Annotated in this window: 94 protein-coding genes and 1 tRNA gene (1 of these 95 running past the window's edge); 42 read left to right on the top strand and 53 right to left on the bottom strand. The window is 59.4% G+C overall.

The features are described from left to right. Positions 1–92: 92 nt before the first annotated feature. The 3 genes from typA to thiI form a co-directional block, all read right to left on the bottom strand. On the bottom strand, positions 93–1916 hold the full coding sequence (typA, locus tag AAE484_RS13795) for a translational GTPase TypA (RefSeq protein WP_341938992.1): 1824 nt from the start codon (positions 1914–1916) through the stop codon (positions 93–95). A 131-nt stretch (positions 1917–2047) separates the two neighbouring features. Further along, complete coding sequence (locus AAE484_RS13800) at positions 2048–2506, bottom strand: hypothetical protein (protein ID WP_341938993.1); 459 nt, start codon at positions 2504–2506, stop codon at positions 2048–2050. 38 nt (positions 2507–2544) lie between these two features. After that, positions 2545–4002, bottom strand: coding sequence for a tRNA uracil 4-sulfurtransferase ThiI (thiI, locus tag AAE484_RS13805; RefSeq protein ID WP_341938994.1), 1458 nt, complete (start codon positions 4000–4002; stop codon positions 2545–2547). 399 nt (positions 4003–4401) lie between these two features. On the opposite strand from thiI, the gene glnA reads away from it, so the two are divergent. The 6 genes from glnA (at position 4402) to AAE484_RS13835 (ending at position 12208) form a co-directional block, all read left to right on the top strand. Beyond that, entirely contained in the window at positions 4402–5808 is a 1407-nt protein-coding gene (glnA, locus tag AAE484_RS13810) for a glutamate--ammonia ligase (protein ID WP_341938995.1), read from the top strand. Between the two features lie 152 nt (positions 5809–5960). After that, complete coding sequence (locus AAE484_RS13815) at positions 5961–6506, top strand: DUF4124 domain-containing protein (protein WP_341938996.1); 546 nt, start codon at positions 5961–5963, stop codon at positions 6504–6506. Positions 6507–6776: 270 nt separating this feature from the next. Beyond that, a complete protein-coding gene (gene glnL, locus AAE484_RS13820) occupies positions 6777–7850 on the top strand; it encodes a nitrogen regulation protein NR(II) (protein WP_341938997.1) in 1074 nt (357 codons plus the stop codon). Next, positions 7837–9258: a nitrogen regulation protein NR(I) gene (gene glnG, locus AAE484_RS13825; RefSeq protein WP_341938998.1), complete on the top strand. Its 1422-nt coding sequence runs from the start codon at positions 7837–7839 to the stop codon at positions 9256–9258. The genes glnL and glnG overlap by 14 nt, the downstream gene beginning before the upstream one ends. Before the next feature lie 472 nt (positions 9259–9730). Next, on the top strand, positions 9731–10990 hold the full coding sequence (locus AAE484_RS13830) for a 6-phosphofructokinase (RefSeq protein ID WP_341938999.1): 1260 nt from the start codon (positions 9731–9733) through the stop codon (positions 10988–10990). Positions 10991–11155: 165 nt separating this feature from the next. Further along, positions 11156–12208 carry a class I fructose-bisphosphate aldolase gene (locus AAE484_RS13835; protein WP_341939000.1) on the top strand — a complete coding sequence of 351 codons (1053 nt, stop codon included), beginning with the start codon at positions 11156–11158 and terminating at the stop codon, positions 12206–12208. Positions 12209–12342: 134 nt separating this feature from the next. Here AAE484_RS13835 and AAE484_RS13840 read toward each other — a convergent pair whose 3' ends face one another. After that, positions 12343–13446 carry a pectinesterase family protein gene (locus AAE484_RS13840; RefSeq protein ID WP_341939001.1) on the bottom strand — a complete coding sequence of 368 codons (1104 nt, stop codon included), beginning with the start codon at positions 13444–13446 and terminating at the stop codon, positions 12343–12345. A 65-nt stretch (positions 13447–13511) separates the two neighbouring features. Beyond that, the gene (locus tag AAE484_RS13845; protein WP_341939002.1) at positions 13512–14987 is read right to left on the bottom strand and encodes a mannitol dehydrogenase family protein; all 1476 of its coding nucleotides are present in this window, start codon (positions 14985–14987) and stop codon (positions 13512–13514) included. A gap of 268 nt (positions 14988–15255) precedes the next feature. Between AAE484_RS13845 and AAE484_RS13850 the strand changes: the two genes are divergently transcribed. Continuing rightward, entirely contained in the window at positions 15256–16191 is a 936-nt protein-coding gene (locus tag AAE484_RS13850) for a sugar kinase (protein WP_341939003.1), read from the top strand. Positions 16192–16236: 45 nt separating this feature from the next. Here the strand turns inward: AAE484_RS13850 and AAE484_RS13855 are convergent, their stop codons facing one another. The 7 genes from AAE484_RS13855 to AAE484_RS13885 all read right to left on the bottom strand — a co-directional run bounded on the left by AAE484_RS13855 (position 16237) and on the right by AAE484_RS13885 (position 23882). After that, complete coding sequence (locus AAE484_RS13855; protein ID WP_341939004.1) at positions 16237–17538, bottom strand: TRAP transporter large permease; 1302 nt, start codon at positions 17536–17538, stop codon at positions 16237–16239. Positions 17539–17577: 39 nt separating this feature from the next. Further along, complete coding sequence (locus AAE484_RS13860; protein WP_341939005.1) at positions 17578–18063, bottom strand: TRAP transporter small permease; 486 nt, start codon at positions 18061–18063, stop codon at positions 17578–17580. A gap of 27 nt (positions 18064–18090) precedes the next feature. Beyond that, positions 18091–18981, bottom strand: a complete 891-nt coding sequence (locus AAE484_RS13865) for a TRAP transporter substrate-binding protein (RefSeq protein WP_341939112.1) — start codon at positions 18979–18981, stop codon at positions 18091–18093. A gap of 264 nt (positions 18982–19245) precedes the next feature. Beyond that, positions 19246–20652: an NAD(P)(+) transhydrogenase (Re/Si-specific) subunit beta gene (locus tag AAE484_RS13870; RefSeq protein ID WP_341939006.1), complete on the bottom strand. Its 1407-nt coding sequence runs from the start codon at positions 20650–20652 to the stop codon at positions 19246–19248. A 12-nt stretch (positions 20653–20664) separates the two neighbouring features. Beyond that, positions 20665–20949: an NAD(P) transhydrogenase subunit alpha gene (locus tag AAE484_RS13875; RefSeq protein WP_341939007.1), complete on the bottom strand. Its 285-nt coding sequence runs from the start codon at positions 20947–20949 to the stop codon at positions 20665–20667. An 11-nt stretch (positions 20950–20960) separates the two neighbouring features. Then, positions 20961–22112 (bottom strand): Re/Si-specific NAD(P)(+) transhydrogenase subunit alpha, encoded by a 1152-nt coding sequence (locus AAE484_RS13880; protein WP_341939008.1) that lies wholly within the window; start codon positions 22110–22112, stop codon positions 20961–20963. Positions 22113–22361: 249 nt separating this feature from the next. After that, positions 22362–23882 carry a UxaA family hydrolase gene (locus AAE484_RS13885; protein WP_341939009.1) on the bottom strand — a complete coding sequence of 507 codons (1521 nt, stop codon included), beginning with the start codon at positions 23880–23882 and terminating at the stop codon, positions 22362–22364. A 1088-nt stretch (positions 23883–24970) separates the two neighbouring features. Between AAE484_RS13885 and AAE484_RS13890 the strand changes: the two genes are divergently transcribed. The 3 genes from AAE484_RS13890 to AAE484_RS13900 are packed head-to-tail and all read left to right on the top strand — an operon-like array spanning position 24971 to position 29158. Then, positions 24971–27508: a glycoside hydrolase family 88 protein gene (locus AAE484_RS13890; RefSeq protein WP_341939010.1), complete on the top strand. Its 2538-nt coding sequence runs from the start codon at positions 24971–24973 to the stop codon at positions 27506–27508. A gap of 8 nt (positions 27509–27516) precedes the next feature. Then, entirely contained in the window at positions 27517–28356 is an 840-nt protein-coding gene (gene kduI, locus AAE484_RS13895; protein WP_341939011.1) for a 5-dehydro-4-deoxy-D-glucuronate isomerase, read from the top strand. A 10-nt stretch (positions 28357–28366) separates the two neighbouring features. After that, on the top strand, positions 28367–29158 hold the full coding sequence (locus tag AAE484_RS13900) for a gluconate 5-dehydrogenase (RefSeq protein ID WP_341939012.1): 792 nt from the start codon (positions 28367–28369) through the stop codon (positions 29156–29158). Between the two features lie 84 nt (positions 29159–29242). Here the strand turns inward: AAE484_RS13900 and AAE484_RS13905 are convergent, their stop codons facing one another. Continuing rightward, on the bottom strand, positions 29243–31015 hold the full coding sequence (locus tag AAE484_RS13905) for an SLC13 family permease (protein WP_341939014.1): 1773 nt from the start codon (positions 31013–31015) through the stop codon (positions 29243–29245). 246 nt (positions 31016–31261) lie between these two features. Here AAE484_RS13905 and AAE484_RS13910 point away from each other — a divergent pair, with 246 nt between their 5' ends. Then, positions 31262–32380 carry a MipA/OmpV family protein gene (locus tag AAE484_RS13910; RefSeq protein ID WP_341939015.1) on the top strand — a complete coding sequence of 373 codons (1119 nt, stop codon included), beginning with the start codon at positions 31262–31264 and terminating at the stop codon, positions 32378–32380. A 36-nt stretch (positions 32381–32416) separates the two neighbouring features. Here AAE484_RS13910 and AAE484_RS13915 read toward each other — a convergent pair whose 3' ends face one another. Beyond that, positions 32417–34855, bottom strand: coding sequence for a TonB-dependent receptor (locus AAE484_RS13915; RefSeq protein ID WP_341939016.1), 2439 nt, complete (start codon positions 34853–34855; stop codon positions 32417–32419). A gap of 506 nt (positions 34856–35361) precedes the next feature. Between AAE484_RS13915 and AAE484_RS13920 the strand changes: the two genes are divergently transcribed. Continuing rightward, positions 35362–36837 carry a NarK family nitrate/nitrite MFS transporter gene (locus AAE484_RS13920; RefSeq protein ID WP_341939017.1) on the top strand — a complete coding sequence of 492 codons (1476 nt, stop codon included), beginning with the start codon at positions 35362–35364 and terminating at the stop codon, positions 36835–36837. A 16-nt stretch (positions 36838–36853) separates the two neighbouring features. Further along, entirely contained in the window at positions 36854–38596 is a 1743-nt protein-coding gene (locus tag AAE484_RS13925) for a protein kinase domain-containing protein (protein WP_341939018.1), read from the top strand. 13 nt (positions 38597–38609) lie between these two features. Here the strand turns inward: AAE484_RS13925 and AAE484_RS13930 are convergent, their stop codons facing one another. The 7 genes from AAE484_RS13930 to AAE484_RS13960 all read right to left on the bottom strand — a co-directional run bounded on the left by AAE484_RS13930 (position 38610) and on the right by AAE484_RS13960 (position 47931). Beyond that, the gene (locus tag AAE484_RS13930; RefSeq protein ID WP_341939019.1) at positions 38610–39410 is read right to left on the bottom strand and encodes a hypothetical protein; all 801 of its coding nucleotides are present in this window, start codon (positions 39408–39410) and stop codon (positions 38610–38612) included. A gap of 8 nt (positions 39411–39418) precedes the next feature. Continuing rightward, positions 39419–39979 carry a hypothetical protein gene (locus AAE484_RS13935; RefSeq protein ID WP_341939020.1) on the bottom strand — a complete coding sequence of 187 codons (561 nt, stop codon included), beginning with the start codon at positions 39977–39979 and terminating at the stop codon, positions 39419–39421. A gap of 996 nt (positions 39980–40975) precedes the next feature. Continuing rightward, on the bottom strand, positions 40976–42310 hold the full coding sequence (locus AAE484_RS13940; RefSeq protein WP_341939021.1) for a glycoside hydrolase 5 family protein: 1335 nt from the start codon (positions 42308–42310) through the stop codon (positions 40976–40978). Between the two features lie 13 nt (positions 42311–42323). Continuing rightward, positions 42324–43484: a glycoside hydrolase family 5 protein gene (locus tag AAE484_RS13945; RefSeq protein WP_341939022.1), complete on the bottom strand. Its 1161-nt coding sequence runs from the start codon at positions 43482–43484 to the stop codon at positions 42324–42326. Positions 43485–43525: 41 nt separating this feature from the next. Continuing rightward, a complete protein-coding gene (locus AAE484_RS13950; protein ID WP_341939023.1) occupies positions 43526–44746 on the bottom strand; it encodes an AGE family epimerase/isomerase in 1221 nt (406 codons plus the stop codon). Continuing rightward, positions 44746–45927, bottom strand: a complete 1182-nt coding sequence (gene mgp130 / locus AAE484_RS13955; RefSeq protein ID WP_341939024.1) for a 4-O-beta-d-mannosyl-d-glucose phosphorylase Mgp130 — start codon at positions 45925–45927, stop codon at positions 44746–44748. The genes AAE484_RS13950 and mgp130 overlap by 1 nt, the downstream gene beginning before the upstream one ends. Positions 45928–46065: 138 nt before the next feature. Beyond that, on the bottom strand, positions 46066–47931 hold the full coding sequence (locus AAE484_RS13960) for a sodium:solute symporter family protein (protein ID WP_341939025.1): 1866 nt from the start codon (positions 47929–47931) through the stop codon (positions 46066–46068). A 301-nt stretch (positions 47932–48232) separates the two neighbouring features. Between AAE484_RS13960 and AAE484_RS13965 the strand changes: the two genes are divergently transcribed. After that, on the top strand, positions 48233–49786 hold the full coding sequence (locus AAE484_RS13965; RefSeq protein ID WP_445928861.1) for an MFS transporter: 1554 nt from the start codon (positions 48233–48235) through the stop codon (positions 49784–49786). Between the two features lie 157 nt (positions 49787–49943). After that, complete coding sequence (locus tag AAE484_RS13970; RefSeq protein ID WP_341939027.1) at positions 49944–50981, top strand: LacI family DNA-binding transcriptional regulator; 1038 nt, start codon at positions 49944–49946, stop codon at positions 50979–50981. Here AAE484_RS13970 and AAE484_RS13975 read toward each other — a convergent pair. The 4 genes from AAE484_RS13975 to yrfG all read right to left on the bottom strand — a co-directional run bounded on the left by AAE484_RS13975 (position 50957) and on the right by yrfG (position 54704). Then, a complete protein-coding gene (locus tag AAE484_RS13975; RefSeq protein ID WP_341939028.1) occupies positions 50957–52105 on the bottom strand; it encodes an AGE family epimerase/isomerase in 1149 nt (382 codons plus the stop codon). The genes AAE484_RS13970 and AAE484_RS13975 overlap by 25 nt on opposite strands. A gap of 498 nt (positions 52106–52603) precedes the next feature. Then, positions 52604–53476, bottom strand: coding sequence for an Hsp33 family molecular chaperone HslO (gene hslO, locus AAE484_RS13980; RefSeq protein ID WP_341939029.1), 873 nt, complete (start codon positions 53474–53476; stop codon positions 52604–52606). A 149-nt stretch (positions 53477–53625) separates the two neighbouring features. Next, on the bottom strand, positions 53626–54027 hold the full coding sequence (locus AAE484_RS13985) for an RNA-binding S4 domain-containing protein (RefSeq protein WP_341939113.1): 402 nt from the start codon (positions 54025–54027) through the stop codon (positions 53626–53628). Positions 54028–54035: 8 nt separating this feature from the next. Then, positions 54036–54704 carry a GMP/IMP nucleotidase gene (gene yrfG / locus AAE484_RS13990; RefSeq protein WP_341939030.1) on the bottom strand — a complete coding sequence of 223 codons (669 nt, stop codon included), beginning with the start codon at positions 54702–54704 and terminating at the stop codon, positions 54036–54038. A 39-nt stretch (positions 54705–54743) separates the two neighbouring features. On the opposite strand from yrfG, the gene nudE reads away from it, so the two are divergent. Beyond that, on the top strand, positions 54744–55292 hold the full coding sequence (gene nudE / locus AAE484_RS13995) for an ADP compounds hydrolase NudE (RefSeq protein WP_341939031.1): 549 nt from the start codon (positions 54744–54746) through the stop codon (positions 55290–55292). Between the two features lie 163 nt (positions 55293–55455). Beyond that, positions 55456–55677, top strand: a complete 222-nt coding sequence (locus tag AAE484_RS14000; RefSeq protein ID WP_341939032.1) for a hypothetical protein — start codon at positions 55456–55458, stop codon at positions 55675–55677. Positions 55678–55685: 8 nt separating this feature from the next. Here the strand turns inward: AAE484_RS14000 and AAE484_RS14005 are convergent, their stop codons facing one another. Next, a complete protein-coding gene (locus AAE484_RS14005; RefSeq protein ID WP_341939033.1) occupies positions 55686–57641 on the bottom strand; it encodes an endo-1,4-beta-xylanase in 1956 nt (651 codons plus the stop codon). Between the two features lie 182 nt (positions 57642–57823). Here AAE484_RS14005 and AAE484_RS14010 point away from each other — a divergent pair, with 182 nt between their 5' ends. The 5 genes from AAE484_RS14010 to AAE484_RS14030 all read left to right on the top strand — a co-directional run bounded on the left by AAE484_RS14010 (position 57824) and on the right by AAE484_RS14030 (position 63641). Further along, entirely contained in the window at positions 57824–59398 is a 1575-nt protein-coding gene (locus AAE484_RS14010; RefSeq protein WP_341939034.1) for an alpha/beta hydrolase, read from the top strand. A 25-nt stretch (positions 59399–59423) separates the two neighbouring features. Next, entirely contained in the window at positions 59424–60176 is a 753-nt protein-coding gene (locus AAE484_RS14015; RefSeq protein ID WP_341939035.1) for an ABC transporter ATP-binding protein, read from the top strand. Next, the gene (locus AAE484_RS14020) at positions 60176–61348 is read left to right on the top strand and encodes an ABC transporter permease (RefSeq protein ID WP_341939036.1); all 1173 of its coding nucleotides are present in this window, start codon (positions 60176–60178) and stop codon (positions 61346–61348) included. Before AAE484_RS14015 ends, AAE484_RS14020 begins: the two co-directional genes overlap by 1 nt. Before the next feature lie 168 nt (positions 61349–61516). After that, positions 61517–63244, top strand: a complete 1728-nt coding sequence (locus AAE484_RS14025) for a PAS domain S-box protein (RefSeq protein ID WP_341939037.1) — start codon at positions 61517–61519, stop codon at positions 63242–63244. A gap of 223 nt (positions 63245–63467) precedes the next feature. After that, positions 63468–63641: a YqaE/Pmp3 family membrane protein gene (locus AAE484_RS14030; RefSeq protein ID WP_341939038.1), complete on the top strand. Its 174-nt coding sequence runs from the start codon at positions 63468–63470 to the stop codon at positions 63639–63641. 22 nt (positions 63642–63663) lie between these two features. On the opposite strand, the gene AAE484_RS14035 is transcribed toward AAE484_RS14030, so the two are convergent. The 3 genes from AAE484_RS14035 to AAE484_RS14045 all read right to left on the bottom strand — a co-directional run bounded on the left by AAE484_RS14035 (position 63664) and on the right by AAE484_RS14045 (position 68662). Next, the gene (locus AAE484_RS14035; protein WP_341939039.1) at positions 63664–64506 is read right to left on the bottom strand and encodes a DMT family transporter; all 843 of its coding nucleotides are present in this window, start codon (positions 64504–64506) and stop codon (positions 63664–63666) included. A 101-nt stretch (positions 64507–64607) separates the two neighbouring features. Further along, positions 64608–67082, bottom strand: a complete 2475-nt coding sequence (locus tag AAE484_RS14040) for a YbcC family protein (RefSeq protein ID WP_341939040.1) — start codon at positions 67080–67082, stop codon at positions 64608–64610. Continuing rightward, positions 67079–68662: an NADH-quinone oxidoreductase subunit L gene (locus tag AAE484_RS14045; protein ID WP_341939041.1), complete on the bottom strand. Its 1584-nt coding sequence runs from the start codon at positions 68660–68662 to the stop codon at positions 67079–67081. Before AAE484_RS14045 ends, AAE484_RS14040 begins: the two co-directional genes overlap by 4 nt. Before the next feature lie 100 nt (positions 68663–68762). Here AAE484_RS14045 and AAE484_RS14050 point away from each other — a divergent pair, with 100 nt between their 5' ends. Beyond that, on the top strand, positions 68763–69656 hold the full coding sequence (locus AAE484_RS14050; RefSeq protein WP_341939042.1) for a LysR family transcriptional regulator: 894 nt from the start codon (positions 68763–68765) through the stop codon (positions 69654–69656). A 21-nt stretch (positions 69657–69677) separates the two neighbouring features. On the opposite strand, the gene AAE484_RS14055 is transcribed toward AAE484_RS14050, so the two are convergent. From AAE484_RS14055 to gntA, 5 genes are all read right to left on the bottom strand, one after another. Continuing rightward, complete coding sequence (locus tag AAE484_RS14055; RefSeq protein WP_341939043.1) at positions 69678–70964, bottom strand: cation:proton antiporter; 1287 nt, start codon at positions 70962–70964, stop codon at positions 69678–69680. Then, positions 70961–71977 (bottom strand): chemotaxis protein CheB, encoded by a 1017-nt coding sequence (locus tag AAE484_RS14060; protein ID WP_341939044.1) that lies wholly within the window; start codon positions 71975–71977, stop codon positions 70961–70963. The genes AAE484_RS14055 and AAE484_RS14060 overlap by 4 nt, the downstream gene beginning before the upstream one ends. Before the next feature lie 116 nt (positions 71978–72093). Further along, complete coding sequence (locus AAE484_RS14065) at positions 72094–72360, bottom strand: DksA/TraR family C4-type zinc finger protein (RefSeq protein ID WP_341939045.1); 267 nt, start codon at positions 72358–72360, stop codon at positions 72094–72096. A gap of 83 nt (positions 72361–72443) precedes the next feature. After that, positions 72444–73058: an urea carboxylase-associated family protein gene (locus AAE484_RS14070; protein ID WP_341939046.1), complete on the bottom strand. Its 615-nt coding sequence runs from the start codon at positions 73056–73058 to the stop codon at positions 72444–72446. Continuing rightward, the gene (gene gntA / locus AAE484_RS14075; RefSeq protein WP_341939047.1) at positions 73058–73774 is read right to left on the bottom strand and encodes a guanitoxin biosynthesis heme-dependent pre-guanitoxin N-hydroxylase GntA; all 717 of its coding nucleotides are present in this window, start codon (positions 73772–73774) and stop codon (positions 73058–73060) included. Before gntA ends, AAE484_RS14070 begins: the two co-directional genes overlap by 1 nt. A 230-nt stretch (positions 73775–74004) precedes the next feature. Here gntA and AAE484_RS14080 point away from each other — a divergent pair, with 230 nt between their 5' ends. The 3 genes from AAE484_RS14080 (at position 74005) to AAE484_RS14090 (ending at position 78153) form a co-directional block, all read left to right on the top strand. After that, complete coding sequence (locus AAE484_RS14080; protein WP_341939049.1) at positions 74005–76383, top strand: DUF748 domain-containing protein; 2379 nt, start codon at positions 74005–74007, stop codon at positions 76381–76383. 85 nt (positions 76384–76468) lie between these two features. Further along, positions 76469–77395, top strand: a complete 927-nt coding sequence (locus tag AAE484_RS14085) for an ABC transporter ATP-binding protein (protein WP_341939050.1) — start codon at positions 76469–76471, stop codon at positions 77393–77395. Continuing rightward, the gene (locus AAE484_RS14090; protein ID WP_341939051.1) at positions 77392–78153 is read left to right on the top strand and encodes an ABC transporter permease; all 762 of its coding nucleotides are present in this window, start codon (positions 77392–77394) and stop codon (positions 78151–78153) included. The genes AAE484_RS14085 and AAE484_RS14090 overlap by 4 nt, the downstream gene beginning before the upstream one ends. A gap of 79 nt (positions 78154–78232) precedes the next feature. Here the strand turns inward: AAE484_RS14090 and AAE484_RS14095 are convergent, their stop codons facing one another. Then, positions 78233–78487: a hypothetical protein gene (locus AAE484_RS14095; protein ID WP_341939052.1), complete on the bottom strand. Its 255-nt coding sequence runs from the start codon at positions 78485–78487 to the stop codon at positions 78233–78235. A 1076-nt stretch (positions 78488–79563) separates the two neighbouring features. Further along, on the bottom strand, positions 79564–82287 hold the full coding sequence (locus tag AAE484_RS14100) for a molybdopterin-dependent oxidoreductase (protein ID WP_341939053.1): 2724 nt from the start codon (positions 82285–82287) through the stop codon (positions 79564–79566). Between the two features lie 463 nt (positions 82288–82750). Between AAE484_RS14100 and cobA the strand changes: the two genes are divergently transcribed. The 4 genes from cobA (at position 82751) to AAE484_RS14120 (ending at position 87555) form a co-directional block, all read left to right on the top strand. Next, positions 82751–83632: a uroporphyrinogen-III C-methyltransferase gene (cobA, locus tag AAE484_RS14105; protein ID WP_341939054.1), complete on the top strand. Its 882-nt coding sequence runs from the start codon at positions 82751–82753 to the stop codon at positions 83630–83632. 124 nt (positions 83633–83756) lie between these two features. Continuing rightward, positions 83757–86300 (top strand): nitrite reductase large subunit NirB, encoded by a 2544-nt coding sequence (gene nirB / locus AAE484_RS14110; RefSeq protein ID WP_341939055.1) that lies wholly within the window; start codon positions 83757–83759, stop codon positions 86298–86300. Positions 86301–86336: 36 nt separating this feature from the next. Beyond that, positions 86337–86699, top strand: a complete 363-nt coding sequence (gene nirD, locus AAE484_RS14115; RefSeq protein WP_341939056.1) for a nitrite reductase small subunit NirD — start codon at positions 86337–86339, stop codon at positions 86697–86699. A gap of 193 nt (positions 86700–86892) precedes the next feature. Next, on the top strand, positions 86893–87555 hold the full coding sequence (locus AAE484_RS14120) for a flavin reductase family protein (protein WP_341939057.1): 663 nt from the start codon (positions 86893–86895) through the stop codon (positions 87553–87555). Positions 87556–87598: 43 nt separating this feature from the next. Here AAE484_RS14120 and AAE484_RS14125 read toward each other — a convergent pair whose 3' ends face one another. Beyond that, a complete protein-coding gene (locus AAE484_RS14125) occupies positions 87599–88423 on the bottom strand; it encodes a sulfite exporter TauE/SafE family protein (protein WP_341939058.1) in 825 nt (274 codons plus the stop codon). A gap of 307 nt (positions 88424–88730) precedes the next feature. Between AAE484_RS14125 and AAE484_RS14130 the strand changes: the two genes are divergently transcribed. The 3 genes from AAE484_RS14130 to AAE484_RS14140 are packed head-to-tail and all read left to right on the top strand — an operon-like array spanning position 88731 to position 90806. Next, the gene (locus AAE484_RS14130) at positions 88731–89336 is read left to right on the top strand and encodes a TetR family transcriptional regulator C-terminal domain-containing protein (RefSeq protein ID WP_341939059.1); all 606 of its coding nucleotides are present in this window, start codon (positions 88731–88733) and stop codon (positions 89334–89336) included. Continuing rightward, complete coding sequence (locus tag AAE484_RS14135) at positions 89245–89448, top strand: TetR family transcriptional regulator C-terminal domain-containing protein (RefSeq protein ID WP_341939060.1); 204 nt, start codon at positions 89245–89247, stop codon at positions 89446–89448. Before AAE484_RS14130 ends, AAE484_RS14135 begins: the two co-directional genes overlap by 92 nt. Next, positions 89445–90806: an 8-oxoguanine deaminase gene (locus tag AAE484_RS14140; protein ID WP_341939061.1), complete on the top strand. Its 1362-nt coding sequence runs from the start codon at positions 89445–89447 to the stop codon at positions 90804–90806. The genes AAE484_RS14135 and AAE484_RS14140 overlap by 4 nt, the downstream gene beginning before the upstream one ends. Positions 90807–90971: 165 nt before the next feature. Here the strand turns inward: AAE484_RS14140 and AAE484_RS14145 are convergent, their stop codons facing one another. From AAE484_RS14145 to AAE484_RS14195, 11 genes are all read right to left on the bottom strand, one after another. Further along, positions 90972–92276, bottom strand: coding sequence for an ATP-grasp domain-containing protein (locus AAE484_RS14145; RefSeq protein WP_341939062.1), 1305 nt, complete (start codon positions 92274–92276; stop codon positions 90972–90974). An 84-nt stretch (positions 92277–92360) separates the two neighbouring features. Next, on the bottom strand, positions 92361–94349 hold the full coding sequence (locus tag AAE484_RS14150) for a hypothetical protein (protein ID WP_341939063.1): 1989 nt from the start codon (positions 94347–94349) through the stop codon (positions 92361–92363). Positions 94350–94573: 224 nt separating this feature from the next. Then, on the bottom strand, positions 94574–94780 hold the full coding sequence (locus AAE484_RS14155; RefSeq protein WP_341939064.1) for a cold-shock protein: 207 nt from the start codon (positions 94778–94780) through the stop codon (positions 94574–94576). Between the two features lie 293 nt (positions 94781–95073). Continuing rightward, positions 95074–95280, bottom strand: a complete 207-nt coding sequence (locus AAE484_RS14160) for a cold-shock protein (RefSeq protein WP_341939065.1) — start codon at positions 95278–95280, stop codon at positions 95074–95076. Between the two features lie 304 nt (positions 95281–95584). Beyond that, complete coding sequence (locus tag AAE484_RS14165; RefSeq protein ID WP_341939066.1) at positions 95585–96253, bottom strand: MOSC domain-containing protein; 669 nt, start codon at positions 96251–96253, stop codon at positions 95585–95587. A gap of 284 nt (positions 96254–96537) precedes the next feature. Further along, positions 96538–96613 (bottom strand) — tRNA-Phe (locus AAE484_RS14170). A gap of 111 nt (positions 96614–96724) precedes the next feature. Continuing rightward, complete coding sequence (locus AAE484_RS14175) at positions 96725–97165, bottom strand: hypothetical protein (RefSeq protein WP_341939067.1); 441 nt, start codon at positions 97163–97165, stop codon at positions 96725–96727. 79 nt (positions 97166–97244) lie between these two features. After that, positions 97245–97523 (bottom strand): oxidative damage protection protein, encoded by a 279-nt coding sequence (locus AAE484_RS14180; protein ID WP_341939068.1) that lies wholly within the window; start codon positions 97521–97523, stop codon positions 97245–97247. Between the two features lie 48 nt (positions 97524–97571). Then, on the bottom strand, positions 97572–99428 hold the full coding sequence (locus AAE484_RS14185) for a glycoside hydrolase family 2 protein (RefSeq protein ID WP_341939069.1): 1857 nt from the start codon (positions 99426–99428) through the stop codon (positions 97572–97574). Between the two features lie 18 nt (positions 99429–99446). After that, positions 99447–100529, bottom strand: a complete 1083-nt coding sequence (gene mutY / locus AAE484_RS14190; protein WP_341939070.1) for an A/G-specific adenine glycosylase — start codon at positions 100527–100529, stop codon at positions 99447–99449. Between the two features lie 32 nt (positions 100530–100561). Then, entirely contained in the window at positions 100562–102760 is a 2199-nt protein-coding gene (locus AAE484_RS14195) for an AsmA family protein (protein WP_341939071.1), read from the bottom strand. A gap of 174 nt (positions 102761–102934) precedes the next feature. Here AAE484_RS14195 and AAE484_RS14200 point away from each other — a divergent pair, with 174 nt between their 5' ends. From AAE484_RS14200 to AAE484_RS14235, 8 genes are all read left to right on the top strand, one after another. After that, entirely contained in the window at positions 102935–103996 is a 1062-nt protein-coding gene (locus AAE484_RS14200; RefSeq protein ID WP_341939072.1) for an extracellular solute-binding protein, read from the top strand. A 42-nt stretch (positions 103997–104038) separates the two neighbouring features. Beyond that, entirely contained in the window at positions 104039–105739 is a 1701-nt protein-coding gene (locus AAE484_RS14205; protein WP_341939073.1) for an ABC transporter permease, read from the top strand. 189 nt (positions 105740–105928) lie between these two features. Next, positions 105929–107032, top strand: coding sequence for a glycine cleavage system aminomethyltransferase GcvT (gcvT, locus tag AAE484_RS14210; protein ID WP_341939074.1), 1104 nt, complete (start codon positions 105929–105931; stop codon positions 107030–107032). A 24-nt stretch (positions 107033–107056) separates the two neighbouring features. Beyond that, positions 107057–107449 carry a glycine cleavage system protein GcvH gene (gene gcvH, locus AAE484_RS14215; protein ID WP_341939075.1) on the top strand — a complete coding sequence of 131 codons (393 nt, stop codon included), beginning with the start codon at positions 107057–107059 and terminating at the stop codon, positions 107447–107449. Positions 107450–107690: 241 nt separating this feature from the next. Beyond that, on the top strand, positions 107691–108956 hold the full coding sequence (locus AAE484_RS14220) for an MFS transporter (protein ID WP_341939076.1): 1266 nt from the start codon (positions 107691–107693) through the stop codon (positions 108954–108956). A 24-nt stretch (positions 108957–108980) separates the two neighbouring features. Beyond that, positions 108981–109586 carry a hypothetical protein gene (locus tag AAE484_RS14225; protein ID WP_341939077.1) on the top strand — a complete coding sequence of 202 codons (606 nt, stop codon included), beginning with the start codon at positions 108981–108983 and terminating at the stop codon, positions 109584–109586. 52 nt (positions 109587–109638) lie between these two features. Continuing rightward, entirely contained in the window at positions 109639–109920 is a 282-nt protein-coding gene (locus AAE484_RS14230) for a DUF503 domain-containing protein (protein ID WP_341939078.1), read from the top strand. Between the two features lie 55 nt (positions 109921–109975). Then, positions 109976–111160 (top strand): cation:proton antiporter, encoded by a 1185-nt coding sequence (locus AAE484_RS14235; RefSeq protein WP_341939079.1) that lies wholly within the window; start codon positions 109976–109978, stop codon positions 111158–111160. A gap of 97 nt (positions 111161–111257) precedes the next feature. Here AAE484_RS14235 and AAE484_RS14240 read toward each other — a convergent pair whose 3' ends face one another. Further along, the gene (locus tag AAE484_RS14240) at positions 111258–112163 is read right to left on the bottom strand and encodes a LysR family transcriptional regulator (protein ID WP_341939080.1); all 906 of its coding nucleotides are present in this window, start codon (positions 112161–112163) and stop codon (positions 111258–111260) included. A gap of 156 nt (positions 112164–112319) precedes the next feature. Here AAE484_RS14240 and AAE484_RS14245 point away from each other — a divergent pair, with 156 nt between their 5' ends. Further along, on the top strand, positions 112320–113051 hold the full coding sequence (locus AAE484_RS14245; protein WP_341939081.1) for a glutathione S-transferase family protein: 732 nt from the start codon (positions 112320–112322) through the stop codon (positions 113049–113051). Positions 113052–113087: 36 nt separating this feature from the next. Here AAE484_RS14245 and AAE484_RS14250 read toward each other — a convergent pair whose 3' ends face one another. The 4 genes from AAE484_RS14250 to AAE484_RS14260 form a co-directional block, all read right to left on the bottom strand. After that, the gene (locus tag AAE484_RS14250) at positions 113088–114179 is read right to left on the bottom strand and encodes a 50S ribosomal protein L11 methyltransferase (protein WP_341939082.1); all 1092 of its coding nucleotides are present in this window, start codon (positions 114177–114179) and stop codon (positions 113088–113090) included. Between the two features lie 11 nt (positions 114180–114190). Next, a complete protein-coding gene (locus AAE484_RS14255) occupies positions 114191–114634 on the bottom strand; it encodes a DoxX family protein (RefSeq protein ID WP_341939083.1) in 444 nt (147 codons plus the stop codon). 197 nt (positions 114635–114831) lie between these two features. Next, a complete protein-coding gene (locus AAE484_RS17485; protein ID WP_445928860.1) occupies positions 114832–115092 on the bottom strand; it encodes a Rieske (2Fe-2S) protein in 261 nt (86 codons plus the stop codon). A gap of 1 nt (position 115093) precedes the next feature. Further along, a protein-coding gene (locus AAE484_RS14260; RefSeq protein WP_341939084.1) for an iron-containing redox enzyme family protein crosses the window boundary here: on the bottom strand, positions 115094–115343 show its 3' portion. The gene runs 605 nt beyond the window's last position; only the last 250 of its 855 coding nucleotides appear in the window; its start codon lies off the right edge, out of view; the stop codon is at positions 115094–115096.

Here is a 115343-nt window from a genome sequence, read left to right on the forward strand (position 1 = left end):
CGTCAGCCAACCTGTCCCTGACATCGACACTGAGACCTTGCAAACGGGGAGGAGACCATATACGTGGTAAGCGAAGCGCACCCGCCGGCACTTTACTTCTTAGCGCGCTTGCGCTCGTTTTCGGTCAGGTGCTTCTTGCGCAGGCGGATGCTCTGCGGGGTCACTTCCACCAGCTCATCGTCCTCGATGAATTCCAGCGCCTGCTCCAGGGTGTGGCGCACGGGTGGTGACAGGTTCAGGTTCTCATCGGTGCCGGAGGCGCGCACGTTGGTCAGCTGCTTGGCCTTGGTGGGGTTGACCACCAGGTCGTTGTTGCGCGAGTGCAGACCGACGATCTGGCCTTCGTACACATCCACGCCGGAATCGACGAACAGCCGGCCGCGATCCTGCAGGGGGAAGAGACCGTAGGCCAGGGTTTTGCCCTTGACCATGGACACCAGCACGCCGTTCTGGCGCTTGTGATCTTCACCGGCTTTGACCGGACCGTAGTGGTCGAACACGCTGGTCATGATGCCCGAACCGGAGGTCAGGGTCAGGAACATGCCGCGGAAGCCGATCAGGCCGCGTGAGGGAATCATGAACTCGAGCTTGACCCGGCCCTTGCCGTCCGGCTCCATGTTGGTCATCTCGGCCTTGCGCAGACCCAGTTCTTCCATCACGGCGCCCTGGTGCTGCTCTTCCACATCGATCACCACCTGCTCGAACGGCTCCTCGATCTTGCCGTCGACTTCGCGCTGGATCACTTCCGGGCGGGACACGCCCAGCTCGAAGCCTTCCCGACGCATATTCTCGATCAGGACCGACAGGTGCAGCTCGCCCCGGCCGGAGACAATGAACTTGTCCGGGCTGTCGCCCTGGCGCACACGCAGCGCCACGTTGTGAATCAGCTCCTGATCCAGACGCTCGCGGATGTTGCGCGAGGTGACGAACTTGCCTTCCTTACCCGCGAAAGGTGAATCGTTGACCTGGAAGGTCATGCTCACGGTGGGCTCGTCCACGGACAGGGGCACCATGGCCTCCACGTGTTCCGGGCTGCAGAGGGTATCGGAGATGCCCAGGTTGGGGATGCCGGTGATGCACACGATCTCGCCGGCAATCGCCCGGCTGGTATCCACGCGCTCCAGGCCGTGATAGCCCATTACCTGCAGTACCTTGGCTTTGCGCTCTTTGCCCTCGGCGTCCACCACCACGACCTGCTGGTTGGGCTTGAGGCTGCCGCGGGTGATGCGGCCCAGGCCGATCACGCCCACGTAGCTGTTGAAGTCCAGTGCCGAGATCTGCATCTGGAAGTGCCCTTCAATGTCGACATCCGGCGGTGACACCTTGTCGACAATCAGCTGCAGCAGCGGGGTCATGTCCTCTGCCAGATCGTCCGCGTCCATACCGGCCACGCCATTCAAGGCCGAGGCGTAAATAATGGGGAAGTCCAGCTGTTCGTCGGTGGCGCCCAGGCGGTCAAACAGGTCGAACACCTGATCCACGGCCCAGTCCGGACGGGCGCCGGGGCGGTCGACCTTGTTGACCACCACGATGGGCTTGAGGCCCTTCTCAAAGGCCTTGCTGGTCACAAAACGGGTCTGGGGCATGGGGCCGTCCACGGCGTCCACCAGCAGCAGTACCGAGTCCACCATGGACAGGACGCGCTCGACTTCGCCGCCGAAATCGGCGTGGCCGGGGGTGTCGACGATGTTGATGCGGTGCTCGCCCCACTTGATGGCGGTGTTTTTCGCCAGAATGGTAATGCCGCGCTCTTTTTCCTGATCATTGGAGTCCATGATCCGCTCAGCGCCTTCGCTGCGTCGGTCCAGGGTGCCGGATTGGGACAGCAGCTTGTCTACCAGGGTGGTTTTGCCGTGGTCGACGTGGGCGATAATGGCGATGTTGCGCAAATTCTGAATAGCGGATTGATCGGTCATGAATGCTCTCGGAGGGATTTAGCTAAGAAAAGGCGGGCATTATACTCACGTAACGGCGCTACAGAAACGAAAAAGACGAGAAAAACCGATAAAAAAGCGGAAAAAACCGGGATTTCTTTCGCCGAACTCGTCTAGATGCCAAAAAGCCCCTGGTTTTCCTCCCCCGGAGCGATGAACTGCTCGCCGTCTTTGGCGTACTGAAACAGCTCGATTTCGAAGCGGTCGATGGCGGTAAAGCAATTGATGAAGGTATCGAGCGCCACCCCCTCACGTTGGCGGTTGGGGTAAATCTGCGCTTCCAGAAAGATCTTGTACTGCTCGTCCGCCGCATCAAAGCGGCTGGAGAAGGTGTCCACGCGCATCACTTTCAGGCGCCGGCCAAACACCTCGCGGGCCCGTGCCTGACACAGGGCGCGGGCGTCGGACTGGGTGACATGCTGATATCGCGCCGGCTCGGCCTCGCGCTCATCGCTCCAGAAGGCCAGAGGGGTGCCCGAAACATAGAGCGTTGAGCCCACGGACAGGCCCACCAGGGCCAGAATCAATGCGATCAGACCCAGTTTCTGCCCTGTCGAGTAACCGCGAGACATAGCCTCTCCTGGGTGACGCCTGTCACCTGGGTTAAGTATCACTTGGGTAAATAAACGCCCACATTCGCATGACCGGCATCGGCCAGGTGCGCCGCGTGCAGCTGGCTCATCACGCCCTTACCACAGTAGAGCAAATAGCGCCGGTCCGGGTCCAGCTTCGGAAACTGGGTGTTCAGCCGGAAAAAGGGGATCTTGACCAACTGTGGCTCCGGCAGCGCCAGGGGCTTGAGGCTCTCCTCATCCGGGTGGCGGATATCAATGACCACCGCGCCCTCGGCCACCTCGCTCTCCACCGGCACATTCAAGTCGTCATCGGGCGCTTTTTCCGCCAACTCCTGAATATTGGCCACTTTCTGCGCGGCCACCGCCTGCTTGAGCACCTCAAAGTCGAACTTGGTCTCCTGATGCTCCACCCGATGCAGCTTCGCCGCTGTGGTCGGCTTCACGGAAATCACGCCGCAGTACTCGGGCACATTGGCGGAGAAGGTCTCGGTACCGATCCGACGCGAGAGTTTGATGATGTCGCTCTTGTCCATGGCGATCAACGGGCGCATCACCAGGGTATCGGTCACCCGGTCGATGGCACTGAGGTTGGGAATGGTCTGGCTGGACACCTGAGCCACACTGTCGCCGGTCACCAGGGCCGGCACCTCCAGAGACTCGGCCACTTCAGTGGCGGCGCGCAGCATCATGCGCTTGAGCACGACCCCCATGTAGGCGTTGTCCACCTTTTCCAGAATCTCGGACACCACGCCCTCAAAGGGCACAGTGACGAACTTAATCCGGTGCGAGGCTCCATACTTCTGCCACAGATAATAGGACACCTCCTTCACCGCCATCTCATGGGCGCGGCCGCCGAGGTTGAAAAAGCAGAAGTGGGTCAGCATGCCGCGTTTCATGGTCAGGTAGCTGGCGACAATGGAGTCGAACCCGCCCGAGACCAGCGAGAGCACCGCATCCGGTCCACCCAGCGGATAGCCGCCCAGGCCCCGGTGCTGATGCTCAACCACATAGAGGGTCTCGCGCTTGACCTCAAGGCGCACGGTAATGTCCGGGTGGCGCAGGCTGACGCCGGCGGCCTCGGTCCGCTCCAGCAGGCCGCCGCCCACGTAGCGTTCGATATCCCCGGATTTGAAATCATGTTTGCCGCTGCGCTTGGCGCGCACACAGAACGTCTTGCCGGCCAGCGCCGGGCCCCAGTGATCCAGGGTCCGCGCCAGGATCTCGTCCAGATCACCCAGCGGGTAGGCGTGCACCAGCGCGTAGGCGTCAATGCCGGGCGTCCGCCCCAGGACATCCGCCACCTGTTCGGCGAGACCGGAATCGGCCCCGGGCGCGATCACCTCGACTTTCTCCCAGTCGCGCTTTACCGTAATCTCCTCGGAGAGCGGTTCAAGCAGACGCCGTAAATTAGTGCGCAGCTGTTTGATGAACCGCTTGCGCACCGGCGGACTTTTGATGATGATCTCGGGAAAAACCTTGACGATAAAATGCATGAACGCCTACTGTTGTGCCGGTGCCTTGAGGTAAGCTCCCCCCAGTGCACAGAAAAGCCGTGCATTATAGAGCAAGGGAGAAACGCAGACAAAAGGCGATTTTGAAAGGCGCGCACCAGATAGGTGCACACCCTTCTGATCTTGCACTCTATTGGTGCAACTGAAACGCCAATTTGGTGCACCTACTCAGCGGACGCCCCTGGAGAGCCAGCGACAAGCCCTGTAGACGCGGGTCCCGGCGGCCCCCAAAAAGTATGGCATGCATCTTGCCCTATTTTTGCCCATAGACGTTCGCCCCCCGAAAATCAGCACCCGGTGGCAGCGGACGGCAAAACAAGGTTTAATGCAAAGGTTTTAATATCCGTAGCCCACGGGCTATTCACAACTTGGAGGCATTCAATGTCTAAAAAAACTCTGGACATGATCAAAGAGAACGAAGCGCGCTGGGTCGACATGCGTTTCACGGACACTCGCGGTAAAGAGCAGCACGTGACCATTCCCGCCAAAGACATCGACGAAGATTTCTTTGAAGAGGGCAAGATGTTTGACGGCTCCTCCATCAATGGCTGGAAAGGCATCAACGACTCCGACATGATCCTGATGCCGGACGATGAAACCGCCGTCATGGACCCCTTCTCCGACAGCCCCACTGTCATCGTGCGCTGCAACATCGTTGAGCCCATGACCATGCAGGGCTACGACCGCGATCCGCGCTCCATCGGCCTGCGCGCTGAAGAGTATCTGAAGTCTACCGGCCTGGGTGACACCGCCCTGTTCGGTCCGGAGCCCGAGTTCTTCGTTTTCGATAGCGTACAGTGGAACGCTACCATGGGCGGCGCTTTCTACAAGATCAACTCCGAAGAAGCGGCCTGGTCTTCCAGCGAACACTACGAAGGTGCCAACACCGGCCACCGTCCGGGCGTCAAGGGCGGCTACTTCCCGGTACCCCCGGTCGACTCCCTGAACGACCTGCGCGGCTCCATGTGCGACGCCATGGAAGCCATGGGCCTGGAAATTGAAGTACACCACCACGAAGTGGCCACGGCCGGTCAGTGTGAAATCGGCGTTGGCGCCAACACCCTGGTCAAGAAGGCGGACGAAGTACAGATCCTCAAGTACTGCGTACACAACGTCGCTCACGCCTTTGGTCAGACCGCCACTTTCATGCCCAAGCCGCTGATCGGCGATAACGGCTCCGGCATGCACGTGCACCAGTCCTTCACCAAGAACGGCAAAAACCAGTTCGCAGGCGACGGCTATGCCGGCATGAGTGAAACCGCCCTGTTCTACATCGGCGGCATCATCAAGCACGCCCGCGCACTGAACGCCTTCTGTAACGCCTCCACCAACTCCTACAAGCGTCTGGTGCCGGGCTTTGAAGCACCGGTCATGCTGGCCTACTCTGCCCGCAACCGTTCGGCCTCCATCCGGATTCCGTACGTGAACAGCGACAAGGCCCGTCGGATCGAGACCCGCTTCCCCGACCCCACCGCCAACCCCTACCTGGCGTTTGCGGCACTGCTGATGGCCGGCCTGGACGGCGTGCAGAACAAGATTCACCCCGGCGATCCCGCCGACAAGAACCTGTACGACCTGCCGCCGGAAGAAGGCAAGGCGATCCCGACCGTGGCCTCCAGCCTGGAAATGGCTCTGGATGCTCTGGACGAGGACCGCGACTTCCTCAAAGCGGGCGGCGTATTCACTGACGACGTGATCGATGCCTTCATTGAACTTAAGCGCGAAGAAATCGAGCGTCTGCAGATGACTCCGCACCCGGTAGAGTTTGAACTCTACTATAGTGTTTAAGTACGCCGCAGGCGCTAGTGCTTAGACGCTGATTCAGCCTCCGGCCCCTTCGGGGCGCCGGTTGCCGACAAAAAGCCCGTTCAGGCAACTGAACGGGCTTTTGCTTTTGTGGGTCTAAGAGTACTGTAGGGGAAATACTTGAGGAGGTCGCCATGCGCTACCTGTTGCTGGTCATCGGTCTGTTTGCCCTCTGCTCCGGCGCGGTCAACGCCCAGAGCATCTACAAAACCGTGGATGAACAGGGGCGGGTGTCCTACTCGGACAAACCGCCGGCCAACCGCAATGCGCAGAGCGAAGAGGAGCAGGCCGAGCTCCCTCCGGTGAACGCCATTCCCGAGCAGCCCATCGAGCGGAGGGGGGAGCCGTCTCGGCGCGATCGCGATGCCCAGACGCCGGACTACCAGGTCAGGGTCCTCAATCCCATCCCCGAGAGCAGTGTGCCGCCCGGCCAACGCGACCTGAGTATCGTGGCCACCCTGAACCAGAGCCTCGAGCCGGAGCACGAGCTGGTGTACTACATGGACGGGGAACGCCTCGCGCAAACCCGGAAGCGCCAGTTCCTGGTGCAACAAATCTACCGCGGCAGCCACATCATCACGGTGCAGGTTGTGGACGGCGATGGCCGGGTGCTGGCCCGATCAGAGCCAGTGACAGTGCACGTTCACCGCCCGAGTGTGATCAATCGCCCGGGGTCCTGAGCCCTAGTGTGCTGTAACACCCTAGATCGCGCACTGAATAAAGGCACCCCGTCCGCCCGCTGACACCATGGGCACCATTTTGGTGCACTCCCATTCAGACTCGCCTACACTATTGCCGGGAAACGCCCAAAAACGGCGCTTTTTGCCCCTATGCAACTTGGATTGCTTTTTGCATAGACCATCCTACAGACCATCGCGAAGATCCGCCGTCTGCCTCGCATGACGCCGAGCGACGGGCTTTCGCCGATATCAGACCGGGAGCACCACTCAGTGACGTCAGGGGATATTCATAAGCCACTTCTGGACAGCCTCAGCACGGCCATCATTCTGGTGGACAGGGACCTGCGTCTGCGCCACATGAACCCCTCGGCCGAGGCCCTTCTGGCCATCAGCTGCGAGCGGACCCTGAACGAACCCTTCACCCAGTTTTTCTACGAATCCGTGGAAACGCCCAAGCAACTGACGCTGGCCGCCCGGGAAGCCAACCACTACACCAAGCGCCACGCCGAGTGGCAGTTGCTTACCGGCGGGCAGATCACCGTGGACTACACCGTGACCCCCTTCGGAGAGGATTCGGGCCTGGTGATCGAAGTCCAACCGATTGACCGTCTGCTGCGCATCAGCCGCGAGGAGATGCTCACCTCTTCACAGGAAACCACGCGCAATCTGGTGCGGGGCATGGCCCACGAAATCAAAAACCCGCTGGGCGGGATTCGGGGTGCGGCGCAACTGCTGGCACGGGAGCTGCCCGACAGTGACCTGCAGGAATACACCGGCGTCATCATTGATGAGGCCGACCGTCTACGCAACCTGGTGGACCGTATGCTCGGTCCCAATCAGTTGCCCCAACTGCAATCGCTGAACATTCACGAGGTGCTCGAGCGGGTATCGACCATCATCAAGGCCGAGAGCAGCGGCACCGTGGCCATCCAGCGGGATTACGACCCCAGTATTCCCGACCTGGAAGCCGACAAGGAGCAGCTGATCCAGGCACTGCTGAATATCGCCCGCAATGCCATGCAGGCCATGATGGAGCACCGGACCGAACACCCGCACCTGCGTCTGAAAACGCGGGTGCAGCGCCGTCACACCATCGGGCGTCGACATCACCCGCTGGTGTGCCGGGTCGACATCGAAGACAACGGCCCGGGCATACCGGACGACATCATCAAGAACATTTTTTATCCCATGATTTCCGGCCGCGCCGACGGGACCGGACTGGGCCTGACCATATCCCAGCACCTGATTCACCAACATCAGGGGCTGATTGAGTGCCACAGCGAGCCGGGCAAGACCCGTTTCTCGCTCTATCTACCAATGGAACCACAGCATGCAGAAGTCTAATCGAGTTTGGATCATCGACGACGACCGGTCGATCCGCTGGGTACTGGAAAAGGCCCTGGTGGGCGCCGGTATCGAAGCCCGCTCTTTTGACTCGGGCGACAGCGCCGTCACTCAGCTTGAGCGCGAAGTGCCCGATGCCATCATCAGCGACATCCGTATGCCGGGCATTGACGGGCTGGCGCTGCTGAGCGACCTCCACGCCCAGCATCCGGACGTGCCGATCATCATCATGACGGCCCATTCCGATCTGGACAGCGCGGTGGCCGCCTACCAGGGGGGCGCATTCGAATACCTGCCCAAGCCCTTTGATGTGGACGAGGCGGTCGCGGTCACCCAGCGCGCCCTGGCTCACGCCGAGGAGCAGAAAACCGAGAGCGGCGCGGCGGTCCCGGTGGAGGTGAACACCGAGATCATCGGCGAGGCACCGGCAATGCAGGAAGTATTCCGGGCCATTGGCCGGCTCGCTCAATCCAATATCACCGTGCTGATCAATGGCCAGTCGGGCACCGGTAAAGAGTTGGTGGCCCACGCGCTGCACCGGCACAGCCCAAGGCGCAATGAACCCTTCATCGCGCTGAACATGGCCGCCATCCCCAAAGATCTGATGGAGTCCGAGCTGTTCGGCCACGAAAAGGGCGCCTTTACCGGCGCCGCGGCCCAGCGCCAGGGGCGTTTCGAGCAGGCCAACGGCGGCACCCTGTTTCTGGATGAGATCGGTGATATGCCCTCTGAAACCCAGACGCGCCTGCTGCGTGTTCTGGCCGATGGCGAGTTCTACCGTGTAGGCGGGCACACACCGGTGAAAGTCGATGTACGTATCATCGCCGCTACCCACCAAAACCTCGAAGCACTGGTCACCGACGGACGCTTCCGCGAGGATCTGTTTCACCGACTGAACGTCATCCGGATTCATATTCCCAAGCTGGCCGACCGGCGTGAGGATATCCCCAAGCTGTCACAGTTTTTCCTTCAGAAAGCGGCCAACGAACTGGATGTGGATACCAAAGTTCTGCTGCCGGAAACCGAAGACTTTTTCTGCTCCCTGTCCTGGCCCGGCAATGTACGCCAGCTGGAAAACACCTGCCGCTGGATCACCGTCATGGCCTCGGGACGGGAAGTGCATGTAGAGGACCTTCCCCCCGAGCTGTTGAGCAACAAGGAAGAAACCGCGACCGGCGACGACTGGGAAAAAGCGCTGCGCCACTGGGCCGACCAGGCACTGGCACGCGGCCATCATCAGTTGTTGAGCGAAGCCGTTCCGACATTTGAGCGCGCCCTTATTGAAACGGCTCTGAAGTATACGGCCGGGCGCAAACGCGACGCCGCCAACCTGCTCGGCTGGGGCCGCAACACCCTCACCCGAAAACTGAAAGAACTGGACATGGCCGGCAGCGACGAAGCCGAATAGCATTGAAGCGACATCATTGAAAAGGAATGTTGATGGTGTCGCCTACTTATCATATTTATGTAACCGGCCAGCATTTTTTCGCCTCTTAAAGCTTCATGACTGAAAGACCGTTACATACTTTTTTATGGCATTTACGATCCAATGATTGTTGTATCCTCCCATGCCTGTGCTAAAATCCTCGCCCCCTAAAAAAACAGTTCCCACAAAACATAGTGACACCCGGCAATGAATCGGACGCTCAAACAACGAATTGAGCGCTATACTGAAAAGACAAGGTTCGGACAGCACGCCCAGAAAACGCAAAGACGTTCGGCGTTCTGTCATACAAAAGAACCCTTCTCTGGGTGAGAGCAGAGAAAAAACGAAAGACGAGAGAGAGACGAGAGCGCTACCCGCCACCAGATCCCGGCCATCCCGAAAAGGGCGGAATCTGACGGTAGCGGCAAAAAAGCATCAACCAAAGGACACGCTTGTGCCACACAACGCCTTTTATGCGCAATCCGGCGGTGTTACCGCTGTGATCAATGCGTCCGCCGCCGGCGTGATCGCCGAAGCCAAAGCACACCCCGAGACCATCGGTACCCTTTACGCCGGGCGCGATGGGATTGTCGGCGCACTGACCGAAGAGCTCATCGATATCAGCACCGAATCCGAGAGCGATCTCGCCGCGCTGCTGCACACCCCTTCCGGCGCCTTCGGCTCCTGCCGCTACAAACTGAAGTCCCTGGACGAACACAGGGCGCAGTACGAGCGACTGATCGAAGTGTTCAAAGCGCACGACATCCGTTACTTTTTTTACAACGGCGGCGGCGACTCCCAGGATACGGCCAACAAGGTCTCGCAGCTGTCGGAGAAAATGGGCTTTCCCATTACCTGCATCGGCATCCCCAAAACGATGGACAATGATCTGCCCATCACCGACTGCAGCCCGGGCTTCGGCTCGGTGGCCAAGTACGCGGCCGTGTCCATGCTCGAAGCCTCCTTCGACGTGGCCTCCATGCAACGCACCTCTACCAAGGTGTTTGTGATGGAAGTGATGGGTCGCCACGCCGGCTGGGTGGCGGCGGCAACCGGTCTGGCACGGGATGAACGGGGTCTGGGACCGGATATCATTCTGTTTCCCGAAGTACACCTGAATCAGGAGCGCTTTTTACAGAAAGTGGACGAGGCCGTGGCCGAGCGCGGCTTCTGCATGATTGCCGTTTCCGAAGGGGCCAAGGACGCCGAGGGCGAGTTCCTGTCCAGCAGTGGCAACGTGGATGCCTTTGGCCATGCCCAGCTCGGCGGCGTCGCCCCGGCGGTGGTGGAGATGATCAAACAGCACGGCGGCTACAAATGCCACTGGGCCGTGTGTGACTATCTTCAGCGGGCCGCCCGCCACATCAGCTCACAGACCGATGTGGACCAAGCCGAGGCTGTGGGCCGGGCCGCGGTGCGCTTTGCCGTGGAAGGACACAACGCTGTGATGCCCGTCATTGTGCGCCGCTCCGACAACCCCTACCAGTGGGATATCGACAAGGCCCCTCTGGCCGAGGTGGCCAACGTGGAAAAGGGCCTGCCCCGAAACTTCATCAGTGAAGACGGCTTTCATATCACCCAGGCGGCGCGGGATTACCTGACGCCGCTGATCGAGGGCGAAGCCTACCCACCCTATCAGGGCGGATTGCCCGATTACCGACCCTTAAAAAAATCTGTCGTGCCCAAAAAACTGCCGGCGTTCGATCAACTGTAGATTCCGGAATCTTCGGGAGAAGTGTTGTCAGCGGTGAGGGTGAGAGCTCACCGACCGACACACTTCCTGCAATCCCGATACTGACGGAACCGACAGTCACATCAGCGCCAACAAAGCAGACGGCACAAACAGTGACACCATCAACCAACAGAGAGACAAAAGACCATGGACAATATCACCAAACTTCTGGGTGAAGAGGCGGACAGCCTGCTTACCCATCGCTGTGAAAAAATCACCCAACAACAGTTGACCCTGCCGGGCCCGGATTACGTCAGTGACGTTTTCAGCCAGACGGATCGGCCCATTCCGGTTCTGCGCAACTATCAGGCGCTGATGAATCATGGGCGTCTAGGGGGAACCGGCTACCTGTCGATCCTGCCGGTCGATCAGGGCATCGAACATTCCGCCGGCGCCTCCTTTGCGCCCAACCCGATTTACTTCGACCCCAAGAACATTGTCGAGCTGGCGATGGAGGGCGGGTGTAATGCCGTCGCTTCGACTCTGGGCGCACTGGGCTCTGTCGCCCGGCGGTACGCCCACAAGATTCCCTTTGTGGTCAAGCTCAACCACAACGATGCCCTGATTTACCCGACCAGCTATGACCAGTCCCTGTTCGGTCAGGTCAAGCAGGCCCATGACATGGGCGCCATTGCGGTGGGTGCCACCATCTACTTTGGCTCGGAGGGCTCACGCCGCCAGGTCCAGGAAATCAGCGCCGCCTTCGAACAGGCTCACGAACTGGGCATGACCACCATTCTGTGGACTTACCTGCGCAACAACGAGTTCAAGGGGAGCGAGAATGATTTCCACACCGCCGCGGATCTGACCGGCCAGGCCAATCACCTGGGCGTGACCATCAAGGCGGATATCATCAAACAGAAAATGGCCGAGAACAACGGCGGTTTCAACGCGGTGAAAGTGGGCAAGACCCACCCCAAAGTGTACAGCGACCTGTGCAGCGATCACCCCATTGACCTGGTTCGCTACCAGATTGCCAACTGCTATATGGGACGCATCGGCCTGATCAACTCCGGGGGCGCCGCCACCGGTGACGATGATATGGCTCAGGCCGTGCGCACCGCCGTGATCAACAAGCGCGCGGGCGGCATGGGTCTTATCTCCGGACGCAAGGCCTTCCAGCGCCCCATGGGTGATGGCATCGAGTTGCTCAACACCATTCAGGATGTGTATCTGTCAAAGGATGTGACCATCGCCTAAGCGATGCGTGGTGGGTGGTGGGCGGAGCCCACCCTACGGGAATCCGACGAATAAACGGTGGGCGGAGCCCACCCTACGAATGGATGGGCGGAGCCACCCGTATTGTAGGGTGGGCTCCGCCCACCACCCACCTTTCATTCTCCCGGCTGCCAATCCCCGAGAATATTGTCCAGCGTATAGCGGGCCACCTCTTCCTCATTCAAACGCCGACGCTTATCGTGCTCATGGGCACCCGGCCCTTCGCTGCCGTATTCAAAGAAACGCGAATCTTCGGGATAAAACCACGTCTTTCCCTCTCCGTCTTTTGCCGTGCCGCCCATGCGCGCCCAGCCTTGCTCGCTAATATGGGCATCCATAAAGCAATCAATGAACACGGCTTTGCCAATCGCATCGGGATCGGCATAGCGCCCGTCAGCAAAGGTGGTTGTCGGATGCCAGGGTCGCCCCAGGGCGGTCGAATTATCGGGCACGCCCTCTTCCCGTGTCAGCTCACAGTTGATGAAGGTAAAACCAAACTCCGAGTCAATATCCGTCGAGGGCGCCGTCAGGTAGCCGTGGGTTTCGTGTTCTCGTCCACGGGCCCGGGTGACAATCTCCGAGTCGGTAAACAGCGCATTGCCCGGCCCAAAAATGAAATCGACGCTGCCGGCCACGCGGACCTTGTCAAACCAGGCCCGTTCGCTTTTCACATAGAGGGTGTCCTGGTGGCCCAGAAGCTGGATGTCGCGGGCCAGTATCCGATCACTGCCCTCGTCCAGATACAGGGCAACGGCCTGACTGCCGGAACGCATGGCGGGATCGTCTTTGTCCAGCGCATCATTGGCGACAAAATCAAAACTGTTCTCGACCGTCAAGGCGTGAAACTGAACATCGGTGGCAACCACTCTGATCGTGTAGGAGCCGGAGGTGCCGACGTTACCTCCACGGCCATCATCACGCCCGGCATAGTCGTCGTAATGAATCCGTGTGGCGTCCTGACCTTCACCGATCAGGTGCAGATGCGGCTTGTCGATGACCAGCTTTTCCTTGTAGTCGCCGGCGCGGATCAGGATCCTGTAGGGCTCGGAAGCATCGCCCGGCGCCGCATCCAGCGCCGCCTGAACGGTGGCAAACACTTTCACATCCCCGAAGGTCCGCTCCCGCGCATCAACCACGGCCTGAACATCCCGCCCCGATTGGCCACAACCGCTCACTGTCAGCAGCCCGGCGATGAACGTCAATACAAGAGCCCGGAACATGGCATTCTCTCTCATTGTTTGTGGTGTTGGCGCCGGGCCGGGCCCGGCGACACGACGATGGCTGTTCAGCCGAAGTGTTTGCGCACCGTGGCCCGAACGCCGTCCTGGTAAAAGGCTTCAAGCCAGCGCGTTGTGGTATCGACAAACGCGGTCTCTTTGATCAGGTCCGGACCAAACACATCCTTGATGCCCACCACCGCCTTGACCATGGCGGCGGGATCACCCTTGGCCGAGTCGCAGGCCTGACGCAGTGTATCCGCGAGCGGGTCGGACACCTCAATCGGCTCGCCCTTCTCATCGACCCCGGAGACATACCGGATCCAGGCCGCAACGCCCAGACAGATGATATCGATATGACCCTGACCCTTGAGCTGTTCACGCAGCGTCTGCAACAGTCGCTGGGGCAGCTTCTGCGAGCCGTCCATGGCAATCTGCCAGGTACGGTGCTTCAGAGCCTTGTTGCGGAAGCGGTCACGCAGCTGTTCTTTGTAAAACTCAACATCAAAACCCTCTGGCGCCGTGACCGTTTCTCCGGCTTCCCGGGCGTGGAACGTTTCCACCATCTTGACGAAGGCCGGTTCGGCCATCACTTCACTGACATAATCAAATCCGGCCATATAGCCCGAGTACGCCAGTGTGGAGTGGGCGCCGTTGAGCAGGCGCAGTTTGATCTTCTCGAAAATTTCCACATCGTCCACAAGCTGGGCACCCACTTTCTCCCAGGCCGGACGGCCATCCGCAAACTTGTCTTCGATCACCCACTGGGTAAAGGGCTCGGTGAGCACAACACCCTCATCTCGCAACCCCAGACGCTTTTCCAGGTGCTCGCGATCCTCATCGGTGGTTGCCGGCACGATCCGGTCAATCATGGTGCAGGGGAAGGTGGTATTGTCGGCAATCCATTGTGCCAACTCGGGGGAAACCTGTGCGGCAAACTGATGCACGGCCTTTTCCAGCACCTTGCCGTTGTCGGGCAGGTTATCGCAACTCATGGCGGTAAAGCTGTTGACGCCTGCCTGCCTGCGCGCATTCAGGGCGGCCACCAGATAGCCAACCGCCGAGCGCGGAGCATCGAGGTTGTTGAGATCGTGCTGAATATCCGGATTTTCCATATTGAGGTTACCGGTAGCCGGATCATGACAGTAGCCTTTCTCGGTAACGGTCATGGAGACGATCTTGATCGCCGGGTCGGCCATCACTTTCACCAACGCTGCCGGATCTTCCGGGCCGACCATCACAAATTTTACGGCACCGATCACCTGACACTTTTCGTCGTTGCTGGAGCGCTCGACAACGGTATAGAGACCATCCTGAGGCTCCAGCTGTGCGCGCACATTGGCCGATCGAAGACTGCAACCGACAATGCCCCAGTCCCCACCAAATTCGTTCAGAACCGCTTCGGTATAAAACGCCTGGTGCGCCCGATGAAAGGCGCCGATTCCCAGGTGAACAATGCCGGGCTTGAGCTGACCGCGATCATAGGCGGGAAGCGTCACATCGCTCGGCAGCTGCTTTAGGGTTTCACTGTTTAATCGATTCATAATGTCACTCTTTTCTCAGGTTGATTTCAGATTTTTGTTTTTATCGTTTTATCGCTACAAAGATTGATACGTTCAAGTTTACCAGCCCAAAAGGCACTTCGACAGGTCGCACCCCACGTGTATATTGGCAATAAGCGGCACGCAATGGTATATTTTCCTGACGGCCGCTACGGTTTTATTAACAACAATAATTGTGACACCGACTTCGGCACCTTGACTCTCATCCTTGTTCAGTGGCCGCTTACCATCAACCAACGGGCAACTTTTTATGGCACATATAGCAGCAATTGGCGAAGTCATGGTAGAGCTCGCGCCCTACCCCACGTCTCCTGAAGACAGGCGCGAAATCAAGGCGCTGTCTTACGCCGGCGACACTTATAACACTTCCGTCTATATGGCGCGCCTGGGGTTAAAAACCGATTACGCCACCTTGCTCGGGGATGACCCCTACAGCGAACAGATCATTGAGCGCATGAACGAAGAAGGCATCGGTACCGGCATGATCGAGCGCCTTCCCGGTCGCTCCCCGGGGCTCTACATTATCCGCAACTCACCGGACGGCGAACGGGAGTTTTTCTACTGGCGCAACGAAGCGCCCGCGCGCGAACTCTTCTCCGACCCCAATGCCAGCGTGCGCCTCTATCAGCAGCTGCAGCAGTGCGACTGTGTGTACCTGAGCGGTATCACCCTCGCGATCATGACCGAAGAGGCTCGGGCCAACCTGCTCAGCTGCCTGGCAAAACTGCGCCAGAAGGGCGTCACCGTTGCGTTTGACAGCAACTACCGGCCGCGACTCTGGAGCGATGCAAAAGCGGCACAAAAAGCCATGAGTGCACTGCTCAAAGAGGTCGACATCGCCCTGCTGACACTGGACGATGAAGAACTGCTCTGGGGTGACGACAGTGTCGATGGCTGTAAGCGTCGCTACCCCCAGATCGCCGAGCTGGTACTCAAGCGCGGTGCCGAGGAGACCATCCTGATCATCAATGGCCACGAGAGCCGGGTACCGGTTCCCAAGGTGGACAACGTGGTCGACACAACCGGTGCCGGCGATACTTTCAACGCCGGCTATCTCGCCGCCAGGCTCGAAGGGGCCACCCCGGAAGAGTCCGCCAAAAACGGGACCCGTTGCGCCCGGGTGGTCATCCAGCACCGCGGCGGCGTGATTGACAAGGCCCTGTTCGACGCCGAAGTCCAGCAGTAGTTGAAACCGAGGCGCCTGTTCGGGCGCCTCTCAACCACCTCCTTCCTATTCGTACAGCCCAAACAGCCGCGGCAGCGCCTCACTGAAGGCAGGCACGAAAGTGACCAGCATCAGCACGACAAACATGGCCGCGTACATGGGCAACAGCGGTTTGAATATTTTGGCGATGGTGGTCTTGGCAATGCCGCAGCCCACAAAGAGCACACTCCCCACCGGCGGCGTACACAAGCCGATACACAGGTTCAGAACGATCATGATGCCGAAGTGCAGGGGTGACATACCCAACTCGGTCACCACCGGTAAAAAGATCGGGGTGAAGATCAGCACCGCCGGTGTCATGTCCATGAAGATCCCCACAACCAACAGAATGAAGTTGATGGTAAGCAGGATCACATAGGGATTGTCACTGAGCGCGATCAGAGCACTACTGATGGCCTGCGGAATATTCTCGTAGGACATGACCCAGGACATGGCCGAAGAGGTGCCGATCAAGAGCATGACGATGGCGGTGGTTTCGACCGATTTGATCAGAATGCTGGGAAGCTCTTTGACTTTCACTTCCCGGTAGAACAGCACCGACAGAATGAGCGAATAGAGCACCGCGATCACACTGGCCTCGGTGGCGGTAAAGTAGCCTGCCACAATGCCGCCGATCACAATAATGATCAGCAATAAGCTCGGAATGGCGTCGATGGTCTTTCTGATACTCTCACGCAGAGGAATGCGATCGCCCACCGGGTAGCCTTTGATTTTGGCCCAGATACCGCACACCACCATCAGACCGAGCATCAACAACAGTCCGGGTATATAGCCGGCGATGAACAGCGCTGCAATGGAGACACCACCACTGGCCAGTGAGTAAACAATCAGCACGTTGCTGGGCGGAATCAACAGGCCACTGGTAGAAGCGGTGACCGTCACCGCGGCACTGAAACCGCGGTCATAACCTTCTTTGGTCATAGCGGGCACCATAAAGCCACCCACTGCCGAGGTGGCGGCCACGGCCGAACCGGAGATGGCACCGAAGAGGGTACAACTGATGACGTTCACAAATGCCAGGCCGCCGGGCAGCATGCCGAAAAACACCTTGGCAAACTCAATCAGTCGATGGGCGATACCGCCCCGCCCCATCAGGATCCCCGAGAGTATGAAAAACGGAATGGCGAGCAGCGCAAAGCTGTTGATCCCCCCGGCCATGCGCTGTGCCACGGTCATCATAGCGGGTTCGAAATCGATGGTGAACAGCATGGTCAGCAGTGTCGAAACACCAATGCTGATCGCAATGGGGACGTTGAGTGCCAGCAGAATCACAAAGCTGAGTACCAGCACCAGAATTGAAATTTCCATAAATGTGCCTCTTTATAGTTTTAACCCGGAGCCGGTTGATTACGCGACAGGCAGATCATCGTCATGCTCGGGCATCTTTCCCTGCAGAATATGATCGACAGCGAACAGGCAGATCAGAATGCCACTGAGCGGAATCACGGTATAGATATACCCCATGGGGACCTGCAGGGCCGGCGACAGCTGCTGCAGATCCAGTGTCAGAGCCACCAGCTTGGAGCCACCAAACACCATGACCACAGCGGCAAACGCAAAGCAGATCACGTTGACGGCTACTTCGGTGCGCCACTTCGCCTTGGGCGGCAGAGCTTCGGTCAGCAGGTCCAGCCCCAGGTGAGCTCTGACGCGGAAGGCATAGGCCGCCCCCAGCAGACCAATCCACACCAGCAGAAAGCGGGCAATCTCTTCGGTCAAGGAGCTGGGCGCGGACAGGACAAAGCGGGTAATCACCTGCCAGGTCACATCGAGGACCATCACGGCCATCAGGACCATCAACACCCAGCCCAACACCTGGTCGATTGTTTTCATTACGGTTTTCATCATTTCTCTCCCGGGCTACATGCTTTTAATGTCTTGCAAGAGGTCATACACCGGATCATCCCGATACGATTCATGCATGGGTTCAACCCGCTCCATAAACGGCTCTTTATCCGGATAGATGACCTCCACGCCGGCTTTCTGGACTTCCTCGAGCGCATGTTCGGTCGCCTCGGCCCAGAGTTTTTTCTGGTACTTGACCGACTCGTCCATCGCCTGCTGCAGCCAGTCCTGCTGCTGCTCATCGAGTCTGTTCCAGACATAGGCGCTGATCAGCACCACGTCGGGCACATAGGTGTGCTCGTTGATGGTGTAGTAATTACTCACCTCATAGTGCTTGGAAATAAAGAAACTGGGAGGATTGTTTTCCGCTCCGTCCACCACGCCCTGAGACAGCGCGGTGTAGAGTTCACCCCAGGACACCGGCGTGGGCGAACCGCCCATTGCACGCACCATCTGCATGGACGTCTGGCTTTCCTGCACCCGGATCTTCAGGCCGGACAGGTCCTCGGGTTTATTGATCGGCGTATCGACGGTATAAAAGCTGCGGCTGCCGGCGTCGTAATAGCCCAGCCCGCGAAGCCCCACCGACTCGCCCGCCTGCAGCATCTCAACGCCTTTGTCGCTTTCGAGGAACTCCCAGAAGTGGTCATGACTGCGGAACACGTAGGGGATACTGAAGATTTTCATACTCGGCACAAAGCTTTCCATGGGGCTGGCCGAGACTTTGGTCATGGCCAGACTGCCAATCTGCAGCAACTCGATCAGCTCCCGTTCGGACCCCAGTTGGCCGTTGGAATACACCTGCAGCTCGACCGTGCCATCGGACAGTTCATCCAGTCGCTCCGACATGTGAACCATGGCCTTGTGCACGGGCGTGCTCTGGTCCAGGTCATGGCCCATTTTCATGTGAATCACGTCTTTTTTCACCACCTCGTCCACTGCATCGCATCCGGCCAACAGCAGTACCGAGAGGAAACCGCCGGCCAGCAGCCCTGAGCGAGGCAAGGTGAACAGCCTTGAGCGGCCGTGGGTAAACAGCATGGATATTTGCATAATCAGGCTCTCACTTATTGTCGTATAGACCATAATACAGGGCGCTCCCCGCTCTCTCAACACGGAGACCGTCCTGTGTCTGCGCGCTGGACGACCGGACTCAACTCAACCGCTCGGTCAATCCAGGTTGCGCATGATGGTTTCCACCATTTTCTTGGCATCACCGAACAACATCATGGTGTTGTCGCGGTAGAACACTTCGTTCTGCACCCCGGCATAACCCGAGGCCATGCTGCGCTTGACGAACAGAACCGTCTTGGCTTTTTCCACATCCAGAATTGGCATGCCGTAGATGGGACTGGTCGGATCGGTTTTGGCCGAGGGGTTGGTCACATCGTTGGCGCCGATCACAAAGGCCACATCGGTGGTCTGGAATTCACTGTTGATGTCTTCCAGCTCAAACACCTCATCATAGGGCACGTTGGCTTCGGCCAGCAGCACGTTCATGTGCCCGGGCATCCGGCCCGCCACCGGGTGGATGGCGTACTTGACGGTGACGCCGGCCTGCTTGAGCTCATCACACATTTCGCGCAGGGCGTGCTGAGCCTGGGCCACGGCCATGCCATAGCCCGGCACGATGATCACTGAGCCGGCATTTTTCATGATGAAGGCGGCATCTTCCGCGCTGCCCCGCTTGACCGGACGGTCGTCCGGGGCGCCCGCCGGACCACCGGCATCACTGTCACCCCCGAAGCCACCGAGGATCACATTGAAGAAGGAGCGGTTCATCCCCTTGCACATAATGTAGGAGAGGATGGCACCGGAGGAACCGACCAGCGCACCGGTCACGATCAGCGCGTCGTTCTTGAGCGTAAAGCCGATGCCGGCCGCCGCCCAACCAGAGTAGGAGTTCAGCATGGACACCACCACCGGCATGTCGGCGCCACCAATCGGGATGATGATCAGCACCCCGATCACAAACGCCAGTGCCGTCATGGTCCAGAAGATCCAGGGCTGCTGATCAATGCAGAAGTACACCAGCAGCGCCAGAATCGCCAGCCCGAACAGGGCGTTCAGATAGTGCTGACCGCCGAAGGACACCGGCGCGCCGGAGACCAGCCCCTGCAATTTGGTAAACGCGATGATCGAACCGGAAAAAGTGATCGCACCGATCACCACACCCAGCCCCATTTCAATGCGGCTGGCCACGTAGATATCGCCGGCGGCAGCCACCAGACCAAAGGCTTCCGGGTTGGTAAAGGCGGCGCCGGCCACCAGCACGGCGGCCATACCCACCAGGCTGTGGAAGGCGGCGACCAGTTGCGGCATGGCGGTCATGGCGATGCGCCTGGCGATGGTGATACCGATGACGGCACCGATGACCAGGGCCGCCACAATCCACTGGTAGGACTGTACCTCCGGGCTGAAGACCGTGGTCACCACGGCGATCAGCATACCAAGCATGCCGAAGTAGTTACCGGGCCGGGAGGTTTCCGGCGAAGAAAGCCCCCGCAGCGCCATGATGAACAGGACGGCGGCGACCAGGTAGGCGAGCGATGTCAGATTAGCGTGTAGTTCAGTCATAAGTTCCCCCGGTTACTTCTTCTTTTTATACATGGCGAGCATGCGGTGAGTGACCGTGAAGCCACCGAATATATTGATGGCCGCCAGAGTCATGGCGACAAACCCGAGCGCTTTGGACAGGGTCATGCTCTCGGGCCCGGCGGCAATCAGCGCGCCCACAATAATCACGCTGGAAATGGCGTTGGTAACCGCCATCAACGGCGTGTGCAGTGCCGGGGTGACACTCCAGACAACGTAGTAACCGACAAATATGGCGAGAACAAAAATAGACAACTGCTGGATGAAATTGGCTTCCATGGTAACCCCCTTTACTGTTCGCGGAATGCGGAGTGCACAACCTGACCGTCGCGCGTGAGCACACTGGCGGCGACGATTTCATCCTCCCAGTCGACCTTGAGCGACTGGCTCTCGGCATCCACCAGAGGAGTCAGATAGTTGAGCAGGTTCTTGGCGAACAGCGAACTGGCATCCGCCGACAGACGGCTGGGGATATTGAAGTGCCCGATGATGGACACTCCGTTCACTTCCACCACTTCGCCGGGTTTGGACAGGGTGCAGTTACCGCCCTGCTCCGCCGCCAGATCGACGATCACCGAGCCGGGACGCATGCTGTGCACCATCTCGTCGTTGATCAGAGTGGGGGCCTTGCGCCCGGGAATCAGCGCGGTGCAGATGGCAATATCCTGCTTCTTCAGGGTCTCGGCCACCAGCTCCGCCTGCCGGCGCTTGTAGTCTTCGCTCATCTCCTTGGCGTAGCCGCCGCTGGTTTCAGCGCCCTCGGTCTCGTCGCTTTCCACCATGACAAATTTGCCGCCCAGGCTCTCCACCTGCTCTTTGGCCACAGGCCGGACATCCGTGGCCGAGACAATGGCGCCCAGGCGCTTGGCGGTGGCAATGGCCTGCAGGCCCGCTACCCCGGCACCCAGCACCAACACCCGGGCCGGGGCGATAGTACCGGCGGCGGTCATCATCATGGGCATGGCGCGATCGTACACATAGGCGGCTTCAAGCACCGCGCGGTAGCCGGCCAGGTTACTCTGGGAACTGAGGATATCCATGCTCTGGGCGCGGGTGATACGCGGCACCAGTTCCATGGCAATCGCCGTCACGCCGGCTTCGGCGTAACGTTTGATGGCATCGGGATCGGAGTAAGGAGAGAGGCCGGCAATAAGCAGGGCGCCCTTTTTCATGGGGGCGAGCTCATCCGGCTGACCATTATCGCCCAGCAGGGGGCGCTGGACCTTGAAGACAATATCGGCGTCGCCGAGCAGTTCGCCCAGATCGCTGACCAGCGTCGCCCCGGCCGCCTCATAGGCTTCATCGGTAATGCGACTGGACAGGCCGGCGCCGGTTTCGACGGCGACCTCAGCGCCCAGAGCGATCAACTTTTTGACCGTATCGGGGGTCGCGGCCACACGTCGCTCGTGCTCGCGACGCTCTTTGGGTATCGCAACTTTCATAAAACGTCTCCCTCAAGTGATGGACATCATTAACCATAGCCGTTTTTCCAGCATTTTGGGGCTTTTTGGCGGAACGATGTCCTAACAGACGCAGCGCCCGAAGGGTTCGGGGCCTCGTTTTTTGTTTTTCAGAGTCAGCCGGGGTGCGTCGAGCGCAATCGGGCATGGGGTCTCTCACCTCCCCACACCACGGCCACTGGCTGGTCCGTTTTTTCTATACTGGTTCGTTTTTCTGTTCTGGCGCGGCGGTTAGACGACCGCGCCGATTTTCCAGGGGTTGAATTCATTATCGCCGTACCCGAGCATTTCGCTCTTGGTCTGCTCCCCCGAGGCGGCGGCGAGCACCTGCCGGAAAATATCCTCGGCACACTCCTGCAGCGTATACTCGCCATCCAGGATGCCACCGCAGTTAATATCAATGTCTTCCTGCATCCGCTGGTACAGGTCCGTGCTGCTGGCCAACTTCAGGCTGGGCGCGGGTTTGAAGCCAAAAGCCGAACCGCGCCCCGTGGTAAAGCATACCACGTTGGCACCGGAAGCGACCTGCCCGGTGACCGACACCGGGTCAAACCCGGGGCTGTCCATAAACACCAGGCCCTTGGTTTTCACCTCCTCACCGTACAGGCAGACATCTACCATCTCGGTGGAGCCGCTCTTGGCCTGGGCGCCCAGAGACTTCTCCATGATGGTCGTCAGCCCGCCGGCCTTGTTACCCGGCGAGGGGTTATTGTCCAGCTCAAAATCATTGCGAGCGGTGTAATCCTGCCACCAGTCGATACGATCAAGCAACTTCTGGGCGATTTCCGGTGTTTTCGAACGCTGGGTCAAGAGGTGCTCGGCACCGAATATCTCGGGAGTCTCCGAATAAATGACGGTGCCACCGTGGCGAATCAGAATATCGCCCGCGGCCCCCAGTGCCGGGTTGGCGGTAATACCGGAAAAGCCGTCGGAGCCGCCGCACTGAACCGCGAGCGTCAGCTCGCTGGCCGGCACGGTTTCGCGGTGATGGCTGTTGACGTTGGGCAACATGGCGCGCAACGCCTCAATACCCTTTTCAATCGAGCGCCGAGTGCCGCCCACTTCCTGAATAGTGTAGGCCTGGAAGGTATCAGTATCGCCCAGGCCACTCTCTTCCATCACGCGCCGAACCTGCATGGTTTCACAGCCCAGGCCCACCATCAGGATGCCGCCGAAGTTGGGATGCCGGGCATAGCCGTCGAAGGTCCGGCGCAGGGTTTCGTACCCCTCGCCATCGGAGCGCATGCCACAGCCGGTCTCGTGGGTGAACGCCACCACGCCATCAATTTGCGGGTAATCATCCAACTCACCGGAAAAGGTGAAATGCTGGGCAATGGCTTTGGCCACGGTCGCCGAACAGTTCACGGTGGTGAGGATACCAATATAGTTGCGGGTGCCCACCTTGCCATTGGCACGGCGAAACCCCTCGAATGTGGCGCGCTCGGCCTCGGGGACAAACTCGGTGGGACGGGCATGGCGGCAGAAACCGTAATCCTTTTCCGACTCGCCCATGACACAGTTGTGACTGTGGACGTGCTCGCCCGCGCGAATCGCCTGAGCGGCAAAACCGATGGTCTGGCCGTACTTATAGATGGGCTGGCCTTGCGGAATGTCCACCAGCGCCACTTTATGCATGGCCGGGATGTCATCGATCAGCGTCAGCGCCGGTTCGATCAGAGCCGTGTTGGCAGGCAGACCCGCCTTGCACACGCCGACGTTGTCACGTTCGTGCAGATGAATGATGTTCGCCAAAATAAATACACCCAAGATTGGAGTCTCGCCCGCCCTGCCCGGGCAACGACGAGAAGTAAAAGACACGGGTAGAGTCACCGTGGGGCCGGAAAAAAACAGGCGCCTTGCGGCGCCTGAAAAATCGGCAATGGTATTCGGTCAATACCGGGATCAAATTTAGCACCATCGCTGTGCCGGTCGCAACTGCGGGCAAGGTCGGACGCGGGACAACACTTCGGCTTATTTGCACAAAACCGCGGTTGACAGCGTTGTCACCTCCCCGCAATCCACCCCTCTGCTGCTCTGACAACGCTGTCAAGCCTGATGGCGTAGGAGGAGGATCACCCTCAAAAAAGTTTCGCTCAGACGGCCTGCTTGGCGCGTAAAACCGGTATTTTCCGAGATTGACGCAAAATGTAAACGGTTACAGACATATAAATAATTACGTGGAACCGGTTACACACCAAATACCGAAAGGATTAAACTAATAAATTACAAAAAGGCGTAAAAAATTTGTGCGGAAAACTTGATTTTATCCGTAAGCGGGACCAGAATGAATTCACTGCACCAAGGCACTGGCAGTTGTGCGCCCAGTCAATCCGCCATTGACCCGCAACACAGGGCAGTGGAAAAACGGAATGGGCGTGATCGATCGACAGTGTCTGGCGGTACCGGGCAACACACAAACTACAAATCCGGTTGCCCGACCTCTGTGCGACAAAGTAAAGAGGCAAGAGGGAGAGAAGTGGAGAGAGGTGAGAGAGACCGCAACTCCAGTGGCAAGGCGTGAACCCTGGCCGAGCGATCTGGCAGACATAGTCAGACGACTCGGTTCAGGGGCGCACCGACACCACACCACTGCCAAAGAGCCAGTCTCTGGCTCAGGCAGTATCAACCAAGCTGACCAACACCCCGCCAGCGACCCACGTCGCTGGCGGGTGAGGTCGTGCCCGGTGCATTAGCGACCTCCCCCAAACCATCATGCTCCAGGGGTCAGGACCAGGCTTATATCTCGCCAAGACCCGATTATAGTAATTCCGCGTTTCTGCCGCGGCGACCCGGCCCCAATATAATAGAGAATATCAACAGAGACCTAAAAGGTGAGTGCTATGCTAAAAAACCGACTGCTCCCCGGTGCTGCCATCGCAGCCCTGGCCACACTGGCGGCCTGCGGGCAAGAAAGTACCCCCGAAACTGCGAACCAGAAACCAGACCCACAATCGAACCAGACCGCTCGCGCCCAGGCGCCTCTCGCCGACGTGGCCCTATCCAACCCCTCAGACCACGCGCGTCAGGATCAGCCCTATTACATCAGCTTTTATGACCTGGGCCTGGATCAGAAAACGGCGGTCAACAGCAACCTCGGAGCAACGGTGAACGGAGCTCCCGTCGCCACCCAGTTGATTGACCGGGACGGTGACGGGAAAGAAGATGGCCTCTTCACGCTGCTCGACCTGCCGGCCGGCGGCGATGTGCAGTTGATCATTGATCGCGACCTCGCCAGCGACGCGCCGACCAGCGAGAAGCGCACTCAGGCCGAGATTGCCCACAAGACCGGAGGCGAATGGCAGCCTCACTCCGACGAAAACCGCGAAGGGAAGTATGAGTACGTCGGCGGTGAATTTGAAAATGTCGAGATCCTCACGCCCCCCGATGAGCACTCCGACCACTCCTATTATATCCGCTACGAAGGCCCCGGCATCGAATCGGACAAGGTCGGCTACCGCATCTATCTGGACTGGCGCAACGGTTTCGATATTTTCGGCAAGAAAACCGAAGACATGGTCCTCCAGGACGTCGGCCTGGACGGCTACGATTCCTATCACGAAATGGCCGACTGGGGCATGGACATCCTCAAGGTCGGCGATGCGCTGGGTGTCGGTGGCTACGGCTACTGGGACGGTGAGAAAGTCATCCGGGTATCGGACCTCGACGGCTGGGAAGCCAGAGTGCTGGACGATGGCGACCTGTATTCCGCACTCGGCATTACCTATAAGGACTGGGAGGTCAACGACCAGACCCTGGACCTGACCGCGCAGCTGTCCATGACCGGCGGCAGCCGCCTGGTGCACGTTGACCTGCAACTGAGCGAACCACTGGAGAATCTGACCACCGGCCTCGTGAAACACCCGGGGACCGAATTCATTGAAGGTGAAGTGGATATTACCGGCAAGGCTTATACTTATGTCGCCAGCTGGGGCAAGCAGAGCCTGAGTGGCGAAGACGACCTGCTGGGTATGGCCCTGCTGTTTCGCAAATCCGACCGCGAAGAGCAGACCGAAGACGAGCACAACTACGTGACCGTACTCGACTCGGCCGGTGAAGACGTGGACTACTACTTCCTCGCCGCCTGGGACGGAGAGCCCAACGGCATCACCACCAAAGAAGCGTTTATTGAGTATCTGGAAACCGAGGCGGAGAACCTGACGCTGGCGCCGCGCGAGCGTCTGGAAACCGCGCACAGCCTGGCGCAGAAGGACCTCCCTGTCAGCGCCGAAGACGCGCTGGACTGGAGCAAGCGTCTGGCCGACTCGGAACTGGACCGCAAAACCCTGCTCTACCATGTCGATGGCTGGGACACCAACCGGGAGCGGCCGCCCAAGTTCGAATACGACATCATTGGCCTGCTGCCCATGGCCTACGACGAACTGAACGAAGTCGCGCCCGCCGATCGCTACGCGCAGGTGCTGCCCAAAGTCACCGGCAGCTTCATTGGCGAGGACGGCGACATCGCCCGCTACAAGATGAGCAACTTCAGCGTCGATAACGTTAAACCCGGTGTGGGCGTACTGCGCCTCTGGGAAGACACCAAAGAGGAGCGTTACAAAACGGCCGCCGAGACACTGCGCGAGCACCTGGAAAAGCATCCGCGTACCAGTGACGGTGCCTTCTGGCACAAGAAGCGCTACCCCTGGCAGCTCTGGCTGGACGGCGTCTACATGGCCATGCCTTACCTGGCCCATTACGCGCTACTGTTCGAAGAGGGCGAGCAGCAACAGCACAGCTGGGAAGAGGTGGTCAAGGAGTTCGAGGTGACCCGCGAGCAACTGCGCGACCCGGAAACCGGCCTCTACTATCACGCCTGGGATGAAAAGAAGCAGCAGGACTGGGCCGACCCCGAAACCGGCCTGTCCGAGCACTTCTGGGGCCGTGGCTTTGGCTGGCTGGCCATGGCCGTGGTGGACGTACTGGACTTCATTCCCGAGGAAGAAACCGAACTGCGCAAACCCCTGATCGACATGATCGAGGAAATCGCCGCTGACCTTAAGAACTACCAGGACCCGGAAACCGGCACCTGGTGGCAGATCATGGATCGCCCGGACGCCATCGGCAATTACCGCGAGTCCAGCGCCTCCTCCATGTTCACTTACTTTTATGCCAAGGCCCTGAATGAGGGCTACCTGGACGAGAGCTACCGCGAGGTGGCGCAGAAGGCCTACGACGGGCTGATCAACGAATTCATGCTGGTGCACACCGACGACTCGGTCAGCCTGACCAACATCTGCCTGGTGGCGGGTCTGGGCTTCGGGCGCGATGGCAGTTACCATTACTACATGAGCGAGCCGGTTTACGAAAACGACCCCAAAGGCACAGGCCCCTTTATCCTGGCCGGGATCGAAATGCACAAATTACTCAAGGGCGAATGAGGTAACCAATGAAATCGATCGAAGAACGCTTTGCGGTCCATATCGACGACTACAGGCACTACGACACCGAAAAACTGCGCAAACACTTCCTGATCGAAAAGATCTTTGAAGACGATCATATCGGGTTTGTGTACACCCATTACGACCGCATGATGGTCGGTGGCGCCAAACCGGTGAACAAAACCCTGACGCTGGAGCCCGTCGACCAGCAGAAAGCCGAGCACTTTCTCGACCGGCGCGAACTGGGCGCGATCAATATCGGCGGCGATGGAGTGATCACCGTCGACGGCACCGATTACGAACTCGAGACCAAGAGCGCCCTGTACATCGGGCGCGGCGCCAAAGAAGTGAGCTTTCGCAGCGTGGACGCCAAGAACCCGGCCAAGTTCTATATGAACTCGGCTCCGGCGCATCACTCGTATCCGAACAAAAAAGTCGGCATGAGCGAAGCCAATGTACTGGAACTCGGCTCTTCGGACACCTGTAATGAGCGTCGGGTCAATCAGCTACTGATCAATGGCATCATCGAGACCTGCCAACTGCAGATGGGCATGACCGAACTGCAGCCGGGCAGCATCTGGAACACCATGCCGGTCCACACCCACACCCGGAGAATGGAAGCCTACTTCTATTTCAACCTGCCGGACGACCAGGCCATCTGTCATTTCATGGGCCCGAAAGACGATACCCGTCACCTGTGGATCCACAATGAACAGGCGGCCCTGTCTCCACCCTGGTCCATGCACTCCGGTGTGGGCACTGCCAACTACACCTTCATCTGGGGCATGGCCGGTGAAAATCTCGACTACACCGACATGGACTTTCACCAGCCACACGAACTGAAGTAAGGAGTTCTCTATGACACATCCTCTGTTTGATCTGACCGGCAAGGTCGCACTGGTCACCGGCGCCACTCACGGCCTGGGCATGGCCATGGCCAAGGGCCTGGGCAGCGCCGGCGCCACCATCGTGGTCAACGGTCACTCCTCGCAGGAGAAAATCGACAAGGCCGTAGCCGAGTACGAAGCGGCCGGCTACAAGGCGCACGGCTACAAGTTTGACGTCACCGATGAAGATCAGGTGATCGCCGCCGTCGACAAAATTGAAAAAGAAGTGGGCCCGATCGATATTCTGGTCAACAACGCCGGCATTATCAAACGCGTCCCCATGCTGGAAATGCCGGTGGATGAGTTCAAGCAGGTCATCGACACCAACCTGGTGGGCGTTTTCACCATGACCCGCCCGGTGGCGCGCAAGATGGTCGAACGCAAGCAGGGCAAGATCATCAACATCTGCTCGATGATGAGCGAGCTGGGCCGCGACTCGGTCGGCGCCTACGCCGCTGCCAAGGGCGGACTGAAAATGCTCACCCGCAACATGGCCACCGAGTGGGCCCGCCACAACGTACAGGTCAACGGCATCGGCCCGGGCTATTTTGCCACCGCGCAGACCGAACCGATTCGCGTGGAAGGCAACCCGCTGAACGAATTCATCATCAGCCGCACACCGGCGGGCAAGTGGGGCGACCCGGACGACCTGCAGGGCGCGGCCGTATTCCTGTCATCCAAGGCGAGCGACTTTGTGACCGGACAGGTGGTCTATGTCGACGGTGGCATTCTGGCAACCATCGGCAAGCCGGCCAACGAGTAAGATTTCAATCATCATGATTGACTTGGGGCAGTCGCTTTCAGCGCTGCCCCTTTTTTGAAGGCATTAACGGTTCAGAAGAGGCGCTTAGCGCACCAGCGGCCAACCCAGCGCCAGCACCGTCACCGTGGTCACCCCCACCAGCAGGTTCATAGGCACCCCCACCTTGAGAAAATCGGTAAAGCGGTAGCCGCCGGGGCCGTAGACCATGAGGTTGGTCTGGTAGCCCAGAGGGGTGGCGAAGCTGGCCGAGGCGGCAATCATCACTGCAAAGATATAGGGTTCCGGATTGAGACTGGCCTTCTGGGTGATTTCCAGCACCACCGGCAGCATGATGATCGCGGCGGCATTGTTGGTGATGCACTCGGTGAGAATCGACACGCTGATGTAGATCAGAATCAGGATCAGCAGTGGATGCCCCGCACTCAGATCAATGGCGGTCTCGCCGAGCAGGCGGGCGACGCCGGTTTTTTCCAGGGCGGCGCCCAGAGCAAAAGACGAAGCAATGGTCAGCAACACTGTCGGGTCCAGACTCTTCTGGGCCTGGGGCGCGGAGCAGCAGCCGGTCAGCAACATGGCCGCCGCCCCTAGCAAGCCGGCATGCAGCATGGGCAGCAATCCGGTGGCCGCACTGAGCACCACCAGCATCAGAATCCCCCAGGCCAGGTAGGCGCGCTGATGGCGGGGCGCCTCGGTGTGCAGGTCGTTGACCAGGAGAAAGTCCTTGTTGTACTGCTGGCGGCTGACAAACGCCGGGCGGGCTTCGAGCAACAGCGTATCGCCCGGCTTGAGTTTGATCGTTCCCAGGTTCCCCGGGACCCGATCACCGTGGCGGGCCACCGCCAGCACTACCGCGCCGTAGCGCTCGCGGAACTGGGAGTCACGAATGGTCTGGTTGATGCAGTTACTGTGAGGGGAGATCACGGCCTCCACCAGGCGGCGCTCGCTGTGCTCTTTGGCCAGGGTGGGCTCGCTGCCGTTGGTGGAGGCGATAATGCCTTTGATGCGCAGCAGATCGGAAATCGCCTCGGTATCACCGGCGAACACCAACCGGTCGCCGGCCTGCAGGGGCTCTTCCGAGCCGACCGCCGGCACAATGGCACCGGCGCGTTCAATTTCCACCAGGTAGATCCGCTTGAGATTACGCAGGCCCGCCTGCTCGACGGTTTTGCCCACCAGCGGGCCACCGGCGGCAACCGCCACCTCGAGGGTGAACTCGCGCAGGTTGCCAAATATTTCCTTCTCCCGTCGGCCGGGCAGCCAGCGCGGGAAAAACACCAGGATAAACACCAGGCCCACCACGGCGACGGGCAGTGCCACGGCGGTAATCGAGAACAGGGAGAAGCCGGGCTCGCCGGTCATGGCCTGATACTGACCATTGACCACCAGATTGGTGCTGGTGCCCACCATGGTCAGGGTACCGCCGAGGATGGCGGCGTAACTGAGCGGAATCATCAGCTTGGAGACGGGCACGTCAATGCGCTTGGCCCAGGCGCGCACCGCCGGAATCATGGTGGCCACGACCGGAGTGTTATTCAGCACACCACTGAACAGCGCCACCGGCAGGCTGATCCGCAGTTGCGCCCCACGGGTGCCTTTGGGTTTGCCCAGAACATAGTGCACGATCAGCTCGATACCGCCCGAGGCGTGAATGCCCGAGGCGACCACAAACATGGCGGCCACGGTGATCAGGCCACTGTTGCCAAAGCCGGCAAAGGCCTCCCCGGCGGTGAGCACGCCGCTGACCAGCAGCACAATCAGCACTCCGGTCATGACCAGGTGCGGTCCGATGCGGGTAAAAATCAGTGTGCCCAGGGCGCCGAGCGTCAGCAGCAGAGACAGGAGGCCTTGCCATTCCATACGTTATAATCCAGAAAAACCGGTTGTTCAGGCTCGCGAGCATACCCAAAGCCGATGCCGGTGGAAAATAGTTATTGGCTCTACCTATATAACAGCATGGTATATGTAGCCTCGAGTATTATCATGGCGTTGTTCTATAGCGGCCAGGCAAACTGCCAAAATCAGAACCCGGGCGTGAACTCCAGGCCGCCCGATCAACGTATCTCTGACCCAATACCGCCGCCTCACTCACAGGAGCCCGACCCGATGACCCCGACCCGCTTATGGAGAACGGCCCTTGTATCCCTGCTACTGACCCTCCCCTCGCTGGCATGGAGCGCCGAACTGGTCTTCCGCCTCGACAATCCGCCTTCCGAGGGCACTCTGGTAGCACAGGTTTACGGCAATGCAGACCGCTTCGGCGGCTTCCGGGAACCCGACCGGCGCGAGGTCTTCCGCATCGACGCCGAGCAGGGAGAGTATCGGATTGGCGATCTACCGGCGGGTGACTATGCCCTGCTGGTGTACTGGGACGAGAACGACAATGGCCTGCTCGATCGCAATTTCATCGGCATTCCGCGCGAGCCCATCGCCCTGTCCAATCAGTACCGGCCCAAGGGGCCGCCCAGTTTCGAGCGCGCCCGCGTTCGCCTGGCCGAAGACGAAAGCCTTGAGCAGACCCTGAGCCTGAGCCGGCCTCTGGGCCAGCTGGGTCAATGGGGCGTCGGGCTGGGCGTGATTGGCCAGACCTCACCGTATCGCGGCAGCGATGCCCGCCCCCTTCAGGCGATACCGGCGCTGGTCTATATCGGCGAGCGCCTGCAATGGACCGGCCCTCGCATCCGCTACAACCTCTTCGGCAGTGACGACTGGCGCCTGGCCCTGCAGGGGGATCTGCGTCTGAGCGCCTATGAGGAAAAAGACAGCGAGTATCTGGTGGGCCTGGGAGACCGTGAGACCACCTTCATGGGCGGGATGGCGTTGATTCGCGAGCTGCCCGCCGGCATCGACCTGGCGGCCAGTGCCCGCACCGACCTGCTCAACCGCCACGGCGGTCACATCGCCAGCCTGACTCTCAGCCGGGGCTTTCAGTTGGGCAATTGGCGGGTGTCGCCCTCGATCGGGGTGAACTGGTTGAGTGGCGCGTTGGCGGATTACGAGTTCGGTGTGCCCGTTGCGGCGCAGACGGACTGGCGCCCGGCCTACTCGCTGTCATCGGCACTCAATCGGGAAGTGGGCGTTTCCTTTTTCTATGAACTCACCCCCGGCTGGCAACTGGTCGGCAACCTGGGGCTGGAGCAACTGGACGACGCCATTGTCGACAGTCCCATCGTCGATCAACAGCGCCTGACCAAAGGCTTCCTTTCCCTGACCTATGCCTTTTAACCCATCAATAGTGAACCGCTTGGCTCACTTTTCTGCTTAAAACTCCGAGCGCAGCCCGACCGCCAGCGCGCGCGCCGGCAACGGGGCCTTGTCTTTCAGAAAGGAGGTGTGCGGGCGCGCTTCTTCATTGGTCAGGTTACTGCCCTGAACATAAAAGGTGAGCGCCTGCCCCGCCGCCTCGAGTTCATAACTGAGCTGGGCATCGACCAGGGTGTAGCCCTCGGACTCCGACTCGGTGGCGCCGACTTTGTCCTGCTTGAAATAGTGACTGGTGCTGAACTCGGCCTGCCAGTGACCCAGCTGGTACTCCAGGCGCCCGCCCAGGCGCAGCGGCGGAATGCGCGGCAGGTTGCCGCCCTCGCGCAGCTCGGCCCGGGTGTAGTCGCTGAACAGTGTCAGCTTGAACGGCTGACTCACCTGCCAGACCCATTCACCTTCCAGACCGTAGAGCCGGGCATCCCGGGCCTGGTACTGATACACCGGCAGGCCGGCCGGCTCTTCATGGGTCGCCGGCGCTTCATCGGCATGCGTTTCTTCCCCGACAGGCTCGTCGCCATGATCGTGGGCATGGTCGTCCTCGGCTGTCAGGCCCGTATTGGCCAGGTAGTAGAAATCATCCATCTGGTTGTAGAACGCATTCAGAGTAAAGCCGATATTGCCCTCGAACTTACGCAGGGTCAGGTCAATGTTGTTGGAGCTCTCCAGCTCGACCGCGGCCGGGCTGAGCTCAAAATGAAATTGCTCGCCCGCCTCATCGTGGCGCTCATACAGCGCGCCCACTTCATAGGTACTGGTCCCGATGTGGGGGCCAAACGAGTAGAGCTCCGCCGCCGACGGGGCCCGTTGCGCGCGAGTCAGTGACAGGCCCAGGTTGTAGCCGGGGGTGAAGTCCCAGACCGCGCCGGCCGAGAGGCTGAACGGCTCGAATACCTGCTCCACCTGATACACGGCGAGCATGCCCTCCTGCCCTTCGAGCGGCAAAGTCAGCCGATCCGCGCCCACCTCGACGCGCTCGACCCGGGCGCCCAGCTGTAGCTGCCAGCCCGAGAAGTGACGCTCTTCCATCCACGCCAGTGCGAGACTGTCAGTGGTGGCGGGCGGAGTGAAGGCTTCTTCGCCCTGGGCCTCAAAGTCCTGATGCTTGTACTGTAGGCTCCAGGCCCCGCGCCACTCCAACACCGGATGGTGGAACAGTTCGGCCCGGACCTCGTGACTGGTGTTGGTAAAGGTGGTGAGCGCCGCACCGTTCTCGATTTCGGAATGGACGTAATCGGTGTAGCCCACCCGGGTATTGAGCGCACTGAACCAGGCGTGATCGAGGCTGAGCTCACTGTGCAACTGCCAGCGATCCTGCTCCAGATCGGCGTACACGGATTCTTCCTCTGCGCCGTGTTCGCCCTCCCCGTGGCTGTGTCCGGGGATACCGTAGGTCCGCTCAAGCCGGCCGTAGGAGAGGCCGACAAAGCCGTTATCCAGCAGGTAGCTACCGCCGACATTGGCACCCTTGGCGCGGTAAGCCGAGTTGTCCAGACGCCCGCTGCCCGGCTCTTCAAGACCCGCTTCCTCATGGCCGGGTTCCTCATGGTCGTACTCCGAGGGCTCTTCGTGCGCCGAGGGCTCTTCGTGCGCCGCTTCAGCCGGCACCGGAATTCGGTAGTCGTTGGATTCGCGCCAGAAACCGTCCAGGTGCGTGGCCCAGGAGCCGGCCCCGGTGGTCAGGCTGGCGGAGGCCAGTTTTTCATCGGCCACATCGTTGTGTTTGAGATGCCACTGGCCCTCGGTGAGATTATCCTGGGGAACGCGGCCATCCACGATGTTCACCACCCCGCCAATAGCGCCACTGCCGTAAAAGAGGGTGGCGGGGCCGCGCAGAATTTCAATCTGCTGCGCGGTGGAGGCTTCGGTGGTCACCATATGGTCGGGCCCGACCCGGGAGACATCCCCCGCGTCCAACCCGTTCTGCGCAATCAACACCCGCGGGCCGCCCAGGCCCCGGATGATCGGGCTGCTCGCCACCGGACCATAGTAGTCGGTGTGGACCCCCACCTGGTCTTTCAGGGTTTCGCCCAGGGTCGAGGCCTGGCGCCGGCGCAACTGCTCGGCACTCAGCACATTCACCGGCTGGGCCGACTCCAGGGAGGAGGCGTGCCAGGGCAGGGCCACCACTTCGATCACTTCCATCACCGTGGAGCGCAGACGGATGTCCACCGGGCTTTCGTCCAGGCGCACATGCACCTGCCGGTGGGAGAAACTGGGGGCCATGATGTGCAGCTCCACTTCTTCGCCGCGCAGGTCGTCCAGGGTGAAGCGGCCCTGCTCGTCCGCCACGGCCCGGCGGTTGCTGCCCACCCATTCGACAATGGCGCCAGCCACCGGCTGCCCGGTGCCATCGCGTACCACACCGCTGAGATCCTCCGCCAGCGCCCAGGGCGACAGACACAGACCGATGATTAACCCAAGACCTGGCTTTCGCATTGATACCTCCACTAATGATTCTTCAAAGCCGGACTCACTCACGCCAACGGCTCTCAATATTGTTATGGTATAACATAACGGGATCAATAGAAAAGCCCCGCCCGGTTTTTTGCCGACACCTTTAACCGACAGAACGTTTGCGCACCACAACAGAACATTCAACCGTGCAATGGTTTCCGGTCGGGCAAATCACTTCAGAAAGAACGCGCCGCCCTGGCGCCCTCCTTCCGATTTTCGGGCCGGGAGCGCACCAGAGTGACTCACGAAAGCCCCCATAAAAAGCCGCCTGCACAGCTTTCACACAGAGCCTCTGACCCAGACCACTCAAAAAACTTATATAAAACAGTTACTTAATGGTTTTTTGAGCTTGGCACAGGCATTGCAAAGCAGTGGGTAATGCGGTTGCCGGTTTTGCGTCACCTCTCTCTGGACGAGCACAACAGAAGAACACTGAGCGGCCATTATCGTGCTCCATTTCGGCACATGTTCACCCACAGGATCATTTTATGAGCTTGAACAAATTGAATCCGCTGGATTTATCCCAGCCCTCGATTCGGGCCCTGCACCTGAGTTGGTTCGCGTTTTTCCTGTCGTTCATGGTCTGGTTCAGCCACGCACCGCTGAAGCCCCTGATTGTGGAAACGCTCGCCATGAGCGCCGACCAGTGGAAGGCCCTGCTGATTCTCAACGTCGCCCTGACCATTCCCGCGCGGATCGTGATCGGCATACTGGTGGACAAGTTCGGTCCGCGCCATGTGTTCAGCGGGCTGCTGTGTGTGTCCGGTCTGCTGTGTCTCGGGTTCGCCTCGGCCCAGAGTTTTGAACAGCTGGCGCTGACCCGCTTCATGCTCGGCTTTGTGGGCGCCGGCTTTGTGATTGGCATTCGCATGGTGGGTGAGTGGTTCCCGGCCCGTCAGGTAGGCCTGGCCGAGGGCATTTACGGTGGTTGGGGCAATTTCGGTTCGGCCGCCTCGGCGTTCATCCTGCCGAGTCTCGCGGTGGGGGTTTTTGGTACCTTTGGCGGCTGGCGCGCGGCCATTGCCTGCACCGGCATCATCGCCATTGTGTACGGCCTCTTCTATTACTGGCGCGCCCGCAACACCCCCAAGGGCTCCACCTATTTCAAGTCAAAAAAATCCGGGGGCCTGGAAGTCTCCAACAAAAAAGACTTCTGGCTCTACATCGCCATGAACATCCCCATGTACGCCATTCTCGGTGTGCTCGCCTGGCGCCTGGGCCCGTCCAACATCAGCCTGCTGAGCCAGAACCTGGTGTACCTGATGTGGGTCATTCTGATCGCGCTCTTCGCCTTCCAGTTCAGTCAGATCTACCGCGTGAACAAGGAGATGCTGGAACACGGCGTGCCCGAGCACGACAAATATGAATTCAAGCAGGTAGCGGTGCTGAACTGGGCCTACTTTGTGACCTTCGGCTCCGAGCTGGCAGTGGTGTCCATGCTGCCCGCGTTTTTTCTGGAAACCTTCACCCAGTTGAGTCTGGCCGAAGCCGGTCTGCTCGGCGGCGCCTTTGCCTTCATGAACCTGGTCGCGCGCCCCGGCGGCGGCTGGATCAGTGACAACTTCGGTCGGCGGCGCAGCATGTCGATTTTTATCGGCGGACTCGCCGTGGGCTATTTCGTTCTGTCACAGATCGATGGCGGCTGGCCCGTGGCCCTGGCGGTGCTCGCGGTCATGTGTTGCTCCTTTTTCGTGCAGGCCGGTGAGGGTGCGGTCTTTGCCATGGTGCCGCTGATCAAGCGCCGGATGACCGGGCAGATTGCGGGCATGACCGGGGCCTACGGCAACGTTGGTGCCGTCACCTACCTGACCGCCTTCAGCTTTATGGACGCCAGCACTTTCTTTCTGATCATTGCCGGCTCCGCTGTGGCGACCTTCTTCCTGGTGCAGATGCTGACCGAGCCCCAGGGACACATGAGCGAGATGATGCCCGATGGTACAATCCAGCGAATCGAGCTGACCTAGCCGTATGGACCAATAAATGGAACACCTGCAGTCCACCCTGGACATCGGGTTTGCGCAACGCAGCGAAGCCGGACGCAAACCCGAGAACCAGGACACCCTGGGCGCACGCCTGCCCGACGATTCCCTGCTGACCAGCAAGGGCATTGCCATGGCGGTGGCCGATGGCGTCAGCAGCAGTGAGGCGGCGCGGGAGGCGAGCCAGACCGCGATCACCGGGTTTCTCACCGACTACTACGCCACGCCCGACACCTGGAGCACCGGGCACTCCGCCCAGCAGGTGATCCGCTCGCTCAATCGCAGCCTCTGGGGCCTGAGCCGCAACAGCCTCTACGGCGAGGGTTATCTCACCACCTTTTCCACGCTCATTCTCAAGGGCGACACCGGCTTTATTTTTCATGTGGGCGATACCCGTGTGTATCTCTGGCGGCCCCACTCGGCCGATGAAAGCAAAGGCCAGCTGGAGCAGCTGACGCGCGACCACTGCCAGCGCCTGGACAAGGACACCAGCTATCTGAGCCGGGCCCTGGGCGCCGACATGAGCGTCGAAGTGGACATGCACTCGATCGAGCTGCATCGGGGCGATGTCTTCATCCTGACCAGCGACGGAATTCACGACCACCTGGAACCGGACGCTTTTCACGCCCTGATCGAACAGCACGCCCACCAGCCCCAGGCGCTGGTCGATGCCGCCCTGGAAGCGGCGCTGGCCGCCGGCAGTGACGACAACCTCAGCATCCAGGCCGCCCGCATCGAACGCCTCGGCCACGCCAGCCAGAACGATGCCATGCAGGTATTGTCGCGTCTGCCGTTTCCGCCGCCGCTGGAAATCGGCCAGACTCTGGATGGCCTGCGGGTGGAAAAACGCCTGCACGAATCCAACCGCAGCCAGGTCTATCTGGTGCGGGATGAGGCCGACAAGGCCCTGATCATGAAAACCCCCTCGGTCAATTACACCGACGACCCGGCGTACATCGAGCGCTTTGTGCTCGAGGCCTGGATCGGGGCGCGCATTCAGAGCCCGCAGGTCGCGCGGGTCATTCACCCGCCGCGCCCGCGCTCCTGTCTCTACTACCTGACCGAGTACGTGCCCGGCCCCACTCTGGGACAGACCATCAACGAGCGGGGAACCCTGGGCATCACCGATGCGGTGGAACTGACCGGGCAACTGTTACGCGGCATTCGGGCCTTCCACCGCAAGGAAACCCTGCACCAGGACATCAAGCCGGACAATATTGTGCTCAGCGCCAAGGGGCCGGTGATTGTGGATTTCGGCTCCTGCTGGGTGGCAAGCCTGGAAGAAGTGGGCGCACCCTTCGCCCGCGACCGGATACTGGGCACGCTGGACTATTCGGCGCCCGAGTATCGCTATGGCGGTGCCACCGGCCCGCACTCGGATCAGTTCTCGGTCGCGGTGTTGCTGTACGAAATGTTGACCGGTAAAAAACCCTACGGCGCGGCCTATGGCAAGGCAATGGACTGGCGCCAGTTCCAGAAACTGAGATACACCCCCGCCAGCCGCCACAACCCTCTGGTGCCCTACTGGCTGGACAAGGCGTTGGAGAAAGCGCTGAGTCTGAACCCCAATTACCGGTACAAAGCCCTGTCGGAGTGGTGGCTGGATCTGCAACGGCCCAACCCCAGTTGGCAGCACCCGGAGCACAAACCCCTGATCGAGCGTCGGCCCGAGCAGGTATGGCAGGTGCTGGCTCTGATCGGCTGGGGGTTGGCAGGAGTGTTGGTTTGGGTGTCGTTGCGCTGACGGCAGTGTTTATCTATCGACCTGGCTCATAAGGCTGATCATTCGCGTTTAACGGCCCCAGTCCTATCTCACTTCTTTTCGCATTCAGCAAATCAATGACCTCGTGGCCCAATTGGTCTACCATCATTCTTTCGCCATCGGTCAACGCAACCCCTAAATGATCCAGCTTCACTTTCGCGTTCTTTTCTGACAAGGGGTCACCCAGCAGCGTAGCGGCATGCAGGAATGCCTGGGATTTTAAGACTCCCAACCTATCTTTTTCAGAGTCTGGATCGAACGTTCGCTTACTTGGAGAGTTGAACGTTGCCAGACTTGTCAGACCTCTGGACGATCCATGAATCGCCGAAACAATCGATGCGTCTTCCATTGAGCGATGATCGCCAGCTTCATGGTAACGATCTACAAGAATCGGCAATGCTCTTAGGTCACCACCCTCAAGAAGTTTCTCGAGCCCCTCTGTGGTATAGCTCCTATATTCTTCCAGCTCATACTCAGAGTAGTATCCATGTTGCTGCTCAAGAGCAATGGTTTCGGAGCTTCTCTCCTCTCGCTCACTACCACTCACACTCTTTTCTGATCCGGTTCTCCCAGAACCTGGCTGCGGGGCTGTCGTCTTCTGAGCCGAAACACTTAGCTCACTGAGCCTTACCCGGTAATCTTCAAGTAACTTCAGCTCAGAAGCTCTACTCTCATCACAGCTCCCTCCGCTGCACCCATCACCTTGGTTTTCTAAAAAAACGGCGGGAACTAATGCAACAAGTACAGCACCAACGATCAATGACGCACCAAGCTTAATTGCAACTGATTTTTTCATTTCAACACCTATTTCAAACCAGCGTCTTCTAAACAATCATGCTCTTTAATATCGCCGTCGACGGCGCATCGAGAATTGTCTTGTATGAGCAATGAGTTAATTCGATTTATGCACTTAGTGTACCCGTCACCGCCCGAAAAGCTAAACGGCCCGATGGTTACGCTGCCTCCATCGATAATAGTTTCGCACTTCGTTGTATTTCTACTGAACCGATTCGCAGCTTTGAACTCGCAATGGTTAACGAAACCACTCCTTCTGCCTTTGCAATCCTCTCTTTGCCTTTTCTCATCCCTTTCTTGAGCCCGCTGCTCCTCATAACGCCTCTGCCGCTCCATGGTTTGCTGTAGCTGCATCTCGATCAATCTCATTCGTTCAATGCGGTCAAGGCGATACTCACTCATTGCTGAGCCTGCTCCTTGCCCCTCTACAGGCGGCCTAGCAACCACCTCGGGAATGGAATCTGCTAACGAGCTGAAACTCAATGACATACATAAAAAAAACAGGGGTATTGACGATATCGACGCTTTTCTACTCCTGTAATATTTCGTTTTATTATTATTCGTATCCATAAGACTCTCCTTATATATGGCACGTACGGTTAGAACTATATCGGCTGATGTAACCGATTACTAAAGATGTTCTCACAACGCTGTCCTTTGATCAAACCCAGAATGTGACCTCTGTCAAATTCTGTCATTCTGACGCGCAAATGCGAATTGGCACATGGGACCGGGAGGGAGCTTCTCAAAACAGTCATGAAAATTTAAACGAAAATTCAGACATCTGATTAAGGGCACCTATATTAATACAGAATCACCTCTGGTCCGTACTCGGATCTGCCCCAGTTGGCAGCACCCGGAGCACAAACCCCTGATTGAGCGGCGGCCGGAGCAGGTGTGGCAGGTGCTGGCTCTGATCGGCTGGGGGTTGGCCGGAGTGTTGGTTTGGGTGTTGTTTCGATAGAGGCTTTTGGTGATTGATTCACGTCCGGCCCGCTTTGAGGTGGACTGTTTCAAGACACGTGGCGAGTACGTCCCTGTAACTCGTCAACACTAATCCCGCGGTTGACGGTCTTGGAACAGTCCACCTCTAATCGGTCCTCTGGGCCTTGTAAAAACCACAGTTGTAGCCGTAGGTCAGGTAAGCGGGAGCGCCACCTGACAGACGTGGCCCGTCTGGAAATATTGGTGGGGATAGGCCTCATTGTGTCAGGTGCGCTGTCGCTTACCAGACCTACGGGCTCGCTCGGTGGGATCTACGGAGCTCGGAGGACCGATCTGGGGTAGGACCTTCCCGGACCGTCACCAACAGGATGTTGGTGGAGAGGCCCCATGGATGGGTTTACGCCGTGTCCGGGAAGGTCCTACCCCTGAGCGGGCCGGACGCGAATCAATCACCAATAGTCTCTAGACGTTCTATTTAAGCCATATCCCAAACAAAATACCTATAGCCTCAGGTGACTGGTTCACGCTCAGCGCCTCTCGGACCGATCTCCCTCCGAGAGCCATTTGGCGGATGCGCTTACAGCTCCGAAACGTCGGACCGATCCGCCCTACGTCACTACCTTAGTGGTTTGATAGTTGGTGCATTTTTTCGGCGTGCTTGCGGATGATTTTCATGGTGGAGTCGTCGGCATCGAAGACCGAGTTCAGGCCCTGGTGTTCCTGGGGTGGATCGCCGGTGAAGTCGTCGCCCTGGGCCCACATGAAATCCTCCTGCCCTGCCCGTCCCAGACCGCCCCAGGTCCAGAAGTTGGTGCCGGCAATGGCATCACCTTCGGCCGCGCGCTCGTACACCAGGTCGAACACTTCGCGGTAAATGCGATCGCGATAGGTGGTGGGCGTGCCCGGTTCGAAGGCGCCCTCATCCCGCTCGGCGCCGAACTCGGACAGGACCGTGGGTTTGTTCATTTTGTTGGCGATGTCGATATGGCGATTCATATAGGCCTGCGCCTTTTCGATGGCGCTGTCGTAGGTCTCTTCCGGATTGTGAATATCGAACCAACTCCAGTTTTTCAGCCACATGTGAAAGGTCAGGTAATCCACGTAGGGGCTGGCGTGGGCAATGATGTACAGATCTTCATCGCGCAGCGTGCCCATGGCGCCTTCGTTACCGGTGCTGACCAGCTGATGCGGCGCCAGAGAGTCGATGTACCTGGCCGTTTCGTGCACCCACTGTTTGAAGTCCTGAAAGTAGGGGCGGCCGTGCTCGTCGCTGCCGGGGCGCGGCTCGTTGGCCAGCTGCCAGGACATGACTGTTGGGTCTTCATAATAATATTGTCCGGTCACAGAATTCCTGCGGGTAATGATTGTCTCGATGACGTCGCGGTAGAGCGCTTGCGCCTCTTCCATCCGATAAAAGCGGGCGGAATTTTCCATGAACGCGTTCCACTCACCGGTTTTGTCCGGGTCCAGCACTTCTTCACCGGTAAACCAGGCCACGTACTGTGACATGCCCCCTGACCACTGCCAGAAGTTGTTCAGGTAGAGCACCGCCTTCATATCGCGCTTGCCCATCGCCGCCAGCAGAAAATCCAGCCCTTCGAGCAGGTTATCGTTGTACTCACCCGGCTCCCGGATCAGTGCGGGTTGGACTGCCCGCATCAGCTCGCTGCTTTCCGAGGCAGCCAGTACTCTTAGGTTGGTGATGCCGCTGGCTTTGAGTGTATCCAGCTCCTTGAGCAGTCGCTCCCGGTCCCCTTCCGGACCGGGCGAACCGAGATAAGCGCCGTACCAGAAATTGGTGCCCACGAAGTAGTAGGGTTCGCCCTCCAGAACAAACCGGGTGCCGTCCACCCGGACAAAGTCATCGGCCTCCACGGAGGGCGCCTCAAGTTGAGCGCAAGCACTGATCCCGAACAGTAGCCCCAGAATCACTCCGGCTTTTTTATACAATGTCATGGGTAACCTCTTATTATTCGTTGCCCAGAAAACACTGACAGGTTTCACTGGTTGCACGGATGCCGTTTTCACTGTCAATCAATGTTTCACCCCAGGACGAGAGCGTATCGACGTTGAAGTTCTCGACAATATCCAGAGAGCTCAGATCGGTGCCATCCTCTCCGCCGTCGGTGTTGCCGGACCAGGACCAGCCCAGGTAGCCGAAACCATAGGCCTCGGCTCCCGCCAGTATGGCTTCCTCGGCCACCTCGTTCCCCGCGCCGTGGTCGGCGGCAAACTCGCCCACAATCAGCGGTACACTCTTGCTGCTGAAACTCTGAAAATAGTCGTCAACCTCGGCCGCGTCTCCGTAAACATCGTACATATGCACCGAGAAAACGACGTTGCGTTGGTCATCGGCATTGAAGATGGTGAGCGCACCGTCGCCATCGCGCATGACATTTTTCCAGTCCTGCCCCCAGTTGGGTGCATCGACCACCAACGTGTGGGTCAACCCACCCTCGCGCAGTGCTTCGATCGCTCCAGTGTGGAACGGGACCCACTCATCGGTTCTGTTATTGCCCAGCGGCTCGTTGGCGATATTGATCAGCACGTAGGCCTCTTCGCCGGTAATTGCCGCTGTTACATCTTCGCTCAACCAATAATCCACCGCTGTCTGGGGATTGGCGGCGCTGTCTTTTTCGCTCCAGCCGGTCGCATCGTGCACTTCCAGCATGGTCACCAGTTGGTGCTGTTTGGCCCAACCGATGATGTTCTCTACCTCGTCACCCGAGACGCGGTTCCACTGCTCGCCATTGGCCAGCACCACCCGAACCGTGTTGGCGCCGGTGCTCGCGATATCCGCAAACTGTTGCTCAGTGTTGTAGCTCGAGCGAAACCAGGCGTAGGGGTAATTGACCCCGCGCATGACAAAGGGCACGCCGGTATTGTCGTAGAGCGTGTCGCCCTGCACCTGAAAGCCCTCGGCCGGCTCAACGCGCGCGCTCGAAGAGGAGCGAGCCGCATCACTCGAAGCGCTGCCGGAGGAATTCGAAGCGCTCGAGGCACTGGTTTCACTCGAATGGGCAGCACTGCTGTTGGTGGCACCGCCGCTACTGCCGCACGCCGTCAGCAAAAACAGCGCGACCACAATGCCGGCCGGAGCTATCCTCCGGTTGATCAAACCCGTATTCATACATTCACCTTGTATCATTTTTATCGTATCAGCCCAGTTGGTTATTCCCCGGCCAGCATCCGTATCATTTCCATCATGGCGCGGCCATTGTGGTAAGGGCCCTTCCAGGGGCCCAACTTGTAACCCGGCGCTCGGCGTTGATCATCAAGGCGCGACAGCCACAACCACTCACCACTTTCACCCGCCAGTTGATACTGGTTGATGAACCTCCAGAGTCGTTCGGCGGCCCGTGCATATCCCGCCTCTCCCGAAAGAGTGTACGCCTTGTAAAAACCCACCATGGCCTCGGCCTGAACCCACCAGACCCGTTCGCCGTTCATTTCGCGGGATTCAAAATCAAACCCGTCGTGCATCTCGCCGTGTTCGCCCATCGCTTCGTGCAGACAGGCCTCGGCCATACCCAACACACTCGGGCGTAGCCGGGCAGTCATCGCCGGATCGGCCAGTGATTCGGTGGCCTTGGCCAGCAGCCAACTGCATTCGATATCGTGACCGAAAGTGTGCCCCGGGGAATGATCATTCCAGTCGCAGTCCATGAACATGCGCAGATGAAAGCTGTCTTTATTGATCAGATGGCGGTCAAAACACTCAATGGCATAGCGCAGCGCCTCCCTCACCTTAGGGGATCTGTCCACCTGGTACAGGGTGGTATAGGCCTCGAGCACGTGCAGGTGAGTGTTCATGGTCTTTGGGTAGTTGAGGTCCTTGTCGCTCAGACGGACATCGTCCATCGCTCCCCACTCCCGGGTAAAGGCTTCCAGATAACCGCCGGTATCCGGGCAGACCGTGTGCTCTTCCAGTAGCGCAAACATCGTTTGCGCTTCTTCCAACGCCGCATCGTTGCCAGTAAGCCGGTAATAGGACACCAGGGCATAGATGGCAAACGCCTGGGCATACACCTGTTTCTTGGTATCTTTCGGGTACCCCCGTGCATCGAGCATCCAGTAAACGCCGCCGTTCTCGGCATCGACAAAACGTTCGAACAGGGTGTGATACGCCCGGTCGGCGGCGGCGCGATAACGCGCATCGTCAATTTCCTGGGCCAGCTCGCTGAAGAACCAGAGGATGCGCGTATTCAGGACAACCCCCTTATCCGACTGGAGATTTGGTTTGTTGTCCAGCCCCACCTCGCCGTAGAAACCACCGTTGGTTTCATCCTGACTGTAGATCAGCCACCAATCGGCAATCCGCTCCAACTCCGAGGAAAATTCCTGCGCCCAGTCCGGTGGCCGCACACCGCTCGGTAACTCTTGCACTCCCATCAGCGCATTCCTTCCAGCACTTCAAGATTGGCCGCAATCAGCTCGTTGCGAGTGGCCACCGACCGATCGGAGCGCAGCCCATCTTCCGGCGTATGGAGCACATAATCCACCAGCCGACCCACACTGGAGGTGGCCACATGCATTCGGGTGTCGGAGGAGGCGTAGTAGATGAACACCTCGTTGTTTTCGTTCACGATCCAACCATTGGCAAAAATTACATTGGAGACATCTCCCACCCGCTCATCGCCCTGGGGCGCGATGAAGTGTCCGCCTGGACGATGGCTTACCACCCAGGGACGCTCGAGTTCGGTCATGAACAGGTAGAGCACATAGCGCAGCCCAGCGGCGGTGTTGCGCACACCGTGGGCCAGATGCAGCCAGCCGTGGTCGGTTCTGATGGGCGCCGGGCCCTGCCCGTTTTTCACCTCCTTGATGGTGTGATATTCCTTGCCATCGACGATCACCTCCTCTTTGATCTCGGCCCCGTCCATGGATTCCGACAGGCCCCAGCCAATGCCGCCGCCCTTGCCCACGCTGATGAAGCCATCCTGCGGACGGGTGTAGAGCGCGTATTTACCCTCGACGAATTCCGGGTGGAGCACCACGTTGCGCTGCTGTCCGGAATAGGTGATCAGGTCCGGCAGCCGCTCCCAGTTCACCAGATCTGTGGTGCGCGCAATGCCACACTGGGCCTCGGCGGCGGACAGATCATCCGGCTGACTCAGGTCCTTGCGCTCGGTACAGAAGAGCCCGTAAATGTAGCCATCTTCGTGCCGGGTGAGCCGCATGTCGTAGACGTTGGTATCCGGTCGATCGGTCTGTGGCAGGGTGATCGGATAATCCCAGAAACGGAAGTTGTCCACCCCGTTCGGGCTCTCGGCAATGGCAAAAAAGGATTTTCGATCATCCCCCTCCACCCGCACGGCCAGAATATACCGGCCATGCCAGTAGAGCGCACCGGCGTTGAAGGTGGCATTGACCCCCTGGCGTTCCATCAAATAGGGATTGGTCGATGGATTCAGGTCGTAGCGCCAGCTGACCGGCGCGTGAGCGGCGGTGAGAATGGGATGCTGCCAGCGCCGGTAGACACCGTTGCCGCTGGGGGCTGGAGCGTTTTTGCGGGTAAGCAAAGCCTCATGCTCTGCGAGCAGCACCTTGACCGAGTTATAAAAATCACTCATGGAAATGACAATCCTGATTCTTTTGATAGCTGATAATGTAATCGGTTACAGAAAAAAGTGCAACCGCCGAAGTCAGCGCCGGACCGCGCCGAAGCCCGGCCCACCCGCTCCCACCGTTCCCGCGGCGGAAGCCGCCCATCAGTTTTTGGAAACAATACTGGCTTCCGCTTCGGCGACCAGTTCCGCCGGCATATCATCCGGGTAGTCTTTGAGCTTGACCCACCAGTTGCGCCACAGAAACAGGCTGGTAGCCGCCACAACCAGCATCGAGATCACAAACTCCTGCCAATACTGGATCACCATGAAAATCGGTGAAGCGACCAACGCCGTCTGCCACACAATCCCCACCGCCACATTGGTTGCATCCCGACCAAACTCGGTATTGGCTTTCACCTCCGGGTACTCCTGCTGCACGGCGCGGCGCACCGGGCCCCAGAGGCCCCAGGGCCGGACTTTGACGTAAAAACGCTTGAGCACCTCAATATCGTCCGCCGGAGTAAACAGCGAGATCACGATGCAGGCGCCCGCACTGATCAACAGCATGAAGGGGAAGGCGTGCAGCGGCGACAGATCGCTAAAGATCAGCCCCAGAGCAATCACCAGGCCCGCCACCATGCCGCCGAAATAGCCATAGCCGTTGAACCTCCACCAGTACCATTTGAGCACATTGGAGGCAGCGTAGCCGCCAAACAGGGCACTGACAATCCACTGGATAATATCGTGCAGGGTGGGAATGAACAGGCCGATGCATACCCCCAGCACCACAAACAGGACCGAGACAATATAGCTGAGGTTTACATAGCGCTTGGGGTCCGCGTCCGCATTGATATAGCGCTTGTAGATATCGTTCACCACATAGGCCGGGGCAGCATTGGTGGTCGCGGCCAGGGTCGACATGAAGGCGGCGAGCAGGCCGGCGATCAGCAGCCCCAACAGGCCAGGCGGTACATAGTGGGCCATGGCCATGGGCAGGATCTGCTCAAAATCCACATCCGCCCCCATCGCGCGCAGGTCGTCCATGAAAAACGCCAGCGCCAGAATGGTCAGGCCGGTAATCAACATATAGCGCGGAAACAGCAATACCACGTTGACAAACCAGCTGACCTTGGCCGCCTCGGTGGGCGACTGGGCCGAGAGTATCCGCTGCATGTCATAGTTGGGCGCCGGGCCGGCCATGCTCACCAGAATGCCCTTGAGTAGCATCAGCATGAAGAAGATGCCGAACAGACTGTAGCCATCGGTGGCGATCTGGGTATTGGCGGCATCGAGCGTGCCCGACCAGTCCAGGTCCAGTTTCCAACTGATGCCGATGCTGCTCCAGCCATCGGGGACCACTGCCGCCAGTACCTCGGGGGAGACCTGCTGCATGGCGATGATGCCCACCCCCACACAGGCGACCGACATGATGAAAAACTGCAGCACCTCGGTGAACACCACACTGAACATCCCGCCCTTGACCACATACACGGTGGTCAGCGCGGTGATGATCAGCCCGTAAATCACTTCATTCCAGTAATCGTCCGGGTGCAACTCCCAGGGCAGAAACACCGTGGCGAACTTGCCAATACCGATAAAACCGTAGGCGAGAAAACTCATCACGCTCACCAGCGCGAAGATCACAACAATCAGATGCGACAGGCGCGACCCCAGGCCTTCGCCAAATCGGAAAGTGATCCACTCGGCCCCGGTCATCACCCCCGAGCGGCGCAGCCAGACCGACAGGAACACCATCATGAACACCTGGTTGAACACCGGCCAGAGCCAGGGGATATAGACGCTTGTCAGGCCATAGACGAACAGCAACGAGACCAGCCACATGGTCCCACTGATATCGAACATGCCCGAGGCGTTGGAGATACCCAGGGTCCAATAAGGAAGCTTGTTGCCACCGAGAAAATAGCTTCTGATGTCTCTGGAGGCCCTCTTGGACACCCAGAAGCCCAGCCCGAGCGTGGCCGCGACATAAATAAAGATGATGGCGATATCGATTGCTGCGAGCTGCATGAGCGCGATTCCGATTATTATGATGGCACTGCAGAAGTATGACAGCGCGGATGAAAACAAGGGCGGCCAAACCGACCGGAGGCCGAATTGTAATCGGTTACATATTGTCTCGCAAGGGTCCCACAAAGATAAAGTGACGAGGAGGTCTCATCGTGAGCGCCCCACGGCAAATTTCCTGTACTTTCGCAAAATCAGCAATTAGTCTATGCCGCTATAAATTCAATAAATTCGCAATGGAAGGTGTTACGTGTCGGCAACTACTGATAAAAAGCTCTCAATTCTCGAAAAAAGTGGCTACGCCATGGGCGATGCGGCCGCCAACCTGGTCTGGCGCGGCGCGCTGGCCTATCTCGCCGTTTTCTATACCGATACCCTGGGCATTTCGGCGGCGGCCGCCGCCGCGCTGCTTCTGGTGGTGCGGATCTCGGACGGCATGACCGATATCGTCATGGGCATGGTGGCCGACCGGACCCAGTCCCGGCACGGCAAGTTCCGCCCCTGGATCCTGTGGACCGCGCCGGCCCTGGCGCTGTTCATGGTGCTCGCCTTTACCGCGCCCAACATCAGCACCCCCATGAAGCTGGTCTGGGCCTACTTCACCTATATCGGCCTGACCCTCGCCTACACCATGAACAACGTGCCCTATTCGGCGCTGATGGGCGTGATGACCTCCAGCCACGAAGAGCGCAGCGTCCTGTCAGGCTACCGCTTTGCCGGCGCCTTCCTCGGTGGTGTGCTGGTCATGGGGTTCACGCCCGACCTGGTGGCCTATTTCGGTCAGGGCGATGACGCCAAGGGCTACCAGCAGACCATGTACGTCTTTGCCGCGCTGCTGGTGGTGCTGTGCCTGATCACCTTTTTCACCACCAGAGAGCGGGTACACTCGGTCGCCTCCCAGGCGCCGTTCAAACAGGAGCTGAAAGACCTGGCCTGGAACCTGCCGTTCATTGTCATACCGCTGCTGAGCATCTCGCTGTTCTTTTACTATCGTGGCCTCTACAGCGGCCTTTTCTGCGCGCTCGTCCTCGCCGTGACCTGGTACGCCATCCAGAAGCTGATCAAGCGCCCCGAGAGCGAGACCACCCCCTCCCAGCGCGACCTGATCGACCTGCTCACCAATATGCCCTGGCTGATGATCCTTGGACTGGGCTTTCTGACCATGATGTTCAATGGCATCAAATACGGGGTCATCGCCTATTACTTCAACCACTACATCGGCGAACCGGTGCTGACGGGCCGCTATTTCATCATTCTGCTCGTTGTCTCCATTGTGGCGGCGCTGGTGGCAGGCTACCTCACACGCCTCATCGGCAAGAAGGCCCTGTTCGCAATTTCGCTGATAGTGAGCGGCGCTCTGACCGGTCTGATTTTCTTCCTCCCTTCGGACGGGTTCTGGGTCTTTCAAATCGAATCACTGGCCATGTTCGAGCTCAACCTGGAGTTCCGGGTCTACTGGGTTTATCTTCTGGGGGGCGCTGCTGAATTTTTTGCCGCCTTCATGCCCGTACTGATCTTCAGCATGCTGGGCGATGCGGCGGACTATTCCGAGTGGAAACACAATCGCCGCGCCACCGGCCTGTTCTATTCGGCCGGCTCGTTCATCCAGAAAACCGGTGGCGGTTTTGCCGGCGCGCTGGTACTGATCGTGCTGGGCGCCTACGGCTATGTCGGCACCGACGAGAGCACCATTGCGCAGACCACCGATGGCATGGTGCTGTTGATGAGCTGGATTCCGGCCGCCTTTGCCTTTGTCTCTCTTCTGCTGCTGGTGGTTTACCCGCTGAACACTCAGCGCATGGGCGAAATCGAGGCCGACCTGCGGGCCCGTCGGGCCGCCGCCGGTGTCAAGAACTAGAGCGCCAGGGCCACGGATGGCCCGAATGCCGGAGCGCTTTTTGACAAAGGTATGGAGGTTTTGGTCCCGCACCGAGACGACTCTGTATTATTAGCGGTGCCCTATAGTAAACTCGGCCCCATTGTCCTTTGACACATACCTGAAAAGAGCACTTTCAATGTCGAGTATCAGAGAGGTCGCCCGCGAAGCGGGGGTTTCCGTCGCCACAGTCTCCCGGGCCCTGAGCAACCCGGAAAAGGTCTCTGAAACGAGCATCAGCAAGGTACAGAAAGCGATCGAGAAGGTGGGCTACCGGCCCAATATGCTCGCCCGCAATTTCCGCTCGGCCCGCTCCTACGCAATTGTGGTGCTCGTGCCCGACATCGCCAACCCCTTCTACTCACTGGTGATCCGGGCCATCGAGGACCGGGCCCAGCAGAAGGGTTACGCCGTGCTGCTGGGGGATACCCGGGGCACCCCGGAGCGGGAACTGGAGTACATCCGCCGCGTGGAAACCCGGCTGGCCGACGGTCTGTTGCAGCTGCGCCCCCACTCGGAGAAAGCGCACAACGTCATTCCTCCCGACCTGGCCAGCGTCAACGCCTGTGGCTGTGAGTACACCGAGGGCCCCTCCATCCGGATCGACAACCGGGGCGCGGCGAAAACCATGGCCGACTACCTGATTTCCCTGGGCCACCGGCGCATCGGCGTGATCTCGGGCCTGAAAGACAACCCACACGCCATCGACAGGATGAAGGGCTTCAAGGAAAGTCTGGCCGAGGCGGGCATTCCGTTTGAGCCGGGGCTGGTGGCCGAGGGCGATTTCACCATGTGGTCGGGCCTGAACAGCGCCTTTCAGTTCTGCCACATGAAAGAGCGCCCCACCGCCATTTTCTGCATGAACGATGAAATGGCCATCGGTGCGATCCAGACGCTGAAATCCCAGGGGATCCGGGTGCCGGAAGATGTCTCGGTCACCGGCTTTGACGATATCGCCTACTCCAAGTACTGCGACCCCAGCCTGACCACCATGTCCCAGCCGGCCGAGGAGATGGGCAAGATGGCCACGGACATGTTGCTGCGCATTATCGAGGGGGAAACCCTGAGCCAGACCGAATGCGTGCTGCCGACCGAATTCATAATCCGCAAAAGCACGGCACCGGTGAACGAATCGGCCAAAGCCAAAGGATCTCAGCCGGGCGACGCCCCGGCGTAATCCGCTACCTCGGCGGTCAGCACCACCAGATGGTAGAGGGTGCTGGCGGGCGCCTTGTCCACCACCACTTCATCCCGCTCGCCCCGCTGATCGACGTAAGCGCCGGGCGTGGGCGCGCAGAGGTAATAGCGGAACAGATCATCAATGGCCTTCACCGCCCGGGGTTCCGCCTCGGGATCACCGGCACGGGCCCGCACCAGACTCGCCTTGATCAGCTCGGTCAGCCCCCAACAGCGTTTGGTGCGTTTGAGGACGACACCCTCCAGGGTCACCTCATCCCACAACAATCCCGAGCTCACCTGCCCAAGCTCAAGCCCCCGCCGATAGAGCGCCTCGGTGTAGCGATCCACCGGGTGGCCGCTCAGGCGGTGGTACCAGTCCAGCAGCCAGACCCACTCCATCATATGACCCGGCTCCAGCGGAGCCTGTTCGGGGGCGTGCTTCAGGGTCCAGTCGTCATTGAAAAACTCGAACAATACCTCCCGCTCCCGGTCGTAAAATCGAGTCTGGAAGAGAGCAAAGAGCTCGCCCGCCCGCGCGAGCCAGCGGGCCTCGCCGCTGGCCTCATGGAGCGCCATCATGGCCTCGAACAGGTGCATATGGGGGTTCTGGCGACGCTGCGAATGCGGGTAGTCCCCCTCAACCCAGCCGCCACAGTCGGAGCCAAACCGACGATCCAGGTGAGCCACCAGATCGGCCGCCCCCTGCAGATAGGCGGCATCACCAAAGGCGCGGTAACACCAGGCATAGGCCAGCAGGGAGAAGGCGTGGTCGTACAGATCCTGTTTGGTGTCGATCACCGCAAAATCCGGGCTTAGCAGGTGGGTAAAACCGCCACCGGCGGAGGGGTGGGCCGCCCGCGTTTCGATAAATCGCATCAGCTGACGCGCCTCGGGCTCGGCCTCACACCAGCCCCGGGCGGTGGAGAAAGCGAATGCAAACGCCTGACGGGCCTGCACCCGGACACGAATGTTGGCCGCGGCGTCGATCTGGCCATCGGCCTGAAGCTGCTCGATATGACCGCCCTGGGATGGGTCCAGCCCCAGCCGCTGCCAGAGCGGCAGCGCCTCCTTGGCAATCCAGTGTTCGAGGCGCTCGGCGGCGTTTTTGATGGTCTCCGTCATGGCGTTGATTCCAGTATTGTCTTCCAGATTCGTCGGTCTTGCGGGTCCGCTCGGGGCTCCCGGGAGCGACAGTTTACCCTCAGCGGTCCCGAAGCCCAATGCCGTTCGCTGGACACAATACAGTTCGCTGCAGAACATCACCCTCCGGTGGAGGTCGAAGCGGAGCTTGCCCCACAGTTTGTAACCGGTTTTACAGAGTGTTGTTATTTCTAAAGCTAGGGTACTGGGAGGCGGGAGGCAAAGCGGATAAAAAACCGGGCTGAGCGTCGCCGCCCAGCCCGAAGACATGGAGAGAACAAAAGATACAACCAAAACAACGTCTACCAAGACACACAGCTATGCCTCGCAGAGATCCGCACCAGAGAGGGGTGCGGCCTGCCGCTCAATGTCCGTTAAGGGGCGGACATTGAGCAACAGCCCTGACATTGCTTATGGTACTTTTGATCATAAGACCGATCTGCCATATTGTCAAGGTGACAATAAAACTTTTTCAAAGTCCTAGTGAATCGTCTGGTCGCCCAGAAGATCTTCCACGTCGGCCGCATCAAAATGGTAATGCTGATTGCAGAACTGACAATCGATGTCGATGCCGCCCTGCTCGGCCAGCAACTCAACCACCTCTTCCCGCCCCAGTGAGAGCAGGGCATTGGCGCTGCGCTCGCGCGAACAGCTGCAGGCAAACTGCAGCTTCACGGGCTCGTACAGGCGCAGGGGGTATTCGTTGAACAGGCGGTACAGCAGCGTCTCGTGGTCCAGCTCAATCAGCTCATCGGAGGTCACAGTACCGGCGAGCGTCCCCAGAGTCTCCCAGTGGTCGCGGTTTTCATCTTCGTCCGCGTGCAGCTGGCGCGGCAGCGCCTGCAGCATCATGCCGGTGCAGGCGCGCTCACCGGGAGCGAACCAGAGGCGGGTTTTGAGCTGCTCGGACTGATAGAAGTAGTGCTCCAGGCACTGGGCCAGGCTGTCACTGTCCATGGGCACCACCCCCTGGTAGCGCTCGCCCTGCTCGGGCTCGATGGTGATTGCCATGATGCCCTTGCCCAGCAATTCGCCCAACCCCTGCCCCTGGGGACGATCGTTGGCGTCCTGCAGGCGCACAATGCCGCGCAGGTTCCGGTGGTGGCTGCACTCGGCCATGATCATGCTGACCGGGCCCTCGCCCTTGGCCTGCAGGCTGATCAGACCGTTGAACTTCAGGGTGCTGGACAGCAGTGACGCCGCAGCGAGAAACTCACCGAGCAGCTCGCGCACGCCCTGAGGATAGGGGTTGTTGTTCATCACCTCCAGATAGCTGTCGCTCAGGGTCACAATTTCGCCCCGGACGTCGCACTGATCAAACAGAAAGCGGTGTAATAGATCGTTGTCGAACATGGTTTCTCGCTGGAATAAGTTCAGTGGGTGATGGGTTTTTTTTGGTGGGCGGAGCCCACCCTACACAAAATGAGGGTGCGGAGCCCACCCTACGTAATGCCACGGTGGCGCAGCCCGGCCCGGGTAATGCCGAAAGGGCGGTGTCCGGCCTACGGCTCTTCGTCCATGTTCATTTTACGCTGGAAGCGGTGAATCTGCCGACGCTCTTTCTTGTTGGGCTTGTGATCGCTGATCAACTGTCCCGCCAGACCGCCGGCCTTGCGCTGGGCGGCGCGTTCCTCGCGCCTGGCCAGGCTTTCGGGCGTCTCTTCGTACAGCAGCGCGGCCTCGGGGGCGCCCCGGCGCTGATCGGACAGGGCGATCACCTCCACCGTTTTGTCGTCAAAGCCCTGGCGAATGGTCAGCACCAGCCCCGTGGTGATGTCTTTGCTGGGCTTCACCCGCTGCCCGTCGCAATGGACCTTGCCGCCTTCCACGGCCTTTTTGGCCAGACTGCGGGTTTTGAAAAAGCGCGCGGCCCAGAGCCACTTGTCGATGCGGACTTTGCTCAGGGTGTTGCTCATAACAGTTCGGACAGCTGCGGCGGCGTTATTTCGTCAAAATGATGGATGGCCGGGTAATTCTCCACCAGCCGCTCGATCTGACTGTCCGGCTGATGAATGCACAGCAGATGGCGGATGCCGTACTGGCGCGCGGACTCGAGTACCCGCGGGGTATCGTCCACAAACAGGGTGCGTTCCGGGTCGAAAGCCTCGCGCTCCTGCAGGCGGTGCCAGAAGGCCTGGGCCTCCTTGGGCTCGCGCAGCTCGTGCGAGGAGACGATCCCGTCCAGCCAGCGATCGATGGCGGTCTCTTCCAGTTTGAGACTGATGCTCTGCGGATGCGCATTGGTCACCAGCAGACGCCGCTTGCCGTGCTCCTGCAGGCGGGTCAGAAAGGTTTCCACGTGCGGGCGGATCCGGATCTTGTGCCGGATCTCCTCTTTCAGGCCCCGGATATCCACCGACAGTGAGCGCGACCAGTGATCCAGGCAGTACCATTCCAGCGTGCCCTGACGCGCTTCGATCTGCGCCATGAGCGTCTTCGTCGCGGCGGCCTGATCCAGGTTGTGGATTTCGGCGTAGCGCTTGGGGAGGTGGTCGAGCCAAAAATAGGTGTCGAAATGGAGGTCCAACAAGGTACCATCCATATCGAGCAGTACGGTATCGATTTCTTGCCAATTGATCATGCGCCGTGCACAGCCTTACATCGGGAGAACAGAGACAGTATGCCCAGAAAACCGGAGATATTAAAGCGTCACACGGTCGCGCGCAGCCGACTGTTCCGCGCCGACGAGCTGCATCTGCGCTTCAGCAATGGCGAGGAGCGGATCTACGAAAAGCTGTGCGGCGGCGGACCCGGCGCGGTATTGATCGTTCCGGTGCTGGATGACAACCGGGTGGTGATGATCCGCGAATACGCCGCCGGCATCCACGACTACCACCTGGCGCTGCCCAAGGGCGCCGTGGACAAGGGCGAAACCCCGCTGGAAGCGGCCAACCGGGAGCTGAAGGAAGAAGCCGGCTATGGCGCCCGGGACCTGCGCCTGCTCAAGCGCCTGACCCTGTCCCCCGCCTATATGGAGCAGGGTATCAACGTAGTGCTGGCGCGTGATCTCTACCCGGAACAACTGGTTGGCGACGAACCCGAACCCATTGAGGTGGTTACCGTTGATTTTGACGACCTGCTCGCCCTCTCCATGCGGGAAGAGGTGAGCGAAGGCCGCACCGTGGCCGCCCTGTTCCTGGCCAAGGCCTGGCTGGCGCAGAACGGTTAGGGGGTTCAGAGGCGCTCGACGCAGCCCCCAGGCCGCGCCCGGCGTGCTTATACACATAGCGGCCAAGGTTGGGCAAAACCGGGAACAAAACGGTCTATCAGGGCACAGTTTTATCGCCGCCACTGAGCTATGCTGTTTGAGAAACAACACAAGGAGTCCAGACATGCATACTACTGTGCACAGACAACAGCACGCTTTCAGCGCCAACCTCAGAGGCACCGAGCAACTGCGAGAGAAGCTCGTGGGCGAAATCACCCGTTTCGAACGGCAACTGGACGCCCTCAAGGGCAGCGACGAGCCGGTCGACTTCAGTATGCTGCAGACCTACAAGGAGTTGATCCACTCACGCCGCGAAATGCTGCAGCAGTTACCCCCCTCGTTCTAGAACGACTCTTATTCCGACAGTTCCACGCTGATGGTTTCGGAGCCCTCGGGCACAAGCTCAAACGCCTGAACGGTCTCCTCGCCATCCAGCGTCACCGTGACTTCATAGGAGCCGTAAAACCCGCGCCCACTGAACCGACCCTCGGCATCGGTGGTGCCGCTGAACTCACTCCACCATTCGTCGTAAATGGTGTCTCTCCAGGCCCGGGCGTTGGGCTTTTCCCGCCAGTCTTCGGTGTACATGGCCGCATCCGGATTCCAGTGGGCGCCGGCCCAGAAGCCCCACTTCTGCACCCCCACCGTGGCCGGATGGCTGAACACGATAGTGAGAAAGTCCCGGGTGTAGTCCGCCTGCAGAGCCTCGTCGGTGGTGTTGACATCAAATTCGGTGACGCGGATATCCAGCGCCTCGAACTCGCTGTGAAACCGCTCCAGAATATCGTAGACCCGGGCAATGGCCGTGGGTGAACTGCCAAAGTGCCCCTGCATGCCGATACCATTGAGCGGCGCATTGTTTTCCAGCAGGTAACGGATGGTCTGCTCGTAGTGGTCCTGATGCGCCGTGTCGCGCCCGCCACCGGAGAGAATCGAATAGTCGTTGATGTACAACCGGTGCTCGTCCAGGTTCATGCGCGCCCGCTCGAACCAGTCCACCATCACCTCATCACCAAAGGCGTCCATCAGGTAGTGGTTGTCATAGGGCTCGTTGAGCACATCCCACTCGTCGAGCACATGCATGGTGGCGGTGGCGATATCATCGATATGATCGAGCACTTCCTGCTCGGCCTGCGGATCGGCATTCCCGGGCTCACCCTCCGGCAAATACGGCTGCATGAACTCGGGCAGATTGCGTTTCGAGGGCCAGACCATGACATGACCGCGGGTGTAGAGGCCGTGGTCCTTGAGCCACTGCAGGCCCGCGATGGTATCGGTCTGGTTGAAATTCTCGCCCCATTCCCCGATCCAGGGAGCCCACTTGAGGTCGTTCTCCGGGCCGCTCTGATTGAAAAGCTCCAACACGGTCTCGCGGTAGCGCTCACTGTCGGGACTGTCACCCGTGAGCAGATTTCCCACCGTCACGGATCCGAAGTGGTAGGCATGGTCGGTCATGGCCACGCTGAGCTCGGCGCCGGCCACCGGCTCACCCTGACCATCCACCACCTGCAAGGTAAAATCCCCCTTGCGGTGCTGCTCTATACGCTCGGCGGCTGCCTCGCGCCAGTCGGCATTGGCCTCCCGCCCCACATAGCTGAGCTCGGTTCTGGGCAGATCCTCCAGGGCCACAGAGGTGCCGTAGTTCCAGACCTCCACGCCGCCGACGTCGAATACCTGCGCCCGATCGCCGGCCCCGAAGCCGACTTTCACCATCAGCTCGCCGGCCGACTCACTCCCCGACATCTGCACCGGAATATAGTATTCCTCCCAGTCCCCGGTACTGGAGAGTGCCCGCTCGGCGTACTTGGTGTAATCGGGCGCCGGCCCCTCGATGAAGAAGGTCGCAAAACCGGCGCCGGTCTCTTCGGTGTTTTCCACCGAGCGGAAATACAGACGGACCAACAGGACATCACCGGAGGCCACATCGACGTTCACCGGATACTGCACCTGGCCATTCCAGAAGGCGCCGGAGGGGTTGGTGACATTGACCCGCACCGCCTGGTCGAAGCGCTCGTGATCAGCCTCGACCGTGTCCGCCGAGCCCACCGGGCCGTCATTGTCACCGGCGTAGAGGTTGAAGTCCGTCGCCGGGCGGGGCGTAATCACCGAAACACCGCCGGGAGGCACTTCGGAATCCGGGTCGGGCTCCGGTTCAGGTTCAGGTTCCGGCTCGGGCTCGGGCTCGGGCTCGGGCGTAGTATCGGGCGGCGTACCGCCACCACTACTGCCACTGCAGGCGGCAAGCCCGGTGGCCCCCACCAACAGGATGGTGAACATCAGTACTGACCGGATCAGGCGGTGCAGGGTCATGGGGAGCTCCTCGGGAGTCGTTATTGTCTTATGGACCACACCGGATCAGCGTAGCGCCCTCTGAGTGCAATTGCCAGCGCCAAACACCGCATGCACGGCGATCGTCGCCGATAGTGGTGTATAGTACGGGCCGACTTCGTAGCGCCGACAGCAAAGACAACATTTAGGGAAGAGGAGGCCGTATGCGGCTGACCATCAAAGCGATAACAATAATGTGCGCCTTTGCCGGCGCGCCCTTCGCCTTCTCCGCCCAGAGTGGAGAGGGTGAGGCGCATAGAGAAGACACCGACCCGCTGATCGACATGGATCAGCCCGTGGTGGCCACCGTCGGAGAGGTGGAGTTTCGCGAGTGCCTCCTCGAGGCTGAAGGCCGGGACCGTACCCTGCAGTGCGCCTGGTTTGAAGTGCCCGAGGACTACTCATTACCCGAGTCATCATCCGGGTCAGCGTCCGGGGACGCCAACACCATCAAACTGTTTATCGCCCGCCGACCGGCGCGCAAGCCCAAGGCCCCGCTCGAGCCCATGCTGTTTCTAGCCGGCGGTCCCGGGCAAAGCGCCAGCGAAAGCTATCTGCATATGGATCGGGTTTTCTCCGATCTGGCCAAGGAGCGCGATTTCTACCTGATCGACCAGCGCGGTACCGGCCACTCCAACTTCCTCGGCTGCGGCGATGCCGTGGACAGCGATGCGCTCCTGCTCAGCGAACAATCACCCGAACAGACCCGCGCCATGGCCACCGCCTGTCTGGAGCAGTTGCCCGGTGACCCGCGCTTTTACACCACCAGCGTCGCCATCCGCGATTTTGAGCGCATTCGCAAAGCGCTGGGGAAAAAACACTGGAATCTTTTTGGCGCCTCCTACGGCACACGCGTCGCCCTGCACTATATGCGGCGTCACCCGGAAGCGGTGCGCACCGCCACCCTGGACTCAGTGGTGCCACCCAGTCTCGCACTGGGCCCGGACATCGCCTTTCTCAGCCAGCGGGTACTGAACGACATGTACCAGCGCTGCGAGGAGGACAGCGAATGCCGGACACGTTTCCCCCAGCTTCGCCGCGACGTCGAGGCGCTGTTCGCGCGACTGGAGGAAGGCCCCATCGAGGTGGAGGCCGAAAGCTTCCGCACCGGACAGCAAAAAACGCTCACCTTCACCCGCACCCACCTGGAAGCGCTGGTGCGCATGTACCTGTACAACACCCGCTCGCTGGCGCTGCTGCCGCCCATGCTGCATGAAGCCGCCGCCAACGGGAACTTTGCGCCCATCGCCCGGGCGGCCACCGCCTCCGCCGAAGCCATGGAAGACATGCTCGCCCCCGGCATGCACAACGCCGTACTCTGCACCGAAGATGCGCCCTTCTACGACAAGGATTCCGCCCGGGAGGAGCGCAACCGGGACACCTACATGGGCACCGAGTTTCTGGCGAACATACGCCACATCTGTGAGCTCTGGCCGCGCGGCGTGATGGATGAGGACTTCAAGGAACCGCTCAACTCCGACGTCCCCACCCTGCTGCTCTCGGGCGAACGCGACCCCATCACGCCCCCCGAGTACGCCGAGCAGGTGGCCGAATCGCTCAGCCGGGGCCGGCACCTGGAGCTTGAGGGCCAGGGCCACTTTGTCAGTGTCGAGGGCTGCGCGCCGCAGCTGATTGAAACTTTCGTCAGCACCGCCAGCCCCGAAGGGCTGCCAACCGCCTGTCTGGATCGGCTCGATGCGGCGCCCCTGTTCATCAACTTCAACGGTCCCACGCCCTGACGGCCCGAGGCAAGGAGAATCCCCCATGATCAAGGCAACGAATCTGGCCAAGTCATTCCCCCGAAAAGGGCGCCGCAAGGAACAGATCGTGGCGGTGAGCGACGTCACCCTGACCGCTGAAGACGGCAAAATCACCGGCCTGCTGGGCCCCAATGGCGCCGGCAAGTCCACCACCCTGAGAATGCTCACCGGGCTGCTGGCACCCGATGCCGGCAGCGGGGAAGTCGACGGCTGGGACATCCGCAAAGACAAACTCAAAGTGCGCGAGAGCATCGGCTATCTGCCCCACAATGCCGGCATCTACCCGCGTCTGACGGCCCGAGAAAACATCCGTTACTTTGCCCGGCTCTCGGGAATGGAAAAGTCACTGACCGAGCGGCGTGTGGACGAGCTGATTGAACAGCTGGCCATGGAAGACTTTGCCGAGCGGCGTGCCGAGGGATTCTCCCAGGGCCAGAAAACCAAAGTGGGTCTGGCCCGGGCGCTGATCCACAACCCGAAAACATTGGTCCTGGACGAACCCACCAACGGCCTGGATGTGATGGCCACCCGCAAGTTGCGCAAAATCCTGCGTGCGCTGCGCGACGAGGGGCACTGTGTGTTTGTCTCCAGCCACATCATGCCGGACGTCACCCTGCTGTGCGACCACGTGGCGATCATCAGTGAGGGTCGGGTCATCGTGGAAAACAGCGTGACCAACATACTCGAGCAGACCGGCCAGACGGATTTTGAAGACGCCTTTGTCGTGGCCATCGGCGAGTCACTGGAGGACGTGTGATGAGAAAAATTCTGATCATTGCCCAGAAGGAAATCATCGACAACCTGCGCGACAAGCGTTCGGTCTTTTTCGCGCTGGTCTACGGCGCGGTACTGATGCCGGCACTGATGTTCGGGCCGCTGATTTACGCCACCCAGGAGCAGTTCTCCCAGGGCCCCGAAACACCGGTGACCATTCATGTGGAGGGTGAAGAGCGGGCGCCCAACCTGATCAACCATCTGCACCGCAACAATATCGATGCGGAAACCGCGCCGGAGAATTATCGCGAGCAACTCATGGACGGCGAACTCGAGCTGGTCATGGAGATCGCCGAAACCTACGGCGAGAACTTCACCGGGGGTCGCCCGGCGCGGGTCACCCTGCACTACAATCGCGAAGAGGGCGAATCACAGAATCTGTACTGGCGCGTGCGCGGTCAGCTGGATGGCTACAGCCAGACACTCGCCGCCCAGCGCATGGCCATTCGCGGTTTCGACCAGGGCGTACTGCAACCACTGGACATTGTCGAAAGCGAGCTGTCCAAAGAGGACATGGGCGCGGGCATCATCGGCAACCTGCTGATGTTCCTGGTGGTGTTGTCCATGACCATGGGCGGCTTTTACCTGGCCATCGACACCACCGCCGGCGAGCGCGAGCGACTGTCGCTTGAACCGCTGCTGAGCCTGCCGATCACCCGCTTTCAGGTTACACTGGGCAAGTACCTGGCGATCCTGGCGTTCGTCGGGGTGGCCTTTGTGACGCCGGTGATCAGCGCCTCCATTCTGATTCAGTTCATCCCCGAGCAATTTTTTGGCAGCGCCAATTCTCCCAGCACGTTCACCCTCGTCAAAGTCCTGATCCTCAACGCCCCTCTGTGCCTGTTGATCAGCGGCTTTTTGATGGCGATCGCCGCCTACGCCAAGAGTATCAAGGAGGCCCAGACCCAGCTCGGAATGGCCATGCTGCTGCCCATGGTGCCTTTTTTTGTCACGCAGTTCATGGATGTGTCACTGGACGAAACCACCCGCCTGATTCCGGTCCTCAGCCAGTACCTGTTCACCAACGAACTGATCATGGATCCCGGCTTTGCCCTGTCCAACGCCCTGCCCGGGACCCTGGCCAGCCTGGTCGCGGCCGCCGGCTTTTTCATGATCGCGGTATCGCTGTACCGCAAGGACAGCATTCTGGGTTGACCCCGGATTGAAAAGGAGTTGGACGACGCGGGGGAAACACCGGGACTCAAGTATTGGGCGTGCCCGCCGACAACCTCAACAATGATCCAGACGCCACTTCCGATAGTATCAGAGTGGACGCTAAACATTGACCGGTTGATTTGAGATCCGCCGCCCAAGGCCCCCACTATGATGCAAATGCTTTCTCGCTGGCTCTTGCCATCCCGAGCCGCGCAGGCACTGGAGAACTCACCGCTGGCGGTGCTGACCGTCGACCAGAACAATCAGGTAATATATTTCAATGCGGCGGCCGAGCGCCTCTGGGGGCACACAAAAGCCAGCGTTCTGGGCCAGCCACCGTCAAAACTGCTGCCTGCCAGCGCGCTGAGCCAACGCTCGGCCGCCACCGATGAAGCCACCTCCGAATATCAACTGAGCTGTGCTGATGGTCGCCGTTTCTGGGCCCAACTGGACGTCTCCCACGTCAAAGTGGGCCGAGCGACTCACCAGACGGTATTCGTCCGTGACGTGACCAGTGTGCGGTACGCCCGGGAGATGATGAATCAGACCCTGGAGCAGGCCATGGATGCCGTTGTGTCGATTGATGAGCACAACAATGTGACCTTCTTCAACAAGGCCGCCGAAGCCGTATGGGGTTACGACCGCTCGGAAGTACTGGGCCACAACGTCAAGATGCTGGTACCCCACGGCATGCAGCACCAGCACGATGGTTTCGTCAACCGAAACCGCCAGACCGGACAGAACCGGATTGTCGGCAGCTACAAAGAGCTCCCCGTGGAACGCAAAGACGGATCCAACCTTTGGGGGCAGGCGGCGATCAGCAAAATCGAATTCGATGGCCGTATCACCTACACCGCTTTCATCAAAGATGTCACCGAAGAGGTGGAGAAGCGGGAAAAAATGGAGATGCTCTCGCTCGTGGCCGACAAGGCCAACAGCGGCATCATCATCACTGATGGTGATGGCAAAATCGAATACATCAACGCCGGCTTTGAAAAGCTGACCGGGTACAGCCTGGAGGAATCGCGGGGCAAGAAGCCCGGCCCCATGCTGCAGGGCGAAGGCACCGACCCGGCAACGGTCAAGAAGATTCGCGAGCACCTCGATCGCAAAGAACCCTTTTACACGGAGATTCTCAACTACCACAAGAACGGAACCCCCTACTGGGTATCACTTTCAATCGCACCGGTCTTCGATGAGCGAGGTCAGGTGGAGCGTTTCATTTCGGTAGAAGCGGACATTACCCAGAGCAAACAGGAAACCGTGGATTTCACCCGACGCCTGAACACCATTGAACGCTCCATGGTGACCATGGAATTCGACCCAAATGGCCACTTTTTATCCGCCAACAAACTGATCCAGGACAAGTATGGCAGTAAGGACACGGTCGCCCGGGTTGCGAAAGCCCTCTGGGAGCAACTCACGACCGAGAACCTCGGCAGCCTGCGCAGTACCGGAGAGTTCAGCGGGCGCGATTCGGTGAATGTCCCCGGGCTGTCTCCGCTGGCACTGGACTATCAGATCGTGGCGCTGAAACAATTTTCGGGCGAGGTGCGTCAATACGTTCTGTTCGGCATCGACATTACCGATCGCCACCTGGCGCTGAGTGAAACCCAGCAGGCCATGGAGTCGGTACTGCAGGTCAGCAACCAGATCAGCGGTATCGTCTCAACCATCAATGCCATTGCCGACCAGACCAACCTGCTGGCATTGAATGCTGCAATTGAAGCCGCGCGCGCCGGCGAGGCGGGCCGGGGCTTTGCCGTGGTAGCCGATGAAGTGCGAACCCTGGCGAGCAAATCCAGCGCCTCCGCCGGCGAGATCGATAACCTGGTGGATGAAACCAACCAACGGGTGGAGGCACTGGCCACGTCGCTGAACAAGATTGATGGCTAAGCGCTCGCCCCCGGACGGGAGCCACCCGTCGCACCCCCGGGGGACCAGGCTGCTTGAATCATCAGTACAATACCGACCCGGCACAATAACAGTCGCCCAAATCATCAAGTCACACTTTTGTACTTCGAACTGATCTAAACTGTGTGAAAGGCAACAGACGAACCCAACGGCAGGCCTTTAGGATGAGGGACAACCTCATACTCTCAAGAGAAAGGAGACTACCATGCCCTTCACAGCGACTGACCCGATCAAGATACTCTTCGCCATTCTACTGCCGCCGGTTGGCGTTTTTCTGGAGGTGGGCCTCAAAGGCCATTTCTGGTTGAACATACTGCTGACGTTACTCGGTTTCATTCCCGGCATCATTCACGCGCTGTATGTGATCTTCAAACATTGATCAGGCAGAGCGGGAACTGACGTTAACTGTGTGACCGCTGGCGGATGACCAGCGCGATACCGCCGAGAATGGCTACCGAGGCCAGCGCCAGGCGCAAGGTGATCGGCTCGCCCACAAACGCCACGCCTCCCAGGGCCGCAAGGACCGGAACACTGAGCTGAACGGTGGCCGCACTCGTGGTTTTGAGAGCCGGCAAGGCCGTATACCAGAGGGCGTACCCGACGCCGGAGGCCAGCGCACCGGAAGCGACGGCGTACCAGAACCCGGTCACATCCAGGGAAGTTCCCCTCAACATGAGCAGACTCAAAACGACCGAAATGGGGACAGCGCGCAGGAAATTGCCAGCGGTGACCCGGGTGGGGTCGCCCGCGCCCCTGCCCCGCAGGGAGTAGATTCCCCAGGCCACGCCGGCGCCCAGCATCAACACGGAACCATACAGCGGTGGGGCCGAGATTCCCGGCAGTAGCAGGCCCACCAGCCCCCCGAGCGCGAGGACAAGGCCGATAACCTGAAGCTTGAAGAGCCTCTCACCGGCAAAGAGGCCATAGCCGATCATTGTCGCCTGAACAGCGCCGAAGAGCAGTAGCGCCCCGGTCCCGGCGGGCAAACTCACATAGGCAAAAGAAAATCCCGCCGCATAGACGAACAGCGCCAGCGAGGATAACCAGTTGCCACTCCCGACGTCACTGCCCCGCCTCAGGCTCACGATCAGCCACAGCATCAGCGCGCCGGAGGCCAGTCGAATGGTGGTAAAGCTGGCCGCATCGATGCGGGTGTGTTCAAGCGCCATCCGGCAGAGCACCGAATTGCCCGCGAAGGCGACCATCGTCAGTGATGTGATGATCAGTAGGCGAGCGTTGGACATTGCGCTTTTCCCGGGGCCGAAAGGAACCTGTTTGATTCGATCATTGTGCATGTTCACGAATCGCCAGGATATCCTCAATATCCACGGGGCGCGATAGCGCCCTACTCCCGGGCGCGAAAGGCCCGGATGTCGCCCGTGCGGTCGTCCACCTGGAACAGGTGGAGCCAGCCATTGTTGACCAGTGCCTGTAGCATCTCGTGCTTGCCGATGATCCTCTCGATAGCCTCGGTGGGGGCGGCCAGGTAGACACTGAGCCGCAGGGGCTCGTGCATCCACTGCTCGCCATTGTGCAATGACTGCCAGGGCAGACCGATCCGCAGGTCACCCCCATTGCCCTCGAAGACGCCGATATGCCCGCCGACCACATTGTGCAGCACCTTGTTGCCACTGCCGAACTTGCGGTTGTCCAGAGTGGAACAGTTGTACTGCATGTTGATCCAGTGCGCGACCACCATGGGCGCGGTCATGATCAACTCCAGGCGCTCAAACTCGCCATCCGACGAGGCGTCGTAGTCGTGCAGAAAGCATCGCCCCTGCAGATCGATCGACCGGGTCAGGGCTCTGGGCGCGGCAATGAAAGCGGCATTGTTGGCCAGCCCCCACTCGGGGCGGGTATGAGACCAGTCGCCCTGGCGGTTTTCGAGCCTTTTTTCCAGATCGGGCGACCCGGGCTCCAGCCCGAGGGATTCGGCCCGCTCGCCCCGGGTCCGGGCCTCGGCCCGGGCGATCCATGCCTGCTCGGTTTCCCCGACCAGCTCCCGGTTCTCCAGAATTTCAATCCGGTCGGTGATCGTGTGATGCAACGCGGGGATGAAGCGGGTGTGCTCGGGAATCTCGATGCCCTCCCGGGCCAGTTCCGCGCGCACCGGCTCATCGTTCAACAGCCGCGCCAGCGCCCGGGCCGAGACTTCGCCGGACTGCCCGCCGCAGGCGCCACACTCCAGCCCGGCGGCATGGGGATTGTTGCTGCTGTGGCTACCGTGTCCGACCAACAGGATCCGGGGGGCGAACCCCCGCGTCAGCCCCATGGCGGTGAGCACACCGCGAGCGAGCGGTACCCGGTCGGCCGGTGTCAGCGGCGCTTTCGAGTCGCGCCACCGCCAGGTGGTATTGCCCAGGGAGCAGGCGTGGTTCTCGACTTTGGAGGCCAGCGAGCGGCGCAGCAGTTTGCCCGCGTACAGAAGCCCGCCGGCCTCTACCGCGGTGAAGGTTGAGGCGGCCGTCTGCGACCACTCCTGCAGACGCGCCTTCCAGTTCAGTTGCCGCGCCGCCTGCTGGCCCTCTTGCTCCGACTCGTTCACCAGCTCAATTTTGGGGGACAGCAGCCCGGGCAGGTGCGGCTGTGCCAGCGTCGAGCCGGGGGCGACAAAGCTCAGCGGCAGCCCGAAAAAGCCGGCAAAACCGATGGTCTGGATGCTCTGGCTCTGTTGCTCCAGCGCCCTTCGCATGGGTTCTGAGCGGACATCGATACAGAATACCGCCTGCAGATCCGGAGCCTCCGTCTCTTCCGGCGGCGCCTGAATCGACCGGGTCAGCGCCTCTTGCAGTGGCTGTTGATAGGCCAGCTCACTGGCCCGTTGCCAGACCCACAGTGGGCGCTGCGCCTGGATATGACGCTTGATCAGGCTCGGCAGCGCGTCCAGCTCCCGGTGCCACAACCAGCTGAGGTTCCGCGCCTGTTCGGGCTGACTCTGGTGCAGGTAGCGCCAGAGCGCGAGCTCCCAGGCCAGGCGAATCGCCAGCAGGCTGCGTGTGGCCGGAGTGGACGAGGCGTCGGGTGCCTCCAGATTCCGCTGCCAGTCCTCGTAGGCCACCCAGGAAGCCCAGCCGTTGATATCCAGCAGCAGCGCCTGGGCATAATCCTCCAGCTGACTGTCATCAATACCCAGCTCCTCAATGGCAGCCTCATAGAGCGCATCGTCGGTTTTCGGCAGGGTTTTGAAAAAGTGCTCCAGGCCGGGCTCGTCCATCAGGATGGCGATGCCGCGATCCATCAACGTAGTACGCAGCCAGTGTTGATAGAGACTCAGCGGCGTCTCAGAGGCTTGCCCCCGACTCAGACGCTCGGCGTTCAGCGGTCCGTCGGGCTGAAAGTAGGCAGCACAGAACTGGCTGATCTGGTGGATGATTTCATCCCGCCAGGCCATCTTGTGCTGCCGGTCGCGGCCCGCGTCGACCAGGTCACTGATATTGTGCCAGTGCGGCAGGCGGCTCAGCTCCCTCACCACTCTGAGCAGGTTTTTATGCCCGCCTTCGTAACCGAGCTCTCCGGCCGCCCGGCTCAGGTGATGATCCGTAATCTGCCCGGACTGCCAGCACCGCAGGAAATGGCTCGGTGGCATCAGGTTGTGGATGTACGCCAGCGCCGACAGCCTCGCTGACACCGTCTCGATGGACTGCTCGCGCATGGCCCAGAGGGGATTGACCGCAATCAGCCGATCCAACGGCCAGCTCGGCGCGATGCTGGTGCAGGCCTGCTCCAGCGCCTGCTCCTGAGCCGGGGTCAGTGCCGACAACCGCTCGTCAGTGGGCGCCTCAGCGGTGAGCGCAAGCGTGGCTTTCTCAAAGGCTGTCATAGCAGACCCTCCTCGGATATGGGGTGCAGTTGTTTGGGCCGGGCACGACGGGGGAGCTTATGCGGCCAGATTTGCAGAGTGGTCCGGGTGACCCACTCGTCCAGGTAAAAACCGGCGTAGAGGTAAACATTCAGTGTCTGCACCCAGGGCCGGTGCAGGCAGTGGCGCTGAAGGTAGTAGCCGAGAAACAGCGCGACGAACAGCGTGCTCATCCAGAGGTCGGCCCAGATCGGTGTGACATGGGCAGGCCCGGGAAAGACCACACCAAGAACAGACTTCAGGGCCAGGTAGACCGAGGTCAACACCACCGCCAGGGCGGTAAAGGCGAGCAGCGAGCCGGTGGTGACCCGGCTGCCGCGCTCGGCCAGCAAGACAGTCAGTGCCAGGGTGAGAAGCACCCAGGGGCTGAGCGCATCAAAGGCGGTGGATTCAAACCCGGACTGGGCCACCACCCCGAAGCCGGCAACGATCAGGGCGCTGATCGCCAGAGCGCCCAGCCAGCGGACCGCACTGGGCGAGCGCGCCGGGGCCTGGCGACGCAGCAGATCCTGCTGGACCGCTTCACCCGAGCTGAGGAAGGCATAGGCCTTGTAACAGGAGTGGGCCAACAGGTGCAGCAGCGCCAGCTCAACCAGGCCCAGGGCAATCTCCACCAGCATCAACCCCATCTGGGCGCTGGTGGACCAGGCCAGCCGGACCTTGACGCTGATGCGCGTCATCATCACCAGCGCGGCCAGCACACTGCTGACGCCGGCTACCAGCAGAATGAGCGCCTGGGCCGGCACTGATTGCAGCAGCAGGGGGGAAAACAACAGCAGCAGGTAGCCGCCCAGGTTGATGACACCCCCGTGCAGAGTCGCCGAGACCGGCGTGGGCGACTCGACCACCTGGATCAGCCAACCGTGCAGGGGTAGCTGGGCACACTTGATCAGGGCCGCCATGGCCAGCAGGCAGGCGGCGAACTGTTCGCTCACCGTCAGGGCGGCGGAATCGGCGGTATAGGCGGCGACAATCGTACTGATCTGGCCCGTGCCGTGGTGCAGGTACAGCAGCGCAAAAGCGGTGAGCGCGCAGAGTTCAGCGGCCCGGGCGAACAGGAATTTTTTGTGGGCCGCCAGCGCGGCGCGCGGCCGATCGGGGTAAAACATGAGCAGCTGGTGCATCGCCATACTGATACCCAGCCAGGCGGCGAGAAACACCAGCAGGTGGTCACTCAGCACCGCGATACTCACGGCCGCGAACACCGCCTGAACCAGCGCGGCAAAGCGCTGTTGGCGCGGCTCGCCCTGCAGGTAATGGGTGCTGTAGCGCACCACCACAAAGCCGATGAAGTTGGCCAGCAGGAGCATGATCAGGTGCAGTGGTCCGGACTGCCACCAGCCACCCGTCAGGCCCGGGCCGCTCAGCAGGCCGAGAACCAGCAGCGCGGCGGAAATCAGAAGCCCGCTCAGGGTCGTGGCCCTGGCCAGGCGCCAGGCGGCGACCGGCTGCGGCTGGCGGTAACTGAGCAAGGCGCCCAGCCCGAGCAGCAGTGGTGCGGCCGTCAACAGCGCCGTGGTGGGTAATTCGCTCCAACTCATCGGTCAACTCCATAGGTACATGAAGTCCCGAGTATCCCTCTGATGCTTTCTCACGTAAAATAGATATAACTTCACACATTGTTCGATAAATAAGAACGATATGAGCCGACTCAACTACCATCATCTTTATTACTTCTGGCGTGTCGCCTCCGAGGGCAACCTCACCCGGGCCGCCAAACAGCTACACCTGTCCCAGAGCGCGCTGTCGGCCCAGATCCGTCAGCTCGAAGAGCGGATGGACCGCTCGCTGTTCGAGCGCCGCAACCGCAAGCTGGTGCTCACCGAGGCCGGAAGGCAGGTGTTCAACTACGCGGAAGTGATTTTCACCAAGGGGGAAGAGCTCGAATCCCTGATCAACCGGGGCATCGAGCCCGAGCGCCAGTCGATCCGCATCGGCATGTTATCGACCATGTCGCGCAACTTTATCGAGGGGTTCGTCGAACCTCTGATCGACCCGTCGATGCACAAGGTACACTTCAGTCTGCATGCTCGCGGCATGGCGAATCTGCTGGATGGACTGGCCCGCCATGAATTTGATGTGGTGCTCACCAACACCCAGCTGCAGCCCTCGGGCTCACCGGCGGTGGCCTGGCAGAGCCAGCTGCTGGCGCGACAGCCCCTGTCGATCATCGGCCCGCCGGAATCCGATCCCGAGGCCCCCTTCCCTCAAGGATACGAGCACCTGCGCTGGGTGCTGCCCGGGGAACCTCACGAAATCCGGCGCGAATTTGAGGGACTCTGCAGCCTGCACCAGTATCGCCCGGATGTGCTGGCCGAGGCTGACGACATGGCGATGTTGCGGCTTCTGACCCGCGACAGTGGCGCGGTGGCCGTATTGCCGGAAGTGGTGGTCAAGGATGAGCTGCTTCAGGGCCGGCTGAAACGCTATGAACGGCTACCCAACCTTTACGAAAACTTCTACGCGATCACCCTGCCGCGGGAGTTCATGCCGAGCCTGGTCTCCGACCTGCTGTCCCGCCCGCTCTGGGCCTGAAGCCGGGTTTGAGCCTGGAGCTCAGGACCACCATCTGGACATCATCGGCTTGACCGTCAGCCCGTGGATCACGATCGAGAGCACGATCACAATCAACGTAATGTGAATGAATTCGGAAGCCAACTCTTGGGGTAACCCAAAGACAACGGCAAACATCAGGTAGTACATTGAACCGATGCCGCGCACCCCGAACCACCCCACCAGCATCTGCAGCCGAAAGGGAGCGCCAGAACCGAGCAGGCCCAGGAGGACGCTGACGGGGCGAACCACCACAAATAGGAACAGCGCCAGGCCCACAGCTCTGACACTCCACGAGTTGAGAAACAGCATCCCGCCCAGCAGGAGCACGAGCACCAGCTCAGACAGTCGCTCCAGAGGCTCCTTGAACAACAACGCCCCTTCCGACACCGGCGGGCTGTGTTGTCGTAAGGGCTCATCAACCGGTTCAGAGTCGCCCGGCTCCCGCTCGACATTCTCAGTGGGAGCGCGAATACCCGCCAGCTGTAACTCCGATTGGCGCAAAGCAATGGCGGCCGCGAAAACCGCCAGAAAACCCCAGGCCTCGAGCAGCAGACAGACACCATAAACCAGTCCAATCAGGCCCAACCCGAGAAAATCATCCAGCAACGGGCCCTGGTCGCTGAGCAAACGCTGTTTCCGCACAATCCGGGCCAGAACGTGGCCCATTACGACGCCGATCGTCAGGGCCACAGCCGTCGACCACAAAACATCCTTCAACACCCAGAGCCCAACCAGCTCAAAACTCGGCGGCGCGCTCAACAGGGCCAGCCCCAACATGATGAACGGAAACGCCGTCCCGTCATTCATCCCCGCTTCACTGGTCAGGGTGAATCGCAAGGGATCTTCGTCACCCATATGCCGAACCTGGACATCCGAGGCCAGCACCGGGTCGGTGGGCGCCAGAATACCGCCCAGGAGAATCGCCGCCCCCAGAGGCAGATCCAACACGTAGTATGCGAAGGCGGCGGTCAGAACGACGCTGATGGTCATGGAGACAAACGCAAGCCGTACCGGGACGCGCCAATGTCGCCAACTGACCGGCACAGGCATTTTCATTCCCGCGATAAACAGCGACAGCAACACCGCCACTTCAGCGAGCACTTCCAGCAGGTGGGCCTGTTTCAGCGGATTGAAGTGAAATGCCCCGATCACCGTCGGCCCCAGGACGATCCCGATGGCGAGATACACCGTGGCGGGCGTCAGGCGTAACCGCTGAACAAAGGGGGAGCGCAATCCCATCACGATCAACAGGGCTCCTATCAGGACAAACCAGACGGCATTGCTCAAACACTCTCTCCGAATCGAGCCCCAGGGGAATCTTTGTCAGTCGATTTCAACATGGCGCGTATGCGATCAATATGGACCTGTGAATCTTTGGCCCGTTGGGACGTCGATGGGAGGGATCTTCTGCTGTCCCCCTGGCTCATGGTGACCAGCAGGTTCTGGCGTTCCTCAAACATTCTCAACGCAACCCACAGCGTTTCTTCAATCTTTACCGTCTGTTGCGCCAGCAGTGCCGAGGAGGTAAAGGCGTGGCCGGTATGACAGCGGTACCTCAAAAACTCCCCCTCCTCCATCTGCCACAACACCCCACCACAATCAGGACAATTGAAGGGCACCTGATCACCGAGCGCCTCGACGGAGGGCAGGTCGCTCAACACACGCTGGGCGATCTTTGCCTCAATCACGATGTCTTCCGGAACCGGGCCGCGCTCGGGTAGCTCTCTTCTCACAAGCTCAGACAGCAACGCCCCCATCCGGGCCACTGGCAGGCAGTAGTCGACCCCGACGTTCGCTATGACCGATTGCGGCATGTCGGGATACGACGCATCCTGAGGATCCTGCGCAATACAGACTCCCCCGCACCGTTTGATCGCCATCATGCCACTGGTGCCATCATCCAGATACCCGGTCAGGATGATGCCAACCACCCGGTTGCCATAAGCCACGGCCGCCGAACGAAACAGGGGGTCAATCGCCGGGCGCGAACGGTTCTCCCGGGCACCTTTGGTAATCAGGATCCTGCCTTCCTCTATCAGCATATGCTGGTCCGATGGCGCCACGTAAACCGTACCGCTCTCAAAGACTTGCTGATCGGACGCATGAATACAGGTAAGAGGACCGCATTCATTCAACACTTTGACCAGGGCTTCACCTGTGGTGTCCGCAGCCATGTGATTGACAATAAAAATGGGATCCGGAAAGTCTCCGGGCAACTGCGCGAGTAACTCCTTTAATGCTGCCATGCCACCAGCGGAGGCCCCGATAACCACCGGCATTGGGCTTCTGATCTGATTCACGACTACCCCCATCAATGGAGTCTGTTGGAACGTTAAGGGTTGGCTTGGCACAAGGCTGAACACGAAGAGGCGGCTAGTTCAACACCCGTGCATCGCTGTAGATGTGGACGGGGCGACTACCTGAGCTGGCTGTCCTTGCTGCCCCGGCGATTGATACCGCCCGAGTAAACCTCCTGACTTTCCAGAGCAGATTGACAGGCAATACAAAGCCGAACCCCGGGAATCGCCTTACGGCGTTTCTCTGGAATAGGAGCCTCACATTCTTCACAATTGGCCGCGCTCTCACCGGTCACCAACTGGGTCCGGGCCCGTTGCACCGCATCTTCGACGCTCGCGTCAATTTGATCTTGAACGGCACCATCCCGTGACCAACCACCTGCCATAGCACCCTCCGTTTTCTGAATAACCACTCTAAATACTAGCAGAGCCTCGAACAAACGCTAAAATCAGGACAAGAACCCGCGTTTTAACCCTCGTGCCGCAAGACCTGAAAGTCGATGGGTTTGAAGCAGAAATTGTTTGATTGCCCGGCGGAACACGCCGTCATCGCCACCACGAGGGGCATTTCGGCTCTCAGGCGAACGAAATCCCCCGCTCGGCTCAATGGCGGAAGAACGCGGAAATCGCCTGTTTTGGCGTCAATCACAACATGCATGAAGACGTTGAAAGCGATGGGTATTCGATCGACGCCGATGCCATAGGGAGTCAGTGCCTCAACCAGATTGCCCTCACACCCCGGACGCCCCTCGTCTTCCCCGTATATGATCTTGAAGGTGTCTTTTGAGCAGGGCGTCAGGGTAAAGTCGTGCCGGCCGCAGGTATCTTCGATGATGGTGAACATCGGCCGGCTGCGGTTCGAGTAAAGAATGTTTCCCGTTGTCAGCCAAAGACGTGAGGCATAGTCAAGCGAGCGCCCCGAGGAAAGATACTCTCCTCGATCCGATCGCCCAAAGGCCACCAGGTCGCTGACTTGCTGACCCTCTGGGTCGATGATCACCAGCTCATCCCCCATGCCCAGCTCGACCATTTTTGCTGAACAGGGAGGAATTCTCACCGTTTCTACATCCACGTTCGCTTTCATCAATCGTTCTCCTTAAAATCAAATGGGCACCGCCAGCCTTCCTCTACCTCACGCCCACTGTACTGCCTGGCTTCACTCGCTTGTCCAAAATCCGCCAGGTTGGGGTTCACGGAGCCTTGCAGCTTGACGTCACGGGATCGGGTGGCCGCTTGCATCTTTGCATAGCGTCCGTCTTTCTTCAGTTTCTCGAACTGGCGATGAGAGTTGAACACCATCACCGGGTGGCTGAATCGCCTGGCAAAGCGCGACGCCTGTGAGTGCAGGCCAATCAGGAAGAAAGGGTGACCCGCCATACTCAAGCTGAATCGTGGACTGTCAGTATCACTGCTGACATCATCGGCTACTTTTTCGCCCGCCAGGACGTCAAGCTTGTGGATTCGCCACAATTGCGACCACATTAAAGACTCGAAACGGAACTCGCTCATATTGACCGGACCGCGGAAGATGGCGACGTAGGAATTGACTATGTCGCTTTCGTGCGCACTGGCTTCGACCATAGCCACAAAACGGGAAATTCCATCCAGTATTGGCTGGTCGTTTTTGCTATCCCCCAGTGTGCCGAACTCATGCGTTTCGATCGAACCTCTAGCCAACGCTGACTTTGCCCCTACACAGGGATAGGTGGCGCCATCTAAAAAATCAAGAAAACGAACGCACAGATCCGGTTCAATCTTGATGGTCGATTCAGGAACGCCAGGGTTTTCAGCGTGTTTCATATCCTTCCCTTCAGCTCGGATTGATAACCGGTCAGTCAATCGTATGGTTCGATCTGAGGCGGGTCTGTGCGGTTCACCACGTAGAGTCGGGCCGTCGGCAACGATGCCGGATTAAATCCCGACTCAAACGGGCATTAGGGCGCTTGGCATTTGGGCGGCGCAGGGGTAAGGTTGTAGGGAGATGTCACTTTTTCGGGTATGGTCCTTCTCATTCCAATGGATGTGGTCCTATGCACAGCGGCTCAACCCGCCGGTTTGGCGGCTACCTGCGAACTCAATGGCTTTCCCCGCGCCGGATCCGGTTCTGGATCCTTCTGCTGATCCTCCTGTATACCCTGCTGGGCTTCTTTGCCGTGCCCTGGATTGTTCAGTACCTGGCCGTGAACACCGCCGAGGAAGAGTTCGGGCGCGAACTGCGCATCGGGGCGGTACACGCCAACCCCTACACCCTGAGGCTGCGAATCGTCGAACTCTCTCTGGACGACACCGACGATCGGGAGCTTCTCCGCTGGCAACAGCTGGACATCAATCTTGCCTGGTCGAGCCTGATCAACAGAGCCTGGACCTTCCAGGCCATCCACCTCGACGAACCGGTCATTCAGGAAGAGCGCTTCGTGTCGGGCGAGACCCGCTTCTCACGGCTGGCCGCCGAGGGCGCCGGGGAGACCGCGAACCAGGACGAACCCTCGCCCCCACCGGCCTTGCGAGTCGACACGCTGCGTGTCGAGGGCGGTGTTCTGCGCTTTGCCGACAACCTGCAAGACCCGACGGCCGGCGCCGATCAGACGAACCGGGCATCGCTGGCACTGCAGGGCGTTGAGCTATTGCTGGAGGATTTTTCGCTTGAGGAAGGAGAGCGCTTCCCGGTGCATCTGAAGGGAGAGCTCGAGGCGGGCGGAAATCTCGCTTTCGACGGCACGCTGCAACTGCGGCCGACGCCCGCCCTGGCGGGCGATGCCCGTGTCGAAAAGCTCGCACTGATACCAGCCGAACCCTACCTGCGCCAATTCGTGAATGTGCGGGTCGATGACGGGACGCTCAGCCTGAGCGGAAGACTTCAGACCGATGCCCAGCAACCCTTTGCGTTTTCAGGTTCCGCCGGCATTGAAGCATTGGACATCACCGATGGCTCCAACGACGACTCCCTCATCGGCTGGCAAAGCCTACAGACCAACCAGCTCGATCTGCGCCTCGGAGAAAGGCAGCTGGAAACCGGACCCATCAACGTCGATGGCCTGTCGGGCCGGGTTGTCATACACGAAGACCGGACCACCAACTTCTCGCAACTGATGGCGACGCCCGAGACTGACACCCAGGATGATGGCGACAAAACAGGCGCGAACGAGACCCATAAAAACGACGCCGATAAAGAGCCGAAACCCTTCGACATCACCATTGAAGGCATTGAGCTGGCCGAAGGCGCCGTGCACTTTGCCGATAATTCCCTGCCACTTCCCTTTTCGAGAAACATCCATACCCTGGGCGGGCAGGTATCCACCCTGAGCTCCACCTCGGCCGAACCGGCGGAGGTGGAGCTGGAAGGCGAGATTGGCGAATATGGTCTGGTACAGGTGGATGGCGCCGTCCACGCCTGGCACCCCATGCGCGAGACCACACTGCAGCTGAACTTTCGCAACCTTCAGATTCCGGAGTATTCCCCCTACACCGTGCGCTTCGCCGGCCGCAAGATTGCGGGCGGCACCATGGACCTCGACCTCGGCTATACGGTCAAAGACAGGCAACTCGAGGGGCGCAACAACCTGGTACTCCGTGACCTGAAGCTCGGCGAAAAGATGGAAGCCAGCAACGCCATGGACCTGCCACTGGACCTCGCCATCGGCCTGCTCCAGGACAACGACGGCGTCATCGACCTCGACCTCCCCGTGAGCGGGAATGTGGACAACCCGGAGTTCGACTTCGCCCAGGTCATCCGCCAGGCACTGGGAGATGCCATCAAGTCGGTCGTCCAGGCGCCGTTTCGTTTTCTGGCCAACCTCGTCGGCGCTGACTCGGAAGACCTTGGCAAAGTGGAGTTCCCGGAGGGCCGCACCGACCTGCTTCCACCCGAACGGGCCCGTATAGCCAAGCTCCGCGATGCCCTCAACCAGCGCCAGGCGCTGGCTCTGCAGCTCGCCGGCCCCTTCAACAAAACGTTCGATGGCCCGACGGTACAACGCAGGAAGGCGATCGAAGCTCTGCAACAACGCTTGGCAGAGGCGGACCGGGAAGTTGCGGACCCCAGCCTGACAAGCGAATCCAACCAGGATATCGTCGAGACAATGTTCAGCGCCGAGTACCCGAACGAGGACCTGGAGACCATCAGGGCGCGCTTCACCGAAAGCCAGGATGAATCCTCTGAGGAAACGAGCTTCGACGCCCTGTCCTATCGCAACCACCTGGCCGATAAGCTCATCGAAGCTCAACCCGTCTCGGACGCCGATCTCGAGGCCATTGCCAACGACCGCGCCGAAGCGGTACGGGACGCCCTGGTCGACCCGGAGGCGGCGACGCCCATCGACGCGGACCGAGTGCGCATTCTGGACCCGAAAGAGATTGATTCAGTAGACGACGAGCGCATTGCCATGGAAGTGGGGATCACCGCGAATTGAAACGAACGGTCGCTATACTGGTGAGCGATTCCGGGATACAGTGCCCTGCTTGACGGATACGTCGCAATAATCATCGGGAGGCGGTGTGCAACCTATTATTTCGGTACAGGGTCTGGGTAAAACCTACGGCTCGGGCTTCGAAGCGCTCAAATCGGTCGATCTGGAGATTCGCAAGGGCGAGATCTTTGCGCTCCTGGGCCCCAACGGCGCGGGCAAGACCACTTTGATCAGTGTCATCTGCGGTATCGTCAACCCCTCTTCAGGCCGGGTTCTGGCCGACGGTTACGATGTGGTCAAGGACTACCGGGCCGCGCGCCAGAAGATTGGGCTGGTGCCCCAGGAGCTGGCCGTCAATATTTTTGAGACCGTCTGGAGCACGGTGAAATTCAGCCGCGGCCTGTTCGGTAAAAAGCCGGACAATGCCTACCTGGAGCAATTGTTGAAAGATCTGTCTCTGTGGGACAAGAAGAATGAGCGCATCATGGCGCTGTCCGGGGGCATGAAACGGCGGGTGTTGATCGCCAAGGCGCTGGCCTACGAGCCGGCGATCCTGTTTCTGGACGAGCCCACCGCCGGGGTGGATGTGGAGCTGCGCCGGGATATGTGGGAGATGATCCGCAAGCTGCGCGAGAGCGGCGTTACCATCATTCTGACAACCCACTACATCGAAGAAGCCGAAGACATGGCCGACCGGGTGGGCGTGATTCAGCGCGGCGAAATCATTCTGGTGGAAGAAAAAACCGAATTGATGCAGAAATTCGGACGTAAGCAGCTGACGCTGCAACTGACCGAGCCACTGTCGGCGTTGCCTGCCGAGTTAAACCCGGAGAACCTCAACCTGTCCGATGACGGTCAGCAGCTGACCTATACCTACGACGCCCAGCAGGATCAGGCCGCCATTGCACAGCTGCTTCGCCAGCTGGCGCAGCGCGGCATCGATTACCGGGACCTGCACACCTCCCAGAGCTCTCTGGAGGACATTTTCGTCAGCCTGGTGGAGGAGCGGGTATGAACTGGCAAGCGGTAAAATCCATTTACGGGTTTGAGTTGGCCCGGGCCTGGCGCACGCTGATGCAGAGCATCGCCTCGCCGGTACTGTCCACCTCATTGTATTTTGTGGTGTTCGGTGCGGCCATCGGCTCGCGCATGGTGGAAATCGATGGGGTCAGCTACGGAGCCTACATCGTGCCGGGCCTGATCATGCTCACGGTCCTGAACGAAAGTACGTCCAACGCCTCCTTCGGCATCTATATGCCCAAGTTCACCGGCACCATTTACGAGATCCTGTCCGCCCCGGTGTCGGCGCTGGAAATCGTGCTGGGCTATGTGGGCGCGGCGGCCACCAAGTCGGTGCTTCTGGGGCTGATCATTATCATCACCGCCCGGCTGTTTGTGGATTACTCCATTGAGCACCCGGTGTGGATGTTCGCCTTTCTGATACTGACGGCCATCAGCTTCAGCCTGTTCGGGTTCATTATCGGCATAGTGGCCGAGAGCTTTGAACAATTGCAGGTGGTGCCGATGATGGTCATTACCCCGCTGGCCTTTCTGGGTGGGAGCTTCTACTCCATCAGCATGCTGCCGCCGCTGTGGCAGACCGTAACGCTGTTCAATCCGGTCGTGTATCTGGTGAGCGGCTTTCGCTGGAGTTTCTACGGCGTATCGGATGTCAGCGTCGGCATCAGCCTCAGCATGATCCTGGTGTTTATGACGGCCTGCCTGTCGGTGATCGCCTGGCTGTTCAAGTCCGGCTACAAAATCAAACGCTGAACTTGATGTTTCTAACATGAAAGGATTCACCTGAGGTAAAAGTCGCTGGTCAGAGCAGGACTTCCGAATACGTGCTGAGTTACTTCAAGCCACTGGGAAGCCTGTTTTTCCCGCGAATGGATTTAATGTATTTCTTCCATAGTTCTTTTGGAAGAAATCCACTTTTTCCTTTTAACGGAGCGCCCGAACCTTCTCCTTCAACCAGATCCTGAAACCAGGTTGTAGATCGACACGTTTTGCAAGTTACTTTCTCTGGCTCAGTCGTCTCCAGCAAATCATCATCGTGCTTTCCGCAAGCAACCTCGTTTTCGCCAGTCACCAAATGAGTTTTCATAACATTTACCCCCGGGTGTATCCAGTTTAGTGGCTTCTTACATGATTAGTATCTGCACTATTTCCGCACCCCTTTAGGGCGCTTTCCATATTTAACGTCTCCTGTTCTTATAGCATGATCCAGAGGTGGCGTCACCCAGCGTTTAGAACTTATAGACATCAACTCCTTATCGTCTAATGCAAAACTTCACTTGCGGCATAGATCCATTTCTCATCCGGACCTAAAGGCCTCCTAGAATGTCGAAACAAACAAATCCATTTACCACTAATCACTTTCCAGATTTTCTATATGATTTATCTCCTCTTCAGTCAGCGCCTTATAGCCCCTCAGGTAAGGCCAACCATACCCCCAACGAAACCGGGTAGGGAGGTAGGGAGTGCCGCCAACTCTAACACCAGCCAACATCAGCCGCGCAACACCCGGCTGTCCCACAGACGCTACGCAGGCCTCCAACTCCCTGTCTGCCTTCACTCGATCCTGGTAGGTACCGCCTTTCCAGTAAGAATAGTCATGGGCAACACAGCACGAAAGCCATAACTCACCCTGTTCAATTGTCCCATCGGGAAAGGAGCTACACCCATCGGATTCAAATGGCCGAATATCGCTGGCCAGAGAGATCAGCGGGAGAAGGAGTATTGGATACAGAAGCTTTATCATAGTTATTGTCGATCATTAACGCTGACAGCATAGGACGTATTGTCAAGTCCGGAAGACCTACCGGGTATGCCAGCATTATTGATCAGCAGGTCAAGCCCCTCCCGGGAGGCTCAGGATGTCGTCCGGCGCAGGAAGCGCGCGTACATTATTTTCTTGTTATAGCCAACTCTACTTGACTTTAAATAAGGTGGGCAAGGCGCGGAAGCAAAGTATTTCAAGTAAAAGACCATATTTCTAACTTAAAGCCTGTTGCTATTAGCCAGTCGCCTTCACAAACCTAGCTGGTAATGCCTAGAGCGACAATCGTTGTTCTTACAAGTTCTGCGGGAGGTTATTCGGATAAGCCGCTCGACCGGCGGCCTGGGTCGTGCCGATCGAGGACGTCGTTCCGGTTGTGGGGAATTCACGGCGGTCTGTTGTTAGGCCACAGCATCCGCACGCTCTCTGGCGATGATCTGCTCCAGCTCCGGAATGCAGGAGCCGCAGCCGGTGCCGGCCTGGGTGGCGGTGCTTAGGTCGGCGACGGTTTCGAGGCCCTGTTCGCGTACGGCACTGCACAGGGTGTTGTAGCCGACCTGTTTGCAGGCGCAGATGAGTTTGCCGGCGTTGAGGCTTTTGTCCGGCTGGCCGCTGAGCAGGGCGCGCATGGCACCGTCGGCGAAGTCGCCTTCGAGCAGGTCGCCCAGCCAGCTGAAGTCGCGGGTGCCGAAGCTTTCGGCCAGGGAGTAAGCCAGGTGCAGCTGGCCTTCGCGGACGATGGCGCGGCGGAATTCACCCTGGTCGGAGTGGCCGAAGGAAAGCTCCTGGTCGTTGGCGCCTTTGCACAGAGCGCGCAGCTGGCCGTCCAGTTCCGCGGCGGGGAGTGCGCTGACGATGCGGTAGAGGTGACCGCCGTTGACCCGGGACATGGCCCAGTAGTCGGTCTGCAGATTCGCCAGCGGCTCGCGGCTGACCAGCAGGGCTTCGGACTGGCCGTACCAGGGGGCGACCTTGACCGGGGTGTATTTGTTCTCCGGTTGGCCGGAGGTGGGGTCGACGTTCTCGCCCACGAGAGTAGCGACCCGGGCTTTGTTGGCGTGAATGTCGGTCCAGTGCATGGGGACGAAGACCTGGCCGGTTTTGCATTGTTCGCTCACCTGCACTCGCACGCGGATGTTACCCCAGGCGCTGGTGACGTCGGCCAGGGCGCCGTCCTTGAGTTGGTAGCGGCCGGCGTCGCGGTCGTTGACGCTGATGAAGGGTTCCGGCAGGTGACCACACAAGCGGGGGGCCAGGCCAGTGCGGGTCATGCTGTGCCACTGGTCGCGGATGCGGCCGGTGTTGAGTACCAGCGGGAACTCGGTGTTCACCTGACTGGCGGGTGCCCGGTGGCGCACGGCGACAAACTGGCCCCGGCCGGAGGGAGTGAAATAGACACCGTCACCGAACAGGCGCAGATCGTGATCCGGCGGTGTTTTACCCGCCGGCAATGGCCACTGGCGCGGGGGCATGGCATCGTAGCCGGCGCGGTCCAGATGCGAATAGAGGCCCAGGTCCAGATCGCGCGCGCCGTTGTTGTCGGTGGCGGTCAGCTGGGCGTATTCGCGAAACACATCGGCTTCGCTGGCGTAATCGAAGGCTTCGCCATAGCCCATCTGGCGGGCCACGGCGGCGATCATCCACCAGTCGGGTTTGGCTTCACCCAGGGCCGGGAGCAGCGCCCGCTGACGGGAAATGCGGCGCTCGGAGTTGGTGACCGTGCCGGATTTTTCCGCCCAACCGGCGGCGGGCAGGAGTACGTCGGCCAGGCGGGTGGTGTCGGTGTCGGCCATGCAATCGGACACCACCACCAGCGGGCACTTCTCCAGCGCGCGTTTGACTTTGTCGGCATTGGGCAGACTCATGACCGGGTTGGTGGCCATGATCCAGATGGCTTTGATTTTTCCGGAGTCCACCGCGTCGAACATGTCCACGGCTTTCAGGCCCGGCTTGCGCGCCAGCTGCTCCGCGCCCCAGAACTTCTGTACCAATTGCCACTGCTCGGGATCGTCAAAGTCCATGTGGGCGGCGAGCGTATTGGCCAGGCCCCCGACTTCGCGCCCGCCCATGGCGTTGGGCTGGCCGGTAATGGAGAAGGGCCCCATGCCGGGCCGACCGATGCGGCCGGTGGCCAGATGGCAGTTGATGATGCTGTTGACCTTGTCGGTGCCCGAGGTGGACTGGTTCACGCCCTGGGAATAGACGGTCACGACTTTTTCGGTGTCGGCAAACCATTGGAAGAAGGTTTCCAGCTCGTAATCTGACACGCCCAGGGTTTTGGCCAGAACCGGACGGTCGCCGGCGTCTTCCATGGCGGCCACCAGCGCCTCGGTAAAGTATTCAGTGTGGGCCTGAACGTAGTCTTCATCCACCGCGCCCTTTTGTGCGAGGTGGGCCAACAGCCCATTGAACAGGGCCACGTCAGTGCCCGGGTTCACGGGCAGGTGCAGGTCGGCCAGATCACAGGTATCGGTACGCCGGGGATCAATGACAACCACCTTCATATGCGGGCGCTGCTGTTTGACCGCCTTGATGCGCTGGTTCAGCACCGGGTGACACCAGGCCAGGTTGGACCCGGTGAGCACCAGCATGTCGGCCTCTTCCAGATCGGTATAGCAGCCGGGCACGGTATCGCTGCCGAAGGCGCGCTTGTGGCCGGCGACACTGGAGGACATACACAGACGCGAATTGGTGTCGATATTGCCGCTACCGATAAAGCCCTTCATCAGTTTGTTGGCGACATAATAGTCTTCGGTCAGAAGCTGGCCGGAGACATAGAAGGCGACCGAGTCGGGGCCGTGCTCTATCAAGGTATCGATAAACCCCTGGGCAACGGTCTGCAACGCCTCATTCCAGGAGCGACGCTCGCCGTGCACGACTGGATGCAGCAGGCGGCCTGTGTCCCCCACTGTTTCACCCAGCGCCATGCCTTTGGAGCAGAGTTTGCCGTAGTTGGCCGGGTGGGAGGGATCGCCCTCGACCACCACCTCGCGGGTTTCCGGGGTCACTTGCCCACGGATACCACAACCCACACCGCAATAGGCACAGGTCGTATCAATTGTGTGGGTGCCTGAGTCGGGCGTTTGTGCGCCGGAGCGGGCAACCAATTGTGTCTTGTCCATCATAGAGCAACCTGAAGGTTATTCATTACAAGAAGAGTTGTTGCAATAACCAAACCAGGTTTATCGGTCGACCCGAAAACCAATTAAGGACGCAGTTTTGTCGTCCACCCGGCCGAATTTGTACCCGAAAAAGCACTCGTGCACTCGACGGGTGCGCCTGCACCATCACTTGTGTACTTGTGGTGCAATTCCGGTTTTTTGTTTATGCACTGTTTTGCGTTATTAAAGCGCACCGCTGCACAGCCTTAGTGCTCGTTTTGTTTTCAGAGCACGGCGATCAATTTCTGATCGACGCCCTCGTTCTGTCGCTAAGTCATTGAATTTCTGACAATTAAAAAGTTTTCCTACAGCTTGATCGCTAACTGGCACTGTCCTTGCTCTTACCTACTTGACGTTTTAACAACCGTTTTGATCGCGACTCGAATCGCACGCCACTCAAGGTCAAACGCACGACGGGACAGTAACCATGAGTACAGCCAACATTCACTCCTTTGACAAGCCGCTGAATCGGAACCTGTCTGTTTCAGGCAGCGAACGTTCAAAGCAGGCGCGCCGCGAGGCGGGCAAAGTCTGGCTGGTGGGTGCCGGCCCCGGCGACCCCGATCTGCTGACCGTAAAAGCGCTGCGCGCCATCGAAAGCGCCGACATCATTTTTTACGACCAACTGGTCAGTGCCGATATTCGCGCACTGTTTCCCAAGGGCGTGCCGGCACTCTATGTCGGCAAAGCGAAAAACCATCACAGCATCGCGCAGGAAGATCTCAACCAGCGCCTGGTCGATCAGGCCAAGCTGGGAATGACCGTGTGCCGCATCAAAGGCGGCGACCCTTTTGTGTTTGGTCGCGGCGGTGAAGAGTTGTTGACGCTGCGCCGGGCCGAGGTGGACGCCGAGGTGATCCCCGGCATTACCGCCGCCTCCGGTTGCAGCAGCGCGGCCGGTATTCCGCTGACCCATCGCGGCCTGTCGCAAGGTTGCACCCTGGTCACCGGCCACGGCGAAAAAGAAGTGACCAGCAATTGGCAGGCGCTGGCGCAACTGAATCACACCCTGGTGTTTTATATGGGCGTCAGCCGCTCGGAAGACATTTCCCGGCAATTGATGAACAACGGGTTGAGCGACGCCACCCCCGCCGCCTTTATCGAAAACGGTTGTCGAGCCAACCAACGGGTGTTCACCACCACGCTGGGATACCTGGCCGATACCGCCGAGCGTGAAGCCGTCCGCTCCCCGGCACTGATTGTGGTGGGTGATGTGGTGAATCTGGCGGGTGAGTTGGCGCCGGAGCAGTTTTTGAGTGAGGCGCAGCAGCGAGATCTTGATATCGGGATCACCTGCGCCAGTGCCTAGCGCGAAGTTATCTTTGCGGCACGTTAAGTCGCGACGGCGGATGCGCTTACAGCTTATCCGCCCTACATCGGCCCCATAGCGTGCAGCCGCGGAACGAATTTGAGATTTAGTCAGGAGTAACGATATGAAACAGCGCATTATTGTTGTCGGTAACGGCATGGTCGGCCACAAGTTCATCACCAATATGCTGGACGCGGCCCCCGAGGGCGAGATCGAAGTGGTGACCTTCGCCGAAGAATCGCGCCTGGCCTATGACCGGGTCAAACTGAGCAGCTACTTTGATGGTTCCACCGCCGACGATCTGGCGATGACCACCGAAGACGAGTACCGCGAACGCGGCGTGCTCTATACCCTCAATGACCGGGTGACCGCGATCGATCCGCAGAACAACAGCGTGATCACCGCCAGCGGCCGTACCGAGAAGTACGACAAGCTGGTACTGGCCACCGGCTCCTATCCCTTTGTTCCGCCCATTCCCGGTGGCGACCAGGAGCACTGCCTTGTGTACCGGACCATTGAGGATCTGGAGAAAATCACCGCTTCCGCCAGGGACAGCAAAGTGGGCGCCGTAATCGGCGGCGGCCTGCTCGGTCTGGAAGCGGCCAACGCCCTGAAGAACCTGGGGCTGAAAACCCACGTACTGGAATTCTCCAGTGGCCTGATGGCCCGCCAGCTGGATGAAGGCGGCGGCCAGCTGCTGACCAAGAAGATTGTAGACCTGGGCGTGAGCGTCCACACCGGCAAGAACACCAAGGAAATTGTCGAGGGTGACGAGTGTCGCTACCGCATGAACTTTGCCGATGGCGAAGAGCTGGAAACCGACATGGTGATTTTCTCCGCCGGCATCCGCCCACGCGATGAACTGGCCAAGCAGGCCGGGCTGGATATGGGCGAGCGCGGTGGCATTGCCATCAACAACTTCTGTCAGACCTCAGTGGATAACATCTACGCCATTGGCGAGTGCGCGCTGTGGAACAGCATGATTTTTGGTCTGGTGGCACCCGGCTACCAGATGGCCAAAGTGGCCGTGGAACACATTCTGGCCAAGTCCGAGCTGGAGTTTACCGGCGCCGACATGAGCACCAAGCTGAAGTTGCTGGGTGTGGAAGTGGGCAGCATCGGCGATGCCATGGGCAAGACCCCCGGCGCCCAGTGCTATACTTACAGCGACGGCGTGGCGGAAGTGTACAAGCGCCTGATTGTGTCTGAAGATGGCAAAAAACTGCTGGGTGCCGTACTGGTGGGCGATACCGAATCCTACGGGACGCTGCAGCAGTTGTGCGTCAATGACATGGACCTGCCCGCTTCACCCGAGCAGCTGATTCTGCCGCAGCTCGATGGCGAAGCCAGTGTCGGCATGGGTGTGGATGCGCTCCCGGAGACGGCCCAGATCTGCTCCTGCTACGACGTCACCAAAGGCGATATCCAGGGCGCGGTCCAGGGTGGCTGCTGCGACATGGGCGGCATCAAGTCCGAGACCGGCGCCTCCACCGGCTGCGGTGGCTGTACCGCGCTGGTCAAGCAGGTCATGGATGCCGAGCTGACCTCGCTGGGTGTGGAAGTGAACAACAACCTGTGTGAGCACTTTGAGTACAGCCGGCAGGAACTGGCGGATATTGTGCGGGTGAAGGAGATCAGGACCTTTGACGAGCTGCTGGAAAGCCACGGCAAAGGGTTGGGTTGCGACATCTGCAAGCCGGCGGTCGGTTCCATTCTCGCCTCTTTCTGGAACGAGTATGTCCTGAAAGACGAACACATCGGTCTGCAGGACACCAACGATATTTATCTGGGCAACATGCAGAAAGACGGCACCTACTCGATCATTCCTCGTGTGGCCGCCGGCGAGATCACGCCCGAAAAACTGATCGTGATCGGCGAGATTGCCAAAGAATACAACCTCTATACCAAGATCACCGGCGGCCAGCGCATCGACATGTTCGGCGCTCAACTGCACGAACTGCCTCCGATCTGGAAGCGCCTGATCGATGCCGGGTTTGAAACCGGTCATGCCTACGGCAAATCCCTGCGCACGGTGAAATCCTGTGTGGGTACCAGCTGGTGTCGCTACGGGGTGCAGGACAGCACCACCATGGCAGTGGCACTGGAGAACCGCTACAAGGGGTTGCGCTCACCGCACAAACTCAAGTTCGCCGTGTCCGGCTGTACCCGCGAGTGCGCCGAAGCCCAGTCCAAGGACATCGGCGTGATCGCCACGGAAAAAGGCTGGAACCTGTTTGTGTGCGGCAACGGCGGCATGCGCCCCCGTCACGCTGACCTGTTCGCCACCGACCTGGATGACGAGACTCTGGTGCGCTACATCGACCGGGTGCTGATGTTCTACATCCGCACCGCCGATCGCCTGCAACGCACCTCGGTCTGGCTCGAGAACCTGGAAGGCGGTCTGGATTATCTGCGCGAAGTCGTGATCGATGACAAGCTCAATATCGGTCAGGAACTTGAGGATGATATGACCCGCAACATCGCCAACTACGAGTGCGAGTGGAAGAAAACGCTGGAAGACCCGGAAAAACTCAAGCGCTTCAGCCACTTCATCAACACCGATGAGCCGGACGATAACCTCGCCTACGTGGCCGAGCGCGGCATGCGCCGGCCCGCGACCGAGGAAGACCGCAAGAATCAGATTCCGCTGGTGGAACTGTCGGACTAAACCCTCTAGACCCTCAATAACCTACTGGAGATTACTATGAATGCATCCGCAAGCGCTGCCCAACAGGAAACCAGCACCCAGTGGATCGAGGTGTGCCGCGAGAACGATCTGGTTCCCAACAGTGGGCTCTGTGCCAAGGTGAACGGCCAGCAGGTGGCGATCATCTATTCGAAGCACCTGAACGAAGTGTTCGCCATCGGTAACTACGACCCGATCGGCAAAGCCAACGTGCTCTCGCGCGGCATCATCGGCTCCATTGGCGATGATGTAGTGGTGGCCTCGCCCCTGTACAAGCAGCACTTCAATCTGCGCACCGGCGAGTGCATCGATTCGCCCGAGCACAGCGTGCCGGTGTATCCGGTGCAGATTGTGGACGGCAGGGTGCAGGTGAGCGCCTGAACTTCAATCGAACATAAGCGGTGGACCCGGGCAAACAGGGCACGGGCCCATCCATCCGACTTCTTCATTGCTTCATGAAGTCGACCTGTTGGGGCAGCTTAGGCTGCTCCTTTTTTTGTCTATTGAACCGCGACCGGGCGATGGGCGTATAGTGTTGCGAAGCATCGACAAGACAACACAGGAGAGGCATTGCATGAAACAGCCCACCCGCCTGACGGCGGACGACCTGCACGCGATGGACAAACGCTACCGCGCGCATTTCATCAATTCGCTGGCCGGCTTCAAGAGCGCCAACCTGGTGGGCACCGCCGATGCCGAAGGTAACCCCAACCTCGCGATTGTCAGCTCGGTGATTCACCTGGGCGCCAACCCACCGCTGATGGGCATGGTCACCCGCCCGCGAACCGTTGAGCGCCACAGCGTGGAGAATCTGCTCGCCAGCGGCTACTACACTCTGAACCAGGTCAATGCGGATATTGTGGAAGCAGCCCACCAGACCTCGGCCAAGTACCCCCGCGGCGAATCGGAATTTGCCGCCACCGGACTGACGCCGCTCTACAGTGACCTGCACCCCGCCCCCTTTGTGGCCGAGAGTCGTCTGAGCGTTGCGTTGAAACTGCGCGAAGACAAACTGATTGAGCTCAATGATACCGAATTCATCATCGGCGAGATCATCGAAGTCCGCCTGGATGGCGATGCCATTCACGAGGATGGCTTTGTGGACCTGGAGGCATTGGGCAGCGTGGCCATCTCCGGGCTGGACGGTTACCACTCGACCCGTCGCATCGCACGCCTTCCTTATGCCAAGCCCGATCGACCACTGACCTCAGCCAAGGGCAGTGATCGCGGGCTCTGACGCTCGATCTTCCAGTGATGCCATATGCTGGGGAGCTATCCCATCAGACCCCGAAAACCTGCATCAGCATACGGCCGCCACTGATGCACAGAAAGATCGCGAATACTCTCTTGAGCCAGGCGGCGTTCAGTTTGCTTCCCAGCCAGGTGCCCACCGGCACCAGCAGGACGGTCAGTGGCACGATGGCCGCAAACCCCGCCAGACTGACCGACCCCACCATGCCGGCCGGTGCCCCCTCCGGGGTCTCGGCCAGCAACATGGCGGTGGCGCCGGGCAGGGAAATCAGCAGGCCGAAAAAAGCCGCGGTGCCCACGGCCCGGTGCGGTGGATAGCTGCAGGCTGTAAGCATGGGGACGCCCAGGGTGCCCCCGCCAATGCCGACCATGACCGAGAAGAACCCGATGCTGCCGGCCATGGCGCCCTGCCCAGGCAGGCCCGGCAGGGAATCGGCCAGTGGCGGCGCCTGAGGGCGCAGGAGCATATTGGTGGCCGCCAGCAGCGCAATGATGCCAAACAGGGCGCTGATCAGATCGCCGTTGGCCCAGAGGGCCACCAGGCTGCCGGCGATGACCCCAAGCACCATGAATGGCCACCAGCGTCTGATCAGCGCCCAGTCAACATTGCCGCGTTTGTGATGGGAGCGCACCGACGACAGGCTGGTGGGCACGATCACCAGCAGGGAGGTGCCGGTGGCCACCCGAATCGCCACCGCCGGGTCCACGCCCAGCCCCTGGAGCACAAAGTACAGGACCGGGACTATGACAATGCCGCCGCCCACGCCCAGCAAGCCAGCGAGTATGCCGGCAAAGGCGCCGGTGGCCAGCATAGCGAGAAGGGTGGGCAACCATTCCGAGATGAAGGTATTCATTCGCGCTCCTCTGCAATCAGTCCTGTGAGGGATAGAGCTTTCATTTTTGACTATCGCAATTCCGAAAACTCTATACTCTCCGTATTTCAATATTCAAAGCTCCGGCATTCAAACAAGAGGCTGCCAGCACAATGATTCTACAGGAACCCCAGGCTCCGACCACGCTTTGGGAAATATCCACCCGCAAAGCGGCGATCTAACAGCTTGTTGAAACAACCGAATCCGTTAAAATGGAGGTAATCGAAGTTAGCCGCAGATATTTCATAGAAGCTGAGGGAAAACCACGACAATTGCGGAGCAACACAAGATGGTAAACAAAGCACTGGAAAATGCCATTGATTTCGATCCCAATGAAACGCCCACGAGGAAATATCGGGCCGGGAAGATCCGGGATCGAAACCTCACCAATATCGTCAAGGCGGCAGAGAAAGAATTTGTCCAACACGGCTACCGTGGAGCCAGCATCCAGGCGATTGCCGACCGGGCGGCCATCCCCAAAGCCAATGTGCACTATTACTTCAAAAGCAAATCCAATCTATACATAGCGGTACTGGATAACCTGATTCACTTGTGGAACAACTTTTTCAACGAAATCACCGAAAAAGACGACCCGGCAACGGTGTTGGATGAACTCATCCGAAAAAATGTCGAGTTCTCCTACACTCACCCGCGCGCCTCCAAACTGTTTGCCATGGAGATCATTCAGGGCGCTCCCCACCTGAAGGATTATATTCGCCCCGAGATGCGCCAGTGGGTTCGCCGCAAGGCGTTGGCCATCGACACCTGGGTCGAGGCAGGGCCGTATGGCCAAAGTGGATTCCATGCATCTGATTTTTCTGATCTGGTCGTCCACTCAACACTATGGCAATTTCGATACGCAAATCCTGGGCATCATGAATCGGGCGCAATATGATACGGATATGATCGAGGACATTTCTAACTTTCTCAGTCAAGTGATTTTGCGCGGCTGTGGACTGGACCCGCCAAAGCACTCGGCGATGCAAATGAAGGAGCCTAGCCAATGACAACCACCTGGATCAGCAACCCGCTGGCCTGCTGGACCGGCACCGGCCAGACGGCCGACAACGGCTTGGTGGTTCGCAACGGTCAGATAGTGGAACTGGTGGCCCGCGGGATGGTCCCCGTGACCGAATATGACGACCGGTTTGATGCGTCAGACGTGGTTATTCTTCCGGGACTGATCAACTGCCACCATCACTTTTTCCAGACGCTTACCCGAGCTCTGCCGGCGGCCCTGAACAAACCGCTCTTTCCCTGGCTGCAGGCACTCTACCCGGTCTGGTCCAACCTCAATGACGACGCTATTTACGCCTCGACACAATTGGCACTGAGCGAGCTTTTACTCTCCGGTTGCACGACCGCTGCCGACCACCATTACGTGTTCAGTACCATCATGCCGCATGCCATTGATGTTCAGGTGGAGGCAGCGCGCGGCATCGGTAACCGGGTGACGCTGACCCGGGGCTCAATGAGCCTTGGGCAATCGGCCGGCGGGCTGCCGCCCGAATCTGTGGTGGAAACCGACAACCACATCCTCAGCGAAAGTGAACGCCTGGTACGCGACTACCACAACCGGGCCGAGGACTCTCTGTGCCAGATTGCACTGGCGCCCTGCTCGCCCTTTTCGGTCACCCCCGAATTGATGCAGGCCTCCGCCACCATCGCCGAGCGAGAGGATCTGTTGCTGCACACTCACCTGGGAGAGACCGCAGAAGAGAATGACTTCTGCCTCAGAACCTATGGTGAACGGCCCGTGGACTATCTTGAGAAAGTCGACTGGCTCAACGAGCGCGTCTGGCTGGCCCACGGGATTCATTTTAACGATGGTGAAATCGCGCGCCTGGGGCATGCCCGCACCGGCGTCTGTCACTGCCCGTCCTCGAACATGGTGCTCGCATCCGGCACCTGCCGAACCCGGGACCTGCAAAGCGCCGGTGTTCGGGTCGGGTTGGGCGTGGACGGGTCGGCCTCGAACGATGGCTCCAACCTGATTCAGGAAGCGCGCCAGGCAATGCTCACCCAGAAGCTCCAGTACGGCGCCGAGCAATTCAGCCACCTGGATGCGCTGCGTATGGCCACCCTTGGGGGCGCCGAGATATTGAGGCGGCCCGAGTTGGGCTCCCTCGCAGTAGGACATCAGGCGGATCTCGCCCTCTTCTCCCTGGACGAGCCCCGGTTTTCCGGTTACGGCGATCCGCTGGCCGCGCTACTGCTGTGTGGCGCTCACAGGGCGAGTTATGTCATGGTTGCGGGCGAGTGGAAAGTTAAAAAGGGCGAGTTGGTGGACAATGATATCGGCCAGATCATGGCGCGCCATTCCGAGGCTGCCCAACGTTTGCGCATTGAATACACCAAGCTCTGATCTCACCAAAAAGTCCGCTGACTAGCCCAACGTCCGCTGTCAGAGTCCGTAAAATCAATCACAGAGCGTTGTACAAACAAACGGGGGCGCCACGACCCGCTCTGTCGTTGCGCCCCCGAATTCTGCTAACGTCAGCCTTTTTGTAGAGGTTCAGACTGAAGAGATTCAGACGTAGAAGTCCAGGTCCTCCTGGGCCTTGAGCAGATCCCGCATCTTGATGGGATCATCCCCAAAGAAGAATACCAGCCCCCAGTGAGTGCCAAATGCCGCCCGGTCCGGCACTGTCTCCTCGGTGGGCGCGACCAGCTCGTGGGACTCGAAGTATGGATGCTCGGTGGTCTCCTTGGGCATCTCCAGCTTGCTGACCACACGGCGGCGCGGATACACGCCAAAGCAACCGGCGTAGCCCTTGGCACCCTCGACTTCGCGCGGGAAGAAGGCTTCCACCTCTTCTTTGGTGCTCTTGGGATCGAATACCAACATGGATGCCTGATAGGCGCTGAAGCCGTAGGCGCGCTCGATCAGCTCGAATGCCTTGAAGCCCGGCGGGCGATAGGCAATCTCGCCAAAGTACATTTCACCATCGGCGGTGACAAAGTACTCGGGATGGATCAGCCCGAACTTGATGTCGAAGGTCTTGATCAGCTTTTCGATCTGCTTGGTGATCGCATTGCGCCAGCTCTCCAGCTCTTTGGTGGCGGGCACAAAGACCGAGTAACCCAGCGTCACATACTCGGAGATATTGAGGAACTTGATTTCACCGTCGTGGATCCAGGCTTCGACCGCGAACTCCCAGCCATCGAGGTGACTCTCCATCAGCAGCGGGTATTCCTCGGCGGGAATGCTGTCGATCTCCTCGATCTTGCGGATCATCCGGTGGCCGAGGCAGCCGGCCTTATCGAAGGCCTTGACGTGGATCGGGTCATCGGGGTCACCGTCGAGCTTGAGCAGCGTCTGATTGACGCGCTTCATGAAGCGGACAATATCGTCCTTTTCATGCGCCTCTTCGAAAATGCCCACGCGAATACCGCCCAGCTGGGCGCGGCGCTTCATCAATGCCTTGTCACGGAACAGAATGGACTGCCCGTACATACGCGGATTGTCCATGAGCACCGAGTTGATCGCGCCCGACCACTCGACGGTTTCTTCGAACAGGGGGATGGCCACATCGACGCCCTCTTTTTTGAGGACTTCGGCGATTTCCATGGAGCGGTCGTTCAGGCGCACAAAATCCCATGGAATAAACGGGATATTGTTGGCTTCGCAGAAATCGGCGGCCCAGTCGGGCGCCACCACGACATAACGACGATCAAATTTCTGGGCGGCTTTGATGGCATTGACGCTCCAGCCCAGCAAGGCGATATAACCCTTGTTCGGGTCCTTGGGGGTTTCGGTGCCACGCACCGAGTCCAGGGTCGGATCGGTCCAGCTGGACACGTCTTTGGTTGGCATTTCTAACTTGTTCGACATACATTGTTCTCCTTCTGCATTGCGCAAGAAAACTGACACTGGATGAGCTGTGCCAGAGGTGGACATGCGGGCACTTCGGGCTGACTAACGCCCCGAGGCCCAACTGCTTTGGGCCAGGTGAATAGCCCGATTGACGTCATCGGTTGGAATGTCGGCCGGCTCGCCCTTCTCGAGCGGATCGTAGTGAAACACATACAAGCGCGAGGCGAATTCGGCCACCGGCAGCGAGGCTTCGCCGTAGAGCTCGCCGTTGCCCTGGGTCGAGGTGACAATACCCTGTCCCCAGTTCTGCCCGCTGTCGTTGTTGGGATTGAAAAAATAGACGCGCATGACCTCGTCCGGATCCAACGCCAGCCGCTGAATGGTGATGGCGTGCCAGCCGAGAAAGCGCGTGGCGCTGTCGGTCACCGCAATGCCCGCCGGCTGCGGGCTGATGACCGGAATGTTGCCGTTGTAAAAAGGATGGTAGGCGGCATAAAAATCGCGGATGAATCCTTCGAAATCTTTCAGCCCACCGGTAAACACGTCTACGGCTATACGAAATCCGTGGCCCACGTGATCACCGTGGAACTCGGCATTGACCCATTTGTGCGGATCTTCGCCGCGCCCCACGCTGCGGCGGCCCATTTCAAAGTAAATGCGATCCAGGTGCGGTACGGTCAGCAGCGAGACCGCATCCACATCCACCGGGGGCTCGCTCGCCAGCCCGGCACCCAGATCCCGGGAGGAAATACTTTCGCCTTCAAAGCGCATGACCACTTCATCGTCGCGCGCTGCCCAGGCCAGGATCCGAAGCAGCTCCGCCGGCATATTGTACGCCCACATGGACAGGGCGCGGGTCGACTGACAGGTCGGGTAATTGCCCTGACCCACGCCCAGCGGCCGTCCTAGCACATTGAGCACGTCGGCCAGCAGAAAGCATTCGGGGGAACGGCTGCGCCCGAAAACGGCCACAATCTTCTCGGCCGCCGCGTCGCACAGCGACAGTCGTATCTGTCGCCACAGAGACGGTGCCACGGGGGGCGCGTAGAGAATACCCCGCTCGAGCATCATGGCCAGCCCGTAGGCGCACTGGCTGGTCTCGGGGAACAGGGCTTCATCAATCAGAGTGTGAATCAGCGCCGGATAACAGTGGAATGCATCCGCACCCGTCTGGCTCAGCCCCAATGCGGTTGGAATCAGCTCGTTCCACCGAGTTCGCAGGTAACGTATGAAGACCGGCATGTAAGGGGAGACGAGACCCGTACTATGCATGGCCTGGGCAAAGCCGATGGCTTCCTGCAACAGGGCGGCTTCGTCCATGTCCGCCAATCTTTGTGCATAGACCTCAAAACCGGGATCTTCGCGGCAGCCCTCGGTGGGGCTGAACACGGCGTGAATCAGCTGCAGCGCATCGTCCCCGACTTCGCCGCCGAGGGCATCGGGCTTTTCCAGACAGACGGCGATCTGGGTCACCATCTGTTTGACGCCATCCACCTGGACCGGACGCTGCGCCAGGATGCGCCAGACTTCCGCGACCAGATGTTCCAGTAGATTCTCGTAACCCAGATGCCGAAGCAGGTAGTGGTAGAGCGTCTGAACAAGATAGCCGAGACCCTCCGGCCGCAACCGATCGCTCTCCTGCAGATCGCTGACCACCAGATCGAGGTTCATCGCCAGTACCTGGGCGAGAAAATGATGGGCGTGTTCCGCCGAGATGGAAGAGTGGGTGTAGTCGCCCCTGGCCACCGCCAGCAGGCGAATCTGGCTCAGACATTCCACCAGGGTAGCGGTCGGCTCGCCGTGGCGCACGGTACGCACGGCCAGTGAAGGCACCAGCGTCTGGGGATAATCCCAGTCGCTGCCGCGAAAAAAACCGGCAGCCTCGATCGCCGGTACACGCGCGTAAAGCGCATCCAGCCCCTCGGCATTGAACATCAGAGCCCGTGCCGCGTCGATCACCTCGAATACGGGCGAGACGCCTTCAGTGGCATTGATTTCGGCAAGACGGTTGATGGCAGCATCGAGCTGCCCCACGAGCTCCCCTGACACGCCGTCATACTGAGGGGCGGGTTCGCGTAAGTCTCTGTTCATACTTATTACTTTCCGCCTAATCGCGGAACATGTCAACCTGGGCTCGTCATACAGTGGAGCATGACGCCGTTCGATATCAGTTCCTGTGCCCGCCATATGGACCTCACAGAAATAAAGAAGAACGTAAAATGTCGACCATAAAAAAAGGCGGCTCCCCTGAGGGAGCCGCCTTTTTCAGAACATCGGCGCCGAAGCACCGACATCAAAACTATTTCAGCAAATGCTTAGATAGCTTGAATGTTCTCGGCCTGAAGACCTTTCTGGCCTTGAGTCACATTGAAGCTAACCGCTTGGCCTTCGGCCAGGGTTTTGAAACCTGAACCCTGAATGGCGCTGAAGTGAGCAAAGACGTCTGCACCAGACTCTTGCTCAATAAAACCAAAACCTTTCGCTTCGTTGAACCACTTAACTGTACCAGTAACTGCTGACATAATCGTACCTACAAATAAAATATTAATAATGGCCCTGATGGACCGATGCTGCTGGGAAAGATTCTATTACTTAAAAAGACAGGACGATTACGTGCTACTGAGTTACAAACTACTGGCAGGGATCGAACAGGTTTTTACAATATAAATCAGAACTTCCTAACCCGACCCATAGTATAGATAATACTGAGTCTGTCAATGCTTTTCTTTCATACCCAACCGATAAGCACAAAAAAAGGCGACCCGAAGGTCGCCTTTTTCGAACGCCTGCGCCGAAGCGCGGGTTCAGAAGCTATTTAGATAGCTTCGATGTTCTCAGCCTGAGGACCTTTCTGGCCCTGGGTCACGGTGAAGCTGACCTTTTGGCCTTCGGCCAGGGTTTTGAAGCCTGAACCCTGGATGGCGCTGAAGTGAGCAAAAACGTCCGGGCCGGACTCCTGCTCAATAAAACCAAAACCTTTTGCTTCGTTGAACCACTTAACTGTACCAGTAACTGTAGACATTGTCGTACCTATTCATCAAATATGTTTGTTGCCCTAAAACGGGCGGTTGTGCTGGAAATGGTGCTATTACTTATGACGGACAGGACGATATCTAGCTAAGGTAGGAATCGAAATGGTTGTGCATAAATATAAAACAGACTTTCTAGCCCGACCAATACTAATGGTTTTAAAGCCGCAGTCAATACCTTTTTAATGGAATATCAAAAAAAAGGCTCGCCCCCCTTTTGATCTAACAAAAAGACCTGTAAAAAACATCTTTAATAACTATTAGGCCTATCAGTGGCCCGCCGATTGCGACCGGTTACTACGGCTCGAAAAGCCCGCCTTGAGCCTCCTGCTGCATCTGATCGTACCAGCCCTGGATCTTGCGCTTGTGTACCCGGCCAATGGGAGAGCCCAGCGCCTTTTTGAGCACCTCGGGCGAGCGGTCTTTCTTGTGCCACTCCACGAAAACCTCTCTGACCGAGGCGAAGTCTCCGGTCGTGGGTTCAAGGTGAATCTCATCCCCGCTCTGCAGACAGCCCTCCTGCAGCACCCGGGCGTACGCTCCCGGTCGCGCCGCCCTTGCAAACGCTTTGGGAAACGTCGGATCGTCCATACGACGAGCGAGCTTGAAACAGGGCGTGCGCGGCGCGGTGATCTCCAGTTCGATATCGTTGATCCTCAACCGGTCCCCGATCACCAGTGAGCGATCGGCCAGCCCGGTGACGGTCAGGTTTTCGCCAAAGGTTCCGGGCGCCAGGGTTTTACCCAACTGCTCGGACCACCAGTCGTAATCCTCGCTGTGGTAAAGATACACCGCCTGATCAAACCCGCCATGGACCTTCTCATCGACAACCGTATCACCGGCCACCCCCAAGCGGGTAACCTGAACCTTGCCATCGACCGGCTTCTTGTAGATCCCGGTCTTTGACTGCCGACCATCAAAGTCGATGGTCACGGGCTGCGCTACGTTTACCGATACGATTTGCATAGTCGGTCACTCCGAAAAAGAAGAAACCAAACATACCGCGAGGACAGACAGAAAGCAAAAAGGCCCAACATAAAATGCTGGGCCTTTAAGAGGGAATAGGATGGTGCCCGGAGGCGGACAAATCCGCCGGGAGCGGATTTTGGCAGCGAAGCTGCCCGAAGGGCGAGGGCCAGGACGGCCCGAGTCAATCAACCGCCGACAAGGTAAAAAGCGTTCGATTCCGCCTCCACCGAGCCATAAAAAAACCCCGAGGCCCGTAAAGGCATCGAGGCTTTTCAAATTCATGGTGCCCGGAGGCGGAATCGAACCACCGACACGAGGATTTTCAATCCACTGCTCTACCGACTGAGCTATCCGGGCAATTCTTGATCAGGCGGGCCGAGGGGCTTGCCGACAAGAGGCGCGTATTAAACCGTTTCGGGCCCAATGAGTCAAGGGGGCTCCGCAAATTCGAAGGAATTTAGCGGCGTCCTACTCGGCCCCCTTCTCCAGACGGCGGCGGGCGGAGTCAATCAGCTCAAGGCAACGGGTGCTGAGGGCGGTATAGGGTTCGCCTACATCCATCGCCTGACCTTCCTCCACGACCCGCTCCAGCGCGGCCTCGCCCTCCAGCCGCTGGGCGATGACGTCCTCCGTCTGGTCCCGGGAGAACAGGGAATGCAGGCGGTGGAGCAGCTGTTCGCCGGCCTCTCTATCGGAGTCCGGTGCGGCCGGCAGATCGTCCGTCTCGCGGATGGCCTGCTCAATTTCACCCTGCAGCGGCTCGCGCTCCCCGGCGATGGCTGCAAACAGCTCACTGGCCCGGCGGTCCTCGACAAAGGTCGAGGCATCCCGGTAATTGTCGATGCTCTCCTGCACCGCGACGTGCAGATCGTGCAGCGCGGTTTGCAGGTCCGTACGCAGTAAGTTCATGTTTCAAAGCCCTCCGGGTTGCTGGGGTCCGGCACCGGCGGGGGTGCCTCCTTACTGAGACTTCTTTTCCGGGACGGTTTTACTCAGACGACTCGGGCGGAACATAGCCCTCCGCCCGGTCATAGTCCTCGCCGGAGAGAAACTTCTGCATCTGCTCGTTCAGGTAGGTGCGCGTACCCATGTCCATGAGGTTGAGATGCTTTTCATTGATCAACATGGTCTGGTGCGCCAGCCATTCCTGCCACGCCTGCTTGGAGATGTTGTCGTAAATATCCTGCCCCTTGGGTCCAGGCAGCGGTGGCCGTTCAAGGCCTTCCAGTTCTTGCTTGTATTTGCGACAGAATACTGTGCGTGCCATAACTGTTTACTCTCCAGGGTGCCTCGGGGAGGCGACAGCCTAATGCCTCTACTCTACTTTTTCCAGCTTCACCCGCTCGGCCGCGCGCTGGCGGTAGTAGTCGCGCAACACCCGGAAGGCCTCCTTGCGCACGCCGGTTTCGGACATCAACCCCTTGCGATTGAAGTCGTCCTGAATCCCGGGCAGGGTCCGGCGGGGCGAGCGGAAATCCAGCAGGATCCAGGGCGAGGTGCCCACGTAGCCATCAATCCGATCGAGCATGTCCAGGGTCTTGCGATACAGCTTGGCCTGGTAGGCCTCGGTCCAGATCGTGGTGGAGTCGCCCTGCAGACCCTGCTTGGCGCCGGCCCCGAATTCGCTGATGAACACCGGCTTGTCGTAGGGGATCTCCCAGGTGACCTGGTCGGCTTTCTCGGGCGGGCCGTCGTACCAGCCGATGTATTCGTTGAAACTGACGATGTCCACCAGCTCGGCCAGCGGGTCTTCCACTACCGCCAGGTTGGGGTCCTCGGGATCGTAGTGTTTCTCCATGGCCGCACTGATCAGGCGGGAGCTGTCGAGCTCGCGCGCCTTCTCCGCCAGCCGGGTGAGAAACTCGTTGCGTGCCTCGCTCACCGGGGTTTCATTGGCCAGCGACCAGATGATGATGGCGGCGCGATTTTTATCGCGCTGGATCATCTCGGTGAGCTGGCGCTCGGCGTTGCGATAGGTGTCCTCACTGTCCCAGTTGATGGTCCAGTACACCGGAATCTCCGACCAGAGCATGACCCCCAACTGATCGGCCAGGCGCACGATGTATTCGTTGTGCGGGTAGTGCGCCAGCCGGACAAAATTGGCGCCCAGCTCCTTGGCCCACTGCAGTTGCTGGCGCGCCTCACGGGCGGAAGTGACCCGGCCCCCGCCGTCCACCGCATACTCTTCGTGCAGGGAAATGCCCCTCAGGAAAACCGGATTGCCGTTGAGCAGCAGCTGCTTGCCCCGGGTTTCAATCGTACGCAGACCGACTTCATCGCTCAGATGATCCTTGCCCGCCTTGAAGTTGACCTGGTACATCCGGGGGCTCTCGGGGGACCAGAGCTGAGCGCCCACGGCGCGCACCTGAAACCGACCGACGCCATTTTCATCCACTTCGATCACCTGATCGATCCCCAGCTCGGGCAGGGTGATGCGCACTCTCTGTCCGGCTTCGGCGCCGTCGAGCAGCACCTCGCCGGAGACCTCGCTGGTGCGGTGATCATCCAGCCGGATCTGGTAGTCCCGAATGAACATCTCCGGCGTCACCAACAGCCGCACACCGCGGGTCAGCCCGCCGTAATTCCACCAGTCGGTGTTCAGCGTGGGTACGCCGTCGCGTTCGCGCTTGTTGTCGACCTTGACCACCAGGGAATTATTCTGGGGCTTGAGCTTGCCGGTCACCTCAAAATGAAAGGGAGTGAAACCGCCCACGTGCCGGCCCAACTTTTCCCCGTTGAGATACACATCGGCCTTGTAGTTGGCCGCACCGAAATGCAGAAAACTGCGCTGTCCGGCCTCCATGGCCGGCGCATTGAACAGCTTGCGGTACCAGATGCTGCCTTCGTAGTAATACAGTTTTTCCTTCTGGGTATTCCAGTCGCCGGGAACGGTCAGGCTCTCGGCCTTATCAAAATCGTACTCGATCAGCTCCGCCCGGTGCCGGGGTTTGGCATCGCGAAAGTAGGCACTGCGCGGTGGGTTTTCCATCTGGTCGAACGGTTCATAGCGGTAGTTGTAATAGCCGTTCTCATAGGGGTCCACGATGATTTTCCAGTCGCCGTTGAGCGACACCCCCGAACGGGTATAGGCCTGGAAGGGTTTCGGGTCGGTCTGCGCCAGGGCACTGACACTAATTAGCGCGACCAGCATCGCCGTTATTATTGTTTTCACGGTGTAACTCCTTTGTGATTAGCCTTGGCCGCTTGTGCGGCTCAACCTCAGGTCCAGTTCGGCCAGTTTCTGCAGCAGGCGCTTGACCGGCGCGGCCAGCCCGAGCGCTTCGGGATCATCCAGACAATACCAGCAGGCCGCGCCGCTTTCACTTACTTTCTCAGGCTCCCGGGCCAACTGCAACAGAACCGGGGTAATCTCCAGATGGTAGTGGCTGAAGGTGTGCCGGTAGCTGTCCCAGACTTCACGCTGGGCTACCGCGCCGTAGTGATCGGCCACGTGTTCATGCGGATCGGAATCGACATTGAGCTCCGGGAAACCCCAGAGCCCACCCCAGATACCCTGCGCCGGACGCTGCTCGAGCAGAATGTCACCGGCGGGGTTGCGCAGCATCAGAAACTGCACCGCTTTGACCGGCTTGTCCTTCTTGGGCTTTTTGCCGGGGTAGTCGGTGGGGTTGCCCTGGGCGCGGGCGATGCAGCTCGCCCCCAGGGGGCAGAGCTCGCAGGCGGGCCGGGTGCGGGTACAGACTGTGGCACCCAGATCCATCATGGCCTGGGTGTAGTCGGCGCAGCGCCGCTCGGGCGTATGCTGCTCGGCGTACTGCCAGAGGGTGTTGGCCACCCGGGTCTGCCCGGGCCAGCCCTCCACCGCATAGTGCCGGGCCAGAACGCGTTTGACGTTGCCATCGAGAATGGGCGCGCGCCGGCCAAAGGCAATGCTGGCGATGGCCCCGGCGGTGGAGCGGCCGATGCCCGGCAGTGCACTCAACTCATCGACACTGTCCGGAAATTCGCCGCCGTGCTCGGCCACTATCTGCTGCGCACAGCGATGCAGGTTGCGCGCCCGGGCGTAATACCCCAGGCCGGTCCACAGATGCAGCACCTCATCCACCGGGGCCGCCGCCAGCTGCCTGACATCGGGAAAGCGCTCGGTAAAACGCTCGAAATAGGGAATCACCGTGGTGACCTGGGTCTGCTGGAGCATGATCTCCGACAGCCAGACCCGATAGGCGCTGATGTTTTTTTGCCAGGGCAGGTTCTTGCGCCCGTGGCGATCGAACCAGCGCAATACGTCGCTGGCGAATCCCGATTTACTCATGTGCTCTCTTAAGTTCAGTCTGTTGCGTTACATTAACGACGGAAAAGGTCTTTCAGGCGCTCCTCCCGATCATCGCCCTCTTCACCCCCAAGCTTCTCGCGCACCTTGTCGCGCAGCTGCTCCTTCTCTTCTTCCGCTTTTTCTTCCAGGCGCGCTTTTTCTTCATCGGCTTTCTCGCGGGCCCGGGCTTTCTCCTCGTCGATGCGCTCGCCGTGCTGCTCGCGAACCTGGTACTCGGCAAAATCTTTCACCAGCGATTCCAGCGCGTCCTTGTCCGGGCGACAGTCACTGACCGGATTGAGGCTGTCGAGCGAACCCCGACACCGCAACAACGAGAGGCTGCGGTTCATCCAGTAGTTGCTGGAAATGCGGCAGCCACCTTCGCTGGAGGCTTCGCTCCCCAGACGCAGCGGTAGGGTGAAGTCGTAGACCGCCTCGGCCAGATCCAGCTCGCCCCGCGCGCCCACTGTCAGCCGCTCGACACCGGCCTGCAGGGACTCGAGGGTAAAGACCCGCCCCTCCATCAGCGCCTTGCCGGAGAGCTCTTTCATCTCGGTGTAGTCGGCCCAGGTTTTGGCCGGATCTTTCTCGGCGCGGGTGACCAGGTTCACCACCTGGCAGAACTTCTGTTCGATATTCAGCGGCGCCAGGCGCACCTGCGCGCCAGAGAACCCGGTCTCGGCCCGCAGGCTGTCCATCAACTGATTCATGGTCACACCGCGGGTGGCGGCATCCACATTGGCATTCAGGGCGCCGCTCAACTGCAGGTTTTCATCCAGCTCCAGGTCGCGCAGCAGCGGCGCCAGCTCCAGCCCTTCCAGAGCGCCGACAAAGTCGATCACCGCCGTCTCGCCGCGGCCATCCAGCTCGCCCCGGGCGTCCAGTTCGCCTTCGTAGGCATTGATCCGCGCCTTTTGCAGCTCCACCAGGCCGTCGCGCGCCCGCAGCTGCACATCCAGGTCGGTCATGGCCAGATCCATCACCGTCAGGGAACCAAACTGCAGCCCGATATCGGCGTGCAGCTCGCGCACCAGCTCCAGCGGGATCAGCTCTTTATCGCCGGTGGCCTCGTCTTCGGTCGGCGCCTCTTCCTCCTCGGAAGGCGGCGGGAGATAGTCATCAATGTTGAGGCTGTCGCCGCGCAGTGCCACCTCCAGCGCCGAGCGGCTGAAATCGGTCACCGCCACCCGGCCTTCAATCCGGGTGTCGTCCAGCTCCAGCACAACCGGGTTGAGCTCGATCTGCTCGGTGGTACCCGCAAAAGTCACCTGCGCTGCAACCCGGGTCAGGGCACTGGCTTTCGCCATTTCGGGTTCCGGCAGCGACAGCACGGCCATCAGGGCCTTGGGGTTGAAGGGCCGCAAGTTGATCGAGCCATTGAAAGTCGGGCTGTCGAGCAGCTGCTCGGCCTGCACGTCGAGCGTGAGGCGAATGTCGTCGCTGGCGCCGGCCCGGGCCAGCTCCAGATCAAGCTGTCCCCCGTTGAGTTCGAGCCGGCTCATATCCTCCGCCAGCAGAATGCGGCTGGAGAGCTGCCCGATCAGGGTCAGGGGCTGATCGCCCAGCATGGCTTCATCGGTGACCTGCGCTTCCCAGCCCAGATCAATGGCGAACGGCCGGCCCTGAAGGTTGAACTCCGAGAGGGAGAGATTCAGGGGCGAGAGCTCCAGATCCTGACCGGTCGCCGCGTCGCGATAACGCAGGGAGGCATTGCTGATCGTCAGTTGCTCGACCGCCAGCTGCAGGCTCTGCCCCTCTTCGCTCACGACACCGTCACCCGAGGCGTCCTCGGGCTCTGTGGTCGGCGCCGGGTCATCCGCCGGGGCCTCTTCGCTCTCGGTCAGCAATTGCTCCCAATTGCCTTCACCCTGCTCGTCAACGCGCAGGTCCAGGGCGGCGCCGTCCACCAGGATGTGATGCACCGACAGTTCGCCCCGCAGCAGCGGCATCACCGCCACCCTCAGACTGGCGCGCTCCAGGCGGGCGATTTCCTCATCGGGAGCCGATTCGGCGGCCACCCGGATGCCGTTGACTTCCACCCCCAGCGCGGGCCAGAGTTGCCAGCCGAGGTTGCCATCAATATCGAGCTGTATCCCCTGCTCCTGCGCCATGGCCTCAAGCCGGGGCTTGAACATGTTGGGGTCAAACACAAACACCAGGGCTACAGCGGCAATCACCACGAGCAGCACCAGCGCCACCAGAATTTTCAGCAACCGTTTGATCAATTTCACTATGAACACCCCTGTCGGAATAGTGGCGGTAACGAGAGAGTCAGTGTAAGCGCAAACGCCGCGTGGCCCAAGCGCGCGGGACGCAGAAAAAAGCCACAAACCGATTGCTTCCGTAAATAAGAATCTTTATCATCCATATTGTTGATTTGTTTCCCGTCCCAAAGGACCTGTTTTATGAAGCCGCAACTTCCCTCTCTACGCCAATTGGCAACTGTCGGTTTACTGACCTCAAGCGCCGGGCTTCTGCTCAGCGCCTGCAGTGACTCCGGCGACAACGAAACCTCCGAGACGGCCCAGGAGCCGACCGAGGTAACGGTTTATTCGGCCCGGGCAGAGCACCTGATCCAGCCCATCTTTGAACGCTACACCGAAGAGACCGGCGTCAAGGTCCGTTACATCACCGACAATGCCGGCGCCCTGATCCAGCGCCTGAAGGCCGAGGGCAGCAACACGCCCGCCGACCTGCTGCTGACCGTGGACGCCGGCAACCTCTGGCAGGCCTCCCAGGAGGGCCTGTTCCAGCCCGTGGAATCCGAGGTGCTGGAGCGCAACATTCCCGAGCATCTGCAGGCCGACGACAATGAGTGGTTTGGTCTCTCGGTCCGGGCGCGCACCATCGTCTACTCCACCGAGCGGGTCGACCCGAGCGAGCTGAGCACCTATGAGGCGCTCGCCGATGATCAGTGGGAAGGCCGTCTGTGCCTGCGCACTGCCAAGAAGGTGTACAACCAGTCACTGGTGGCCACCATGATCAACACCCTGGGTGAAGAACAGACCGAGGAAATCGTCGGCGGCTGGGTGGACAACCTGGCCACTCAACCGCACTCGAACGACACCTCGGCCATGGAGGCGGTTCTGGCCGGTCAATGTGACGTGACGCTGGTCAACACCTACTACTTCGGGCGTCTGCAGAAAGAAAATCCCGATGTGAAGCTCGCCATTTTCTGGCCCAACCAGGATGGCCGTGGCGTTCACGTCAACGTCTCCGGTGCCGGCCTGACCCGTCACGCCAAGCAGCCCGAGGCGGCCAAAGACCTGCTCGAGTGGTTGTCCAGCCCGCAGGCCCAGGAAGCCTTTGCCGAAGCCAACCAGGAATACCCGGCCAACGATAGCGTCGAGCCCTCGGACTTTGTCGCCGAATGGGGCGACTTCAAGGCCGACTCGGTCAATGTGGAATCGGCCGGTCGCCTCCAGTCCGACGCCATCAAACTGATGGATCGTGTCAATTACCGGTAAAGTTGGCGCATCGATTTACTGAATTACCGCTAAGGGTCGCGTTTGACCGATACCGCGCTGATGCACTACACCACTCACCCCGGGGCGCGCCGCCGTCAATGGCGGGCGCGCCTCTGGCATCTGCCTGTCTGGTTGATGGCGGGGCTGGTATTGCTGCCGGTCAGCGTGATTGTGCTCAGCTGGGGCAATGCCCAGACTGAAATCTGGCAACACCTGATTCAGACCCAGCTGGGCCGGTTGCTGGAGAATACTGTCATTCTGCTGGTGGGCGTGGGGCTCTGGACGCTGATCCTCGGCGTCAGCCTGGCCTGGCTCACCTCCGTGTGTGAGTTTCCCGGCCGACGCTGGCTCGACTGGGCCCTGATGCTGCCACTGGCGGTACCCACCTACGTGGTGGCCTTTGTGTTTCTCGCCCTGACCGACTATTCGGGGCCGATTCAGTCACTCTGGCGCGACTGGCTCGGGCCCGACACCCCTTTCCTTCCCGTACGCGGCCCCCTGGGCGTGGTCTTCATCATGACCTGCGTGCTCTACCCCTACGTTTATATGCTGGCCCGGACCGCGTTTATCGCCCAGGGGCGGGGCCTGGCCGATGCCGCCCGCCTGCTGGGCCGGGGTCCTTGGGGCAGCTTCTGGCATGTGGCCCTGCCCATGGCGCGGCCGGCCATTGCGGTGGGGGTTTCCCTGGCCCTGATGGAGACTCTGGCGGATTTTGGGGCGGTCGCCGTGTTCAATTACGACACCTTCACCACCGCCATCTACAAGTCCTGGTTCGGCTTTTTCAACCTGACGGCCGCCGCGCAGCTCGCCTCGCTGTTGCTGCTGTTTGTGGCGCTGGCCCTGTTTGCCGAACAGAAGGGGCGCGGCGGCAGCCGCTTTCACCAGACGCCCAAACGCGACGCCGAGCGCTATCACCTCACCGGCGTGCGCGCCTGGCTCGCCAGTGGTTTCTGTCTGTCGGTGTTTGTCGTGGCCTTCGCCATCCCCATTGGCCAACTGCTGATCTGGACCCTGGCCGAGGGCGCCGAGGCACTGAACCAACGCTACTGGGCACTGATCCGGCACACCTTCATTCTCGGCGGCAGCGCCGCTCTGATCACCACCCTGTTCGCACTGCTGGTGGCCTATGGTCAGCGCCTGGTGGGCAAGCAGCAGATTGGCGGCACCGTGCGCCTGGCCAGCCTGGGCTACGCCCTGCCCGGCTCGGTGCTGGCGGTGGGCATCATGATCGCGTTCGCCTTTATCGACCAGGAGCTGATCAACCGGGTGCAGGGCTGGCTGGGCCTACCCCAGCAGCAGCTGTTGGTGGGCAGCCTGCTCGCACTGATTCTGGCCTACGCCATTCGCTTTTTTTCGGTGGCCTTTGGTCCGGTGCAGTCGGCGTTGGAGCGCATCCGTCCGAGCTACCAGGAGGCGGCTCACAGCCTGGGCGCCAGTCAGTGGCGGGTGTTATTGATCGTCTACCTGCCGCTACTCACCCCCGGCCTGCTCACCGCGGCCCTGCTGGTGCTGGTCGATACCATGAAGGAAATGCCGGCCACGCTGCTGCTTCGCCCCTTTGGCTGGGACACGCTGGCAGTGCGTATCTACGAGCTGACCGATGAGGGCCAGTGGCGCCGGGCCGCGCTGCCGGCGCTCACCCTGGTGATGTTGAGCATCGCCCCGGTGATGCTGATGATCCGTCGCAGCCGACTCCCCATTCGAATGAGCTCGGCGCAGGGAGCAGCCTTGAGTGCGAAATAGATCGCACTGAGTGGACCGGACGTTAGGCATCGGCGGGTGCGCTTCGCTTACCGCGCCCTACGCATGACACCTGTGGAACACGGCGCACTGGTGAAAGCGGCCCCAGATCGCTAAAATGGCCCCCTTTCGATAACGTCTCGGGAGCGATCAACGCTCTCGCCCGCTTCCAACTCTCTGGACCAACGCACTATGGGCAACCAAACTCCTCTCTACGCCTGCCATAAGGCCATGGGCGGCAAAATCGTCGACTTTGGCGGCTGGGACATGCCGATCCACTACGGCTCCCAGCTTGAGGAACACAAAAAGGTACGCCAGGGCGCCGGCATGTTCGATGTCTCGCACATGACCGTGGTGGACATTGAAGGCACCCACGCCAAACCCTATTTGCAGTACCTGCTGGCCAACGATGTGGCCAAGCTGGACGGCAAACCGGGCAAGGCGCTGTACAGCGCCATGCTCAATCACGAGGCCGGCGTGGTGGATGATCTGATTGTCTACAATAGAGAGGGACACTATCGGCGTGAGGGGCACTACCGGGCCGTGGTGAACTGCGCCACGCGCGACAAGGACCTCAAGTGGATGGCGGAAGTGGGCCAGGACTACGAGGTGCAGATTGACGAGCGACCAGAGCTGGCGATGATTGCCGTGCAGGGCCCGGAAGCGATCGAGCGGGTGATTCAAGTCCTCCCGCAGTACGCCGATGCCATCAAGGAGCTGAAGGTCTTTCAGGCACTGGAAGAGGATGACTGGTTTATCGGCCGCACCGGCTATACCGGTGAGGACGGGCTGGAAATCATCCTGCCCAACGAGCAGGCCGAGGATTTCTGGAACGCCCTGGCGAAAGCCGGCGTATCGCCCTGCGGCCTGGGCGCGCGCGACACCCTGCGTCTGGAAGCGGGCATGAATCTGTACGGGCACGAAATGGACGAGAACACCTCGCCGCTGGTCGCCAATATGGCCTGGACCATCGCCTGGACCCCGGAGCAGCGCGATTTTGTGGGTCGGCAGGCGCTGACCCAACAGCAGGCCGCCGGTGTGACCGAAAAGCTGGTGGGCCTGGCGCTCACCGCGCGCGGCGTCCTGCGCGAGGGGCAGACCGTGCGGGTGGCCGGAAGCGAGCAGACGGGCATCATCACCAGCGGCAGCTTCTCTCCCACGCTGGGCCACAGTATCGCCCTGGCCCGGGTGCCGATTGACGCCCAGGGCGAGTGCGAAGTCGACATGCGCGGCAAGTGGGTCCCGGTGACTGTCACCCGGCCCGCTTTTGTGCGCCACGGAAAATCCATCATTTAAATTTCAAAAACAGGAAAGCGAACCATGAGCGAGATCCGCAACGAACTGAAATACCTGCCCAGCCACGAGTGGGCCCGTGTCGAATCAGACGGCACCGTGACCGTCGGCATCAGTGACCACGCTCAGGACAGCCTTGGGGATGTGGTGTTTGTGGAGCTGCCAGAGGTGGGCAGCCAGGTCAGCAAGGGCGAAGAAGCCGGTGTGGTCGAGTCGGTCAAGGCCGCATCGGATATCTACTCCCCGGTCTCGGGCGAAGTGGTCGCCATCAATGAAAACCTGGAAGATTCTCCGGAAGTGGTCAATGAGTCCTCCTACGACGACGGCTGGTTTTTCCGGGTAAAGCCCGACGACCTGTCGGAGTTGGACGACGCCCTGGACGCCGAGGGTTACCGGAGCGCGATTGAAGACGAGAGTTAAGTCAGGCGTTTGACGTGGTGGGCGGAGCCCACCCTACCGTAGGGTGGCCCCCATCAACCACCCCGTAGGGTGGGCTCCGCCCACCAATTCGTGCGTTGAGAGACCCCATATACCACCACCCTAGGGTGGGCTCCGCCCACAGACTCTTGCGGTGATAATCCCCCCATCTGCTACCATTTGTAGGGTGGGCTCTGCCCACCATCCACACCGTCATTTTGTTGAATCACCGGACGGAGGGAACATGGCCCGCGCCGCGCTCAGTCTTTCCGCACTCATCGCCAGCCTGATTCTGCTGGTCAGTGGCAACGCGTTTCTGATGACGCTGCTCGGCCTGCGACTGAGTATCGAAGGCTTCAACGCCACTCTGATCGGCTGGATCCTGGTGTTCTATTCCGTCGGCTTCGTGGCCGGCACCCTCTACGCCGGACGCATCATTCAGCGCGTGGGCCACATCCGAGCCTTTGCCGTCTTTGCCGCGATTCTGGCCACGGCCATCCTGCTGCACCCGCTCGCCGTGGAAGCGGGCCTCTGGGGGCTGTTGCGTGCAGTCGGGGGGTTCGTGATCGCGGGGCTGATGATCGTGATCGAGAGCTGGTTCAGCAGCAAGGCCGACAACAAAAACCGGGCGAGCCTGTTCGCGGTCTACCAGGTGGTGTTCTTCCTCTCCACCGCCGGTGGGCAGGTGTTGATCCGGGTCAGTGACCCGGCCGGCTATATCCCCTTCAGTCTCGCCGCCATTCTGGTGATCCTGGCGGTCGTTCCCCTGTCGCTGACGCGCACCCAGTCTCCGGTGATGGAAACCACCAGCCGGCTGTCGCTGCGCCAGCTGTTCCGCACCTCACCGGTCGGCGGGCTGGGCGCGCTCCTGGCGGGGCTATTGATCAGCGCCTTCTACACCATGGGGCCGGTCTACGCCAATAACATTGGCCTGGAAGTGAACGAAATCTCCAATTTCATGGCGGCGGCCATCATCGCCGCGATGATCCTTGCCTGGCCCGTGGGCCAGCTGTGCGATCGCTATAGTCGGTACAAAATCATGTTGGGCGCCGCGGCCCTTGCCGGTATCTGCAGTCTGGTGGCCGCCCTGCTCGGCAGCTTCAACATGCCGTTGCTGATTTTCTTTGTGGGTCTGTACATGGGCATCAGCGCTGCGCTCTACCCTATCGCGGTTGCAATCACCAACGACCTGATGGACAGCCGTCAGATCACCGCCGCCAGCACCGCGTTATTGTTGAGTTACGGTGTGGGCAGTTGCATCGGCCCGATCATCAGCTCCGCCTTCATGGAGCTGCTGGGTCCGCGCGGGTTGTTTATCAGCAGCGCCCTGATTCTCGGCGGGTTGAGTCTTTTGATGTTGACCCGCTTCGGTCAGCCGAAGACGCCGGTGAGTGAGCAGGAGCAGTTTGTTACCACCACCCCGGAAGCCACACTCGGGTTGCAGGAAATCGATCCGAGGAATCCGGGTTTTGATGAGGAGTCCGAGGAGGTTGAGGGCAGGGGTTCATAGCAGAATAAATGTAAGGAGTGAAGGATGAATACCGGCGCACTGAAGTTGACGATGTACCTGCTCACAGCCCTGCTGTTGCTCAGCGGCTGCTCTTCTGACAGCGACCCCGATTATCAGGCCGCAAGAGAGGGTGACGATCCGCCCACACTGGGTGAGCCAAGGGAGCTCGACGTCTCGGGCGACAACGTCTCTGTGCTGGATATTGAAAGTTATTACAGCCTGCATCTCTATGGCCCCACCCTCAAAATTTACCACCTGAGAGACCAGAACGCGGTCCTGAAAATTTCAATAGACAATACTTCGACCGAGTTTGAAATGGATGTGACGGTGGCTCTGTTTGCCGATGACCTTCCGGATGAAGACCTGGAGAAGTGGATCAACAATCAGCACTCGGACGGAATCTACCCGGATGCTCCTGAACCCCTGGCAACTTTCGACCTGCCGGAACAAAGCCATTCGGTCACCTCTCACACCCTTATTGATCAGTCCGTCGGCCAGAACGGGGACGAATATGACAACTATGCGCTGGAGCTTTACGTTGATAATGTATCCGAAGAAGACGTGTTCTATCTGATGAGCTTTGTTGCCGACGCTGTGGTCCATGTGCAAACCCGCGACATCGACCAATAGCCGTGCGAGAACCGCATTGGAAGACGAGAACCGCATTGAAAAAAGGTAAGCCATGCACATAGGCATTCTGACCTGCAGCATTTCCCTCCCCGGTTGTGGCTCGCTCAAGGAAAAGCGCCAGCGCATGGGCGGGCTGCACGAGCGGCTGGGACGAAACCCGTCGATTGCGGTGTGCGAGAGCGGCGAGCGCGACCGTCACGATGCGAGCGAATGGTCGTTTGTGGTGACAGGGTTGTCGCGGCGTGATGTCGAATCGCTCTGCAGCGAGGTTGAAAACAGGCTGGAGCAAGCGGTGGATGGCCGGATTCTGAATATCAGCCGGGAGTTTCTGTAAGACCCGAACGGGATCGGGCTCGACATCCACTGCAAAATCGCCATAATTGACAAGCATGTCTTTAACCGAAATCAATCCCGCCGCCCTCGCCATGATTCTGCTCGGTGTCATCCTGTCGGTGAGCATTCTCGCCGACGTGATCGCTGACCGTACGCCCGTGCCGCGCATCTCCGTGCTGGTGCTGGTAGGGCTGGGTGTGGCGCTGATTCACCAGGGACTATTGGGGCAGGACAGCGGCGAGCTGCTCGATGGACTGAGTGAGCCCCTGATCAAACTCGCTCTGGTCATGGTGGCCTTTTTGCTGGGCAGCGAACTGACATTGGACCGGCTCAAGGCCACCGGCTCATTGATACTGGTATTGTCCATCACTGTGGTGTTAAGCAGCGCTCTGGTGGTGGGAACCGGTTTGTGGTTGCTGGGGTTTGCACCGGCACTGGCCATTGCCCTGGGCGCCATTTCGGTGGCGACAGACCCGGCGGCGGTGACCGAGAGCATACGCGAGCGCGGCGATACCGGGCTTCGCGCCCGACTCCTGCTGGGCATTGTCGCCATTGACGACGCCTGGGGGATTCTCACCTTCGGTCTGGGCATGGCCATCCTCGGCTGGCTACTCTCCAGCGAGCCCGAAACAGCCCTGTTGCATGCCGGTTGGGAGCTGGGCGGAGCGGCCCTGCTGGGTACGGTTCTGGGCCTTCCCGCCGCTTTTCTCACCGGCCGGCTCTCTCCCGGACGGCCCACACAGGTGGAGGCCATCGCCCTGATGTTGCTGATGGCGGGGCTATCGGCCTGGCTTGGGGTCTCGGAGATCCTGACCGCCATGGTGGCCGGCATGTGGGTGGCCAACGGTTCGCGCCACCACACCCAGTCCTTCCGCGAAGTGGAATACATCGAGTGGCCCTTTCTCGTGTTCTTTTTCGTGTTGTCGGGGGCCAGTATTCAACTCGACGCACTGAACCAGGCTCTGGGACTGACTCTGGCCTATCTTGTGCTGCGTTTCCTGGGGCGCTTTCTGGGGGGCTGGCTGGGCGTGCAGTTGCCGTCGCTACGACACCAGTCGCTGCCCCCGAACCTGGGCCTGGCACTCACTCCCCAGGCGGGCGTGGCCATCGGCATGGCGCTACTGGCGGCCGAGCGCTACCCGAACGAGCTGGCGCACCTGCTGCCGGCCGTGATCGCCTCCACATTGGTCTTTGAGGCGATTGGCCCCTGGTTGGTGACGCGAGTGTTGCGTCGAGCATAATCTCAGAGGTACTGAAGCAATCCGACAGATCTGGACACCCTGTTACCCGATGAGCCCTTTTGTAAAAAAGCCGTTATCAAGCGCAACCGACGGTTTTTTACAACGAGAGTCTTTCAAAAAGCGAATCTTCTCGAAATCGGCGAATAAGGTAATCCTTGAATACCTTAAGACGCTGACAACGCTTCATGTCTGGATGAATAAGAACCCAGATGTCGCTTGTCTGCGCGAAGTTAACCTTAAAGAGCCGCTCCAGCGAAGGTTTGGCTTGGTCATCCGGCAGGATAGCGATACCGATTCCTGCCGCTGCCAATGCCGACATGGAGACCAGGTCATTGGATCGAGCAACAATGCAGTCCCGAGGTACATTTCCTTCTAACCAGCGAAACGCGGGGAGGAAGGTCAGATCAACATGGGCGGAAATAACCCGGTGCTCAGCCAATTCAATTTCATCCGCAGGGCGCCCACATTTCTCCAGGTAGGCGGGGGCCGCATAGGCACTCCATCCCAGTGAAAACAGACGTTGACCTACCAGGTAGTCCGGCGGCGCGGAGCACGATCTGATAGCAAGATCGGCTTCGCGTCGCGACAAATCACAGTCCGCATTTGTCACCAAAAGATTGATGTTGATCTCCGGATACACATCCTGAAAATCCCGGATGTACCCGGGAAGAAAACAATAGGCCAGGTTGTGGGGGGCGGTTAGCCCAACCGGTCCTCGAAGCTCCTCGTTATTATTGTCCAAAAGCCGCTGAATATCATCGACACGGGTCGACATTTCATCGACATACTTGAGCACGTCCTTGCCTTCTTCCGAGAGCTGGTAACCTTCAGACAGACGAGTGAACAGTTTGGCGCCCAACGCGTCTTCCAGGTTGTTGATTCGTCGAAACACTGTCGAGTGATTCACACCCAGTGTTTCCGCAGCGCGCGCCAGCGAACCAGACCGGGCGACACTGATAAAATATTTGAGGTCATTCCAGTTTAGCTTGTCAAGATTCACCATAGGCAAGTATCTCCATATTTGCAAATCCCGTTTTCACAAATGGCCATTCTATTGACATACGGCAGGCCTATAATGGGAAGTCACCTAAACGCAATGGCTAACCAATTATTGGCAGGCGCCCATTGTACCCTATAAACCCAGGCTGTGGAGTCTATCATGTCTATTGAATCCCTGGAGCTCGTTAGTCATAACCTGTGCCCCTATGTACAACGATCCATCATCACACTAGACGAAAAAAACATTACCCACCGACGAACCTACATCGACCTGAGTAACAAGCCGGATTGGTTCCTTAGAATGTCTCCGACGGGAACGGTACCTTTATTGTTGGTCAACGGCAAGGATGTGATATTTGAATCCGCTGTCATCTGTGAATTTCTAAACGAAGTCACCCCGGGATCATTGCACCCGGATAGTTCTATCACCAAAGCGCAACACAGAGGATGGATTGAGTTTGCATCGCAGATACTGAACAACATAGCAAAATTGTATAACGCAAAAACAAGTACGGAATACAATAATCAGGCAAGCGAGTTGAGCACCAAGTTCAGTCACCTGGAATCCGCTGTAGCTTTGCCCTATTTCGCAGGCGATGCATTCAGCATGGTTGATGCGGCTTTCGGCCCTGTGTTTCGCTACTTCGACACGATGGATCCGTTCCTTCCACATGACGTCTTTTCCGGCTACACAAAGGTACAGGAATGGCGTGAAATCCTGTCAAATCGGCCTTCAATAAAGAACGCGGTGGACCCGGACTACCCGAGCAATCTGGAACGATTTCTGGTTAACCGGAACTCTTATATATCGACTTCTATAGGTCCACTTCACCCTGACGCTCAAAGCCTTTCAACCCCAAATTCTGTTCACGCTCCAAGCCCTACAGATTAAGGGGGGGGGTTACAACTCACGGCGACGACGCACAAATCATTCTTCATGAACAGTCGCGTTCGCCGCCGTTCCAACCAAAACCCTGGCACCTGTTGCCTGCCGAAACATGGCGACTAAATCGCCGTGCCGTTTAACGGATCCTTGCCATTCATAGCCCTGCCTAAAACGATCTGTAACTCCCTCTTCCTTGATGGGATAGAACCGGGAAAACTCCAGGGACAGACGATCGCCGCATTTGACCGAGATTGGTTCGGCAATTGGCAGATAAGCGTGTTTCCAGCTATCGGACGTCGTTCGGCCCAAAATATCATCGCCGGAGATATCCAACACCCTTTTAGGGGACAGACAGGCCACAAAGTATACCTTGAAACCTGTCAGTAGACCGTCGGTATTGATATCGAACGTACGCGCTTCTGTGTACGCGGAGCTCTGGATCCAGTCATCCTGGTAACGTTTCAACAGCGCCGGGCTACCAAGATAGGTGGCCCTGGGTAAAATCGCATCGTAGTACATATCAAAGCGACTGTTTACCCCGTGACTTTCAAGCAAAGGATCCAACGAATAGCTGTCGTTGATAGTCGCCACATCTCCCTTGCTTACAGCCTCGTGCGCGCCGCACGCCGCAACAGGCACGATATGGGACTCCACTTCCAGGGGGATGCATTTCCCACCGGGCTTGAGCATGCGTTCAATGGCATCGTTCAAGATTGGCTGGAAGCCTTCATTGTCGCCCATGTTCCCCATGATTTCGGAAATCAGGACGTCAACCCGTTCCGGCAGATCAACGTCGAAAGACAACTTGTTGATGGGCACAAAACGGTCCTCAAAGCCGTTCTGCGCCATCACGCTAGTGGCAATAGCCAACACCTCGGGATCCATGTCAATTCCGTAGACTTTACCGGCGCCGGCCTCCAGAGCCCAGAGACCGAGAATACCGGTTCCAGTCCCCAAATCCAGAACCGTATCTCCCGGCTTAATGACCTCATCAATTGCCGCTTTATAGGCGATCATGCGAATGTGGTCGTTCAGCATCAAGTGATGGAATGCCTCGTCCCAGCTCAACAGCGCCTCTGAAAATGGCAGCCACGGTTCTTCGGCTTGATAAGGTACATAGGGTTTAGTAGTCACCGTTACTTTCCTTAGCTGGATTTTTCCACTGTTGGCGCATAGGGAGACTCTCCGGTAGAGGCCTGTCTGTTGTCCAGCGCGTAGGCACCAGAACCCGTCAAGACGACGGCGGCGGCGATTACTGTGAGAAACAAGGGGTATTCCCAGCCCCCATTCTCCGCAGTGAAGAGCCACCCGTTGGGCAGGTGCGCCCAAGTGGCACCGAGCAGAATAGGCACAACAACCGCAGCGCATATCCTGGTTTTGTAGCCGGCGATCAACGCAACGCCAGTAATCGCTTCGACAGCGAAAACTACGTAGGCAAACCATCCCGGAAGTCCAATAGATTCAAAGAAAGAGGCCGTTCCGGGGAGTGTGAACACGAACAACTTCAGGTAAACACTGTGGGCCACAAGGACAATGCCAAGAGCAACACGAAGAACTAACGCACCATAGGGAAAGTATTTATCATTCATAACGAATCATCCTAAAAAAGACAAGGTAGGTAGTAACTATCAATCAAACGTTTCTTGGCAACCGAAGGCCAGCGTTATCAATCTTACTCGTTTCGGTCGCCTTCCCACACCCGAATGTATGCAACCCGAATTTGCAACTTTGATATAATTGAAAACACCAACCATGCGTTCGTCTGGCTTCCTTAACAGAAGACAGATCAGATATTAGGGGCCGGTTCAGTATCAGAATCCACACGCTCAGTCGCCAACCTACCGCACTCGGGTCCGGCCAACTGACACCCCGTATCCACCCGAAATGTTGATTTATGTAGCGGGCAGGTAATGGTTCTGGATCGCTCGTTAAAAACGCCATGATCCATTCGCCCGCCTCGGTGCGGACAATGAGCTGGGACTCGGTACTGAACGCCTTCTACAGCGACAATGAAAGTTCCTGATTCATAGTTTTCGGTGCCTACCATGTCATGCCTCTGTTAGGGTTTCACTGTCATCTGTCCGCTTCGATGAGCATCTGGCCACATTCACAGCGTTATCGAAAACCTTGTTGGTAACGACACTGGAAAGCTTGACACCCAGCCACGCCTTGCGCGCGTTCAATGTTCCCGTTCGCTCCATAGCCTTGAAAATCCGCTTGCCTTCAACCGCATGAAAATCGTCGATGTGGCAGTGTTCGCTATAATATTGGTGCGCTTCAATTCCCAGACGCTTACAA

Origin of the sequence: Marinimicrobium sp. C2-29 (assembly GCF_038419845.1) — a bacterium.
GTDB lineage: Bacteria > Pseudomonadota > Gammaproteobacteria > Pseudomonadales > Cellvibrionaceae > Marinimicrobium.

Bases quoted from the DNA above. Each gene is read 5' to 3' on its own strand.
- typA (WP_341938992.1), bottom strand. From the start codon at position 1,916: ATGACCGATCAATCCGCTATTCAGAATTTGCGCAACATCGCCATTATC.
- AAE484_RS13800 (WP_341938993.1), bottom strand. From the start codon at position 2,506: ATGTCTCGCGGTTACTCGACAGGGCAGAAACTGGGTCTGATCGCATTG.
- thiI (WP_341938994.1), bottom strand. From the start codon at position 4,002: ATGCATTTTATCGTCAAGGTTTTTCCCGAGATCATCATCAAAAGTCCG.
- glnA (WP_341938995.1), top strand. From the start codon at position 4,402: ATGTCTAAAAAAACTCTGGACATGATCAAAGAGAACGAAGCGCGCTGG.
- AAE484_RS13815 (WP_341938996.1), top strand. From the start codon at position 5,961: ATGCGCTACCTGTTGCTGGTCATCGGTCTGTTTGCCCTCTGCTCCGGC.
- glnG (WP_341938998.1), top strand. From the start codon at position 7,837: ATGCAGAAGTCTAATCGAGTTTGGATCATCGACGACGACCGGTCGATC.
- AAE484_RS13835 (WP_341939000.1), top strand. From the start codon at position 11,156: ATGGACAATATCACCAAACTTCTGGGTGAAGAGGCGGACAGCCTGCTT.
- AAE484_RS13840 (WP_341939001.1), bottom strand. From the start codon at position 13,446: ATGTTCCGGGCTCTTGTATTGACGTTCATCGCCGGGCTGCTGACAGTG.
- AAE484_RS13845 (WP_341939002.1), bottom strand. From the start codon at position 14,987: ATGAATCGATTAAACAGTGAAACCCTAAAGCAGCTGCCGAGCGATGTG.
- AAE484_RS13850 (WP_341939003.1), top strand. From the start codon at position 15,256: ATGGCACATATAGCAGCAATTGGCGAAGTCATGGTAGAGCTCGCGCCC.
- AAE484_RS13855 (WP_341939004.1), bottom strand. From the start codon at position 17,538: ATGGAAATTTCAATTCTGGTGCTGGTACTCAGCTTTGTGATTCTGCTG.
- AAE484_RS13860 (WP_341939005.1), bottom strand. From the start codon at position 18,063: ATGAAAACAATCGACCAGGTGTTGGGCTGGGTGTTGATGGTCCTGATG.
- AAE484_RS13865 (WP_341939112.1), bottom strand. From the start codon at position 18,981: ATGAAAATGGGCCATGACCTGGACCAGAGCACGCCCGTGCACAAGGCC.
- AAE484_RS13870 (WP_341939006.1), bottom strand. From the start codon at position 20,652: ATGACTGAACTACACGCTAATCTGACATCGCTCGCCTACCTGGTCGCC.
- AAE484_RS13875 (WP_341939007.1), bottom strand. From the start codon at position 20,949: ATGGAAGCCAATTTCATCCAGCAGTTGTCTATTTTTGTTCTCGCCATA.
- AAE484_RS13880 (WP_341939008.1), bottom strand. From the start codon at position 22,112: ATGAAAGTTGCGATACCCAAAGAGCGTCGCGAGCACGAGCGACGTGTG.
- AAE484_RS13890 (WP_341939010.1), top strand. From the start codon at position 24,971: ATGCTAAAAAACCGACTGCTCCCCGGTGCTGCCATCGCAGCCCTGGCC.
- kduI (WP_341939011.1), top strand. From the start codon at position 27,517: ATGAAATCGATCGAAGAACGCTTTGCGGTCCATATCGACGACTACAGG.
- AAE484_RS13900 (WP_341939012.1), top strand. From the start codon at position 28,367: ATGACACATCCTCTGTTTGATCTGACCGGCAAGGTCGCACTGGTCACC.
- AAE484_RS13905 (WP_341939014.1), bottom strand. From the start codon at position 31,015: ATGGAATGGCAAGGCCTCCTGTCTCTGCTGCTGACGCTCGGCGCCCTG.
- AAE484_RS13910 (WP_341939015.1), top strand. From the start codon at position 31,262: ATGACCCCGACCCGCTTATGGAGAACGGCCCTTGTATCCCTGCTACTG.
- AAE484_RS13915 (WP_341939016.1), bottom strand. From the start codon at position 34,855: ATGCGAAAGCCAGGTCTTGGGTTAATCATCGGTCTGTGTCTGTCGCCC.
- AAE484_RS13920 (WP_341939017.1), top strand. From the start codon at position 35,362: ATGAGCTTGAACAAATTGAATCCGCTGGATTTATCCCAGCCCTCGATT.
- AAE484_RS13925 (WP_341939018.1), top strand. From the start codon at position 36,854: ATGGAACACCTGCAGTCCACCCTGGACATCGGGTTTGCGCAACGCAGC.
- AAE484_RS13930 (WP_341939019.1), bottom strand. From the start codon at position 39,410: ATGAAAAAATCAGTTGCAATTAAGCTTGGTGCGTCATTGATCGTTGGT.
- AAE484_RS13935 (WP_341939020.1), bottom strand. From the start codon at position 39,979: ATGGATACGAATAATAATAAAACGAAATATTACAGGAGTAGAAAAGCG.
- AAE484_RS13940 (WP_341939021.1), bottom strand. From the start codon at position 42,310: ATGACATTGTATAAAAAAGCCGGAGTGATTCTGGGGCTACTGTTCGGG.
- AAE484_RS13945 (WP_341939022.1), bottom strand. From the start codon at position 43,484: ATGAATACGGGTTTGATCAACCGGAGGATAGCTCCGGCCGGCATTGTG.
- AAE484_RS13950 (WP_341939023.1), bottom strand. From the start codon at position 44,746: ATGGGAGTGCAAGAGTTACCGAGCGGTGTGCGGCCACCGGACTGGGCG.
- mgp130 (WP_341939024.1), bottom strand. From the start codon at position 45,927: ATGAGTGATTTTTATAACTCGGTCAAGGTGCTGCTCGCAGAGCATGAG.
- AAE484_RS13960 (WP_341939025.1), bottom strand. From the start codon at position 47,931: ATGCAGCTCGCAGCAATCGATATCGCCATCATCTTTATTTATGTCGCG.
- AAE484_RS13965 (WP_445928861.1), top strand. From the start codon at position 48,233: ATGGGCGATGCGGCCGCCAACCTGGTCTGGCGCGGCGCGCTGGCCTAT.
- AAE484_RS13970 (WP_341939027.1), top strand. From the start codon at position 49,944: ATGTCGAGTATCAGAGAGGTCGCCCGCGAAGCGGGGGTTTCCGTCGCC.
- AAE484_RS13975 (WP_341939028.1), bottom strand. From the start codon at position 52,105: ATGACGGAGACCATCAAAAACGCCGCCGAGCGCCTCGAACACTGGATT.
- hslO (WP_341939029.1), bottom strand. From the start codon at position 53,476: ATGTTCGACAACGATCTATTACACCGCTTTCTGTTTGATCAGTGCGAC.
- yrfG (WP_341939030.1), bottom strand. From the start codon at position 54,704: ATGATCAATTGGCAAGAAATCGATACCGTACTGCTCGATATGGATGGT.
- nudE (WP_341939031.1), top strand. From the start codon at position 54,744: ATGCCCAGAAAACCGGAGATATTAAAGCGTCACACGGTCGCGCGCAGC.
- AAE484_RS14000 (WP_341939032.1), top strand. From the start codon at position 55,456: ATGCATACTACTGTGCACAGACAACAGCACGCTTTCAGCGCCAACCTC.
- AAE484_RS14005 (WP_341939033.1), bottom strand. From the start codon at position 57,641: ATGACCCTGCACCGCCTGATCCGGTCAGTACTGATGTTCACCATCCTG.
- AAE484_RS14010 (WP_341939034.1), top strand. From the start codon at position 57,824: ATGCGGCTGACCATCAAAGCGATAACAATAATGTGCGCCTTTGCCGGC.
- AAE484_RS14015 (WP_341939035.1), top strand. From the start codon at position 59,424: ATGATCAAGGCAACGAATCTGGCCAAGTCATTCCCCCGAAAAGGGCGC.
- AAE484_RS14020 (WP_341939036.1), top strand. From the start codon at position 60,176: ATGAGAAAAATTCTGATCATTGCCCAGAAGGAAATCATCGACAACCTG.
- AAE484_RS14025 (WP_341939037.1), top strand. From the start codon at position 61,517: ATGATGCAAATGCTTTCTCGCTGGCTCTTGCCATCCCGAGCCGCGCAG.
- AAE484_RS14030 (WP_341939038.1), top strand. From the start codon at position 63,468: ATGCCCTTCACAGCGACTGACCCGATCAAGATACTCTTCGCCATTCTA.
- AAE484_RS14035 (WP_341939039.1), bottom strand. From the start codon at position 64,506: ATGTCCAACGCTCGCCTACTGATCATCACATCACTGACGATGGTCGCC.
- AAE484_RS14040 (WP_341939040.1), bottom strand. From the start codon at position 67,082: ATGACAGCCTTTGAGAAAGCCACGCTTGCGCTCACCGCTGAGGCGCCC.
- AAE484_RS14045 (WP_341939041.1), bottom strand. From the start codon at position 68,662: ATGAGTTGGAGCGAATTACCCACCACGGCGCTGTTGACGGCCGCACCA.
- AAE484_RS14050 (WP_341939042.1), top strand. From the start codon at position 68,763: ATGAGCCGACTCAACTACCATCATCTTTATTACTTCTGGCGTGTCGCC.
- AAE484_RS14065 (WP_341939045.1), bottom strand. From the start codon at position 72,360: ATGGCAGGTGGTTGGTCACGGGATGGTGCCGTTCAAGATCAAATTGAC.
- AAE484_RS14070 (WP_341939046.1), bottom strand. From the start codon at position 73,058: ATGAAAGCGAACGTGGATGTAGAAACGGTGAGAATTCCTCCCTGTTCA.
- gntA (WP_341939047.1), bottom strand. From the start codon at position 73,774: ATGAAACACGCTGAAAACCCTGGCGTTCCTGAATCGACCATCAAGATT.
- AAE484_RS14080 (WP_341939049.1), top strand. From the start codon at position 74,005: ATGCACAGCGGCTCAACCCGCCGGTTTGGCGGCTACCTGCGAACTCAA.
- AAE484_RS14090 (WP_341939051.1), top strand. From the start codon at position 77,392: ATGAACTGGCAAGCGGTAAAATCCATTTACGGGTTTGAGTTGGCCCGG.
- AAE484_RS14095 (WP_341939052.1), bottom strand. From the start codon at position 78,487: ATGAAAACTCATTTGGTGACTGGCGAAAACGAGGTTGCTTGCGGAAAG.
- AAE484_RS14100 (WP_341939053.1), bottom strand. From the start codon at position 82,287: ATGATGGACAAGACACAATTGGTTGCCCGCTCCGGCGCACAAACGCCC.
- cobA (WP_341939054.1), top strand. From the start codon at position 82,751: ATGAGTACAGCCAACATTCACTCCTTTGACAAGCCGCTGAATCGGAAC.
- nirB (WP_341939055.1), top strand. From the start codon at position 83,757: ATGAAACAGCGCATTATTGTTGTCGGTAACGGCATGGTCGGCCACAAG.
- nirD (WP_341939056.1), top strand. From the start codon at position 86,337: ATGAATGCATCCGCAAGCGCTGCCCAACAGGAAACCAGCACCCAGTGG.
- AAE484_RS14120 (WP_341939057.1), top strand. From the start codon at position 86,893: ATGAAACAGCCCACCCGCCTGACGGCGGACGACCTGCACGCGATGGAC.
- AAE484_RS14125 (WP_341939058.1), bottom strand. From the start codon at position 88,423: ATGAATACCTTCATCTCGGAATGGTTGCCCACCCTTCTCGCTATGCTG.
- AAE484_RS14130 (WP_341939059.1), top strand. From the start codon at position 88,731: ATGGTAAACAAAGCACTGGAAAATGCCATTGATTTCGATCCCAATGAA.
- AAE484_RS14135 (WP_341939060.1), top strand. From the start codon at position 89,245: ATGCATCTGATTTTTCTGATCTGGTCGTCCACTCAACACTATGGCAAT.
- AAE484_RS14140 (WP_341939061.1), top strand. From the start codon at position 89,445: ATGACAACCACCTGGATCAGCAACCCGCTGGCCTGCTGGACCGGCACC.
- AAE484_RS14145 (WP_341939062.1), bottom strand. From the start codon at position 92,276: ATGTCGAACAAGTTAGAAATGCCAACCAAAGACGTGTCCAGCTGGACC.
- AAE484_RS14150 (WP_341939063.1), bottom strand. From the start codon at position 94,349: ATGAACAGAGACTTACGCGAACCCGCCCCTCAGTATGACGGCGTGTCA.
- AAE484_RS14155 (WP_341939064.1), bottom strand. From the start codon at position 94,780: ATGTCAGCAGTTACTGGTACAGTTAAGTGGTTCAACGAAGCGAAAGGT.
- AAE484_RS14160 (WP_341939065.1), bottom strand. From the start codon at position 95,280: ATGTCTACAGTTACTGGTACAGTTAAGTGGTTCAACGAAGCAAAAGGT.
- AAE484_RS14165 (WP_341939066.1), bottom strand. From the start codon at position 96,253: ATGCAAATCGTATCGGTAAACGTAGCGCAGCCCGTGACCATCGACTTT.
- AAE484_RS14175 (WP_341939067.1), bottom strand. From the start codon at position 97,165: ATGAACTTACTGCGTACGGACCTGCAAACCGCGCTGCACGATCTGCAC.
- AAE484_RS14180 (WP_341939068.1), bottom strand. From the start codon at position 97,523: ATGGCACGCACAGTATTCTGTCGCAAATACAAGCAAGAACTGGAAGGC.
- mutY (WP_341939070.1), bottom strand. From the start codon at position 100,529: ATGAGTAAATCGGGATTCGCCAGCGACGTATTGCGCTGGTTCGATCGC.
- AAE484_RS14200 (WP_341939072.1), top strand. From the start codon at position 102,935: ATGAAGCCGCAACTTCCCTCTCTACGCCAATTGGCAACTGTCGGTTTA.
- gcvT (WP_341939074.1), top strand. From the start codon at position 105,929: ATGGGCAACCAAACTCCTCTCTACGCCTGCCATAAGGCCATGGGCGGC.
- gcvH (WP_341939075.1), top strand. From the start codon at position 107,057: ATGAGCGAGATCCGCAACGAACTGAAATACCTGCCCAGCCACGAGTGG.
- AAE484_RS14220 (WP_341939076.1), top strand. From the start codon at position 107,691: ATGGCCCGCGCCGCGCTCAGTCTTTCCGCACTCATCGCCAGCCTGATT.
- AAE484_RS14225 (WP_341939077.1), top strand. From the start codon at position 108,981: ATGAATACCGGCGCACTGAAGTTGACGATGTACCTGCTCACAGCCCTG.
- AAE484_RS14230 (WP_341939078.1), top strand. From the start codon at position 109,639: ATGCACATAGGCATTCTGACCTGCAGCATTTCCCTCCCCGGTTGTGGC.
- AAE484_RS14235 (WP_341939079.1), top strand. From the start codon at position 109,976: ATGTCTTTAACCGAAATCAATCCCGCCGCCCTCGCCATGATTCTGCTC.
- AAE484_RS14240 (WP_341939080.1), bottom strand. From the start codon at position 112,163: ATGGTGAATCTTGACAAGCTAAACTGGAATGACCTCAAATATTTTATC.
- AAE484_RS14245 (WP_341939081.1), top strand. From the start codon at position 112,320: ATGTCTATTGAATCCCTGGAGCTCGTTAGTCATAACCTGTGCCCCTAT.
- AAE484_RS14255 (WP_341939083.1), bottom strand. From the start codon at position 114,634: ATGAATGATAAATACTTTCCCTATGGTGCGTTAGTTCTTCGTGTTGCT.
- AAE484_RS17485 (WP_445928860.1), bottom strand. From the start codon at position 115,092: ATGGTAGGCACCGAAAACTATGAATCAGGAACTTTCATTGTCGCTGTA.